Genomic DNA, 113,478 nt, shown 5'->3' with positions numbered 1-113,478 from the left:
CGATAAAAAACTCCTGCCATTTGATGTCGGCAATTGCCCGGTCACCCGGTTTGGCTGCGCTGTCCTTGTAAGCCGGGCCGCCCGGCCATTCGGACGGAACAGGCGCTTCAGGGCGCGTATATTTCGGGGCCATGGTGCAGCCGCAAAGAACAAGCAAGGCAACAGCAACGGCTGCTCCGCGGAGTCCGGTGCCATGTTTCCCATTGCTGTCATTCCCGCAAGCGAAGCGCGTCGGGAATCCTTCCGAAGAAAGATTCCGGACAAGCCGGAATGACGAATAACCCATTACTGATGTGCATACTGATTTGAGATCGTTAATCAAGCATCTTTTCATATCACTTCCCCTCCGCAGCATCGGCAGCAGCAGGCGCTGCCTGCGGTTTGTGTTTACTCCGGCCAAACAACCGTGACACTAACACAAAAAAGAATGGAATAAATATCAAGTCGATGAAAGTAGCTGAGAGCAGTCCGCCTGTAACGGCTGTGCCGATAGCGTTCTGTGCCGCGGCCCCTGCTCCACGTGTCAGGGCCAGCGGCAGGGTGCCGAAAAAGAAGGCCAGTGAAGTCATGAGGACAGGACGCAGCCTGATCTTTATTGCCGAGAGAGTTGCCTCAACCAGTTCATGGCCCTGATGCAATTGCGCCTTAATAAACTGAATGATCAGGATGGCGTTCTTGGTGGAAAGCCCCACAGTGGTAAGCAGGCCGATCTGTAAATAGATATCATTGGGCAGTCCGCGCAGCGTGACAGCAGTAACCGCTCCCACAAGTCCAAGCGGCAGCATCAGCAGATTGACAAAGGGGATGGTCCAGCTCTCATACAATGCCGCTACGGACAGAAACACCACCAGAAGCGATATGGCGTAGAGCGCCGGCGCCTGGGCCCCGGCATTTTTTTCTTCATACGAGAGGCCTGTCCACTCGTAACCGATCCCGACGGGCAGTTGGGCGGCCATCTTCTCCATCTCGGTCATCGCTTCACCTGTGCTCACCCCGGGGGCTGCCTGCCCCATGACCTCCATAGATGGAATTCCATTGTAGCGCTCCAGACGAGGGGAGCCGTACTGCCAGTGGGCGGTGGAGAATGCGGAGAACGGCACCATCTCACCGCTTTTGTTGCTGACATACCAACTGTTGATGTCCTCCGGCAGCATCCGGTATTTGGCGTCTGCCTGCAGATAGACCTTCTTGACGCGGCCGTTTTGTATAAAGTCGTTGACGTAGGCGCTGCCCCAGGCAGTGGACAGAACGCTGTTGACATCGGTCAGGGACACACCAAGTGCGCCTGCCCGAACATCATCGATATCCAGCTTGAACTGGGGAGAATCGTCCTGGCCGTTTGGGCGCACAGCGATCAGCTTCGGGTTTTTCATTGCCATGCCCAGGAGCTGGTTGCGCGCCTCCATGAGTTTTTCATGGCCAAGGCCGCCGCGGTCCTGCAGTTGGAGATCGAAACCGTTTGCCTGCCCCAGCTCCACAACCGCCGGAGGTGAGAAGGCAAAGGCCATACCGTCCCGGATATGTGAGAATGCCATCATTGCCCGGCCGGCAATGGCCGGCGCCTTCAGATCAGCGGAGCCGCGCAGCTTCCAGTCCTTCAGTTTCACAAAGGCTATTCCCATGTTCTGTCCGCGACCGGCAAAGCTGAAGCCTGCCACTGTGATTATCGCATCCACAGTTTTGGTTTCCTGCTCCATAAAATGCTTCTCGATCTGGCGTATCACCTGTATGGTCCGCTGCTGGGTTGCTCCGGCAGGCAGTTGTATCTGGCAGACGATGAACCCCTGGTCCTCATCCGGCAGAAATGCGGTTGGTAGACGCAGGAAAAAGAATGCCATTGCGATCACGATGCATCCATACAAAATCAGATAGCGTTTCTGTTTGCCAAAAGAGCGTCCGACGATCCGCTCATACAACGCCCTGCTGCGGTCAAACAATTTATTGAACCGGCGGAAGAACCACGTGAACCAGCCTGTCTCACCGAGGTGATGCCCTTTTTCAATCGGCTTGAGCAGGGTGGCGCAAAGCGCCGGGGTCAGGATCATCGCAACCATCACCGACAGTATCATGGCGGAGATAATGGTGATGGAGAACTGACGATAAATGACGCCGGTGGAACCGCCAAAGAAAGCCATCGGCAAAAAAACCGCAGTCAGGACTGTGGCTATGCCCCACAGTGCGCTGGTGATCTGCCCCATCGACTTAACAGTGGCATCGTGGGGCGACAGGCCCTCCTCAGACATGATCCTTTCCACGTTCTCGACAACGACTATAGCGTCGTCCACGAGTAGTCCGATGACAATTACCAGCGCAAACATAGTCAGGGTGTTGATGGAAAAACCGGAAGCCGCCAGGACACCCATTGTACCTAACAGCACTACCGGCACTGCGATGGTGGGGATCAGTGTGGCCCGGATGTTCTGCAGAAATATGAACATGATGATAAAAACGAGAAAGACCGCCTCGATCAGTGTCTCGACCACTTCCATTATGGAGATCCTGACGAAGGGTGTGGTGTCATAGGGATATACCACTTTCATTCCTGCGGGAAAATATTTTGAAAGCTCCTCCATCTTGGCCTTCACCCGATCACCTGTCTCAAGTGCGTTGGCCCCGGCTGCGAGCCTGATCGCCATGCCGCCTACCGGCTTCCCTTTGTAAAAAGATTCGATATCGTAGCTTTCGGTCCCAATCTTACTCACAGCCACATCCTTGAGTTTTACCGTGGACCCATCGCTGTTGGTGCGCAGAATAATGGCATCGAACTGCTCCGTTGTCTGCAGCAATGTACGGGCCGTTATGGTGGCGTTGAGTTGCTGACCCGGAGCAGCTGGGGTGCCGCCGAACTGGCCCGCCGAGACCTGGGCATTCTGGGATTGAAGCGCCGCAATCACATCGTTGGTGGTCAGGTGAAAGTTATTGAGTTTGGCAGGATTCAGCCAGATCCGCATTGCGTTCTGAGTGCCGAACAATTGAAGTTCACCTACTCCTTCCAATCTACTGATAATATCCTGAAGGTTGGAGACCATATAGTCGGTCAGCGCGTTACGGTCCATGGAGCCGTCTTCAGATACGAGCCCGACGATCATCAAAAAGTTCCTGGTGGATTTGACCACCTGAATACCTTGCCGCTGCACGATCTGAGGCAGAAGCGGCGTGGCCAGTTGCAGTTTATTCTGCACCTGCACCTGGGCGATGTTCGGGTCGGTCCCGGCCTTGAAGGTCAGGTTGATAGACACCGCACCGGCAGAGTCGCTGGCAGATGACATGTAGATCAGGTTATCAATGCCGTTCATCTTTTGTTCTATGATCTGGGTTACGGTGTCCTGCACTGTCTGGGCCGACGCCCCGGGATACACGGCATTAATGGTAATCTGCGGCGGTGCGATAGGAGGGTACTGTGATACCGGCAAAGTCTTGATCGCCAGCAGTCCTGCCAGCATGATCATGATGGCTATGACTATTGCGAAGATGGGACGATTTATAAAAAACTTGGGCATGAAATTTCTCCTTTATTGATCAAAATAAACAGCTATTACACCACAGAGTACACAGAGATTTTTTAGTGCAGCAAAAGTTCATAGAGAATTCTGAATATACCTTTTGGGTTATTGCTCTGTGTCCTGTATTTTTCTTATGAAGCATAAATGTTTCCTCTGCGTTCTCTGTGGTAAAAGCCTTTTTTAAGTTTATTTGCTTCCGGCTGTTTTCGGAGCGCCAGCAGGAGTTCCATTCGCATTGCTTCCGAACGCCACGGCCTTGACCGGCGTTCCCGGTCGCGCCTTTTGCAGTCCTTCCAGAATGACCCGGTCGCCTGCTTTCAGTCCTTCGCTGACCAGCCAGTTGTCGTCTACGGTCCGTATGACCTTGATGGTCCTGGGTTCCACCTTCTCTTCGCTTCCAACCACCATTACCATGGCGCTCCCATTCGGGTTACGAGTTACCCCGCGCTGAGGAACAAGGATTGCATTCTCGCTGATACCTTCCTCCATGATAGCGCGGACAAACATGCCCGGAAGAAGTGTTTGGTTTGGATTCGGAAAGATCGCCCGAAGCATGACGGAGCCCGTGCTCTGGTCCACTGTGACTTCAGAAAACTTCAGTATGCCCTGCAATGGATAGGCGCTGCCGTCCTCCAGCAGAAGCCTCACCTTTGCCTGGTCCGCGCCGTTGCTTTTCAGAAGGCCGCTTGCGAAGTTCTGCTTGAGACGCAGCAACTCGGAGCTTGACTGTGTGACATCCACATACATGGGGCTGAGCTGTTGAATGGTGGCAAGCGCAGCAGACTGACTGGCGGTCACGAGAGCGCCGTCAGTGACTGATGATCTGCCGATCCGTCCGGAGATGGGAGCAATTACTTTTGTATACGCCAGGTTTATCCGGGCAGTCTCGACCGCTGCCTTGCCGGACTCTATGTCGGCCTCAGCCTGTTTAAGCGCCGCGCTTGCATCGTCGTAGTCCTGCTGGCTGACCGCATTGATCTTCACAAGGTCCTGATAGCGCCCGGCCTTAAGCCGGAGCGGAATAAGATTGGCTTCAGCTCTGGCCAGCGCCGCCTTTGCGCTGTTATAGGCTGACTGGTAGTAGGCCGGATCGATCTGGTAGAGCACGTCCCCTGCCTTGACGTCTGAGCCTTCTGTAAACAGGCGTTTCTGAATAATGCCCCCTACCTGCGGTCTTACTTCTGCAATGAGAAAGGCAGAGGTGCGACCGGCAAGCTCCGTGGTAAGCGCCACGCGCTGCGGTTGTACCGCAATGACTCCCACTTCGGGAGGCGGCGGCGCCGCCTTTGAGACCTCGCTCTGTTTTCCGCAGCCGGCCACAACAAGATATCCGGCAAGCATCCCGGCAATAGCAATTCTTCCGGCCCTGCTCCCGGTTTGTTTATTCATCCATAAAAATAACATGTCCGATTCCTCCATTAATATTTAGCATCAATTTCTCTTTTACTCTGGAACTGGCTTCCAACACATTATATTGACAGAAAAAGAATCTACTTCCGTAATCCACGCAGCAACACGTCCACCAGAGTATGCGCGACAATTTCGATTCTATCTTTCAGAAAATTTTCGCAATATATATTCTTCGCTATAACACCGTGAGATGCTATTGTCAATATATCCACTATCACATCCACTTCCGTCTTCCGCAGTTTCCCGGCGTTGATGCAGTCCTGCACTATATCTTTGAATACGAAGTAGGTGTTTCGCGCCATAGATTCCTTTTCAACTAATTCCTCCCGTGTTCCGTAAACGCTCTTCGTAAAAAAGATCAGCTTGTATTGATCAGGGTTCTTAAGCCCGAAATTCATGAAATAAATAACGGCTTGCCGAAGGGTCTCGACAGGTCTCTGAGAAACAGACCGGATACGATTCAGTTTAGCGAGAAACCTGGCAAAGAACTCTTCACATATGGCAAAGAGCAATTCGTCCTTGTTCTTAAAATAGAGATAGATGGTGGTCGGAGAATAGTCTATTTTCCCGGCAAGTTTCCGCATTGAAAACCCGTCGTACCCGTCACTGATAAATATCTCGCGGGCTGAATCGAGAATTTCCCTTCGAAACTCCTCTTTGTGCCTGGCCCGCTTTTCTATGACTCCCATTGATCTTGTCCTCACGCCGTTACGTTTTCTTAACAGCGTTAATATAAAAAGCCGCGCTGAATTTTGTCAATCTTGATTTCGATATTTCGATATTTTTTCAACTGGTTTTGTGCTGGCCAAAACTATTCCGTACACGAACGCAGCAAACCGCATTCACTTCCGTAGGTTGGTGAAGGGATGCAATAAAAAGTAAGGGCGAACGGCCGTTCGTCCTTACTTTTTAGCAGTCACATGGCTTTTATATTTTTCTTGCTGATTGCTGATCGCTTGACAGGGGCGTAGCCTTGCTGCGCCTGCTTATCTGAGGGACTTCATATTCTCCGTGTCTATCCCCCATATCTCTTTTGCATATTCCTTTATGGTGCGGTCGCTGGAGAACCTTCCCATATTTGCGACATTCAGGATCGACTTTCTGGCCCATTCATGTTTGTCGGCATAGAGCTTGCCGACGCTTTCCTGACAGCGGACATAGGATTCGTAATCGGCGAGGACCATATATGTGTCGCCATAGAGGATGGAGTCAACAACAGGTTTGAAGAGCCCGGCGTTTTCCGGTGAAAAATATCCGCTGCCTATCATGTCTAAAACCTCTTTCAATTCCTGGTTCTTCTCATAATAGCTGTAAGGATTATAACCAGCGCTATTCAACCCCGTGACTTCCTGCGGGGTAAGCCCGAAGATAAATATGTTGTCCCTGCCCACCTCTTCCATTATCTCGATATTCGCGCCGTCAAGCGTGCCTATTGTCAGCGCTCCGTTCAATGACAGCTTCATGTTGCCTGTGCCGGAGGCTTCTGTTCCCGCGGTTGAGATCTGCTCTGACAGGTCAGCAGCAGGTATTATTCTTTCCGCCAGAGAGACATTATAATTACTGAGGAAAACCACCTTTAGTTTGTCTCTCACATCTTTGTTGTGGTTAACAACATTTGCCACTGAATGGACCAGTTTGATCACAAGCTTCGCCATCCAGTATGACGGGGCGGCCTTTCCGGAAAATATCACCGTGCGGGGCGTATGTCCTTCACCTGTGCCGCGTCTTATCCTGTTATAGAGGGTCACGACATGCAGGACATTCAAAAGCTGTCTTTTGTATTCATGTATCCTCTTGACCTGGACGTCAAACATGGAGCCTGCGTTAACGCTTACATTGTTCTTTTGTAAAATGTATTCCGCGAGACGTTCTTTATTTTCCGTCTTGACGTCCATCCATCTTTCCCTGAATTCTCTGTCTTCAGAAAGTGGAGCAAGTTTTTTCAACTCATCAAGATCGGCAACCCATTTATCTCCTATATGTTCCGTGATAAGGCCTGACAAGAGAGGGTTTGCCTTCCTGAGCCACCTTCGCGGTGTAATGCCGTTTGTCTTATTGTTGAATCTCTCAGGGAACATGTCATAAAAATCTTTGAATATTTGATCTTTGAGTATCTCGGAATGGAGTTTTGAAACGCCGTTGACAGAGTGGCTTCCGACGATCGCAAGATTTGCCATCCTTATCAGTTGTTGATCTCCCTCTTCAATAAGCGACATTCGTTTCCTCTTTTCAAAATCTCCCGGGAACCGCCAGTTTATCTCTTCAAGGAACCGCCTGTTGATCTCATAGATTATCTGCAAGTGCCTCGGCAGCAGGTTTTCAAACATTGAGACCGGCCATTTTTCAAGGGCCTCCGGCATGACGGTGTGATTCGTATACCCGAATGTTCCGACTGTAATGTCCCATGCCTTTTCCCAGGGAAGACCTTCGATATCCAGCAAGATCCTCATAAGTTCCGGGATTGCGATGGCAGGATGGGTGTCATTGAGCTGCACAGCCACTCTGTTTGTGAAATTATCAAAACAAAGGTCTTCTTTTTTATACCTCCTGATAATGTCCTGAAAGGTCGCGGAGACAAAGAAATACTGCTGCTTCAGCCTCAGGAGCCTTCCTTCCATAATGTGGTCTGAGGGATAAAGCACTTTTGAAATGCTTTCCGACTTTGCCTTGTTCTCAACTGCGTGGATATAATTGCCGCCATTAAAAAAGTGCAGATCGAAATCCCTTGAAGACTTTGCGGTCCAGAGTCTCATATTGATTACATTGTCGTTCCTGTAGCCGGGGATAGGAGTATCACATGCCATTGCCATGACCTCTTCGGTTTCGACCCATTCATTCCTCAATATTCCATGCTGGTCCACATGCTGGTTTACCCTTCCATGAAAATGGACTGAGAAAAAATGACCGTGCCTTGCGATTTCCCACGGATTGCCGTACCTCAGCCAGTTGTCAGGGGTTTCAATCTGATACCCGTCATTGATCTTCTGGTAAAAGAGCCCGTATTCATATCTTATTCCATACCCGTAAGCAGGGATTCCCAACGTGGCAAAGGAATCAAGGAAACATGCTGCAAGACGGCCCAGGCCTCCGTTGCCGAGCCCCGCGTCCCACTCCGACTCCCTTATGTCCTCCATCTTGCAGCCCAGCGCTTCCATGGCCTGACTGCATTCGTCTTCAGTCCCAAGGTTGACCATACTGTTGCCAAGCGTCCTGCCGACAAGGAATTCAAGAGAAAGGTAATAGACCCGCTTGGCCTTCGTATTGTAATAAGACCTCTGCGTAGCAAGCCATGCCTCTATAAGCCTGTCACGCATGGCATAGGCAAGCCCGATATAAAAGTCAAAAGTATGAGACCGCTCGCAGTCCTTTCCGAGATGGTGCTCTATATAGTTCTTGACCGTTGACTCTAACTTCTCGATCCGCTGTTGTTCTTCTTTAACGTATTTCATTGGAACGGTCCTTGAGGTTATATCGTCACATGTCATAAAGAACTTAATTCTAAACCTTGACAGCGGGACATTGTGTGCTATATTTCTCTTATGGGTAAGGACAAAAAAATAAACACAGAGACACGGAGGCACAGAGAAGAATAAAAAAATTCATCCACAGATTGCACAAATGAACGCAGGTTTTAGAAATTATTTTTAAATCTTTGTAATCTGCGAAATCTGCGGACAAGAGTTGTTTTCCTCTGTGTCTCCGTGTCTCTGTGGTTTATTAAAGGAGGAGGATTTTCAATGTCGGGAAGGACGCTCTGGAAAGGGTATATCCAGTTCAGCGATATCAATGTGCCGGTGAAGCTGCATACGGCGGTACAGCAGGAGCGGATACAGTTTCATCTTCTGCACAAGCGTGATCGTGTGAAATTGCACCAGCAGATGATCTGCGCGTATGAAAAAGTACCCGTACCGCCTGAAGAACAGGCCAAAGGGTTTGAGTTAGAGGACAGAAAATATATCCTCGTCGATCCGGCGGAGCTTGAACAGACCGATCCCGAAGACGGCCGGATGATCGAAGTCCATGAATTCGTAAAGACCGGACAGATCGATCCTGTTTTCTTTGAACGCATGTATTATCTGGAGCCGGACATCACTGTAAAAGAATATAACGCGCTTGCCGACGCATTGAAGGAAACGGGTACGGCGGGGATCTGCACATGGACCATGAGAAGGCGTTCTTATCTTGGCGCCTTGCAGATAAGCGGGAAGCTCCTGTGCCTGAATACCCTGCGGTATGCCGATGAAGTGGTTGCGGTACAATCTCTCGAATTGCAAAAAGCTCCCCTGTCTGATAAAGAGCTGAAGATCGCAAGAGACCTGATCGATCAGTTGTCAGCCCCTTTTGAGCCGCAGAAATTCCAAAACGAACATCAGAAAAAATTGCAGGACTTGATAGATAAAAAAGCCCGTGGAGAAAAGATCGCGCTCCTGCGCCCGAAACATTTGAAACCCACAGCGCCGGACAAACTCCTTGAGGCGCTCAAGGCGAGTTTGAAGAAGGTAGCATGAAAAAGTGAGAAGTGAGAGGTAAGAAGTGAGAAGTGAGAGGTAAGAAGTGAGAAGTAAAAAAGATCTTTAAATTAGCTCCTTCTTTTTTTCACTTCTTACTTCCCACTTCCAACTTCTTACTTACTGAGGAGTTATATGCCATTACAGGAAATATGGAACGGGACAATAAGTTTCAGCCTGGTTGCGATACCGGTAAAGCTGGTCAGGGCTGTCGAGACCGGGCGTGTCTCCTTTCGAATGCTTCACAGTAAAGATTATTCTCCCCTCGCAAGAAAAATGTATTGTCCGAAAGAAGAAACCATCGTCCCGTCAGATGAGATCGTCAGGGGATATGAGATCGCACCCGACAATTACATCGTGATAACGGACAAAGAGCTGGAATCCGTATCTCCGGAGAGAAGCCGCACGATCGAGATACTGGAGTTCATCGATATTAAAGACGTATCCCCGGTCTATTATGATCACCCGTATTATCTTGTTCCTTCCAAAGGCGGCGAAAAGGCCTACCGCCTGCTGGTTGAGGTGATAAGTCGAACGAACAAGGCGGGACTCGCGAAATTTGTGCTGCGGGATCGGGAGTATCTCGTTGCGGTCAAGAGCACGGATGGCGCACTGTCGCTGATCACGCTTCACTACAGCGGGGAAATACTTTCCGATGAGGACCTCCTGCCGAAAGATGAAAAAGTCGAATCCGAAGAGAAAACCCGCATGAAAAAAATCATCAGGGAAATGACCGCCGACTTTCATCCCGACAAATACGCTGACGAACGCCGGAAAAAGATCACGAAGCTCCTTGAGAAGAAGGCGAAAGAAAAAGGTACGGTAGAGGCCCCTGAGATTGAGGAAGAAGTGGAAGAAGGTGTGGTCGATCTGGTCGCGGTGCTGGAGGAGAGCATGCGCAAAGTGAAAGAGCACCGGTGAGCAAAAAAATCGTTGAGGCTGCCGGAAGAAGACTTTCCCTGTCGAACCTGAAAAAGGACCTCTATCCCTCCTATGGTTTCACAAAGGCCCATGTCCTTGAATACTACCGCCGGATCGCGGACTTCATACTGCCGCATTTGAAAGACCGGGCATTGACCTTAAAGCGTTATCCCGATGGAACGGAAAAGGATTTCTTTTTCGAGAAGCGATGTCCTTCCCATCGTCCAGCCTGGGTGAAAACCGCGGAGGTGCATCATAAAGAAGAGAAGATGACAGTCTGTCTCGTCAATGATCTGGAGACGCTCATATGGGTGGAGAACCTTGCGTCTCTTGAACTGCACGTGCCTCTGGCCAGGGCCGGTTCACCTGAGACCCCGGATTCCATTGTCTTCGATCTTGATCCCGGGGACCAGGCAAACATTCTGGATTGCTCGAAGGTGGCCCTGATACTTCGGGACTTACTCTTTCAAATGAGTCTTTCAGGCTATGTGAAAACATCGGGGAAAAAAGGACTTCATGTATATGTCCCTTTGAACCGCAGAGAAGCGACCTTTGATGACACCAAGAAATTTTCAAAGGCCGTGGCTGAAGTCCTGCAGCGGAACTATCCTGATCTGGTGACCTCAAAAATGGCGAAGGAACAACGGACAAAAAAAGTCTTCATCAACTGGTCTCAGAACGACTCCTCAAAGACAATGATTTGCGTCTACTCCCTGCGCGCAAGGGAAAAACCGACAGTCTCGTTCCCCCTTGAATGGGAGGAGCTGGAAATTTTGGCTGAGCAGGGCGATCCCGAAAAACTGCTGGTCCTGCATTCGGAAGCCGTGAGCCGGGCCGAGAAAAACGGCGACCTTTTCCGGGAACTGCTTACGAAGAAACAGAAGATAGTCCATCTGTAGGGGCTGGTTTGAAACCCGCCCCTGCTTTGAGGTAACGCTTATGTGCAGAAACATCAAGACCCTATTTAACTTCGAACCGCATGTGACGGGCGAAGAGATACGCGCGGCCGCGCTGCAATTCGTGAGAAAAGTAAGCGGCTTCCACAAGCCGTCGAAGGCCAACGAAGCTGCATTCCTTGCGGCTGTTGAAGAGATTGCGGCAGCTTCAAGAAAACTTCTGGACTCGCTTGAGACGAACGCGCCGCCAAGGGACCGCGCAGTAGAGGCCGCCAAAGCGCGGACACGCGCCGCACGGAAGTTTCCCAGGTAAACAGCGCGCCATCCATCTCCTCACAAAAAAGACTTGACAAGAACACGTTAGACTTTTATCATAAGTGAGTGATAACTTATAAATCATGGAGGAAACAATGGGAAGACGAAAGGTCGTTCGAGATGAACAGTTGCTGCAGCATGCGCGGGAAGAGTTTCTTAAAAACGGCGCATTCGGGTCAACCAAGGAGATAGCCCGCCGGGCCGGGGTCTCCGAGGCAACCATTTATCAGCGTTATCCGACAAAGGCCGCGCTCTTTCTGGCTGCAATGGTCCCGCAGCAGGTCGACATCGAGGCCATAATCCATTCATTTACAGAAAAAACCGACCCGCGCCCGGTCCTGACCGAGATCGGCAAAAGGATCCTGGCCTATTTTCGTACGCTCATCCCCGTCATCATGCATCTGATAACCAATCCTTCGATCAGCATGTCTGATGTGACGGCCCACTTTAAAAGTATGCCTGAGCAGGAACTGGCAGAGGCGCTTGCCGCACACATGAAAGAGGCGAATGCACGGGGAACGATTAAAGCCGATAATCCTACGGCCGCCGCCAGCCTCTTCGTTTCGGCGATCCACAGCCTGGCGGTATTTGAGCTGATGGAGATCCACGGCGGCAAGAACATGGACCATGCTGTGAAGGGATTTGTTGAGGCGCTATGGAGCGGCATTGCGCCAGATAGCAAGCGTAAAACCGCACCAGCGAAAAAAATAACGCGTAAGCGATAAGGAGGAGCACTAACATGTCAAACTTTATTCAGCTCGATCAGGTTTCGAGGTGGTTCGAATCGGCGTCTGTTCGTTTTGACGCGTTGAAGAACATTGATCTCCATATCGAACAGGGGGAGCATGTGGCGATCACAGGGAAGTCCGGGAGCGGCAAATCCACCCTGCTCAATATGCTGACGGGCATTGACCATCCCAGCCGCGGAACGGTCAAGATCAATTCCACTGATGTGCACACGTTGGACGAAAGCCGCCTGGCAAAGTGGAGGGGAGAGAATGTCGGCATTGTCTTTCAGTTCTTTCAGCTAATTCCGACTCTCAGCATCCGGGAGAACCTGCTGTTGGCAATGGACTTCGTCGGCAATATTAAAGAAAGTGAGCGCAACGACCGGGCAGAGGCGCTGCTTGCCCAGGTCGGCATTTCACAGCACGCAGACAAGTTTCCTGCCGCGTTGTCCGGCGGCGAGCAACAGCGAGCAGCCATTGCACGCGCACTGGCCAACGACCCGCCTATCCTGGTTGCGGATGAGCCTACAGGGAATTTAGACAGTAAGACCACCGGGGCCATTCAAAGATTGTTTGTCGATCTTGTTGAAAACGGTAAAACAGTCATTGTAGTGACCCACGAAAAAGTTTCAGACATTGAATATGACCGGGTCATTACGCTGAAGGACGGCATGATCGTTGATGACATGAGCGGCGACAGATCATAGAGGAGGACATTACTATGAACATGAGATTTAGAAAAGTTATCGGCGATCTTCGGATCAATCCGGGCCGCACAATTCTTGTCATTCTCGCCCTGGTGGTCGGCCTCTGGGGCATCGGGTCCATTCTGGTGTCGTATACCATCCTTAGTCGCGATCTGAATGAAAATTTTGTCAGGACTGACCCGCTTCATGCTGTCATAGCATCCAAAGATTTTAATCGGCTGGATCTATCAGCCTTGCGAAATCGTCCTGAAATTGAGAAGGCTGAATTCAGGGATTTTGCCACGCTGAGGATCGAGACGCGTCGGGATGAATGGATACCATTATGGTTATTCGGCGTGGAAGATTTTAACGATTTCAACCTGGCGCGAATTTTTGACCAAAAGAACAATGGCGGGCCTATTGCGCCAGAAGACGGGGCCATGCTGATCGAACGCGACGGACTCCGCTTTTCTGATCTGAAGGCCGGTTCTCCTGCGCGCGTTCGTGCGGGAGGAAGGGTCGTTGATGTTCCGGTTGCCGGGATCAGTTTTGATCCAGCGCAGTCGCCGGGCACGCAGGACCACCTGATCTATGCTTATGTGAATAAAAGAACTTACTCGGAAATTACCGGTGAGGCAGCCAACCAGCGGTTGATCATTCGTTTTAAAAATGTAAAGACGAAAGAGGAAGTCCAGACTGCCGCAGACGGTCTCGTTAATTATTTCAAATCCTTGGATATTGCAGTTGATACCGTTAATATACCTAAATTTATGGAGCATCCCCACCAGTGGCAGTTAAACACACTGCTGTTTTTAGAGGGGAGTATCGGGTTCCTTGCGTTTTTTTTGGGGGCCGTTCTGGTCTCTCAATTAATAGCTGCTATTCTGGCAAGGCAAATACGGCAAATTGGAATTCTCAAGGCCATTGGCGCGTCGCGGTCAAAGGTCATTCAAATCTATTTGACGATGGTATTGGTCCTTGGAGTTATATCCGGGGTGATCGCAATACCGCTTGCGGTCAAGTCAGGCTACGCATACGCTTTCTTTGTGGCGAAGGTCCTTAATTTCGAAGTCCTTACCACATCCCTGCCGCATTATATGTATTTTTATCTTATAGTCGCGAGTCTGTTGCCGCCGGTCTTACTCTCCCTCCCGGCGATTTTAAAGGGCACAAGGACCTCTGTCCGTGAAGCGTTAAGCGATTACGGCATTCAACTGGACACGGCCGCGAAGAAGTCCGGGGTCATTAATAAATTGCCGCTTCCGAAAAATCTTGTACTTGCCTTCGAGAATACCATGCGCCGCAAAAAACGCCTTGCGGTCACGGTAGCTGCCATGGCACTCGGTGTGGCGATATTCAGCACAGGGTTCAATGTGCAGCAATCCCTCAAGTACCTCCTGTCGGACGTGAACAACAGTATGAAACATGATGTCCAGGTGGTGCTGATCAACCAGATGCCTAAAGAAGAGGCGCTGAAATATTTCAGAGGCATTGACAATATCAGCCGGATCGAAACGTGGAACGGCGGCCGCGGCGCAATGCAAAATATGATCGTCTCAACGGATGCGGGAGTAGGGATTGTCGCACTTCCCTACAACACCGATCTACTTGCCTTCAGGTCCATCAAGGGGCGCTGGTTAAGCGGTCCGGTCGATCCGGAGATCGTTATGAATCAGGAGGCAGCAGCGATGTACGATAATCCGGCAATCGGCGGTTATCATACGCTGTGTGTCAGAGGAAAACAATTAAAGGCAAAGCTGGTCGGGATCGTTGAAGAACTTGAGAGACCGAAGATCTATATGGCCCAGGAGCAGTATGATGCTTTTGCCAATCCGGACCACTATATCAACAGCTTGATGTTTGTCGCCAAGGACAAAAGCTATGACAAGGTAATAGCCCTGAAAAAAGATATAGAGAAGGCGATCGGGCCGTCCAGCCTGCAAGTGCTCTATGTCATGATGCAGGCGGAACGGGTAAAAATTATTTACGACCACCTGAAAATAATCCTCGTGACAATCGTTTTCTTTGCCTTGCTGGTGCTGGTTGTCAGTGCTATAGGAATGGCATCCGCCACGAGTATCAATATCATGGAGAGGACCCGTGAGATCGGTGTGCTTAGGGCAATAGGGGCCACTCCCAGGATCATCTATAACTTGTTTGTAGCAGAAGGGATGATAGTAAGCGTTATCAGTATCTTTCTCGGATTGCTATTATCGTGGCCGCTCAGTATCGTTGCCTCAAGATTTTTCGGCAACCTGATGCTGGAGGTCGAGCTTCGTTCTTCGTTCAGCAAGACTGGATTTGTTATAACCCTGATTGCAACGTTAGTTTTTGGGTGGCTGGCCAGCCGCATCCCGGCACGCAACGCAGTTAAAGTATCGACACGGGAAGCGCTGGCGTATGAGTAGGCGGGAGGCGAACATGAAATCCTTAAAGATAACCGTCGGCGAGAACTCAGTGCTGAAGATCGACGGTGACAGCAGGAGAACGTTAATATCATGCGAAAAAGGCACGGTCAGTGTCACACAGCAAAATGATGGTGAAGATCATATATTATGCAGTGATCAGAGCTTCCTGATCAGTAAAAAAGGGCGAGTCATTACCTGGGCCCTTTCGGAGGCATCGATAGCAATATCTTCCCCTGATGCTAACAAACAAGGTTTGATAGAAAGGCTGAGACGATTTTTTTTATAGGAAACATATGAATAAACTTCTTAAGACATCATACTGGATCGGGATCATTGCTGATGCTGTTGCGACGATACTGCTGTTTTCACCTAAAGCCGCTAAGCTTGTTCTTCAGCCCCAGCCATTTGAGATGTCACAGATATATTTATATGTTTCGCGGATTGCAGGGGCTTTGATGTTGGGCTGGACAGTGTTATTGTTCTGGGCGCAACTACGACCCATAGAGCGTGCCGACATCCTTTTTATTACCCTGTTCCCTGTTGTAACTGTTCTATCCGGTGCAGCTTTTTTTGTTGTGAGATCGGGCCGGATTACAATATCAAACATGCTGCCGATATTTATCCTGTATCTGGTGCTGTATTGCACATTTATTCCATCGTATGTGTGGGCAAAGAAATACCTTATTAATGTAATTAACAAGAAAGGAAATAAGACATGAGTAATTTCAGAGCAAAAAAAATCAAAAGCAGTTTTATTCAGCAGTTTCAAGCTCCACCCGACAAGGTATTCCCTCTCCTTTGTCCGGTCCGTGAATATGAGTGGATAGAACCTTGGCAGTGCGAGATTCTCCACTCCGACTCAGGAATTGCTGAAAAGAACTGTGTCTTCAGAACGCGGCTACCAGGAGAGACATCGGACGATGTGTGGGTAGTATGCAGATACGAGCCAAATACAAGGATCGAATTTGTCCGCGTGAATGTGCTCAGGACAATGAGCATTTCCATTGCACTCACAGACAATGGAGATGGCACAACCCGCGCTGTAAATGAGCTGCTGCTCGTTGGCCTGACTGAACAGGGAAACCAGGCACTCAACGAACTATCAAAGAACTTTTCTTTCGAGTTTAGTATGGGAGAAGTCATGCTCAACCACTACTTGACAACGGGAAACATGTTGCCTTTGCAAGAGTCAGTGGCAATAGCGTCGAAACAGAAATGAATAATACGTCGAACATGTGCTCGAGAGGGACACAGCACAAAGCCGCTGTCTCCCTTGGCTTGGCCGTTTGCATGCATTTAGGATTGTACAGAAGTGAGGAGGAATAGTAGCTATGACAAAAATTGTTGACTCGTATCATTTCATCAGTGGTGTAAGCAAAAGACTTATCAGATCGTGGACCAAACTCGAATATCCGCGTGAGATTCCCTGGACATCTCTATCCAAACCGGTGTCTGATTGTACTGTTGCACTGATTAGCACTGGAGGGATTGCTCTTAAGACAGATCGTCCATTTGATCAGGAAGGAGAGCGCCAAAATCCGTGGTGGGGCGATCCGTCATATCGTATGATTCCCAATGGGACAAAGACCAAAGATATCCGAGTGTATCATATGCACATTGATCCGCGTCCGGCTGAGCAGGACATGAACTGCCTCCTGCCAATAGAACGGCTGCAAGAGCTGGTTGAGATGCGGAAGGTCGGCCGTGCGGCACCATCACACTATTCGATTATGGGATACATTCTCGATCCACGGGAGCTGTTAGAGAAAAGCATCCCCGCGATAATCGGACATCTCAGGGCAGATGCAGTAGATGTTGTGGTGCTGGTCCCTGCCTGACCTGTCTGTTGCTGGTCCGTCGGACTGGCACAACGGGAGATAGAGCGTGCAGGAATTACGACCATTGCATTATCAAACATTCCAGACCTGACATCGGCGGTGCGCGTGCCGCGCCTTGCCGGGATAGAACATCCGTTTGGACAAACAATGGGGAAGCCCGGGGACAAAGATGTGCAGAGGGCTGTGCTTCTGGGCGCTCTTGATGCACTGGAAGAGATGAAGATGCCAGGCTGCGTTAAGCACCTGCAGTTCGAGTGGACGGGAACAGCGAAAGAGACGAAAACAGATCCGCCAGATCCACCTCCAATAGCTAATTATTTGAAATGGCATCCATGGGAACTGCCGAGACTGTTTTCGCGTGATGTTCCGAAAAAATCGTGAGGAGATATTAATGAACAATATAATACTCAAGATAATCGGATACGTAGAATCATCTGTCAAGGAACAGAAGGATGAGCAATGGGGCAAGGTTGATGCCCGGGTTGTTCTTCAACAAGAGTACCGCAAGGGCTTGCAGGGAATCGAACAGTTTTCACACGCACTCATTGTTACTTTCTTGCATGAGGCTCTTTTTGATCCATCCAAACATCTCGTGCGCAGGCCGCGGGGACTTGATACCATGCCTGAGGTTGGCATTTTTGCACAGAGGGCGAAGGATCGTCCAAATCCGATAGGCATTACAGCGGTATCAATTGTCAGGGTCGAATATGGAGCGCTGATAGTCCGGGGACTGGACGCAATCGATGGAACCCCGGTCGTTGATGTGAAACCCTACTATCCAGCATATGATCGTATGATAAATGCTACAGTACCGGAATGGGTCGACAGACTTATGAAAGGATACTTTTAAGATCATGAATGATCGAATATTCATTCAACTGTTGAATTGCAACGAAAGTAATCGGAGAGGAAAATGCTGTGAGCAAAATTAAGACGGTGGCAATTATCGGCGGAGGTGTGTCTGGATTGGCAGCTGGCGGACTGCTTTCTCAAAAAGGTATGAGAGTGAAGCTCTTCGAAGCCAATGATAAGCTCGGAGGCTGCTGCGCCAACACTTACATGAACGAGTACACGTTTCACGATGGCGCCCTGTATCTGGCCTTTCCCGGTATCCTGGAGCATGTATTTGAGAGATTAGGCCTTGACCGCTCTTCGCTCCTGCCGTTAAGAAAAATAATTGCTAACCAGACAACAACTTTACCTGACGGCACTGTTGTGACTTTCGGCAACGGGCTTGACGTGACGGTCAGAAGGAAAGGCGGGGCGAAAGAGGGGCAGCTCCAGAAAGAACTTGACAGCATGCTGAAAAAGTGGGAGCCGGTCCGTCGTCTCTTTGCGGACGATATTCTCCGCCACCCGTTCTCATTGTCACGGTTTATTGTAAAGGGGTGGCGTCATCTGCCAAAATTCCGCGGGTCAGTTGCCTCAGAGATATGTAATCTCTTCAGCGACGAAGCAGTTCGTTCTGCAATGTCAGGCGTAATGCTCTTTTCAGGCATGCCGCCTCAGAAAACACCGGTCCTATCCATTTTGGGGCTTGTTGCCATGCTTACGGAGGGATTTTACCTGCCTGAGGGAGGCATGGGGAAAATACCCGAAGCGCTGAGCCGGTCTTTAATGAATAATGGCGGTGAAATATTCCTCAATTCGAAGGCTGACAAAATCATCATCAGGAATGGCCGGGTTCATGGGTTGCAAGTTGAGGGGCAAGGTCTGGTTGAGGCTGATGCCGTAATATCAACGGCAAGCGGTATGGCGACTTTCAGTTCACTACTGAATGACGAGGACATACCAAATGGTATGCGGCGAAAGGTGCGGAGTGCTCCGTTGTCACATAAAACACTGGTTATCCAGTTGGGCCTGTCAAACCTTGTAGACGCGCGCAGCCATTGCAACAGCATACTTCCGATGATGGATGACCAATTCAAAGTGTTTATGCCGGATGAGGATGAAATGAAATGGCCTGTTTACACAGTGCCTACGGTTACCATGCCGGAGCTGGCGCCTCGCGGTGGAAGCATCATCGAGGTGTTTCCCCCCATACAACAGAATATTCCGGCGGATGATTGGAACACTCAAAAAAAGGAAGGAATGGTCACATCAGCGGTCAGGGCGCTTTCCCGCATTCACGATCTTGATATCGCGGTGAAACGGGTGACAGGTCCAAAGGATTTTCAGGACAGAATGCACCTTTACAAAGGGGCGGTCTACGGATTGTCACCGACTGCTGATCCCCGGGCATATTTCCCGCACGGTTCTTCGATCAGCGGATTATTTCAGGCAGGACAGACCACATATCCGGGTTATGGCGTAAGTTCCGCAGCAATGTCCGGTATCTTGGCGGCAGAAACAGTAATGAGAACAGAGAAGATGTGAGCAGGTCGCATCTATAAAGGAAAAAATCATGAAAAAAATGTCAGACGCAAATTCCAGTGATTTTGAAATTCTGCTTAATTCGGTGAAAAGTATTCAGGGAATTGATACGGCCGAAGAGTTGGCTCAGGAGTTCATTGATATTATCTTTGAATATTTTCAGGGCTCCCTCGTGCTGCTGAGGCTCTTCTCAACTGTCCCCTACGCCACATTGCCGACACAGGACAGGCAGCTTGTCGACAAAAAAGCAGCGGCCTCCGGAACCGCACATCTTTATAATGACGGAACGCCGATTTTAACTTTATTGGGGACTAGGGGACAAAAGTCCGAATGGAATGAGCGCTCAGCGTCTCAGGGGTTCCGGTGTATCCCATTGGTATCGAGCGGATATGTTTCGTCTTTGTCAATGTTGTCCATGCAGTTCAGGAAAATGAATATTGCCCCTGGATCATTTGATACATGGGATACGACGATCGTCGCCAGGGGCCGTGCGGATGAGTATTCCGGGATGCTTTATGTTAATAATGCCGCTATCGATAAGGACGAACAGGGCAGGATGATCGTGCCTCGTCAGGAATTCGTCGCTGAAAACAATGTCAGGACCGTACTCGGATTCGGAAGCGGCTATTCCAGTCACCCTGCTATCGTAACCTTATTCGCATTCACAAATGAGATCCTGAGCGAACCGAAGATGAAGCCGTTTGCAACCCTGCTGGAAACATATATATCGATCAATAAGGAACATATGGAGCATGGACGCATTTTCTCCTGATCATGCAAAAATGAAAAGAACTATCATAACAACGGTCAGGATTTGTTTTTACTTGAGCGCTGCAGGTGCAGCTATATTCCTTACTCTATACTTGCTGACCATTGGGAACTATTCCGTTCCAATGACGGTTTCAGACGATCCGTCTCTCTCCCAAGTAGAGATAAATGGCAGAATGCTTCATGCAGAGGCCTTCGGCAGTCCGTCAAACCCCGTAGTGGTCATCGTGCATGGCGGCCCGGGCTGGGACTACCGTGGGCTATTGCCGCTAAAACAGCTTTCAGACCAATATCAGGTGGTCTTTTATGATCAATTGGGGACCGGCCTTTCATCAAGAGCTGATCCAGTGGATCTTACACTGGAATCCGCGCTGCATGACCTGGATTCGATAATTGATCACTTTGGCAAGGGCGATCAAGTAGACCTGATAGGACATTCATGGGGCGCAATGCTCGTTTCAGGTTATCTCGGCAGGCATCCTGAAAAAGTGAGGCATGCTGTGCTTGCCGAACCAGGATTTCTGACAACTGAGATGATGAAGATTTCCGGAGTAAGGTTCGGTCCGAGATGGGACGCAGAATTCCTGCTCAGGGCAGCAAAGGCATGGTTCCAGTCTCTCCACATCAAGGGGCCTGATAATGATGCGGCATCAGATTATTTCATTGGCCAGGTAGCGCCATATGCGAACCCGGAGTACTATTGTAAGGGGAAAGTGCCTGATGCTGCGGCCTTGCACTGGCGCGCAGGAGCACAGGCAGCACAGGCAATACTGCGTTCCGCGATGGATAATGATGGAAAGATCCATATAGACCTGATCAAAAGGGTTGAGCGTTTCAAGTCCCCTGTTCTTTTTCTAACGAGCGAATGCAATCAGCTAACCGGCAGGCAACACCAGGAAAAGCAGGTGAAATTTTTCCCCGTTGTCCGCACTGTTGTCGTAAAAGGCAGCGGACATTCCATGTTTGGAGAAAAACCCGCTGAAAGCATAGAGATAGTAAGGGAATACTTAAAAGCCAATTAACAGGAAGCGCCGCGCATGGAAGTCACTAAAAAAAACACTTGACAGAGATGTAAGATTAGATTATTCTATCATCATGAAACTATCGAACTATACAAAGATCTTCAAGGCCCTTTCTAATGAGCAGCGGCTGAGGATCTTTATCATGATCTACAAGAACTGCTGCTCGCCTGAAGGCACTAAGGTTGGACCGGAATTTCGCTTAAAGGGGGCATCCTGCTGCGGGGCAGGGAGCGTGGAGAAGGCCTTTACAAAGATCTGTGAATGCATGAAACTTTCACGCTCCACAATATCACATCATTTCAAAGAACTGCAGAATGCCGGGCTAATCATTTGTGAGCGTGAAGGACAGAACTTCCGCTGCAGAGTGAACGAGGAGGTGGTCAATGCCATAAAAGATTTTCTTAAGTAGATATTTTTTTATCATTATTGTTCTATTGTTGTAAAACAATATAATAAGGAAAGGAGGTGAGGAAAAATGGAAAAGGAATGCTGTCAGATCAAGACGACTGAGATCGATAATGGCTACCGCATTGAGATCACCGGTGCGAACATTAAGGATGGCAACTGTATGCAGATGATCAAGTCTTTTTGCGATAAGCACAAAAAGACCGACGACAAAGGCTGCTGCTGATCCGGTATGAACAAAGAGAGAAACAGGTGCTGATACCATCTGTTTCTCTCTTTTCTCTAAATCTCCCCACGGAGAATTCTTTTTATTTCCACGATAGTTTCTTTCACTACATAAAATACAAGACAGCTTTTAAATGGGCGTGAATTTCAAGATAAAGGGCCAACGAGCTTGAAATCTTTGGTATTATTGAAGTTAAAGAGAAGAAAGCGATCAGCAGTCAGCGGTCAGCACAGGCGGTCTTCCTTCTTTTGCTGAAAGCTGATAGCTGACAGCTAATAGCTATGGGATTACGAGAATACAAATCAAAACGTAAATTTGAAAAAACACCTGAGCCGCAACCTGAGGTGCGCCCTGAAGCGGACCAACTCATTTTTGTCGTTCACAAACACGCGGCGCGGGCGCTCCATTATGACCTGAGGCTTGAGCTGGACGGGGTGCTAAAGAGCTGGGCTGTGCCGAAGGGACCTTCACTGGACCCTTCGCTGAAAAGGCTCGCCATGATGGTTGAAGACCACCCGTTTGATTACAAGGATTTTGAAGGCGTCATCCCTGAGGGCAATTACGGCGCGGGAAGCGTCATTATCTGGGACAGGGGCGCGTATCATCATCCTTCCACAAAAGACAAAAAGGAAAGTGAGAAGCTTCTCCGGGAGGGACTAAAAAAGGGGGATTTAAAATTTGTCCTCAACGGGGAAAAGCTTCAGGGTGAATTCGCACTCGTGAGGATGCGGAAAGATGAGAAGTCATGGCTGCTTCTGAAGAAGAAAGATCGATACGCAAATGAACTGTCCATTTTAAAAGAGAACCGTTCCGTGGTATCCGGCAAGACACTGGAGGAGGTCGCCGAAGCCGGGCCGGGAAGATCTTACAAACAAAAAAAGTTAAAGCAGATACGTCTTCAGGAAGCCCTGGAAGATGAAGGTCTGAAGGATGCGCCGGTCAGCCCGATGCCTCACAACATAAAACCCATGCTCGCGACCCTGGTAAAAAAACCGTTCGACCATCCTGACTGGATCTTTGAGATGAAATGGGACGGCTACCGTGTCATTGCCGAGATCAGGGACGGTAACGTTTCGCTTTATTCCCGCAACCGGATATCGCTAACTCAAAAGTTTTCTCCCATTGCCGAATCTCTGCGGAACCTCGGATCTGATGCTGTTCTGGACGGAGAGATTGTTGTAGTGGATGATCAGGGGCATCCGAATTTCCAGATGCTGCAGGATTACCGGAAATCCAAAAGCGGTCATCTGCTCTACTACGTCTTTGATCTCCTGCACTTCAAGGGACATGATCTGACAAACCTGCCCCTGCTCAGGAGAAAAGAACTACTGGAAAAAATCCTCCCGTCTTTACCAAAAATAAAATTCAGCGATCACGTATTGAAAGAAGGCGTCCTGTTTTTCAATGTCGTCAAGGAAAAGGGTCTCGAAGGGATCATGGCCAAACATTCTCAAAGCGTGTACGAAACGGGCAGAAGAAGCAGGCAGTGGCTGAAGGTGAAGACACGGCTCACGCAGGAGGCTGTGATTGCGGGATTCACGGAACCGAGAGGAGGCAGAAAATATTTCGGGACGCTTGTCCTGGGCGTATACGAAGGGGAGGAATTGAAATACATCGGCCATTCGGGCGGCGGGTTCGGGGAGAAAGACCTAAAGGTAATGTACGATAAATTGAAGCCGCTGGTCCAAAAAGAATGCCCCTTTAATATTGAGCCGGAGACCAATACAGCAGACACATGGGTAAAGCCTGAGCTGGTCTGCGAGGTCACTTTCACAGGCTGGACTGAAGACGGCATCATGAGACAGCCCGTTTTTCTGCGGCTGCGCGAGGATAAAACCGCACGCGAAGTGGTGCGGGAGAATTATTCATGATATGTCTGTTTGAATGGTTACTGAAATGGAAGACTGCGCAAGAATTGTAGGGGCGGGTTTAAAACCCGCCCCTACAGAATAATGAATCAAAGATTATCCCTTTTTTATTTTTTATGGGGTAGAAATGCTTAATCGATACTGAGAATCTTCACGTCGAAGAACAGGGTCTTTCCGGCTAAAGGATGGTTGTGGTCCAGTAAAACTGTCTTCTCTTTTATTTCTTTTACTGTCGCTGAAATAGCCTGCCCGTCAGCGTTCCTTCCCTGTAATTGCATCCCGACCTTTACGTCTTTGGGGATCAGGTCCTTGTTGACCTCAACAACGGCCTTATCATTGATCTCGCCGTATCCGTCTTTCGGATTTACCGTGACTTTCTTGCTCTCACCTACCTTCATCCCTTCCAGCTCCTTTTCTAATCCGGGAATGATCTGATGAGACCCCTGAATATAGGTCAACGGCTCAGCACCCACATTCGTGTCAATTAAGGAATCATCTTTCAGTTTGAGCGTATACTCGATCCCAATTGTCTTTCCTTCTGCAACTGTCATTTTCTTGTCTCCTTTCACTGTTTCCGCGCTGTGTAACGGTGGGGCAATTAAGCCGGTAAGGATCAAGCCCAAAAAGATCCACCACTTGATTTTATTCATAATGTCCTCCTTGAGAAATTATCTGGAAGGGCCCGCTTAAAGGTGAGTCATTGTACGGCGTCTATTCCAAACTTCTTTCTATAAATATTTATTTTTTTAAATAGAATATCACAGAAGGTGGGAATATTCCATTGCGTGACCGGACCGCGGGAAATAATTTCAAAGGGATTCTGGACAAATTAATGTAATCTTTACTAAAATAAGAAAGCATCAATCCGGAATTTTTTATATAAATAAAAGGAGAAGAAAATTTATGTTTAAGAAGATCTTAATTATTACGGTCCTTTCAATAATGGTTTTTCAGGGCGCTGCATTTGCTGCTGGTGAAGGAGAAACAGTTTTCAGGGATTCACTCTACGGGGCCGCAATAGGGGCGTTATTAGGAGTCGCTGTTTACGCGATTGACGCGGACCATTTTGGAACAAAGGTCGGCGCAGGGGTCCTCATCGGGACTTTCGGAGGTTTATTTTACGGTCTTAAAGAGACGAGCAGCCTTGCGGAAATAGAGAACGGAAAAATTAAACTGGCTGTACCTACACCTGTAATACAGAAAACTAATAGCGGCACGCTGTATTCCGCATCGCTGCTGAATGCAAAGTTTTAACTAATATTTCAGTTTTATAAAATTTCTTAAAAGGTCTTTTCCCGCCCTTGTGAGTATTGACTCAGGATGGAACTGCACTCCTTCGAGGACAAATTCTTTGTGCCTTATTCCCATGATCTCGTCCTGGTCCGTCCATGCGGTTATTATGAAATCATCAGAGAGGGTGTCTTTCTTTATAATCAGCGAATGATAGCGTGTTGCCTCAAACGGGTTGGGCAGGTCTTTGAATATTGTCTTACCGTCGTGATGGATCATCGAGGTCTTCCCGTGCATCAGCCTCGGCGCGTTCACTATTTCGGCCCCGTAGGCAGCGCCTATTGACTGGTGACCGAGGCAAACGCCGAGTATCGGGATCTTTCCCGTAAAATGCTGTATCGTCTTTATAGAGATGCCAGCCTCCTTCGGCGTGCAGGGACCGGGGGAGATAACAATTCTTGCAGGATCCAACTTCTCTATCTCTGAGATCGTGATCTTGTCGTTTCTGAATACCTTTATATCCTCACCCAGCTCCCCGAGATACTGGACGAGGTTATAGGTAAAGGAATCATAATTGTCGATCATTAATAACATAACTCTTAGCTCCTAAGGCGGGTTTCAAACCCGCCCCTACAATTCTTTTTCCGCCATCTCTATGGCCTTGAACATGCCTTTTGCCTTGTTAACGGTTTCCTGATATTCTTTTTCGGGATCAGAGTCGGCCACAATTCCAGCGCCTGCCTGAATATAGGCCTTCTTGTCTTTAAAGATTATCGTCCTTATTGTTATGCACATATCCATGCTGCCTGAAAATCCGAAGTATCCTACAGAGCCTGCATACGGCCCGCGTCTTGAGGGCTCCACTTCTTCGATGATCTCCATCGCGCGTATCTTCGGCGCGCCTGTCACTGTGCCTGCCGGGAATGACGCCCTGAGCACATCGAAGGCGTCATGGTTGTTCCTCAGCTTGCCGACGACATTTGATACGAGGTGCATGACATGGGAATATCTCTCTATCGTCATCAATTCAGTGACCTTTACGCTGCCGGTATCCGCGACCCTGCCGACGTCGTTTCTCCCAAGGTCGACAAGCATAATGTGCTCGGCTATCTCCTTCGGGTCGGCCTTAAGCTCCTGCTCCATGGACAAATCTTCTTCCTTTGTATGGCCCCTTCTTCTTGTACCCGCGATCGGCCTTAACTCTATGTCATCATCTTCAAGCCTGACCAGTATTTCGGGTGAAGACCCGACAAGCGTACACTTCCCGGTCTCAATGTAATACATGTATGGCGAGGGATTGATAACACGTAACGCCCGGTACGCGTTTATCGGCGGGATCTCCGTTTCCCTCTGGAAGTTCTGAGATATCACTGCCTGAATGATATCGCCTGAGTGAACATATTCCTTTGTCTTTTCCACCGCCCGCTTGAAATCGTCTTTTGAAAAGTTTGACGAGAAATTTGTTGTCTGCTGCGTTGATTTGTCCCGCGGCGTCCTCTTTATAACCGCCATAGACTGCAATTTCTTAACTATGGCGTCAATCTTTGCCTCTGCCTTTTCATATGCCTCTTTTGCGTTGCCTTCTATGTGGGCGTTTGATATTACTTTGATCTTATGTGTCAGATTGTCGAAGACCAGCAGTGTATCGGTAAACATCAAAAAAATATCCGGGAGATTAAGTCCCGTGTGATGTCTGTCAGGAAGCTTTTCAAAATAACGCACAGTGTCATATCCGATATATCCGACAAAGCCGCCGTAGAACCTCGGCAGCCCCGGCATACTGACCGGTTTATATTTTTTCAATTCTGCCGAGATCACTTCAAGAGGGTCCTTCACGAAAGCGGCTTTCTCTTTTTGACCGCCACTGCTGATCGTCAGGCTTTTCCCTTTGCCTTCTATTATCATGGACGGATTGCTCCCGATAAAGGAGTACCGGGCCCATTTCTCTCCACCCTCAAGGCTTTCGAGAAGGAAGCCTGTTTTCCCTTTTAATTTGAGGAACGCAGACAACGGGGTTTCAAGGTCCGCAAGTATCTCCTTGTAGACCGGGATGAGGTTGCCTTCCAGCGATTTCTTTTCAAATTCGTTAAAATCAGGATATAGCATATTGACAAGACTCTCTTTTTTTCATTACTATGTTAGTTGTCTATTATAGACGATTTGAGTTAAGAGTGGTAGGGGCGTATTGCAATACGCCCTTCTTTTAATTGCGGGTGTAGCTCAGTGGTAGAGCACAACCTTGCCAAGGTTGGGGTCGCGGGTTCGAATCCCGTCGCCCGCTCCATTAAAAAAAGACGACAGATTACAGAAGAAAGAACACAGACTGAAAATACAAAAATTTTTTCTGTGTTCTGGCATCTGTCTTCTTTCTTCTGAATTTGGCGACGTACCCAAGTGGCAAGGGAGAGGTCTGCAAAACCTTTATTCAGCGGTTCGAATCCGCTCGTCGCCTTCACTTTTACCTCGGCACAATCTTTACATCCACCGTCATTCCCAGCTTGAACGGCGTCTTTTCTTTTGCGGCTATCTTAACCGATATCACTTTCATATCTACATTCTTTGCGGGATCGTTCGGTTTTACTTTTCTCGCGCCTACGTACGCCGAGATCTCCTTGACCTCCCCGTAAAAGATCTTCCCCGGATATGCCTCTGATGTTATCTCCACAGGATATCCGGGCAGGATCCTGCCGATATCAGTCTCATCCACCTCCGCGTTTATCCATGTCTTCTCCACGTCGGCGATGGCGACCAGCGCGATAAGCATCTCCTTGCTTATCATCTCACCCTGCTGAAGATATTTGCGGATGACAGTCCCTGAGATCGGGGCTTTTATATATGTTTTCTCAAGGAGCTTTTTAAAATAATCGACATTTGCTTCAGCGCGCTTCACGCTGTCCTCATTTAGCTTCAAAGTCTCCTGCTTCGGCCCTTTTTTCAGGAGCCGCTCTTCCTCTTCAGCCTCCTTGACTCTTGCTTCAGCAACTCTGAAGGCCATTTCTTTTTCATCATATATCTCTTTAGGTATCAAACTTTCCCTGAAAAGCTCTTTATGCCTTTGAAGACTTAGCGTTGCATATTCCATGTCGGCGACAGCAGCGGCAAGCGCGGCAGTCGCCTTTTTGATCTCCTCTTCCCTTGACCCTGATGCCACTTCACTCAGCCTTGATTTTGCCACTTGCAATTCAGCCTCTGCCTCTTTCAGTCTGGCATCAAGGTCTTTGTTCTCAAGCTTTGCTATCAATTGGTCCTTTTTCACCTCATCGCCCTCATCTACGTAAAACTCCGCTATTCTTCCGTCTATCTCGCTGCCCACCTCCACTTCGTAGCCCGGCATCGCCTCAACTTTTCCTTCCGCGGCAACGTATCTCATGGACGTGGTCTGAGGGACATCAGTCTTTGATTTCTCATTTTTGCTTTTTGAAAAAATTACATACCCCGCGATCACAAGACATATCAGCACTATCGCTGGAACTGTTTTCTTCATGGCTTATGACACCTCTGTCTATCCTTGGGCGAGGCATCGCCTCGCCCCTACAAAATAATTTTACCGTCTTCTAAATATACAATCCTGTCGGCTATCGTCTCCGCCTTCGGGTCGTGGCTCACGATAACTATCGCCTTCCCGGCCTCTTCCGACAATTCCCTCAAAAGCTTAAGAACATCAAGCCCGGTCTTTGAATCGAGATTTGCGGTCGGTTCATCCGCAAGGACAATTGGAGGGTCTCCGGCCAGGGCCCTTGCCAATGCCACCCTCTGTTTTTCCCCGCCGCTCATATCAGCAGGATAAAAATTCGCCCTCTTTGCAAGCCCGAATCTTTCTATAAGCCTCAAGGCCTCAGACTGTATCTTCCGCTTGTCGTGTTTTTTGAGGCGCAGTATCAACCCCACGTTATCAACCGCGGTGAGTGACGGGAAAAGATTGAACGACTGAAAGACAAAACCGAAGTATTGCTTCCTGATGTCAGGAAGGACATCGTCACAAATGAGAGGCGGTCCTTCACCCCCGCTGATTGTTTGACTGTCTACAACTACCTCGCCATTTGTGGGGCGCAGGATACATCCCATTATTGAAAGCAATGTTGTTTTCCCTGAGCCTGACGGCCCCATGATAAGAAGCACCTCCTGCCTTTTCAGAGAAAGTGTCACCGAGTCCACCGCAACCACCTTATTATCTTCCTCTCCATAAATCTTAGTGATATTTTTCAATTCAAGTATCGGCGTCATAATCATTTAAATAATAAGTCCACAGATTACTCAGATTTACGCAGATTTTCTATAAAGCCTTTACCCGATCTGTGCAATCTGCGAAATCTGTGGATGTATTGTTCTTTGTATTATTAACTTTCACGTCCTGAACACCATCACCGGATCCAGTGTCCTCACTTTTCTCACGGAAAAATAAGCGGACAAAAAACATGTCAGGAGAATTATAAAAAACAACGCCAGAAATAACCCGGCGCTTAAATACAGGCTCACCCCTGCCCTTTCAATTCCGCCCCGCGCGAGAATGATGATCATTGATCCGGCCGCGTAACCGATAACGGCGTTTATGCTGACCTGTCCGAAGATGACCTGATATATATCGCTGTTCTTTGCTCCCAGCGCCTTGAGCGTCCCAAACTCCCTCAGATGCTCCATGGTGTTTGCATACACCGTCTGCCCCACAATCGCTCCGCCAACGATTAGTCCCAGAATTGCGGTAAGAAAAAATCCCATCCCCATCCCTGTCTGCACAGTCCAGTACATGACGGTTTTAAAAATAAAATCTTCTTTTGTCAATACGTCATTGTCCTTCATTGTCGCCCTCAGTGCCTCGACGACCTCTTTGATCTTTTCCCTGTCCTTCAGCTTCGCGACTATATACGACGTCTCATTCTGGCGCACTGTTCCCGCGAAAAAGTTCTGCGCCTGATTAAATGACATAAACACTATCGGCGCGGTGGTGAAACTCCTTATGCCCTCGGAGAGACCCACAAGCTTGAACATCTTCTTGTTTAATTCCCATAACGTGCCCTCCTGCAGGGTCCCTGTCCTCTGCTCCGAGGTCTTGTCTATTATCATGTATCTGCCGCCTTTTACTTCAGAGGCGCTCCTGTTATTCAGCATGTTCCACGGGGCTCCTGCGCCTGTGTCGGGGTTGAAACCAATTATCTGCACCTGTTCCTGCCCTCCGTTAGCCAACTTTAAAAAGCCCCATGTAAGTATGAGCTTGTCAGCCCTCAGTACCTCAGGCAATGCCTTTACCCTGTTGATCCTTTCTTCGGGGAAAGGATTTGTAAAGTCGAAATTCTGGACATTTTTGGAAGTTATCCAGATGTCTCCGTCGATATGCCTGATTATGCCTGTGGCGTTTCCCATCAGGCCGAAATACATTGATACCTGTGTAAGCGAAAGGACCGTGGAAAATATTATCCCGATAAGGGTGATGATAAGCCTCCCCTTCTCATGGAAAAGCGTCTTCAATGCCAGCCACAGCACCACGGCCTCCTATAACCAACAAAGTAACGGGTAACAAGTTACGAGTTAAATCTTCGACCTTCCGGACACTCGTCACCCGTTAGTCGTCACTCGTTACTTTAAAGTTTAAATACCTGGAGCTCTTCATTGATCTTCGCGACAAGTTTTTCAACGTCAGGATTTGCCGTTCCTTTATCTGCCCTAACGAGGGCCTCAAGCTCTTTCGCTGATTGCCTGACCGTATCTACTTTGTTTCTGAGGCCCTCTATGCAATTATTAACAGCGTCTGCGAGGTCTCCGGCCTCATCGCCTTTCCTCAACTGAAATTTAACGGTGAGATCGCCGCGGCTTACCTTCTCTCTTATGTCACGCTCAATCCTGAACAAAGGCCCGGCGATCCTGATCGGGAAGAAAAGCGCTATAGTCGCGGACAGCATAATGGTGAAAAACAGCGACATGCCCACCGCCGGAAGGAGAAAGTCCAGGAAGTTCTTCGCGTGTATGTGAAACTGGCGGTAGCTTTCACCGATCTCCCTGTCGCTGTATAAATAAAAAACGAAAGCCATAACCACGGCGGCCAGTACGGACAATAAAAAAATATTGAAAAAAATGCGCAACTGCATCCGCCTGTTAACAGAAAAATTCAAAACACTCCGCTGGTTCTTCATGCTCACGGCGCCTCCCTTTATAATAATTTCATTTCATTGTTAGAAACCCATTATATGGCACTTGATGCACATGTCTTTCCTGTAATCAAATCTGGCAAAATACGGGCTGTCTCCACCATGCGGGTAATGGCAGGTAACGCAAGTGACAACCCCGCCTTCTATAGTAGGCATGTCCTCAGGCGTCCTGAGCCTGGGCCCGTGCGCCTTTACGCCGACAGGATGGGAGGCGCGCGGCGGATGGCATTTGTTACACGCATCTATCATTGAGAACCTTGCCTGCGTAAGCCCGTTGCCGTGTTTGTCGTCTATCTTTTGCACTTCAGTACATGATACAACAAGCTCACAGGGTTTGTTTATAAGGACCCTCAGGTAAAATCCTTTTCCCCCTGACTTGAATACCTTTGCATAGGCTATGACAGGAGATACTTTATCCTCCTGGCCCGTAATGTCAGGATTGGAAAATCCGCTGGATGTATCAAGGACATATTCTTCCGACCTCAGCACGTTGCCGTCAAGGTCTCTTGAGATTACACTAAAAGTATATCTGTACTTATGCTTTAACCCTTCCAGCGCTATTTTATGTTTTTTGGTAAAGGTATTGTCAAAGGTTGATCTTCTTGAATACTTGTCTGCCGCCTTATATTCAATCTCTGAAGTTGCAAAATTGTCGGTGTCCCATGAAATGACCGCACGGACAAATAAACCTTTCCTGACCTCCTCAATCTTTACTCCTGACAGTTGATTGATTGATAAGGTCTTCCCCGGGTATTTCCAGACTTCTTCAGGCGCGATACCCACAAAGACAGACTCGCTGCTCTTTTGCCCCGGACCAGAGGCTGACACCTTCACCTGATATTTTTTATCATCGCGGAGTTCGTCCAGATACAGGATGTTCTCCCCTTCAAGCGCCGGGAACCTCGAACTGCTTTTTCTTTGAGCTTCAGGATCCGGAAGAATGTGGCATATTTCACACTTGTCTCTTGCCACGCTGTGCTGATAGCGGCTGGAATTTGCCTTAACATATGCTTTTTCATGGCACCTCACGCATGAAGGCACCTCTAATTCCTGCCCTGATACAGCGGAGTTAATGAGCAAAGTCAGGATAAAAAGTATTGACGATAAATATAAAAAAACTCCAGCCATGCGAGTAACCCTCTATTGAACAAACACTATTTAGAGTCAGTTCATAAACTCGAACATTGAATCGTCATTCCCGCAGTTCGTTGAGCGGGAATCCAGTCTTCTTAACAGGTTCTGGATGCCCGATTACAGACTTCGGGCATGACGAAATTAAAAACTTGCAATTTATGGACAGACACTGTTCAGCGCCTTAATAGTAGAGATAAAATGCAGCAGAAAGTTCCGTTATGAAAGTATTGCCAGAATATATATTTATTTAGACCTTGCCCCGTCTGTTTCTAATTAACTTTACTGCTGCTTAGATCTCTAATTTTGTTAATTTGTTATTCGGCCGGCTTCATATGATTCTTTAGCACATTTTCATTGAAAAATCTAATCTCCGCATTACCCGTCCCTATTGTTAAGAAAAGATATTTAGGCTAATATAATTTATGTACTGGTGGTTTATGAGAAGGCATGTTTTCGCACTTTCTTTTATTCTCCTCTGCTTCATCCCCTTTGCCGGTAACGCTTCCGAATTAAGACCAGACGGCACCAAAGATTCGCAACTGCATCAGCTATCAAGCGGGCCGGAAAGCCGGATTAATAACGCAGTCCACCTGATCAATACTCATTCTTATAAAAAGGCCGAAGAGGCGCTGCTTGGAATTGTCAATAATAACCTCCCCGAAAAAGAAAAGGCCGTATTCCTGCTTGGCAGGCTTTACAAGGAAGAAGGTTCTCCGGCAAAGGCTGAGAGTTATTTCATTAAAGCGGCTGATGCTTATCCGCTGCTAAGAGATTACTCGCTCAGCTCTCTGGTAGACATTTACATGTCTGCCGGGAAACATGAAAAAGCCCTGGAAGCCGCGCGCCGGATTAAAAACAATCTCCTGCTGCAATATGCGAAACAGTCTGAAATAAAGTCATTGCTTGAATTAAAAAGAAAGGCGGAGGCGAGAGAGGCGCTTGCTCAATATGTTGAAGCTTATCCTTCCGACTGGGATTACAAATTGACCCTCGCAGTACTGCTGAAAAATGACAGTGAAACTGATCAGGCAGTCCGCGTTTTGAAAGAGATCTATATCAATGCCGTGCCTTTATCCAACAGCGCGTTAAAGGAACTGGTCCTGCTCAAAGCCGATACCTTTACCAAGGACGAAATATTAAAAAGGGCCGACAAGCTTTTTGAGAAAAACAACTTTCAGCGCGCTGAGACAGAATATCAGAAGGCGCTGACGATGTGCGCTGATTTCGAGAGCGCCAAGATCATGCTTTCAATAGGCATGTGCCAGTTCAGGATGAAGCGCTATACCGATTCCTCCAGGACCTTCGGCCTGATCAATACACCCGAGGCGCTTTACTGGCAGGCGCAGGCATTCTACAGGATGGACGACAGGGCCGGGTTTGAGAAGATAAAAAATTTGTTCGAAAAAAACTATCCTGATGACGACAGGCTCGGTCTTTTGCTGATAATGGAAGGCGAAGATTTCAGAAGAAAGGAAAAGTTCAGCGACGCCGGGAAAAGCTTTAAGCAGGTGCTGGAGAAGTTTCCCTCAAAGGCGGAAGATGCCTTATGGGGGCTCGGCTGGATGAACTACACGTCGGGCAATTACAGCAGCGCGTATAATTATTTTTCGCAGCTCGCCGTCAATGAAAAAAACAGCGACTATTACAAGTATCTTTACTGGAAGGCAAGAAGCCATGAAAAAGCTGCCGAGGAGTGTTTGAAGCACAAGGTGTCTTTGCAGGTGACCGGCGGTAATGAGCTGTGCGACGGGGAAGGCAAAGACTTTTTCGACGGGCTTCCTGCTGACAGGAGCTTTTACGGCTATCTTATTAAAATGCGCTCTTCAAAATACGTGGCGCCTGAGAGGGTTGAAGTTTCAAAACCCTCCCGGCCCTCAGGGGAACTGTATGAAAGAATAGACGCCCTGGCATCGCTTGGCATGAGAGATGAAGCGGTGAACGAAATAGTTGATTCTCTAAAGCGCGATAAAAATAAAAACGACTTTATGTATCTCGGCCATGTGGCGATGGAGCTCGGCGAGTACAGAAAGGTGATCAGTCTTGCCGAAAAAGAGACTGACCGGGAATTCCTGCCCTTCTCATATCCTTTCGGTTTCGGCGACACCATAGAAGAGGCCGCCGGCCCAAGGAACGTGGATAAATATCTTGTGGCGGCGGTGATAAGGGAAGAGAGCCGGTTTGATCCGAAGGTGGTTTCATGGGCAGGAGCAGTGGGACTTATGCAGCTGATGCCCGCTACCGCATACAAGTTAAAGAAGGACATAAAACTCAGCCTGAAAGACCGTTCAGAGATCCACGATGTGAAAAAAAATATCCTGATGGGGACACACTACCTGTCGCAGCTTATCAGGCAGTTCAGGGAAATCCCCCTGGCGCTCGCGGCTTATAACGCGGGAGAGAACGCCCTAAAAAAATGGATGACTAAATACGGCAGGGACGACCTTATCGAATTTATCGAAAACATCCCGTACAAGGAAACAAGGTTCTACGTGAAAAAAGTATTGAAGAGCTACTGGCGCTACCGCAGCATTAACGGCCTGCCGATCGAAGATTCTCAAATAGTCGCCCAGGGAAAATCGTAGGATACCCCGCTTGATTATCACGTCCCTAATTTGGTCTCAGATATCTGCCCGGAAAATTTTAAAACATAATTTTTATTTTGCGGTATAATATCGCATGGAAAATATTCTTATCAACCAGTCGGTAGCGATCCTTTGCGACGGCAACAACATCGAGCGCAGCATCCATGACCTCTCACAGACGAAAAACGCGATGATCAATTTCGACAAGCTGATCCCGAAACTGCTCAACGGAAGGGGGTTGAACAGGCTGCTTTATTTCCGCGAAGGCAAGGCCATTTCCTCCAAGTTCGCTGAAAGGCTTTACGAAAACTATTACGGCTCTGTTATCCCGTGTCACAAGTCAGCGGATATCCCGCTCTCAATAAAGGCGACCCAGCTCTCTTCAAAGGTCGACACCATCATTATTATGTCGGGAGATTCGGATTTTGTGGACCTGGTCACTCACCTGAAGGGGGAAGGCGTAAGGGTGGAGATTGCCGCCGTAAGGAAAACAGCCGCCCATATATTAATTGAAGAAGCAGACCATTTCCATGAGATAACAGTGGAAGACTGCTTTATATACAAGACACCCGGCAAAGCCCCTGTCAAAAAGAGATTCAGGACTGCGGAACATCATAATCAGCCTTGAAATTAAGACGGGAGATCCGGCTTCCCTTAATAAAAAAATCATCTCCTGTTTCAGCTTCAAACTTCGGCTCTTTACTTCTTAACTGCTTTTTAACAGGGTTTACTTTTTAGTCTGATTTTGATAATTTACATGCTGATGCAACAGGGTCTGTTTAATTATTCTAAGGAGGGCACATCTGTGGAAAAGATACAGATGCTTGAGGAGAAGATCACGAAGGTGGTCGACAAAATCAAAGCGTTAACAGAAGAAAACGACAAGTTGAATGCAAAAATCACCAAACTGCATGAAGAGCTGGCGGAGAAAGACGAAGAGATCTCTTCTATCAGGCGTGAACTGAAAAATTCCGATATTCTCAAGTCAGACATAGAGAAGCTTACCGGCGAGCGTGAGACCGTAAAGTCTCAGTTGGAGAATTTAATAAGAGAGCTTGAGTCAGTGGAGATTTAGTTTATGCAGTCCGTTGAAGTCCAGATACTGGGCCAGAGCTACTCGATAAAGACCGACGAAAACGAGGCCTATATAAAATCTCTGGCAAAATATGTTGACGAGAAGCTGAAAGAAATATACAGCGTGGCCCCCAACATAAACCAGTCAAGGGCGATGGTCATGACGGCGTTCGGCATCACCGACGAGCTTTTCAAGCTCAGGATGGAGCTGCAGCACATAGACAGGATGATCGAGGAAAAGACAAAGATCCTCTCAGGTTTTCTTGAGTAGTTAACAGAACGACTTTAAAATCTCTGGGGATTTTTTCCCATTTCCCACACTTAATTTATTGAAAGGTGAACATTGGACGAATCTAACGAATTGATACAGGAGAGGTTGAAGAAACTCGGCAGGCTTCGTGACGCGGGCCTTGAGCCTTATGGAAAACCCTTTACCGCAGCTGACAAGGCGTCAGACATTGTAAGTAAATTCGGGGCGCTTAGCAAGGAAGAGCTTGAGCCGAGGAAAGAAAAATGCGCGCTTGCAGGCCGCATGATCTCCTTCAGGGATTTCGGCAAGACGGCCTTCGCCCACATCCAGGACGCCACGGGCAGGGTGCAGGTTTATTTCTCAAAAGAGATCATCACCTCCAACCCGGACATATTCAAGAATCTCGACATAGGAGACATTGTAGGAGTAACCGGGCAGTTGTTCAGGACCAGGACCAATGAGCTTACCGTTAATGCCGACAGTCTCACACTGCTATGCAAATCCCTCAGGCCTCTTCCCGAAAAATGGCACGGCCTGAAAGATATCGAAACCCGCTGCAGGCAGCGTTATGTGGACCTTATCGTCAACCCCCACGTAAAAGAGCTTTTTCTCAAACGCAGCAAATTGATAAAGGCCCTCAGGAATTATTTTGACGAGAGGGGCTTTATAGAAGTCGAAACTCCCATGATGCACCAGATCCCCGGCGGCGCTACCGCGCGTCCTTTTAAAACTCACCACAATGCGCTGGGGCTTGACCTCTACCTCAGGATAGCGCCTGAGCTTTACCTGAAGAAACTCCTCGTCGGAGGGTATGATAAAGTCTATGAGATCAATAAAAATTTCAGGAACGAGGGGATATCCTCGAAACACAACCCTGAATTCACCATGCTCGAATTCTATATCGCCTATGAGGATTACAACTTCCTGATGAATTTTACCGAAGAACTGCTCCCGTATCTCTGCAAAGAAATAAACGGCGGGCTTCGCGTGCCCTTTGGCGAGGGCGCTGATCCGGCGGAAGAGGTGGTAATTGATTTCACCCCTCCATGGACCAGGATCAGTATGGTTGACGCTATGTCAAAAGAAGGTGTTGATCCCGCAGTCTTTAAGGATGTGGAAAAGGCGAGACAATTTGCGCTCGATAACAAGATTGACGTTGACAAAAAAACCACGCACGGCAAGATACTCGATGAGATATTCAAAGAGAAGGTCGAGACGAAGCTTATACAGCCCACCTTTATTACCGATTATCCTGTTGAGCTTTCTCCTCTTGCAAAAAGGAGAAAAGACAACCCTGACCTTGTGGAGAGGTTTGAGCTTTTTATCGGCGGCAGGGAAATCGCCAATGCCTTTTCAGAGCTCAATGACCCCGCTGATCAAAAGGGCAGATTCCTGGAGCAGGTAGAGGCGCGCAAACAGGGAGACGAAGAAGCAGGGTTTATGGATGATGATTTTGTCAGGGCGCTGGAGTACGGTATGCCTCCCGCGGCAGGCGAGGGGATAGGGATCGACAGGCTGTTAATGCTTCTGACGAACACATCCTCAATCAGGGACGTAATCCTGTTCCCGCAATTAAAACCTGAACAATGAACCTGCCCTATCAATTCTTTATAGCCTTCCGTTATTTCAGATCAAAAAAGAAGCACAGCGGTATCTCCATCAACACTGTAATATCAATCGCCGGTGTCGCGCTCGGCGTTATGACCCTTTTAACGGTGCTGTCCGTCATGAGCGGTTTCCGCGAAGACCTTCAGGACAAAATCCTCAAGACCAACGCTCATGTTGTAGTGCAGAGCTACGAGGGGAATATACGTGATTTTGAAACAGCCAAAAAGAAGATAGACAAGATTGACGGCGTTATTGCCTCATCGCCTGTTGTCTACGGGCAGGTAATGCTGAGGTTCGGCAGCAGGGCGTCAGGGGTCGTCATCAGGGGCGTTGACCCTGACATTGAAAAAGACACTACAGACATTCTTAACAAACTTAAATCAGGCAGCGTTGACAGCCTGAGGAAAAGCGAAGGGGTCCCTGGAATTATAATCGGCAGGGAGCTGTTAAGAAATCTCGGTTTATTTGTCGGCGACGAGATCGAAATGGTCTCTCCCATCGGGGAGATCGGGCCCCTGGGCATGATCCCCAAAATGAAGAAATTCAGGATCGCCGGTTTTTTTGAGGCCGGCATGTTTGAATATGATTCAAGCCTTGCTTTTATCAACCTTGGCGTTGCCCAGGACTTCTTGGGATTGCGCGGCGCGGTCACCGCTATTGAGATCAGGACGGACAATCTTTACAACGCCGGGACCACAGCCGGAAAGATTGACAGCACGCTCGGACTCCCTTATATCGCGAGGGACTGGATGCAGATGAACAGGAACCTCTTTTCAGCTCTCAAGCTCGAAAAGATAGTGATGTTCATAATCCTTACCTTGATAATCCTTGTGGCGTCTTTCAACATTATCAGCAACCTCATCATGATTGTTATTGAAAAAGCGCGGGAGATTGCTATAATGAAGACAATGGGCGCTACCAGCAAAGGGGTCATGTCGATTTTTATGATCCACGGACTGATCATCGGGATCACGGGAACGGCTGCCGGAGTTATTGGCGGATATACACTGTGCGAGCTTCTTAAAAAATACAAATTCATCAACCTCCCCCCGGATGTGTACTATCTGAGTTATCTGCCGGTCAAGATGAGCCTGTTTGATTACATCATTGTCCCGGCAGCGGCGGTCCTGATCAGCTTCCTTGCCACTGTTTATCCTGCCTGGCAGGCGGCAAAACTGGACCCAGTTGAGCCGTTGAGATATGAATAATGCGGAATGCAGATCAAAATAAAAGAGCACCGGAAACCTGTTTTAAATATTTTACCCTCTGCATCCTGTAACTGGAGGCACAATGCTTAAAGGCTTTTTCAAACTCATAGCATTTACCCTGCTTGTGATTTTTATATCGATCGGGCTTGCGACGTGGAAAGGCGGCGAACCTTTCAGATGGCTTGGCAGACAAACTGTGGGTTTAGGCGAGACAATACAGGAATTCGGAAATTATGTGGATGATATAAAGGCTGGAAGCGAGGATGTAAAGAAGACATTTGACCTGATCAGGGAAGCCGTTTCCCCTGATCAGGAAAAAACAAAAAAGGATGACCAGCAATAATCTTGACAACGGCATTTGCCACGAATGCGCACGAATAAACACGAATGAATTAAACTTCGTGGCTGAAAAGCCTTTATTAAGTTTATATTAATATCATGGAACCGTTAATCAGCGTAAGGAATCTTAATAAAACATTCGCCTCTCCAGGCGGCAGGCTCAATGTATTGAAGGACATTACCTTTGATATTAACAAAGGGGAAATGACCGCACTCATGGGCCCTTCGGGAGTCGGCAAAAGCACGCTGCTTCACATACTCGGCACACTCGACAGGCCCTCTTCCGGGAATGTCCTGTACGAAGGCAAAGACGTCTTTGAGCTGAAGAGTGACGCGCTGTCGGATTTCAGAAGCAGGGTGATCGGTTTTGTATTCCAGTTCCATCATCTGATGCCGGAATTCAACACGCTTGAAAATACAATAATGCCCGCTCTCATCGGGGGAGTAAATCATAAAGAAGCGGCCGCGAAGGCAAAACAATTACTTGCCGATGTCGGGCTCTCCGGGAGGCTGTCGCACAAACCGGGCGAACTTTCAGGCGGCGAGCAGCAGAGGGTTGCCGTTGCAAGGGCGCTGATGCTGGACCCGAAAGTTGTGCTTGCTGATGAACCCACGGGAAACCTCGACACCCAGACCGGCGAGGAATTATTTGCCCTCCTTACGGAATTAAACAAAAAGGGGATAACCTTTATTATCGTCACCCATAACGAAACCCTCGCCTCTCAATGCGGAAGGATTTTGAAAATGAAAGACGGGATGATTATTTAACAAAAAAGATGAAGGCAGAGGGATGAAGAAGGGAATATTCCTTTCAATTCATCCTTCTGCCCTCGTCCTTCAAGGTTTGTATGACCCACCTCTCTGACGACACCTTTGAATTATTCCTTTCCGGTCTACTGAAGCAGGACACTATCGACCTGCGCGGAGTGACCTTCATCGACCCCTACGGCATGGTCGGCCTGCTTGAGGCCGGCAGAAACTTCTTGTTTAACGGCAATAGAAAAAGTTTGCTGCTGCCGGAATCCGAAGTGGTGCTCAAGTATCTTGAGCGGATGGATTTTTTTAAATTCGCGCGCAGCTATTTCAATCTCCTCCCTGAAACACAGGACATATCCGGTAAATATTTAAGGAGTTCCTTTTCGGATGTTCTTCTTGAAATTACGCCTATTGAGAAATCCGACGATATTCATTTTATCGTGGGCAGGGTAAAAAAGCGGGCCCATAAAATCCTTGAAAAGCATTTACACTACGATGAACGCGCCATCAACGGTTTTATCGTCGCGCTCTCAGAGGTGTGCCAGAATATCATTGAGCACAGCGGCAACACGGGTTTTGTAGGTATTCAGAAATATCGTTTTCAGAATATAAAAAAGAACATCGTTAAGATCGCGGTCATGGATCTGGGAATAGGTTTTAGAGAATCGCTTTCATCGAGGGTAGCCGTAAAGGATGACCTTGAGGCCATTGAAAAGGCCTTGCTGCATGGAGTGTCCAGGCACGAAGATATTGGAAGGGGACACGGACTCGCCGCAGTCCGGCGTTTTGTAAACGAATGGAACGGCAAGATCTCAATCCGCTCAGGCATGGCAAAGTGCTCGATAATCCCCGGCTGGGCACATGGGAAAGAAAAAGAAAAACATCTTGTCCCTTTCCCCGGAGCCCAGATAAATATAATGCTGCCCGAGGTTAATGGGGAGATTTTTTAATTGAATGAACATTAACAACAAACCACAAATCGCCCGTGAACTCAGGGAAGCATTTGAGGCTGTCGGGCCTTTCATACAAAAACACACTGCGCTGGTCTGTCCATTATGCGAGAAGGTCTGCTGCATAAATCAACACGGCAGGCATGATGAGAAGGACATGACCTTTCTTTCAGCTTTGAAGGTTGAAGCGCCATGCTTAGGACCTGACAGGAATGATGCTGACCCCTGCGGGTTTCTTAATGCTGAAGGATGCTCTATTGAACGCTGGATGAGGCCGTTCCGCTGCACGTGGTTTTTCTGCAACCCTTTGCTTGAAAGCATGAAAGGGGACGATGTTAGAGCTTACAGGAACTTCATTGGATCCTTCCAGCGGCTTGTATTGTTAAGGCAGGAGCTATTAAATTTACACTCAACTGACAGGTAAAATTTAAGCCATATTATCCGCAAACAATAAAAAAGGGAGCAGGAAAATCATCCTGCTCCCTTCACGTTGCTCTTGTGAAAATTATTATGAGCTGACCAGCGCTTTAAGCGCCTTGAGCCTGCTTGGGTGTTTCAGCTTTCTCAGGGCCTTTGCCTCGATCTGCCTGACCCTTTCTCTTGTTATATTGAGGTATCTTCCGACCTCTTCAAGGGTGTGGTCCCGTTCAGCGCCGATGCCAAACCTCATCTTGATGACCCTTTCCTCTTTTGGGGTCAGTGTGCCGAGGACTTTTTTGATGTAGCCTGATATTTCCTTGCCTTCAGCGTCCGTGTAAGGTGAAGGGCTATTTTTGTCTCCGATAAAGTCTTCCAGCTCCGTGTCCTCGTCACCTACCGGGGTTTGCAAAGCAATCGGGTCCTGAATGGCCCTGAAGACTTCTTCGACTTTTCTTGTCGCGACATCGAGCCTTTTTGCTATCTCTTCATCGGTAGGCTCTCGGCCGAGCTCCTGTGTAAGTTCTCTTGAGGCCTTTGTGACCCTGTTATAGAACTCCATCATGTGGACCGGCACCCTGATCGTCTTTGTCTGGTCTATGAGCGCCCTTGTTATTGCCTGTCTTATCCACCACGTGGCATATGTGCTGAACTTAAAGCCCTTCTCATGTTTGAATTTATCCACCGCTTTCATCAAGCCGATGTTGCCTTCCTGTATAAGGTCCAGAAGCGGCAGTCCCCTGCCGACATAGTTCTTTGCGATATTTACAACCAGCCTGAGGTTCCTGGTGATCAATTCATTTTTTGCCTCAAGCACAAAGGCCTGCGCCCTGCTCACCCTTTCCCATTTGTTCAACAGGTCTTCTACCCTTATTCCAACTTCACCCTCAATCTTTTTAAAGGCAAGCTGCACCCGGTTGGCAATGTCTTCCATTGCAGCCAATTTTACGACGTTGGGCTTTTTCTTGCTGCTTTCAGTTTTGATAAGATTCTTAAGCGATTTCAACGACCCGCCGTATTGTGACAATTCCCTCACGAAAACATTGGCCTTTCTTACCAGTATCTCGAGCCTGGTTAAAGTCAGATCCATGATCTGCAATGCCCGCTCATCTTCTTCGAGGACTTCTTCTTCACTTACGAAGCTCTCCTCCATCTTTTTCCATATCGGGAACGGCTGGATAATCTCCGTAATTATTGCTTTTCCTTCTTCAAGTTTTTTGGCGAGTTCAACTTCTTCGTCCTTTGTGAGGATGGATATGTCCCCCATTGAGTGGAAATATGCCTGGACAAGATCTTCTGTTTTTTCATACTCCGGGGCCTCTGCTTCTTCAAGTGGTATAGCCTGTTCTTCATCAACAATACGGACCCCCATATCACTGAGCAGGTCCATAAGGTCTTCTATCTCATCAGGGGTGAAAAACTCTGAGGGTAAAGCCTCATTTATCTCATCGTAAGTGAGGACGCCTCTCCTCTTGCCTACTTCAATTATCTCATCAAATATATCTTTTTCCTTCATATCTGCTCCCTTTTTGACACTTAACTTGTAAGTCTAACATAAATTATTTATAAATTCTATATTCTCACCCTATTAAGAATAAAACGTCTATATGTATATTTTAATCAGTGTATATATTTAAACGGATATTGGACGCTAAAGCTAAAATACCTTATTATTATGAATTTATTATGAATGTAACTTTCTCATATTTAATGCTTTTCAAGGTGAAATTCAAATATGGAGGAATTTGAAAATGGCGCACCTTAACTTATCGCTACCGGATAGTTATGGGCCGGATTTGACTCGCTTACCCCTCTTCCCCATAAAAAATTTAGAAAGCTTCTTGTACGTCTCTCCTAAATGCTCCGGCATCACCCTTGTTTCAGCAATGATCGGCATACTGTCTGTGTCGCCTGTCCAGCGCGGGACGATATGCAGATGCATATGTGATTCCATTCCGGCCCCTGCGACCTTGCCGAAATTAAGCCCCATGTTAAATCCGTCAGGGTTCATGGCTTTCTTCAGTATATCTATCGATTCTCTCACCGTCGTCATAAGCTCAAATAAAACATCATCAGCCAGTCCTTCAAATGTGGGGGTATGAAAATACGGTATGACCATCAAATGTCCATTGTTGTACGGATATTTATTCATCAGCACAAAACAATTTTTGCCTCTGTACAGTATCAGGTTCTTTTTGTCTCTGGCCTTGTTGCTTTCTTTTGAAATATCGCAGAACAAACAGCTCTTGTTTTTGTTTTCATCGAGGATATACTCTATCCTCCACGGCGCCCACAACCTTTTCATGAAGCCTCCTTCAAAGATGATTGCAATATAGGGGTCAGCAGCTATGGAGTTGACATCTTTCTACGTCAACCGACATAGAAAGATAGTATAAATTAACAGGAAAAGCAAGATGGGTTAAGAGTTTGATTAAAATGATTAACCCGGCAAAGCTGCCCGGATACTTTCTGGGCAATATTACGCCGTCCGCATTAACGGGCGACGTTTATCATTTGCCCGCTAAAAAAAACGCAGGGTGTTGGACCGGATGCAGCATGAATGTCCCCTCTCAGATTATGTTTGAATGTAAAAAGCCGCTCTATTTTGTAATTATGACTTCAACTTTTCAAGCACCTTTTGCATATCATCCCAGGTCAGCCATTTGTCTTTGGGATTTCTCAAAAGGTATGCGGGATGAAAAGTCGGCATAAGCGGGATGTCGTCGCGTTTAGAAAAATTTCCTCTTAATCTGCTTATGGGGGTCTTCACGTTAAGAAGCGCGTGAGACGCTACTTTGCCCAGGCTGACAATTACCTCCGGTTTAATTATCTCGATCTGTTTTTCAACAAACGGCCTGCATGTTGCGATCTCGTCCGCTTCCGGTTCCCTGTTATTAGGAGGCCTGCATTTTACGATGTTTGCTATATAAACCTCTCCGCGCTTCAGCCCCATTTTCTCGATCATTTTTGTAAGAAGCTGTCCCGCCTCTCCAACAAAAGGCCTTGCCTGAATATCTTCATCCCTGCCGGGGCCCTCGCCAATAAACATTAGTTTGGCATCCGAAGAACCCTCGCCAAAAACAATGTTCTTACGCTTCTGGCAAAGTTTGCATCTCTGACAGTCGCCAATCTCCTCGCGTAATTCTTTCAACGCGGACACCTTGTCACCGTGCGCGGAGACTTGAGGCCGGAGTGCAGGGCCTTTAATTTCGGATTCAGGATTTAAGATTTCGGAGGATGACTCCTGCACCTCTTCACTTTTGAACTTTTGAACTTTTGTGCTTTTGCTCTTCTGCGCTAACCTGACCGGCAGGTATTTAAACCCTAACTCCTCATAAAATTCTATTGCTCTTCCAAGCTTTCTTGCGATTTCAATCTTGCTCATAACAAACCCTTTAAAATTCTCAAGACGAGGGGCGTATCGCGATACGCCCTTACATTATTCTCCCCACTTCAACTTTGTCCTCAATATCTGAAAATAATCCTTACTGTGAAGGACGACAAATTTTGTTTTGTAATCAGCTTTCATGATCTTCAGCTTGTCATTTACTTTCAGAGGAAACCCGACCTGCCCGTCAAGTGTCAGATAGACGTCGTCACCGCTTTTAATAGTGGCCTCCAGCACGATTGTGTCCGGCAGCACAATAGGCCTGCTCGTCAATGTATGCGGACATATGGGCGTCATCAAAAAAGTCTCAAGCGTTGGATACAGGATCGGCCCGCCAGCTGAAAGAGAATGGGCGGTAGAGCCTGTAGGTGTGGAGATGATCAATCCATCCGCCCTGAAACTGCTGGCATATTTATTATTAATGCGGATATCGAGTTCAAACATCCTTGAAAGCGCGCTCTTGTTCAACACCACATCGTTAAGCGCATTGTGCCGGACCACTCTCTTGCCGCCCCTGTACACGTCGGCCAAAAGCATGATCCTCTCCTCGAAAGCGCATTGGCCCGAAAGGACCTTGTCTATTTCTTTTTCAACCTCGTCCCTGCCGATCTCAGTGATAAAACCAAGTCCGCCGAGATTCACTCCGAGTATAGGGACACCGAGGTTCCCGACAAGCCTCGCAATGCTCAACAGCGTGCCGTCGCCGCCAAAGACAATGATGATGTCCGACATTGACGGGATCTTTTTTCTCGGATGGCCCTTAACTTTCAGAAACGCCGCCACATCGCTCTCAATGAAAAATTTAAACCCTTGCCCTTTTAACCGCTTCAGAAAATCCTTAACGGCTTTTACTGCCTCAGGCTCGCCTCTTTTTGCAATGATGCCGATATTCTTCATATTTCAATTCCCTCTATTTCGATCTCACGCAGGTTATCATCGATATGGGCCAGCTTTATCCTGATGCTTTTCTCAGGAATATCTTCCCCTGCCCTTTCAGCCCATTCAATAACAGCTATGCCGTCTGTGCCGGGATATTCATGTAACCCAAGCTCCTGCGCGCCTTCAGGGGTGACTCTGTAAAGGTCAATATGATAAAAAGGTACACTCGCGTCATACTCCGCGATAATGGTAAAACTCGCGCTGGTAATATCCCGCTCTTTAATCCCAAAGGCGGAAGCAATGCCCTTGACCATGGTTGTTTTCCCCGAACCAAGCTCACCATACATACAAACGACGTCTCCGGGTTTCAGTTTTTTCCCGATTTTGAAGCCAACATCTTTTGTATCTGCATCGCTCTTACTTACAAGCTTCATAAAGTCATGGCTCTGACCATGTCGGCTTTACCTATTATTCCAACTACAGTATTGCCTCTGAGCACCGGAAGAAGGTGAATGTGCTGTTCAGCCATTATTGTCGCAATTTCCTCTACAGTTGTTTCTTCCGTTATTGATACAACTTTCCTGGCGCAGATCTCGTCAACAGTGGTTGCCGCCATCTTCCTGATCTCATCCTCGATCCTGCCGGAGCCCAGAAGGATGAAGGCATCAAAAAGCCTGATGACCGTCGGAATATGCAGACGCTTATTCTGACTTATGAGGTCGTTCTCCGTAACAATACCGATAAGGATTTTATTTTCATCAGTTACAGGCACGCCGCTGATTTTATTATTCATAAACAACCTTGCAAGCTCTTCCACTGTAGCTTCGGGTTTTACGGTGATCACGTCCTTCGTCATAATGTCTTTTGCCTTGAGCATCATCCCTCCGATTTAAGTTAATTTCACTTGTTTATCTTACCACATTCCGATAAACCCGCCCTGCCGACCAGCATGGTCTTTCGCATATCTGTAAGAATGGAACCTCTCAGGATTGCAAAATGTGCATTCGTTGGACTGCCAGACATTCTGCTCCGGGATACCCATTGACAGGGCCTGAATTTTATTGGCGGCTGCAATGTCGATAAAATATCTGCCGTTCTTTCTTAGATAATAATTCCCTTCTCCGGTTACTTTGCATACATCTTCTTTCACTTCATCTCCAACCTCATAACAGCATTGCCTGATGCTCGGGCCTATGGCGATTGATATATCTTTTGCGGAGCAATGGAAGTTCTCCGTCATGGCGGCTATGGTCCCCTTTAAAATCTGCTTTGCCGTCCCTCTCCAGCCTGCGTGAACAGCGCCGATGATTTTTTTATTTTTATCATATAGAAGAATTGGCACGCAGTCAGCAACCTGGATCCCGATTAATATTCCTTTCATGTCAGTAATCACCGCATCGGCAACTGCCGGTTCCCTATCAGAGTTGAGCACATGTATTTTGTTAGTATGCTTCTGGACCGGCATATAAATATTGTCCCTGGGAATATCGAGTTCTTCAGCCACGGAGTCAGTTATGTTACCGTTCGCAAATATCCTAGTTGTAAAAAATGCCCTGATATTTAATGAAGAAGGTGAATTAATATTTGGCGGCTGAATAAGCAGTTCCATATTTCAGATTACGCAATTATCTAAATCATCTATTAAGTATTGATCTGAAAACCTTCGGTACCGCACTTATTATATCCGATGCAATGAGAGAATGTTCGCCCTTTTCTGCAGCAACAATGTCGCCTAATAATCCATGGATATATACGCCGAGGATTGAAGCGCTTTGAGGAGTCAATCTTTGAGCAAGAAAAGCAGAGATCATTCCTGTAAGCACATCTCCTGTCCCCGCGGTCGCCATTCCGGGATTGCCGGTCGGATTAATAAAAGCATTCCCATCAGGTGCAGCAATAATGGTTGGTGCGCCTTTGAGGATAAGATATATTTTTGTTTGTTTAGAAAATAATAAGGCTGTGTTAATCCGGTCTTTCTCTATTGAGGCCCGGATGTTTTCTTCTGACTTCTGGCTTCTTACTTCTGACTTCTGTAGCAGCCTCGCCATCTCGCCGGAATGAGGAGTGAGAATTACCGGCGACTTCGCTTTCTTTAAAACACCGGTCCTGCCTGTTAGCGCATTCAACCCGTCAGCGTCAATAACAATTGGGACTCTTGATCCGGCAATCAGCATCGCGACAAGCCTTGATATCTCATCATCTGCTGAAAGCCCGGGGCCTATCGCAAGGACGTTTGCCCGCTTCTTTAGAAATTCCAGGACCGCATCAGATGACTTATATGAAAGTGTGCCGTTGCCTTTGTCCGCAAGGGGTAAAAGCATTTCCTCAGTCACCCTCGACTGAAAAGCATTAACGAGTGTATCGGGAATCCCGATTGTCACAAGGCCCGCGCCTGTCCTTAAACAAGCCTTTGCCGCCATAAGCGCCGCGCCGGTCTTCCCTTTTGACCCGGCCAGTAACAGGACATGACCGTACGTGCCTTTGTGAGAGTATCCTGGCCTTTCAGGTAAAAGAGAAATTGCATCCTCTCTCTGCGGCAGATTGACCCTGATCTTCTCTGATACTAATAATTGTTTTGGGAAACCTATATCTTCTATAAACAACTTCCCCGTATATTCAGCTCCGGGATAAAGGAGATGACCTCTCTTGGGAAGCCCGAATGTTACAGTATAATGCGCCTTGATCGCACAGCCCATAATCTGTCCCGTGTCAGAAGAAACGCCGGAAGGGATATCAACGGACACAACCGGTGATGACAGCCTGTTGACCTTTTCTATTATTTGTGAGAAAGGAGGCAGGACATCCTTATTTAATCCCGTGCCAAGAAGCGCATCAACTATAAGACAGTGACGAGTGACGAGTGACGAGTGACGAGCAAGAAATTTATTTGCAGGATATATTTTTACGCCGAATTTAACTGCCGCATCATAATTTGTATTTGCATCGCCTTTTAAATCCTGCGGCTTCGCAAAGGAAAACACCTCAACATCCCTTCCCTGATCGTGCAATATTCTTGCGGCAACAAATCCGTCCCCCCCGTTGTTCCCTCCGCCGCAAAGCACAAGAATTTTTCTCTGTTGCATCTCTGTCTTCTGTCTTCTGTCTTCTGTCTTCTGGTAAAACAGTTCATTAATCCTCGATACAACCGCAAGCCCTGCCCTCTCCATAAGGACCGTGCCTGCGACGCCGAATCTATCAATGGTAATCCGGTCTATTTGCTGCATCTCTTGTGCGGTAACGACTTTCAGCATATTATTGCCTCATAGTTTCTTTGTTGGTAAGGGCGTGAGCACCCTGCTCCTGCATTATATGTCCAATTATGACCAGTATAAGATACCGCTGTTTAATTATCAATTTCAATCATGATCTGGGTCATAGTAAACGGGATTTGACCGGGATAAGATAAGAACATGATAGCGCAAGGGGAAATAAGCGGACTCGAAACCGGCACTGTCCTTACTACGGAAGGCGCAGGGGCAACGGTCATTATAAACAAGAGCAAATCCTGCAATGAATGCGGCAAGGCCCAGGCGGGCATATGCGGCAAAGGCGGAACAGGGATGATCATGAAGGTGCTGAATCCTTTTGGCGCTGAAAGAGGCGACACAGTTTTGCTGGGGCTCGATAAAAAGACGCACATAAAAATATATCTGCTCACCTATGTCCTGCCTGTCATCGTCCTTTTTATCAGCGCCGCGTCAGGCCATATAATTTCGCTGTCGTCAGGAATAAAGGGACTGGATGCAGCGGCAGGATTTACAGGGCTGATCATTTCTTTAATTTATTGCATAAACAAAGTCCGCAAAATTGACAGGACCACACAATTGTACATTACAGGGATATTGCGAGAGCCGCCTGATTGTAAAGAGTTCATAGGAGCCAGCCCTGAGGAAAAGGACTATCTCGCAGCATTCAGCAAGTGAGGGGACTGTTAATCCGCCGGATGGAAGGTGATTATGCGCCCCTTGCCATTAGCTGAAAGCTGACCGCTATAGGCTGTTTACTTCCAGCACCACACAGGCAATCCCGAATTCCTTCTCATGGCTCAGTGACAGGTGGCAATGCATGATCCCTTTGTCTTTGAAAAAGCTCTCAAGCCCGCCGTGGACTTTGATTGAAGGCTTGCCCTTTTCGTCATTCATGATCTCAACGTCTTTCAGATTGACAAAGACCTCCGACCCTATCGCCTTGACAAGCGCCTCTTTCGCCGCAAACCTCACGCTCGCGGAAAGATAAGGGTCTTTTTTATCAAAGCAATATGCGATCTCGTTCTCTGTAAGAAATTTCTTAAAAAAATTCATGCCCCATTTTTCATGGGCCTCCTTCATTCGTTCAATCTTCACAAGGTCTATGCCGATGCCGTAGATCATTATAGCTCCATTATTTTATCAATGATGCGCAAAGTAAATCTGATACAATCCTCTAATCCATTTCATTAGCCCTTCTCTCGCTGTATCAATGTCGGTCAACTCTTTCTCCTGATGTGCAATGTAGGTGTTCCTGAAATCATATATATCTTTCACAGTGCCATATAAACCTTCTTTGCCGAATCGGAAGAAACTCTGTTTTGCCGCATCAAAGACGCCTCCGATGTCATAGTCGCCCTGAGAATATTCGAGACAGAATTTCAGAAGCCCTATCGGCATAAGTCCATTTTTAAAAACCAGCGTCTTTTCAAGATTTCTGGCATTAGCTCTCAGCCAGTCAGTAGTACCTTTGTTAAGGCTTCCATAATATGGGGCGAAAAAGTTTTTCTGTTCAGCAGGGATAGCCGGAAGTAATGGCAGCAATAAATCAGTTATAAGTCCTTTGGCTGATTCATCAATCGGCCCGAGAAGTGCAGTAAATACAGGAGCGAATGACATGCCTTCCTTCTTCTCAAAAAATTGGAATACTGCTATTGCCTGTTCTATGGATTTTTTATAACGCGACGGCAACTTATCAAGATGTGTTGCGTTGATAAATTCTTCAATGCCGGTAATTTTTCCCTCAATATATTCACCCAGCGGTAAGGACAATTGTGGTTGGGCCCTTTCCCTTATTAGTTCTTGTAAAGATGGCGCACATGTCCTTACCAAATCTTCTGTTTTGTTAGAAGTAAAGCCGCTGAATACTGCCTGTGGCACATAAAGATATTGCCATTTCACTTTTGGAGATGATGCTGCCTTGCACCAGGAAACAGCAGCAGTTGCTTTCAATGGAACGTCAATATCTTCACGTCCTTTCGTTTCTACAAGCAGATAATTCCCGTCTTTCTTACTAACAATGAAATCAGGGGTGTAGAATGAAAGCCTTCCAGATCCTGACAGGTAATCTATCCTTAGCGACTGAGGCCCTGCATTTTTACAGAAGGACTGTACATCAGATGCACGATTTAAGAATGTTGTCATCGCAACTTCAAATTCTCTATTGCAAGGGACAAGATTGAACGGAGTATTTTCTGCAGGAAGCGTTGGGCGTGTCTCTGAATGTGTCACCTGAAAAGGCTTCCAGTTACAGACAGATACGGGTTCATACTGCTGAAGGCGATCTTCAATATAAGTAGTCCTGGAAAGAATCAAAGGAACAAACGTTGCCCTTATATGTTCCCGCACATCCGCGTCTGAAAGACGGCTGATGAGCGAGTCATCGAATATGCCGACCTTTTTCTCAAACAATATCTCTTCAAGAAAGGTCTGTATCAAGGGAGCTAATGTGCTGTGCAGACCGGTTAATCGTGTTTGCGCTTCAAGTTCTTTGCAATAGAATGAAATCGCTCCAACGCCGCTCTCAAGTAACGGAAGCTGTACTTTCATCTTCTCAATAATCTCATTTGTAAACAGATGTCTTCCCTCGTAATCAATCTCTGTCTTTCTTATTTCTCCGATGGGCAAAGGTGAAAATCTTGAGAAAGACTTTTTGATATCCTCAATTGTAATATTCTCAAGTTTGGGAGACCTTTTGTACCCTGCGCTTAGAGAGGGGATGAGAATATCGAGTTTGTCGAAATCCTTAGTCTTGTCGGGATATATTGTTACCGTTGTCTTTGGAACTTTGTTTATATCAACAACCTCAATCGGCAGCCCTTCCTGGCTTAACTGATCTTTATAGAGATTTACAAATGCCTTGTGTTCAACGACGGTTACAACCTCCGCAGCCTGTCCCGGCGGCGTCATGCGCCTGAGACCTCTACCGAGTGTCTGTTCAGGCAAGATGTTTGCCTTGGAACTGTATGGACGAAGCGGGACAATGGTTGTTACGTTCTTCACATCCCAGCCTTCCCGCAGCATTAAGACGGATACAATGCAGAGATAAGGGCTTTTATTGGAATCAAGTTCTCTTGACAGCTTTCTCAATTCCTTTAAATCTTCATCGCTGATCTCTTTTTCATCCTCAATGAATTCATAGTAGACCTTTTCGCCTTTGCCCCGTTTCTTGAGTTTGCCTTTAAGCCGTGTGTGGAGGTTGATCGTCTTGCCGTTAAGTTCTTTATAAAGGGAATCGGTATTCAATCTGTTCGCAATTTGGCTTGCAGATTCTGTGTCTTCTGTCATGACAAAGAGGAGCGCTTTCTTGCCGCTTTTTTCCCATTCCTCTTTAGATACAAGCCAGCGGGAATATCCTATCATTAAATGTTGCTGATACTTAATTGAGTCGTCATCGCTCGTCTGCTCAATAAGCTTCTCACCTCTGCCGATGATAGGCGACTTAACTATCCCTGCGTCTACCGCCTCACCAAGAGGAGCGTCGCATATAACATGTTTGAAAATATTCCCCTTGTTGTCTTTAGGAGTAGCGGAAAAATCGAGATGGGCGACAATGCCTTCCCCTCCTCTTTTCCTGATTGTATCGTTTAGGTAGGTTATCGCCTCGTTCCATGCAGAATCAGGGTCCCAGACATGGTGCGCTTCGTCATTGAGGACCATGATGCGCTTATGAGAAGTTATACGTTCCCTGAGCGCTTCGCCTGTATCAAGGGCCTTTGCCTTTGATACGGCAGGCCCCATCCAGTCGTAGGTCTCGGCGTCTTTTTTCCTCTGCCTTTTGCCTGTTTCATATAGACGATGGATGTTTGTCAGATATAAAGTTCCGCTAGTGACTGCGCCGGTTGCATCGTCCTGAAGCACTACTGATAAATTCCAGTCCCCTCTCCATGCAATCGGTATCAGCGGGTCTCTGTCGAATATCGCGCCGTCGCCGAAATCCTCTTTCAGCCTTTCAAAGACAGTAAGGTTGGGCGCAACCACAACGAAATGCTTTGCCATTGGGGAATAGGATTCTCTGAGGGCGTGAAAGTAACTCCACACAATAGCAAGGCTCATTATCTTTGTCTTGCCTGCTCCTGTAGCTACCTTAAAGGCATATTTGGCCCAGAGGTCTTCTTCTGGGTCTATGCCTAATGCGGCAATCTCTCTGTTATCTCCTCCGAACTCGGAAACTATTCCTGAGAGCGTATCAAGCCCACGCACTTCTCTTAAAAAAATAAAAGTCTCAAGCGCCTCTCTCTGGCAGAAATAATATCTGAAAGGTATAAAGTCCCCCTCGCTGTTTTTAATCGTGTGGTCTCTGTCGAACCAGTGATAAAGAAGTTCCCGCGTGGTATCCGACGCTCCGGCGTAATCCGTATCTCTCCATTCAGTAACATAATGGCGGAGATTTTGTGCTATAACAATATCGCTCGGCCTTCTTCCTTTTACAAGTTCGGCAGGCTCGCCCTCTTTCTTGGCCCTGACACGATGGTGTGTCGGCATTTCGTGGGGAAGGTATAATGGCTCAAGGGCGGAGAGATTTATGATAGGGCTTGTCATTTGTTATTTAAACAATAACAACTTCTAAAGGTATGGAATTGACTTCTTCGGGATTGTCCTTTTTTAGATAATTGATTTTTTCAAAGCCGATTATTTCTCCATGCTCATCTTTCTTGACAATAACGCCGTTCCCTACTTCCTCATTAATGCAGGGTCTTGGTTTTTCAAACCACACATCAAGCGTATTACCGACTTTATCAAATGTTATGGTTATCTTTTCCATACGGTTTCTCCTTCTTTTATCCTGTCTGTTATATATGCTGTTATTATAAAGCCATTGCCATTTAAATGTCTTGCAACAACACATAGGTAATATTTCTCATAAGGAAAATAATACAGGTAAACATCCCGGTCTTCCGAGCTTCTTCTGATTTCAGAAGGTTCAGAAAGACACTGCTTAACCTCGGAATCCTTTCCTTCAATTTCAGGATGTTTCAGTTTCGTTATCAGTTCCCAGTGACTGCCGGTTGTTCTTATTATTTTACCTAAAACAGACTTGACCTCGAAATAAATATTCATATCTCCCCTCATATCTCTACTTCCAGCGTTATACTCGTATCACACCCGAATATATCAACCACTTTAACACATACGGTGTATTTACCCTTCTTTGGATATTTGTCGAATTCGTGATTGGATACTGTCGGAAGCGAGCGGTCTTTTCTTGTGCGGTATGCCTGCCAGTGGTGTTCAAACGGTTGCCCGTCCTGATAGTCAAAGTCCACTGCCCAGAAATCTATGAAATCAAAGCCACTCTTTATCGCTCTTTCTTTCAGGGCTTCAAGTTCCTTGCTTGGGACTTCTGCAAGCGATGGGACAAACTTGGTGAGTTTGATGTCAACAGCTTTCTTCCCTTTCTCTTTTTTATAAACAACCTCTGCCTCAAGCACTGCCACCTCAAGAAACGGCGGCGGCGTGGTTCTGTTCTTCTCCATAATCTCACGGGGGATGGGAATGAGCTTTATCTTAACGCCGTCGGCATGTTCAATCTCATGACAGACAAGCCTCAAGTCCATTTCGAATTCCCACGCAAGGCAGTGAAGCTCCTTTGCGCCTGCCTCTTTCGCAGCCTTTGCAACCGCCTTCAGTTCATCCCGTGTAAAGAGCCCGTCAATGCTGTTAACGTGACAGAGGGCGGAGCTTTTTCTGCCGTGAATGAGCGGGGAGCTTGAGTTTTGCAATACCTCCGCCCTGTAGAATTCAAGCACGACCTTGCGATGCTCATCATCAGCGCCCTTTAATCTTTCCTTCTGCCACCACTGACGCTCATATCTGCCGAGGTTATAGACGTCAAATGCGCGATATGGTTTGTCTTCTTCGTAAAGTTTGCGCTGAAGCTCAATCATCCGCTTGCGGGTTGTGTGGATGGCGAACCTTCCGAGGTCAGACATAATCCATCGCCGTCCAAGTTTTTCTGCCACTGCTCCGGTTGTTCCACTTCCGCAAAAAAAGTCGGCAACAAGATCGCCTTCGTTGGACGAGGCTTTAATGATACGCTCAAGAAGAGCTTCGGGTTTTTGGGTTGAATATCCTAGAAGTTCTATTGACTGGTTGTGAATCTTGTTAATGTCCGTCCAAATGTCTTGCAGAACTGTTCCATCATACTCGCTTTCGTATCGTTTTAATCGTGGCACACCAGACTTTGGATAGTGAATTCTCCCAGCTTGATCGAATTCCTCCATCTTATCTTTCGTATATGCCCAAGTACGGTTTGCGGCTGGCCAAACTCCTTTCCATTCATAAAGCAAGTTTCCACCATTGCCATGTTTCGGTGCATCTAAAGGAAGTCTTGCATATCTTTCTTTTTTCTTTTCATCGTATTGATCAAAAAACATATTTATGTAATCTGTATTTGGTTTCTGAAATACTTTATTCCATGTGCGAGTTTCATTTTTAGAAAGAAGAAAAATCGTATCATGAATTGAACCGCAACGTGAAGGATCGTTATGAGCGAAAGCTCTACGCCAGATAATTTCATTTATAAAATTTTGCACCCCAAAAATATCTTCTAATATACTACGAACAAGATGACTAACAGTTGGTCCAACATGCACATAAATACTCCCTGTCTCACTCAGCAACTCTCTCATGATCGTGAGCCGTTCATACATCATGTGAAGATAAGAGTCCGTTCCTTTACCCCACATATCCCGATATGCAACCATCTCAAGCGTTGATTGATCTTTGCCGATGGTTTCCTTGCTATCTCCGACCGGAACATTCATCGTGAAATCCGCCCCAACATCAAACGGCGGGTCTATGTAAATGAGGTCAATCTTGCCTTTGAAGTCTTTGAGCAGGCTTGCCATAACGAGCTTATTATCGCCCCAGATGAGCCTATTGCGGAAGTCGTCTTTGTGCGCCTTCTGCGCGTCAAACAAACCTGTCTGGCTTAAACGGCTGGCGGGTTCGTCGATGGTCTCGATCTTCTGCATCGGCATGGCGCATCCGGCAATGTCCACCTCGCGCCTGTTGCCGTACTCGTCATACTTCCCTTCCCACACAAGCTCCGTCTTACGAGCGCTTAATGGGTGAGGGTTGTCAGTGCCGTATTTGGAATTATTACCAGACATTTACTCTCCATGCTGTTTTTCTACAGTGTATTAAAAATTACAACTCATAACAAAATCTGATTTAAAAATTAAAGTAGATCATCCTATTGGAATTCTTCTCTGTATCAAATAATTAAACCCCTCTTGCCTTGTTACTATCCATAATTCATCGAGTGTGTGTATGGCGTTAGACAAGTTGTTTTTAATAGTAAAATATTCTTTTTCTTCTTTTCTTAGCAATTCTTCCCAGTCGTTTTCATTTTCATAGAAACGTGGAGACTTCCAATCTATCCAATTTTCAATTATAGGGATTTTCACAAATGGCCAAAGCATCTCAGAAATGATAATGATTGCAATTTTTTTCTTATTAGACGATTGCAATGTAATAGCTGATTCATATACTCTGAGCAAAACAATGTTAATCCCCGTGTAAAGAGGGTAGCTACTGAATGTTCCAGTACTTGCAGATATTAAGAACTCATCTTCATCTTTTTTTTGCCCAATGAACTTTACTTGTATCGCTGTATTTATATCGTAAGGGTCAGTGCACTCAATATCGTGTTCTCCGCCTTTTGCTTCAAGATTTGTTATATTCCATCCTTGTTGTTCTAACCATTCAGCAATCTGAAGTTCAACCAACTTCCCCTGAAATATCTTTGCCTTTTTATGGCGTTCACATTCATTTTTTTGTTCCATCCAATGCTCTTGGAGATCTTTTATATAGTTTGAATTTAGATTAATTATCGGTTTGCCTTCTTTTAAAAAATATTTATGGATAGGAGATGTAATCTTTTTCAGATGACCACGCTCAAAAGCCAATAATAATATAGAGCAATGTGAGGCATTATCACTAAATAAGTGCACTTTGTGGAAATCGTTCCAAATGTTGTCAGGAAGAAAGATATTCCTTAACGCTACGCATTTATTTCTGAGATTTCCGAATTCATACAGAATATTGTTTGGATTTATTTCACTATTTTTCTGACATTGACAATCTAATTCAACTTTCTGCATCGGCATGGCGCATCCGGCAATGTCCACCTCACGCCTGTTGCCGTACTCGTCATACTTCCCCTCCCAGACAAGCTCTGTCTTTCTCGTGCTCAATGGATGCGGGTTGTCGGGGCCGTATTTGGATTCTTGCTTAGACATAAAATTCTGCGTTAAAATTACTGATTATCAAACCACCGCTTTTTCCGGCGTGACCCATGACGGAAGTGGTTCCCCTGTTGCCTCGTGATAGAGCGTCTCAGGCGCAATATCCACACCATCAGGCCAGCACAGTGTTCCGATTTCTCTGTTGACATAAAACTGTTTGAAATATTCTATCTCGGAGAAGCGGCTGAATACCCCGCCTTTCTTTGTATATGTCTGCAAGTCAACGACGCCTCTTTTATCGTTTTCAAATATAAGCTCCAGCTTGTATCCTTCAATATGCCTTGCTTCTATAACATCATAGTACATAGAATTCCTCCTTACTTTAGGGGTTCGATCTGAAATAAAGGCTCTTTCGCTCTTGCCAATTCCCAATCTCTTTTAAGTTCATCTTTATGGATTTCAGCCCATTCCATAACAAGTCCCAATGCCCTTGGCGGCAGATATCCTTCCAGTACTGCGAAGTCTTCAATTCTTATGGAAGCGGAATAGCTGCCGTATCTTACGTGGAAATGGGGAGGATTGTGATCATCAAAGAACATCGCTATGACAATTCCAAAAAACCTGCTTATCTCCGGCATAATTACTCCTTTAATAATAATTTAGCATTATTACAGATCCGGCGATGTCCACCTCACGCCTGTTACCGTACTCGTCATACTTCCCCTCCCAAACAAGCTCTGTCTTTCGGGCGCTTAATGGATGCGGGTTGTCAGGGCCATATTTGGGGGAGTCTTTTGACATGAAGAATTATAGCAAAAAAGGAGTTGTTTGGTGTGATAAAAAACTGGATTCCCGCCTTCGCGGGAATGACATAGGGACTCTATTGATTAAAACCTACGAGAAATACCCTAAGTCTCATTCTCAATGGCCTTAAGGTCTTTTTTTAACTGTTCCGGCGTAACTCTTCTTCTTTTATTCCGGACTATTTTCTTCCACAACATATCGGGACTGAAAATCCCGAGGTCTGACGCATACTTAATAATCGCAGCCCTTGCTGCTTCATCTTTGCTTGGGAAAAGTCCTGCTTCAACCATCTTTGTTAATACATCTTCTTCTGCTTTATCTAAAACAACATTTGCAATAGCTCTCATTTTAGTCACCTCCTCTATGACCTTTATTTTATATTAATAATTTTCCTTTTTCTATAAAACCTCTATCCGCTTATCAATCTTTTCATCTCGCTTACTGCCTTTTCCATTCCTGTGTAGACCGACATGGCTACAATGCTGTGGCCGATGTACAGGCCGCGCAAGCCTTTGATGGCGGCGATCTTTTTTACGTTTGTATAATTTAAGCCATGCCCTGCGTTGACGAGCAGTCCGATGTCGAGCGCGCTTTTCACAGCCTTCTGGACCCTCTTCAATTCCGTCATCTGCTTTTTACCTTTAGCGTTTGAATAAAGGCCGGTGTGTATCTCTACCATCGTCGCGCCGAGCTTTTTTGACGTTTCAATGTCGGTGCTTGATGGATCGATGAAAAGACTTACCGGGATGCCTTTGCCCTGTATCGCGTCAATCGCCTTCTTTATTTTCTTCCCGCCCTTTTTCAGATCAAGCCCGCCTTCGGTTGTAAGCTCCGCCCTTTTTTCAGGCACGAGTGTGACCATGTCGGGCCTGACCTTTAAAGCGATGCTTACCATTTCACCCGTGGCAGCCATTTCAAGATTTAACTCTACCGATGACACCAGTTTCCTCATCAGCTTCAGGTCCCTGTCCTGAATATGTCTTCTGTCCTCGCGAAGATGAATAGTGATCCCGTCCGCGCCCCCTGAAATCGCAAGCGCAGCAGCTTTCACAGGATCAGGCTCAATATCTTTCCTCGCCTCTCTGACAGTTGCTACATGATCAACGTTTACCCCAAGCAGCATGTTCCCTCCTCTATGTATGTTATTATCCCGGAAGTGTCATGCCGAACTTGTTTCGGCATCTCTTTAACAGACCCTGAAACAAGTTCAGGGTGACAGTCGTTACCCGTTACTTTTTTTGTTACCACAAATGGCACGACACCCATCTGTCCTTCTTTGCTTCCTTATAAACAGGAACTATGGTATCACAAGGTCCAAATCTCTTGTGGCACCTCGGATGAAATGGACATCCCGGCGGTATATGCACCGGACTGGGCACATCGCCTTCAAGGATGATCCTCTCGACTTTCCCCCCGACCTCAGGCTTCGGCACAGCCGATAAGAGGGCCTCGGTATAGGGATGCATCGGGTCTTTTAAAAGCTCATCGGTCCCTGACATCTCCACTATCTTTCCTAAGTACATCACGGCAACTCTGTCGCTGAAATGCTCTATAGCGGGAAGATTATGGCTGATAAATAAAAAGGCCAATCCTGAATCTTTCTGAAGGCCCTCAAGAAGATTTATCATCTGCGCCTGGATCGATACGTCAAGAGCGGAAAGCGGTTCATCCGCCACTATCATCTTCGGATTGACCGCCAGGGCCCTCGCAATGCAGATCCTCTGCCTTTGCCCTCCGCTGAATTCGTGCGGATATTTAAAGAGGGAATCAGCCCCGAGCCCGACCTTTTCAAGGAGTTGCGCGACCCTGTCCTTAACTTCCCCCCCGCTCACGATATTATTTACAATAAGTCCTTCGCCGACAGCGTCAAGTATTCTCATCCTCGGATTAAGCGAGGCAAGCGGGTCCTGAAATATTATCTGAAGCCCTCTCCTGATCTTTGAAAGCTCCTGTCCCTTCGCCTGTAAAATGTCGATGCCGTCAAAAAGAATTTTACCGGCGGTAGGCCCGATCAATTTCAGGGCCAATTTCCCGAGTGTCGATTTTCCGCAGCCGCTCTCCCCGACAAGCCCGAAGACCTCCGCCTCATTAACAGAGAAGCTGACATCGTCAACGGCTTTCAGGAAATGGTCCTCCTTCACCGGAAAATATTTTTTTATGTTTTCAATTTTTAATAGTTCTTTCATGTTTAATCGTAAGTAATAAGCATTTTGTCACCCTGAACTCGTTTCAGGGTCTCGTATTTATTCCCATTAGATGCTGAAACAAGTTCAGCATGACAGAAAAAACTGTAATCGGAAAACCCTCATATCTCCATCGCCCTGATGCATCTGCTGAAATGCTCCTTGCCGACAGGCAGAAGGTCAGGCTCTTTTAAATGACATTCCTTTATGACATAACGGCACCGTGTTGTGAATTTACACCCGGAAGGCAGTTCGCTTAATTTCGGGACCTGGCCGGGAATCGGTATCAGCTTCTCACCTTTGCTCCTTGGCAATGATTCAAGCAGGCCGATTGTATACGGATGCCGGGGATTGTTGAAGATATCATTGACAGGCGACTTTTCAACTATCCTGCCCGCATACATTACCTCAACCCGCCGCGCCCATTCCGCGACTATGCCGAGGTCATGCGTTATCAGGAGCACCGACATCTTGTTCTTTTCTTTGAGGCTTCCAAGCAATTCGAGGATCTGGGCCTGAATGGTAACATCAAGGGCTGTGGTAGGCTCATCCGCGATCAGCAGCGAAGGATTACACGCTATTGCCATCGCTATCATTACCCTCTGCCTCATCCCGCCGCTCATCTGATGCGGGTATTCTCTTACCCGTAATTCAGGCGAGGGTATCCTCACGCTTTTGAGAAGTTCGACAGCTTTGTCCATCGCGTCCTTTTTTGTAATGTCCCGGTGGGTCAAAAGCACCTCGGCGATCTGGCTCCCAACGGTAAAGACAGGATTAAGGGAGGTCATCGGCTCCTGAAAGACCATCGAAATATTCCCGCCCCGGATCTTCCGCAAGGCGTCATTGCTCTTGGTGAGCAGGTCTTCGCCGTTAAAAAATATCCTGCCTGAATAAACCGCGTTTGAAGGCAGGAGCTTCATTATTGAAAGGGCGGTGAGCGTCTTGCCGCTGCCGCTTTCCCCGACAATGGCAAAAAAATCTTTTTCATCAACTTTAAAACTGACGCTGTCAACTGTCTTCAGGGGCTTATCATCGATAATAAAAGATATGTTGAGGTCTTCGACGGAAAGGAGGGGCGGAGGTATTATTAAAGGATTCATGCGCGAATTCCGAATAGCACGTTGTGAGTATTTGGTTTTGATGTGTTAAATTAAAGTAAACAATGACACTTTGTCAAGGCATTGTGTTGTCCGAAAGGGGTTTGACTTAATAGATGGGAATCTGTTAATTTACTGTTTATTTAAAATAAGAAAATTTTTTACCGAGGATAACCAACATGCCAAAGAAAAAAATAGCAGTTAAGAAAAAGACAGTGAAACAGGCCAAACCCGTAAAAAAATCCAAGGTACAAAAACCGAAAAAATCCGAACCGAAAAAGAAGGCCCCGGCTGTGGCGATGAAAGCAAAGACTAAAGCAACGGAGAAACAAGCAAGTATGACACCAAGAGAAAATCTAATACAGGACATCAAACAGAAACTTTTATCTCAGAGAGATTTATTGCTGAAAGAAGCGGAGGAAACACTCAATACCCTCCCCTCAGAACTTAACTTCCCTGACATGGGAGACCAGGCGACCGCGGAAACCGACAGGAACTTCATTCTCAGATTGAGGGACCGTGAACGCATGCTCCTGAAGAAGATCGAAGAAACCATCGAAAGGATGGAGAGCGGAGCTTACGGCATATGCGAAGAATGCGGCAATGAGATCGGCATAAAGAGACTTGAGGCAAGACCTGTCACAACATTGTGCATAGATTGCAAAACCCGCCAGGAAGAAGAGGAGAGAATCTCCGAAGGCAGTAGTAGTAGTTAAAGGTTATTTTAAATTTTAATTGTAAGATTGTAAGAAGGGCAAGCGCCATGCTTGTCCTTCTTTGTTTGTCAGAGCTATCTGTATTTAACATAGCGCTAAGAGGGATAACCCACTGGAAAGCGGTTGGATTGTAGTGTATTATATAAAACAATTCGTGGTGAAGCCTGTGAAGTAGGGGCGGGTTTTAAACCCGCCCCTACAGAATTTCAAATTAAAGATATTAATTGAATTTGCCACCGTGGCTCAAATGGCAGAGCGGCGCATTCGTAATGCGCAGGTTAGGGGTTCGATTCCCCTCGGTGGCTTTGTAGTTTTATGCGCTTCCGGTTCTGATCAAATCCTGAAAATATGACGGGGTGTCGGCAAACTCCAGACCGTCCTCAAACCTGATCCTGCCTTCAAGACATAACTTGGCGATGCTGCGGTCAATGGACAGCATATCTTCCGAAGCAACCTGCATAAGCGATCTGATATTAATGATCTTCCCGTCCCTGATCAAATTTCTGACCCTCGAAGACCCTGCCAGTTTTTCAAACGCGAGCACCTTGCCGTCATCTCCTTTTCTGGGAATGAGCCTCTGCGCCAATACGAGCAGCAAGGTGTCCGCAAGCTGCATCTTTATCTGGGGCTGACGGTTTTGGGGGAAGATATTGAGTATCCTGTCAATCGCCGAGGTTGTATTCAGGGAGGTCATAGCGCCGATGACGAGGTGTCCGGTTTCAGCGGCAATGAGGGCGGCGGCAATGCTCTCGGTATCTCTCAAATCGCTTATCACGATAACATCCGGGGCCTGTCTTAAAATATGTTTCAGCCCCTCAGCGAACGATTCCGTGTCAATGCCGATCTCTCTCTGGTTCACATTGCTCAATTTATGCTTATGCAGATACTTGATCGGGTCTTCAAGCGTCACGATATTACATTTCCTGTTTGAATTAATTAAGTCGACAAGCGCGGACAGTGTTGTGGCCTTGCCATCTCCTGATAAGCCGGTAACAAGGATCAAACCCTGCGGCTTCATGGCATAATCAGTTATCCAGTCAGGGATGTTCAGTTCTTTTAAAGAAGGAATACCCTCAAGCATCCGGCGGGCGGAAAGAGATATGGAATTCCTCTGCTTGTACAGACTTATCCTGAAGCGGCCTGTGCCGGCAAGCGGGAGCACGAAGTCCAGTTCCTTTCTCTTTTCAAATTCCTCGATTTGCTCCCTCTTGAGGATCTCGTAAGCGAATTCTCTCATCTGCCCCGCGCTGATCTTAGGCATTGAGAGCCTTCTCAACTCATTATTGACCCGCATACACGGAGACGCTCCTGCGGTAAGTTGAAGGCCGGTCGCCTTGAAATCAGCGAGGAGTTTCAGCAGCGTATATATGCCGGGGATCTTTGACTCAAAGGATACCTTTTCGTGTTTAAGTTTCTCACCTTCAAAATAAGCATTCCCGTATCCCTCTTCTTCAAACCGGCTTATCGCCTTGTCCATCTGATGATGTGGGACAATATATGGCTTTACCTCGCCGCCGACAGAAGACTCTATCCTCTGTATGGCGGTTGCGTCATCAGGATCGACCATAGCGACGAACACGATATTGTTGGATTTGTTCAAAGGCAGTATCTTCAAAGACTTCACCTGATCAAACGGCACAAGCCTCAAAACATCGGGGGAGACCGTTGCCTCAAACAGGTTCACGAACGGGAGGTCGTGCTGCCTGCCCAAAACGCTCAGGAGCATATCATCACCCACATATCCCATTTCCTCAAGGATCGATCCAAGCCGCCCCCCGGCCAGCATCTGCCTGTCGAGCGCCTTTGCAAGCTGCTCCTGTGTTATCAGGTCGTAATCAAGGAGGATTTCTCCAAGGCGTGGTTTATGTTTTCCTGCCAAGTCTTGCATAGCAAATTAAGTGAAGATTAAATTGTTTGTTTAAGGTCCAATAATTATAACATACGGCACAATTTTCACAAGGAAAATCTCCATTCCGTTTAAACTAAAGTCCGATATAATAAGCGTATGAATATTTACCGTGCTAAAAGTTGTCTGCCGGTCTTTCTCCTGCTCGCACTTGTCCTCTCATGCCTGTCTCCGGCGAATGGAGAGTCAAAGGCGGGAAGCGGAATCGCTGTCTCCGTGCCGATTCTGCTCTACCACCGTTTCGGCCCGGCGGTTGCTGACAGCATGACCGTTACCACGCCTGTTTTTGAGTCCCATCTGAAATATCTCAAAGATAACGGCTACACGGTGATACCGCTCAGGCAGCTTCTTGAATACCTTGTTAATAAAACCCCGCTGCCTGCAAAGTCCGTGGTGATCACAGCGGATGACGGGCACAGAACGGTTTATACTGAGATGTTTCCCCTGATAAAAAAATACAATATCCCGGTGACGCTTTTTATTTATCCCTCAGCGATATCAAACGCTCCATACGCGATGACGTGGGAACAACTCAGGGAGATGAACAGATCGGGGTTGATCGATATCCAGTCGCATTCATACTGGCATCCCAATTTCAAAAAAGATAAAAAGAAGATGGCCCCCGCCGAATATGAAAGATCCGTGGAGATGCAGTTTAATAAACCAAAAGACAAGATCGGGAAAGAACTCGGCGTCAATGTGGACCTGCTGGCATGGCCCTTCGGCATCTATGATGATGAACTGGTCCGCAAGGCAGGGGAAGCCGGATATATCGCGGCCTTTACAATCGAGAGGCGGCATGTGACGATTTCCGAAAACATCATGACCCTGCCACGTTATCTCATGGTCGATAACGACAGGGGCAGGACGTTTGAAATGCTGCTGAAAGGCAGCGCGTCAAAGCGAAAAGCAGGGTATTAGTTCTGTGATAAAATATAGCATGTTTAGAAACTTCATAATAATTTTATCTGCAATAGTCTTCTTCCCCTTGCAGGCGCATTCGGGATACACTGCGGGGAAGGTGGTTGATCTATTCACCGGGCAGCCCGTAAAGGACGCCATTATCACGCTGAACAGCGAAGTCTCATTGACGAATGAGAGCGGCGATTTTTTTGTAAAGGCAGAGGGAAGCAGTCTGTCCGTCAGGGCGCACGGATATTTAAAGGAAGAACTTCCGTTAAATATACCGTTGATCACCACGCCTCTTATTGTAAAGCTGACACCCTTTAAACCGAAGGGGCTTTATCTCACTGTTTACGGCATAGGGGACAGGAACCTGAGGAACGCGGCGCTGGGACTCATAGAAGAGACCGAGCTTAACACTCTTGTAATTGATGTAAAAGGAGACAGGGGTTTGGTCCCTTATAAAAGTTCAGTCCCTCTTGCGTCTGAAATAGGGGCGCAGAAAATAACAACCGTCAGAGACATAAGAGGCCTCATGAAATCACTGAAGGAAAAAGGCATATACACCATTGCCCGTATTGTGGTTTTTAAAGACAACCTGCTTGCGCTGGCGAGGCCTGATCTCGCGGTCAAAACACGCAGGGGAGATATATGGCTGGACAGGGAAGACCTTGCATGGGTAGACCCTTGCGCTGAAGAGGTGTGGGACTATAACATCAACATCGCGATTGAGGCAGCGCAGCTTGGATTCGATGAGATACAATTCGACTATGTGCGCTTTCCCGATGCTGCGGGACTCGAATTTTCCGTGCCGAACACCGAGGCGCACAGGACAATGTCTATCTCGATGTTTCTCCGGGAGGCAAAAAAGAGGCTCACGCCTTACAATGTATTTCTTTCGGCGGACATATTCGGTTACGTCTGCTGGAACCTTAATGACACGGACATCGGACAGAGGATCGAAGATATTTCGAAGATCGTAGATTACGTATCGCCCATGCTTTATCCATCAGGTTTTCAGTACGGCATCCCGGGATATTTAAATCCGGTTGCCCATCCTTATGAGATAGTTTATCTCTCACTTAAAAGGGCGCTGGAGAGGACCAGCCTTCCGCCGAAGCGTTTCAGGCCGTGGCTTCAGGCGTTTAGAGATTACGCCTTTGACAGGAGGCATTTCACGGGCTATGAGATCAGGGCCCAAATAGATGCCGCTGAAAAAGCCGGCTCTGACGGATGGATGCTTTGGAACCCCCATAATGTTTATTCACCGGACGGTTTAAAAAAGAAGAAGGAAAGGATAAATTTTTGAACAGGCTTCTCTCAGGTGCAATTCTCATTCTGATGTCAGTTGCCCTCTTGGGGTATGGATTTAGATCCAGTGCATCAGCAATGGATATAAAAGAAGAGCAGTTAAAGCAGGTCCCCGGCATTGTCAATGAAGCAATCGCAAAAGGACAGGTCCCCGGCGCGGTCATATTGATCGGCGATAAGGAGAACGTCATTTACCGGGGAGCATTTGGAAACCGCGCGGTAAAACCGGAAAAACTGCCGATGGCCGCTGATACCATCTTTGACCTCGCCTCGCTCACCAAGGTTATTGCTACAACAACCGCCGTGATGCAGCTTGCGGAGAACGGGAAATTAAATCTGGACGACCCTGTCGTCAAATATTGGCCAGAGTTCGGGGCAAACGGAAAGGAAGAAATTACAATAGGCCATCTGCTCATTCACTATTCAGGCCTGAGGGCTGATCTTCCTGTTACGCCCGAATGGACCGGTTATAAAACAGCGCTTATAAAAATCATCGCGGAGAAACCTGAACATCAGCCGGGGACGCTTTACACATACAGCGACATCAATTTTGAGGTCCTCGCGGAGATCGTTAAAAGGGTCTCAGGAAAGCCGCTTGATAAATACTGCGATGAACACATCTTTAAGCCTCTCGGAATGAAGGAAACATTCTTCAAACCATCCCGCTCCCTGCGCAGCCGCATCGCGCCAACAGAGTATCTGGAAGGAAAAAAGAAAAAACTTCGCTGGGGAAAGGTCCATGACCCTGTCGCCTTTTGTTCAGGCGGCGTGGCAGGACACGCGGGACTTTTCTCCACCGCTGATGACCTTTCCATATTCGCGCGGATGATATTGAATGGAGGAAGTTTAAACGGCGTTCATATTCTCAATCCTGATTCGGTTGCAAAGATGACGATGCCTCAATCGCCGGACGGGAAAATGCCGCTGCGCGGATACGGCTGGAATATTGGTCCACCGTTTGTCTCAAATCGCGGTGAATTGCAGCCGATGGGTTCCTTTTATCACACAGGCTACACAGGGACAGCCATCTGGATAGACCCTGTTACAGAAACTTATATAATCGTGCTGACAAACAGGGTGCATCCTTTCGGCAAGGGAGACGCTGGGCCTCTGCGCAAACAGATCGTCGCGCTTGTCGCGGAGACATCCGGGCCTCTTGCGGAAGAAAGTATTCTTGAGAAACTGCAGTCTATTTCGGCTTACTATGCCCTGAAAAAATCAGGCGGGGAGAGCAATAATAAGTTGCAGACGGAAACCGGTTCACATTGAGCGGTGACTGTTAACTGAATTCATCTTCCTTCAACATTTAATATCTTCGTCTTCCTTCTCAGCATTAACAGGATTACATATATTACCAATCCGGCAGCAAAAAAAATTATCCACGCCGGCTTCAACTCCGGTTTGCCTTCAGAGATCAGGGAGCGCGCCAGGTCAAGGAGCGGAAAGGTTGTGGTTATCACAAACAACCCGGTGTATTCTCTTTTAAGAACGTTCCTGAAAGAAAAAGGCAGATCAGGCTTCTGCCAGTTTTTAAAGCGCGGAAAAAACGCTGGCGTTGTCTCTGCCCATTTCACATAGTCATCGCCGAATTTTTCTCTCAGGAATTCTTCTTCCGCGAACATGATCCTCTCATAATAAAGCCAATAGGACAGAACTGCGAATATTACAAACCAGAGCGTCTGGATAAATAATGCCAACCCGAGGAAGATCAGGAAATTCCCGAGGTAAAGCGGATGTCTCGCCGTTGAATACCATCCGCTCGTATTCAGCACCTTGGCCTTCTGACCCGCAGTGTTTCTCCCTGATGTCCCCCTCGGCGTAAATCCAACCACAGCGCAGCGGACGATCAACCCGAGAAAAGATACCACGACACTAAAGGCCTCCCAGAGATTTTCCGCTGTGTCTCCTGAGACCCGCCTTAAAACTTCTCCCTCACGCAGGGCCATGAACAAGACCGGGAAAATGACAAAAGGCAGGTAACTGCGCCACCTGAAGAGCCAGTTCCCCGTCCTTTCAAATTCTTCTCTTAACGGCATTCAAAATCCTCCCTGGATTTTCATTCTTTCGTATTTAAATTGAAGAACAACTTATTGCAACCACAGAGTCACTGAGACACAGAGAAAATAAACAATGAAAACATGGCCCTTATTATTTTAATCTTCCTCCGTGCCTCTGTGTCTCTGTGGTAATTTGCATGTAATTACCACAGTTTTACGAACTGTTCCTGAATTCAGACTTTGTATTTTATGATATTCGCCATCAAAAAATATATCACGCCTTGCCGCTTACAAAACGCCCCTGCATAAATCACAGCGTTTAGGTTACAATAGTGGGGTTCAAATTATGGATATTTCATCTGACACGATAAGGCAGTTAATCATAGCCGCGCCGCCCATGCTTCTGGCCATTACATTCCATGAGCTGTCTCATGGTTTTGTCGCGAACAAGCTCGGCGACCCGACCGCTAAAATGATGGGAAGGCTTACTCTCAATCCGATAGCCCACATCGACCCCATCGGCACGGTTATCATGCCGCTTATCCTGCTTATTACCGGCGCGCCGGTATTCGGATACGCGAAGCCTGTGCCAATCAATCCTGCAAATTTCCATAACCCCAAAAGGGACATGGCGATTTCAGCGGCAGGAGGCCCGGTTTCCAATATACTACTTGCGATACTGAGCGTACTGTTCTTAAAATTCATAATAGTCCTGACCTCGGTGCTGCTGCCCCAGAACATCAGCTCCGCAGTCGCTGAACCGTTAACGTTGATGTGTGTCTTCAGCATCAGAATAAACATCTTTCTCGCGGCGTTCAACCTGATCCCGATACCGCCTCTTGACGGAGGACGGGTCCTTGTCGGCTTTCTTCCCTACAGGCAGGCGGCGGCATACAGCAGGATCGAACCATATGGATTCATAATAGTCCTGGCGCTGATTTTCACAGGCGTTGCGGGATACTTTGTTTTCCCCCTTGCAAACTTTTTCTCTGCCTTAGTGCGGTTGTTCTGAAGAAAGGAGATCGTCAATTGTCCAAACAAAGAGTACTCAGCGGAATACAGCCAAGCGGGAAATTGCATATAGGCAATCTCGTCGGCGCATTGCAGAATTGGGTGAGACTTCAGGAGCAGTATGAATGTTATTACTTCATTGCGGACTGGCACGCGCTTACATCCCAATATGCCGATACATCACAATTAAAAGAAAATATCAAAGATGTACTTGTCAATTGCCTTGCCGCGGGACTCGACCCGGAGAAGGCCACGATATTCCAGCAGTCGCATGTCCTTGAACATGCCGAACTCCATTTGCTGCTTTCAATGATAACCCCTCTCGGCTGGCTTGAGCGCGTGCCCACTTACAAGGAGAAGCTTGAACAGGTAAGCGACAAGGACATGCATACTTACGGGTTCCTTGGCTACCCGGTCCTCCAGTCCGCGGACATATTAATTTACAGGGCCAATCATGTGCCTGTCGGAGTGGACCAGGTGCCGCACCTGGAAATTACAAGAGAGATCTGCAGGAGGTTTAATAATTTTTACAGCGACGTGCTCATCGAGCCGGAGGCCCTTTTGACCGCGTTCCCGAAGGTGCCCGGCACAGACGGAAGAAAGATGAGCAAGACTTACGGCAATTGCATTTATCTCTCTGACACTCCGAAGGAAGTTGAGCAGAAGGTCAGGACGATGATGACAGACCCTGCAAGGATAAAGCGCACTGACAAGGGCGACCCTGAGCTTTCCCCTGTTTACCAGTTGCATAAGATATTTTCTTCCAAAGAAGAACAGGCGCAGGTTGCCGAAGGTTGCCGCACCGCAGGCATCGGCTGCATCGACTGCAAAAAGATCCTGATAAAAAATCTCCTGACGGTCCTTGAGCCGATCTGGGAGAAACGGAAATTCTTTCTTGAGAAACCTGATTATCTCGAAGATGTCCTTTCAACCGGTTCACAAAAAGCGAAGCAGGCGGCCTCTGAAACCATGAAGCTTGTCAGAAAAGCCATGAACCTCGACGGGTTGAAATAAAGATTACTCTCTCTTCAGTAAGCGATCAATCCTGAATTACCGCTTGGCCAGCGGCGTATAATTCTTCATCCCTTTTAAAGACGAAACATATGAGGGCCTGATGATCCTTCCCTGTATTATTTCCTCGATCCTGTGGGCCGACCATCCTGAGACCCTTGCCATCGCGAATATCGGGGTGAAAAGCTCTTTGGGTATTCCCATACACTGGTAGACAAAACCGGAGTAGAAGTCGACGTTAGTGCAGACGACTTTTCCTTTCTTGTCCCTGACAAGCTGCGGGGCCACCTTTGCAATTATTCTGTATAGCGAGAATTCTTTCTCTTTCCCATACAGCTTTGCAAGCTCTTCTCCCCTTTCCTCAAGGAACACCGCCCTCGGGTCTGACAATGTGTAGACCGCGTGTCCCAGTCCGTAAATCTTCCCGGACTTGTCGCCTGCCTTTTTATCGAGGGTCTTCAGAAGGTAAGCCCTGACCTCTTCGTCGCTTTCCCAGTCTTTAACATTTCGTTTGATGTCGTTTATCATACTGACTACGGCCTCATTGGCGCCGCCGTGAAGGTGTCCTGAAAGAGAGCCTATCCCCGCGCATATCGCCATGTAAGTGTTCGCGCCTGATGATGAGACGCATCTTGTAGAGAAGGTGGAGTTGTTGCCGCCTCCGTGCTCGGCGTGGAATATCAACATGGTGTCAAAGAGCTCTGCTGTGAACTTGTCAGGCGCCTTGCCGGACAGCATGTACAGGAAATTTTCAGCGGCGCTCAGGTCAGGGTCAGGCTCTATCAGTTTTTTATAATCATTCCTCTTCATCAGTTTCTTCTGATAGTTGTACGCTATGATCGTCGGGAACTTCGCTATCAGGTCTATGCACTGTCTTGTCACGTCCCTGATATCAATAGAATTAGGGTCTTTGTCAAAGAGGTGCATGGCCGATACAATAGTGTGAAGCGAACACATCTGGTCGTCATGCTTCGGCCTGTTGAGTATTATCTTTTTTGCTTCCGCGGGAAGAGGACGCCTTCTCCCGATTTCCTTTGAAAAGCTTTTCAGGTCTTCTTTTGAAGGAAGCTGCCCGGTCAAAAGGAGGTAGACCGTTTCCTCAAACCCGAACCTGCTCTCGCTTTCTTTTCCCCTTACCAGGTCTTCAACATCATAGCCGCAATAGTACAGCTTCCCGGGTATGGGGTTGAGTTTTTCCCCGCCTTCCCCTGATATGATCTTCTCATAGCCTATGACCTGACCTTTACTCGTGATGCCAGCGAAGACACCTGAACCGTCTTCGTTTCTCAGTCCCAACTTGATGTTTCTTTCTTTGACGAACTTCGGATCTACCCTGTCATGGAGCAATGCAAGCTCTTCCACTTTTTTCAGAACGCTCTCCATATATTTACCTCCGGGAATTATTTCAGCCTTCTATTTTATATTTTTGTGAAAAACTATTCAAAGGTCGATATCTCATCACGGCAAATAGTTCAAATCAGGTTATGCTGCCTTGGCAGGGTCAGCGGGCTACAGGCATAAGGCTGAGCGGGACAGGAAAGTGAAATGGTCCATCATTTCATTCTCCCCACTGGCATTATATAAAGCGGATGTTCGCTGTCAGACATCTTCAAAACATTTTTTACCTTATCATCATAAAAGGCCCCGATGACTACTGCTCCAATCTCCAGCGGGACCGTTTGCAGAAAAACATTCTGGGCCGCGTGGCCGGTTTCCAAAAATACATACTGTACTCCTCTATCGCCATACTTTACTGTTGTTCTTTCATAAACAGCAGAGAAGACTATAACTGCCGCGGCATTCCTGACCGATGGCTGGCCGAGGGCTGCATTGCTCAATTCCATTCTTTTATCGCCATCTGCGACTCTCACTAACTCATGCTTATTCGGGTTGTACCTGTAAGCTCCATCCGGCAGGTCATCCACATTCCCTGCGGCAACATAAACCTCAAGCGGATAGAGTGCCCCTGCGGAAGGCGCTGTCCTTAGGCCCCTTGAACCTGTAGTCCCCTGTGCGGCCCAGAGAAGCTGCGAAACTTCTGCAAGCGTCAGCGGGCTGTCCTTAAAACTCCTGACCGACCTTCTTTTAAGTAAGGCTTCTTCGATAGAGATTTTACTGTCATGTTTCGGTCCAGGGAGCTTTATTGTTTCCGGCCCGGGTCCCGGCATAGTTTCTGTCATTCCCTTTGCCTGCGATAATGCAAACGCCTGCATAATGCAGAGCATAACAACATATGTCACGAAAACATACTTGCCCGATTCAATCACACTACTGTCTGGGGTTGTATCCTCCTCCCGGCTGCGGATCGTAGTTAGTTGCATCGCGTGTTCCCGAGGGGCGCGGCTGGCTGCTGCGGTCAGCCTGGCCGCCAACACCATTGGCCTGCAGGTTGTCGTAGGAATCCCTGAGGAGTTGGATGTTATATCTAAAGTTATGGACTGCCGCGGACGGGTTCGGCTCGCCTACCTGGGTGGTTGCCTGTGAGGGCAGACCTTTGATCACAAAGTTCAAATTGAATGCTGCCTTGTGGGTTGGGAGCGTCCATGCTGTAAAGTTTGTAGTGAATGTTCCGTCTGTGAAAAAGTAAGGGTATTTGAGATCATTATAGAAAACGCCATTGGCCTGGAGAAGGTCCTTCAACTGAATCGAGAGATTGGCGATCTCCACCGGGATCCCCTCCACAATTCCATTACCGTCGTAATCATTGACAGGATCAAGCACGGTATCACGGAAATTGTCGAATTCACCGCTGGAGTTTGTGGTAGGCACCCTGCCGTCGTGGCATGCAGCGGTGTTGCAGGTCGCGCTGTTTACCACCACGTCATCATCTGAGACCGGCTTCCATGTATGGCCGCCGACATCTGCCCTGCTGCCTTCAGCCATATGACAGCCGATGCAGTTGGTCTGCTGATGTTCAACCACCGCTCCATATAGCTTGCCGGGGTATTCATAAGCGTTTCTCCCCCAGAGCATTGCGCCGGTCCCGAGATAATGCTCGTTTAAAAAAGTGCCGGTCATCGTGCCGTCTGACGCAAGTCTTCTCTTGAAAAGAGTAAAACCTGATTCACGTCCCTGGTGGCAGAAAACGCAAATGGTAGCATTGCCTGTTTCGGCCGGGACAGGGGTGTTGTCAAGAAATACATTCCCTGAGAACGTCAACGCTGCCGCAGTTGATGAAGCTGTTTCCTCATACCTGGTCATTACCACAGGCTTCCGGGTGTTCTTTGATTGTCCCTCAACATTGGTATGCGCGTCATGGCAGGTTATGCATATCACCGGTTCATCGCCAAAGATGACAGGCGCTTCTGATGTGCCCTGAATGTCATCCTGATGGGCGCGTGATCCCAGGCCATTATGGCATCTGAAGCATTTGAAGTTGTTGTTCCCGGCGTTTTGTGTCGTATTGGCCGGACCGGCTGTTACGAATTTGGATATCGCCATATCTATAGGATATGAGGACTTGTGAGAGGTGTCGACGCCGGGGATGTAGAATGTCGGATTAGCGGAGAACTCGGCAAAAGGTGCAGCAAACCGATCGCCATGCCCGGACTGGGTCCACTGGGTATAGATATCACTCTGGTGCGTGGCCCCTCCGCTGTTCTTGTATGTCCCCACAGTGTGACACGAGGCGCAGAGTTTCTCAACACTAAGCTCGTTGTTATTATTGACGACGTTTGTAGCATCAATGACTCCATTGGCTTCAACAACTCCGTTAGCTTGAAAGATAACAGGTACAAACTCTGTACCGGCGCTGTCCTGCGCCCCTGCGGAATTTACAACGAATTCTCTGAAAACGGGGTAGAACACAGGATCAGTCCGCTGAGGGACCCTCGTCATGGCCTGCGGCTGATGTGCATCGTGACAGGAGGCGCAAGATACCTGTGGGGCCTGAAGATCGTCAATGGCGGGCTTGACCATATTCCCGGCGGTATCGAACACGAACTTCTGGTTTGGATTATGACAGCGCGAGCATTCTTCGATGTGTTTGCCGGTGTCAGCAGAGGTCGCTATTTGAGAGAAGGTCTTGTCCGGAGTCAGATTGGAATTGCCGTGTGTTGTGTCAAGAAAAGCTGTCTTGTCTTCAGCCTTGCTGCCGTCATGACAGGTGAGGCACCTTGCAGCCTGCGGCGCGGGATACGGCATAGGACCAATCCCCCAGTGTAAGCTCGCGCCCCCGTGGCAGTTCTCGCATTGCACACCCTGAACTGTAGTATGCGTGGTAGCGGCCCATGCAGTGGCAATGGATGTGCCTGTGATATCTTTGGTGAGTGCATGACAGTTGTTCGTGCAGGTTTCAGAGCCAACCTCGGTCGGTACAGCAATCGATCCCTTTGCGCCTGGTTCTTTGCTGCCGCTTCCGCAGCCATTGACGAGTAATGCGGCATAAGCTGAAATTACGATCAGCGTAAATATCCTGAGCTTGTTGAGCATTTTATTATCCTCCGTTTAACAGTGTTATTAAGGTACTGTTATATGACATTTCCTACACGACCTGCTATCACTTGCGTTGCGGAGCCTTCCGGATATCCTGCTCCAGTTTCCCGGATGCGGATTTGCCCTTAGACCGCTCGCCGCACTGTGACATTTCATGCAGACATCTCCTTCAGGATGACATGCCTGGCATGAAGCGAGGTTCTTCCTTGCTTCCCTTGCATGTGATGAAGACCACTCGTGCTTTGGAAGGAGGCTGTTTGGATGACATGTCTGGCACTGTGAAGTGTTAAAGATTGAATGCTGCGGGCCGCCCGCTTTCACATCACGCTCCGACCATCCCCTCCTGTGGGAAAGGACTCTCAGGTCAGTGCGGTTGAACTTGTCGTGGCATTCATTGCAGAACTTGTTGTAATCATGGCACCGCTTGCAGGTCCCCGGATCATCAAACGACTTGATGGGATGTATCTCCCGGAAGTCACTCCTGTGAGACCTTGGCTTATAGTCCGGCCCTGAATTCGAGGCGTGGAGGTCCCGGTCTATTCCGCCGCCTTTATGACAATCAATACAGAATGATTTCTGGTGGCACTCATCACAGGTCCTGGGTTTCTTTTCTGCAAGCAGCCGGTGCTCTATCATCCACATAGAGCTGTGGTTGGGGCTGACATCATTAACTATGTGGCATTCGTTACAGTATTTTATTTCCATCCCCGTGGAATAATCCGTATGACGGGTGACTGCCCACGAATAACAGGTCATAATGTGAATGAAGATTATGGCGAGTACGGTCTTTTTTAACACACGCTCCTCCTGTATTTTATAATTGCCAGTTCAGGGCAATTCTCCCCAGAAGATTATGTTCAAAGTTTTCGTTGATATTAGCTTCTAATCTGGCATCTAACGAGGTCTTTGGGTTTAATATCCACTGTCCGCCTGCCCAGTAACGCTGCGCATAGTCGTCGTCCGCATTATCAGGCCTCTTGTAGGTATCATACTGGGCGCCTGCGGAGAGGAGCAGCTCTTTACGGAGTTTGTAATCTCCATAAACCTCAACCCCCCAAAGATTTCCGCCGTAGCCGTTTCTGTAATCAACAGAGGCGCTGATCAGGAATTTGTCATTTGGATTGAAGTTTGCCCCGGCAACATAAACGTCCGCCGTTTCACTGTCTTCATACAACTGCTTCACATATGAGGCAGACAGGACCAGAGGGGTGTCTTCAAGGCTGTATTGTGCGCGTATGTAGTATTCCTGATATTTATCTACTGCAAAGACACTGTAGATAGAGGTTGAATCAAAAGTAGGGTAGTAGTGGTAGAACTCTGCCTTTATCATAAGAAAACTGATAGGGAAAAAGTCGACCCCGACGGTTGCTTCGTCAAAGGCCTCAGAGAGCCAGTCGTATCTCAATTCAGTGTAAGGGCTGAGCAACTTATAATGGTATCTGGCATTCAGCCCGAACTCTTCCCTGGCACGTTCCCCGTCATCATACTTTCTTACATAACTTACACCTAACTGCGCAGACTCAACTTTCTCAAGAAATATGTCAATTCCTGTGAAGTAATTGCCAAGCCTTGAGTGGTCGGAGTCAAGCGAGTATGTCACGTCTGTGCCGCCTGAAAGTGTTATCCCTATGTGGCCGAGGTCGCGTATTTCAACAGTCAATCCGTCTATCATTGATGACCCGGCTGTAAAAGACACGAACTGCCTGCCAAAACGGATGGAACGGTCCTCTTTTGGGGCGTAGTCAAAATAAAGGTAGTAAAGCCTCCCCGAAAGATCGTCGTCTCTGGTCCTCCCCCCGCTGAAATCCTCCCACAACCTGCTATAGCCTGCTACGCGATATTTCTTGCCTTCAGGGCTGTAATTGAATCTCAGATATTGCGCAAGAATAGTCTGGTTGTCATTAAGAAGGTCGTCGCCCCATAAGAATTGTGTTGATCCGTCAAACGTGAAAGGTTCAGCTGCAGCAGCAGGGGAGATAAAATACACTGAAAAGATAATTGCAATAAAGAGTGACCGTCGCAGGATGTTTCTCATCCATGCTCTCCTGTTTTTGTGTCTCCAGCCCGGCAAAAAAATCGTCAAACATTTTCTCCAAATATTAAAATCATTCTCATCTTTTCAAAGGGCGGTGGCTGTTCCGTTTATTGCCGTCAGCTTGTTACTCCGTGTGTTTTTTTAACGACTTGATATAAGCGACCATATCTTTCATCTGGACTGAGGACAGATCTAATGCCTTGCCTTTAATAGCGCCCTCGATACATGAATTCACTGCCTCCTCAAGACTCTTCTGGGTATGGCCCATAATTTTAAACTCATGTTTGTCGCCGGCTTTATCCAGGCCTTTGCCATCCGGATGGCAGGAGTTACAGGATTTTCCGGTAGTAGCGCCGGCAAACTTTGGGTCATTGAAAAGTGCCTTGCCCTTGGCTGCATCGCCCGTTGCATGCGCCAAAGAAAAAAACAGCCCATAAACTGCAATAAACAGCAATACTACTTTTAGTATTTTCAATCTTTGCCACCTCCTTTATTAACTACTCTGCGTTTCTCTGATAATAAGCAAAGCGTAGCATATATTTTTTAAAAGTCAATAATTGAAATGGTAAAAAAATGGGTTTGGATAGAGGTGTTCCCGGCATATAAAAAGAGTTATAATAGATTAAGAGATAAGCTTGCGATCCCCTGGTGTAGATTAAGCCTGAGAACCAAGCAAATCGAATAAGGGCGCGGGAGTCGGATGCGGTGAGCGGTTCCCCGAAGTTAAGGCGGAAACGCCTGAAGCATCTGCCGAAGCACCCCGCATTTAAAAAGAGCTCAAGAGTCTGATCACCTGGGGGCATCGCACAATACGTATAGAGCCATCTGAAGGCAAGAGTCACGCTGATATAGTTGTGACAGATGTTGGACGTACCTACCGCAGGCTTGTCCAGGGAAGTGTGCCTGAAGATGACTCTATTTTTTCTTAGAAATACTTTTCCCTGCTCTTCTGACCTGTTTTCTTTGGAGACAGTTTTTTACCTTTTGCGGCAGCTTTCTTTGAGGGCCTGATTTTTTCTGTCCTTATCGCGATGTCTTCTTTCGTGCCAAGGGCCGGGCTATGGACCTCCATCTCCTCAACTACGGTCGCAAAATCTTCTTTTTCCCGTCTTGCGAACATTGGAGCTGTTCCTTCAACCTCTTCGATAATCCCTTCTTCCGCAAAGATCTGTTCTTCTCCTTCGGGCTCCTCTATGTCCTGGCTGGCATGTCTTGTCAGCACTATCCTTTCAGCGTCAAGCCAATTCTCAAAGTCCCTGCCGTCAACGCCGCTTTTTTTATAGAGTTCATACGCGACCTTCGCTATTTCTTCGTGCAAGTTCATTTCTTACCTCCTGACTGATCATTTGTAAAAAATATAGCACCGATTGCAGCGCAGTTCAACTCTGCACAAATAAAAGGGGCTGGTTTTATCCAGCACTGATTATCTTAATCGTACGGGAAAGCTATTTAGTGTTTGTCCATAAATTACCTGTTTTCAAATTCGTCATGCCCGAAATCCTTAATCGAGCATCCAGAACATATTAGAAAGACTGGATTCCCGCTCAACAGACTGCGGGAATGACGATTCAAGGTTCGAGTTTATGGACAGACTCTGTTTAAGGTTGGGACGGAGTGGGTTTTACAGGGGACTTGTTTCCGTAATCTTCCATATCAGCTCAAAATTACAGATTATGACCAGCGTGTTGCCGGAGCTGTCTTTCACGATCTCGCCTTTGCTGTTGACGGCCAGGAGAAGGTCATTGAGTTTTAACAGTGAACCGTCATAGTTCACGTCCATGAGATTCTCTTTTACCTTTTTCAGCAGCATCCGGCATTGGGTCTCATCGATGAGCCCTCTTTTGATTGCCTTGGAAAGATCTACGGGAACATACAGCGCGCCCTTCTGTTCGGCAACCCATTGATCGGGGCCGTTATAGTAACCCCGGATGGTGATGTAGTTGTGGTTTTCCTGCAGGATGGGATTGCCTTCCGGGTCTAAAATATTTTTGTGTGATTCGTATTTCCTGATGTCCGCTGACACCTCGATCTTTGAAGTGCCTGTCATGTATATCGCCCTTACGTAGACACAGGGTATTCCGAGCTGGTTCAACTTGAGGGCGATGGAAAATTCCTCAAAGGGGCTGTTTATGCCGAACTTGAGTATCTTCGGATTATATCTCTCTCCCTCTTCATCCGGCATCTCGCCGACCCTTGAAGTTTCCCAGACAAGATGAATATTGTCCTTCGTGATTGTATAAAATATGTCCTTGTTCTCGGACAATCTGATGGAAGGGGTTTTTCTCCAGCGTTCGGGGAGGAAATAGTCGAACAGGCGGGCGTTATTTCCGACAACCCAAAGATGCCCGCCTGTGCTTTCCGCGTGTCCGTAGATATAAGGCTCGCCGAAGATCTCCATAGTGGTCAAATGATCAGGCATGGGAGTCGGGATGAAGCGGTCGCGCTGATCATCGAGGTAGGAATGCCTTCTGGAATCCTTGACCTCATCCTCATGATGAGGAGTGCGCAGGAGGAGTTCATAGTCAACCAGGGAATATTTTCCTATATTGATAAGATTGTAGAGGTAGTATATTTGTTCTTTCGCGGAATCTATGGTCTGCGGCTGTCCTATTTCAATAATTCGTTTTGTGTCCTGCTCGCTGATGATAATATGCTCAGGTTTCATGTCGGCGACTAAATATCCCTTTTTATCAAGGTCTGACATGACCAGCCTGTTGAGCGTTTTGAGATGATGCACGCGCTCGTAATCGTCTACATTTATGTGTACAAAGACTTCCGGGAGATTGTGCCCTTCTATCCATTCATAGATCATCTTGTACTGTTTAAGGATATCGATGTCTATGCCGGGATGTTTTGCGCGTATGCGGTTGATCTTCGCCTTGGACCTGCCGCTTTGCCACATCTGCATTTTGTCCGGCGGGACGTATATGACCATTGGGCGCTGAGTGTTTATTCTCAGTTCTCTCGGGCCGTATTGCCCTTCCCTCATCTCCATGACCAGGGAAAACTCCTCCCACGGGCTGTTGAACTCTGCGTCGCAAAATTCCTGTAACGTATGAGTGTCCAGAGGGACGTCCTCTCCCACGCGGCAGTTCTTGACAACCAGGTCAAGGCTCACGCCGTCCACTTCCTTTGTCGGCAGTCTGTGCACAGAGCCTGTGCCTTTCAGCCTAACTTTGTGTGCGTTGAACCAGTCTGCTTCATACCAGTTCGGAGTGTCGAAGTGCTTCAGATATTTCTCAGCGAACCTTGTTATATAGAGGTCCCCGCCGTCACTGGTCTTAACGTGGGCATACACCACGCCCAGCACATTGACCAGCGTCTTTTTTTGCATATTAAAATTCATATTGGTCGATCAGCCACGAATATCTCGAAAATTTAATTGATGTCATTCCGGCTTAATCTGAATCTCTCATTTCTTTTGTTAATTCGTGTCTATTTGTGCATATTCGTGGCAAAAAACTATCCAAGGCGCTGTATGAACTCACGGAGCTGCTTCCTGAGTCTTTCGGGCAGGCGGTTACCGAAGATTGAGAAATGGTTTTCGATGTCGGGTATCTCCGACTTCCATGCATTTATGTCTATGCTCATCAGCTCTCTCATGTCCGCCGGGGAGATATCAAGTCCGCTGAGGTCAAGGTCTCCTTCATTGGGCAATAAACCTATGGGAGTATTTTGGGCCCCGACCTTGCCGTCAACGCGCTCGCACATCCACTTCAGCACGCGGCTGTTGTCGCTGAAACCGGGCCATAAAAATTTGCCGTCCGCGCTCTTCCTGAACCAGTTGACATAAAAGACCCTCGGGGCTTTACTGCCAAGCCTGTCTCCCATATCAAGCCAGTGATGGAAATAGTCGCCCATGTTGTAGCCGCAAAACGGCTTCATTGCAAAAGGGTCGAGCCTGAGGTTGCCCACTGCGCCGATATTCGCCGCGGTTGTCTCGGATGCGGCGGTAGCGCCAAGAAAAACTCCGTGGTCCCAGTTGTACGCCTCATGCACCAGCGGCACAACATCAGTGCGGCGTCCGCCGAATATAAAAATGTCGATAGGTACGCCCTCCGGCTTTTCCCAGTCTTTGCATATTGCAGGGCACTGTGATGCCGGAGCGGTAAAACGCGCGTTCGCATGGGCCGCTTCTTCGGTGCTCTCAGGAGTCCAGTCACGTCCTTTCCAGTCGATAGCGTGTGACGGCTCATCTCCGTCCATGCCTTCCCACCAGACATCTCCGTCGTCGGTCAGGGCGCAGTTCGTGAAAATAACATTCTCCTTCAATGTATCCATTGCCATAGGGTTTGTGCTGTATGATGTGCCGGGAGCTACTCCGAAAAAACCGTTTTCAGGATTGATGGCATAAAGACGCCCGTCCGGGCCGACCTTCATCCACGCGATGTCGTCTCCGATGCACTCGCATTTCCAGCCGGGTATGGACGGCTGCATCATCGCCAGGTTTGTTTTACCGCATGCAGACGGGAACGCGGCCGCAATGTGGTATTGTTTTCCCGCGGGATTTGTCAGCCGGAGGACCAGCATATGCTCAGCCATCCAGCCTTCACGTTTGGCCATGGCTGAGGCAATGCGCAGGGCCAGACATTTCTTCCCGAGAAGCGCGTTACCGCCATAGCCTGAGCCGTAAGACCAGACAAGGTTCTCTTCAGGGAAGTGACTGATGTATTTTTTATCAATGGGCGCGCAGGGCCACCTGGTGTCTTTCTGCCCTTTTTCAAGCGGAGCGCCTACAGAATGCAGGCATGGGATGAATTCACCGTCAGTGCCCAACAATTCCAGAACCTTTGAGCTTACACGGGTCATAATGTGCATATTGACGACCACATATGGACTGTCTGATATTTCAATGCCGATCTTTGAGATGGGAGAGCCGATAGGCCCCATTGAAAAAGGTATCACATACATGGTGCGTCCCTTCATGCATCCTTTATAAAGGTCCAGCATGATCTTCTTCAGTTCCCCGGGACCGACCCAGTTGTTTGTCGGGCCTGCCTCTTCCTTTGACGAAGTGCTGATATATGTACGGTCTTCAACTCGGGCCACATCGCTGGGGTCAGAGCGGAAGAGAAAACTGTTGGGGCGTTTCTTGAGCGGAATGGCTATGCCGCTTTTAAGCAGCGTTTCGATCATTTGATTATATTCTTCCCTGGACCCGTTGCATATATAAATATCGTCGGGTTGACAGAGCGCTGCCACTTCACTAATCCATCTGTTGAGCTTTTGGTTCTTCACGGTAACATTCATAATTTTTCTCCTTGGACCCTCTATCGCCCTTTTCTAAAAAATATTATTTATTCGGGAAAAAGCCTTGAATGAGTTCTGACTGTTTTTACGCACTTAAATTATATAAGTTGCCTTATAAAAAAATCTATACAGCGGACGTCAGCAGACGCTCCATGGACCACCCCTGTCCGGTTAAAGATTTTCCTTAATTTTCCGTATAGATAATCAAGGACGTAGATGAAATAAACCCAGGGAGGGCAAGAAATGAGAATTGACAATTCAAACATATTAATGTCATCCGCGCATTCGCAGGTTAAGCGGCATGAAAAGAGCGAAGACCTGCGCATGTGGACCGGCGAGCAAGGTCCCCGGACTCCTCAAAACTCTCACCATGTAAAAGACAATATCACACTGACTGAGGATGCCAAAAACCATCTTAAGAAAAGTCATGATATTTCACAAGCTGATGAAGACCTTTCAACGACTGACACAGACAGCAACCTCCTTGTTGCAAAACTGATCGTCGAGGCGCTTACAGGCAGAAAAATAAATATAACAGACCTCGCAAAGGTCTCTGACGGACAGGACGCGGAGACATCAGAAGAGACGCAAGAGGCCGGACAGGAAGTCCAGCAAGCGCAGGGCCAGGGATGGGGCGCTGTCTATAACAGCTCCGAATCTTATTACGAATACCAGGAGATGTCCTTCAGCGCCGAAGGCGTTATAAAAACAGCGGACGGCTTGGAAATTAAATTCTCCCTTGAACTGAAAATGCAATGGGAATACTCTTCGCAGCAGACAATTAACATAAGGGCAGGGGACGCGGCCTTGACCGATCCGATCGTGATCAATTTTTCAGGAGCGGCAGCAGACCTGAGCAGCACGAAGTTTGACTTTGACATCGATGCTGACGGAGATGACGACAATATCTCATTCGTGAAACCCGGCAGCGGCCTGCTCGTCCTTGATAAAAACAATGACGGCAGGGTCAATGACGGGAAAGAACTCTTCGGCCCGCAAACCGGAAATGGTTTCGGTGAACTTGCTGAATATGATGAGGACAAAAACAACTGGATCGACGAGAATGATTCAATCTTTGAACAACTCAGGTTATGGACCAAAGATGCTGAGGGAAATGACAACCTGAACACACTGATAGAAATCAATGTGGGCGCGATCTATCTTGCAAGCGCAAATTCAACATTCGACTTAAAAGACAGCGGAAATAATCTCAACGGGCAAATCGCGACAACGGGCCTGTTTCTGAATGAAGACGGAACACCGGGCACAGTCCAGCAGGTAAACGTCGTAGCGTAAAGTATCTTTAATTACAACGAACCCCAAAAGGGCTGGATTTCTCCAGCCCTTTTTTATCACACTGATTTAAAGAATGCTTTCATGGTCAATCAAATATCTTTTTGTTAATATAACAGCCATGAGACACATCAAAATTACAGTGCAATATGACGGGACAAATTACTCCGGCTGGCAGGTGCAAAAAAACGGGACCGCGATACAGGGACTCCTGGAAAAAGCGATATACATTATCACCGGGGAGCGGTCAAGGGTCAACGGGGCGGCGAGAACTGACGCCGGTGTTCACGCGTTAGAGCAGGTAGCGGTTTTCAAGACAGGATCTCTTCTGAAACCTGAGGTTTTCCTGAAGGCTTTAAACGGCAATCTGCCCCGGGACATCAGGGTGATAAATGCCGGAGAATGCGGGCATGATTTTCATCCGCGCTACGACGCAAAAAACAAAACGTATTCGTATATCATTTCAAGGACAGGAGCTTATTCCGTGTTCCTGGAAAGATATTCATGGAACATGCCGTACAGGCTGAATTGTGAAGCGATGAGCGAGGCCGCGAACTATCTTGTCGGAGAACACGACTTTGCCTGCTTCCGCGCCTCGGGATGCAGTTCAAAACATCCTGTCAGGACCATACACAATATAGAAATATCTGATCTGCCATTCGTAGAATTTATCGGTTTCAAATTCGACGCGCCTGTTATAAAAATAAGCATACAGGCAAACGCCTTTCTCCGCCATATGGTAAGAAACATTGCCGGGACACTTGTCGAGATCGGCCTGGGCAAACTTTCTCCAGCGAGAATGAAGGAGATACTTGGATCAAAAGACAGGGGCCTTGCCGGGCCGACAGCGCGGGCGTGCGGGTTGTTCCTTGAAAAGATTGAATATTAATTGTCTCCGCGATTATCTTCTGAAAACATAGAGCTTCTTACAAATGAAACCGAAAAGTGATATATATACTTTAAGATGCATTTATTAATTCAGACAGATCAATTTCACTTTCCCGGCAAACTATCATGAGCGAGACTGAAAACATTAAACCCACCGGTATCAGTTTTAAAAAGTATGTTTGGATTATAGTAATAATCTGGACAGCGGGACTGTCTGCTTCCCTAATTTGGAATTTACTGAAAGCAAGGCAGGACACTTTGGAAATGGCAGTCATTCACGCCAGAGAGTCCTACAAAAAAGACATTATCTACCGCCGCTGGGCAGCCATGCACGGCGGGGTTTACGTGCCAGTTACTGAAGAGACACAGCCCAACCCCTATTTATCGGAAATTCCTGAACGCGATATCATGACCCCGTCAGGAAAGATGCTGACCTTGATGAACCCGGCTTATATGACACGCGAGGTCTTTGAACTTGCGGATAAGGAGCATGATGCGCATGGACACATCACCAGCCTGAGGCCCATTAACCCTAAAAATGTCCCTGATTCCTGGGAGGCCGGGGCGCTGCGGGCCTTTGAGCGCGGTGAAAAAGAGGTCGCTTCTGTAGAATTCATTGAGGGAGAAGAGGTCATGCGTCTGATGCGGCCCCTGATTACCACGAAAGAATGCCTTACCTGCCATGCTAAACAAGGATATAAGGCAGGGGATGTCCGCGGCGGGATCAGCGTTTCAGTCCATATGAAGTCTTTGCGCAAAACCGAACGCATGACCGGGTCCAGACTGGCGCTGTTTCACGCCGGCATATGGATTACAGGCTTGTTTGGGATAGTACTTTCTTCCGCACGATTGACCCGGAGCGAGAAGAAGCGTCAACTTGCTGAGGCGGACCTGCGAAAAAAACAGTCCGACATGATGGTTCTTAACAATATCTCTTCAACAATCAGCAGTACCATTGACATAGACGAACTACTCTCCATCATCCTTCACACTGTCACGGAATTTGATATATTCGATGTTGAGCGAAAGGGCGGGATTCTTATTGTTGAAGGAGACAAGATGAAACTTGTCTCGCACCTCGGACATCCTGAGGGCTTCCTGGACCTCCACAAAAATATAAAAGTCGGCGACTGCCTTTGCGGACTTGCTGTCAGGACAGGAGAGATCATTATTTCAAAGAATTCCGAACATGACAGCAGGCATACAGTCAAGTACCGCGGTATGGCCCCTCACGGGCATATCATCGTGCCTCTCAAGGCCAAGGATAAAGTCGTTGGGGTATTGTATCTTTATCTCAAGGCTGACTTCGATATAGAAGATGAGAAGATAAATTTACTCGCATCAATAGGAAACCAGTTGGGGATTGCGATTGACAATGCAAGGCTCTACGAAGAGACAAAGAGATTATCGCTCCATGACCCTCTTACCGGTCTTGCCAACAGGCGCTTTATGGAGATAGTGATGTCGAGGAACTTTGCCCACGCAAGACGTGTCGGCGAACATTTTTCCATTATCATGCTGGACCTGGATCATTTCAAGAAATATAACGATACCTACGGGCACACTGCCGGGGACAAACTGCTTACCGATCTCGGAGACCTGATACGGGGGGACATAAGAGAGATCGACCTTGCCGTCAGGTATGGCGGAGAAGAATTCCTCATCCTGCTTCCCGAAACAGAGCCGTCGCAGGCCCATGAAATAGCTGAGAGGATACGGTCTGCTGTTGAGGAAAAGCTTGGAGCTACCATAAGTCTTGGGATCACCTCTTACACTGCTGGGGTGCAAACGGAAAAGGAGCTGATCGATAAAGCGGACAAGGCCCTTTATCAGGCAAAACATAAAGGCAGAAACAGGACCGAAATTATTTAATGACTAACCGACCATGTCAAAATCCCGGATCCTTAATTCCACGCCGAGTTCTTCAGCAAGCCTTGCGCACTTGTCAACGTCAATTCCCGGTATCTTGACCACGCTGACTTTGACTTCCGGGATGATCTTCACCGCTTCCTTTACAAATGATAAAACTCCCTTGAACGCGCCTTTGATGGAGGGCCTGCAGATCTTGTCATATTTTTTCTCATCCTCCGCGTCAAGGCTGATGGAGATACTGTCAACGATGCCCTGAAGCTCCGGGAGTATATTCTTGCCGTGAATGAGATTGCCCTGCCCGTTTGTGTTTATCCTGACCTTCCCGCCGTTCTGCTTTACCCATGCGGAAACTTTTTTCACGATATCGAGTCTCAAAAGGGGCTCGCCGATCCCGCAGAAGACGATCTCTTTATACGCTTTAGGGTCTTTGATGGCCTTAATGACCTGAAGCGCGGAAGGCTCTTTTTCAAGACGCAGGTTATGTCCTTTAACATAACTCGTGCGTGACTTGACGCAGAAGCCGCATTTGTTCGTGCACTTATTTGTAATATTAAGATAAAGCGAATCCCTTATCTGGTAGGCTATTTCCCCCTGCCCCGCTATCTTCCCTATCTTAAAAAGCCTCATCGCGTTAAGCGTCGTGATCCGGAACAGGTCCTCTGCGGTTATCCCCCTGATCTCCGCTATTGCCTGCGCGGTATATCTTAAAAAAGACGGTTCATTCCTTTTGCCCCTCATAGGCGCAGGGGCCAGATAGGGGGCGTCCGTCTCTATTAGCAGGAAGTCATCCGGGATGAATGCGACTATTTCCCTCAGGGTCTTCGCGTTTTTAAATGTGACCGGCCCAGCGATTGAAAGATAGAAGCCAAGCTCCATTGCCTTGTGGGCCATTTCAATGTCGCCGGAAAAACAGTGGAGCACCCCGGTAACATTGCTTGCCTCTTCACGAAGCACACGGATGGTGTCGTTTTTTGCCTCCCTGCTGTGGACTATGATGGGAAGGTCTGCCTCCCGCGCCAGGCCTATCTGCCGCCTGAAGGCCTCGATCTGCACGCCCTTGGGGGAATGCAGGTAATGGTAATCAAGTCCGATCTCTCCCACCGCTATGACCTTCGGCTGTTTTACCCACTGCATCAGTTCATTAAATAAAATGTCATCGAGTGTCTTTGCGTCATGGGGATGTATGCCTGCTGCGGAATATATATGCGGATATTTGCGGGACAGTTCAAGGCCTTTGATATTGCCCTGCCAGTTGGAGCCTGCGTTTATTATGTATTTTATTCCCGCTTCTTCAGCCCGTTTTAAGGCCTCGTCCCTGTCACTGTCGAACTCCTCCATCTCAAGGTGACAGTGGGTGTCTATCATCTCGACCTTCAATCTTTCAATTATCTCCTGAGAAAAATGTAAATCTTTTGTGGTAAATCATATACTGTCTGGAGCGCATTGGACTGTTTTTATGTTAGTGGAAAATACAGGATTTTGTCAAAGCCTGCCGCAGATGACGCAAAAAAGAAATTTCAATCCACAGATTTCGCAGATTACACAGATTAAAAAAACTTTTGCGAAAAAAGCTGAGGCATGTAAGAGTAAGGATGGATTTAATTTAACTGTCTCTGTGCTCTCTGTGGTTTTAAAAGACTAAAACCGATTGACATAATTTTCTTTCATTGATAAAGTTTCAACGTGGAAAACACAATACGTGAAAAGAAATTCTCTGCCGAAGCTGCAATAAAATTCGGGTGGGACACGATGAAGAAAAATATAGGGTTCTTTATCGTGTTTCTTATAGCCGCCTTTCTCATTGAGAATCTCCCGGTGATAATTGCAAATATCATGCGTGAGAACTCCCCTGTTGTAAGTACCGCGTTTTATCTTGCGAGCTGGGTCCTGGGTTTTTTGGTGCAAATGGGTTTTATAACAGTCGGCCTTAAATTCTGCGACGGCAAAAAGCCGGAGATCGACGATCTCCTTTCCTCCTTCAATTTATTGCTTACCTTCATCGCCGGGTCTGTTGTTTATTACCTGATCATTATCGGGGGGATCTTGTTATTAATTGTTCCCGGAATTATATGGGGGACCAAGTTCAGCCTTTTTCCATATTTCGTCGTCGATAAGGGACTCGGCCCCATAGAGGCGCTTAAGGCAAGCGGCAAAGCCACTGAAGACGCGAAATGGGACCTGTTCTTATTCGGATTATTGCTCGGGTTAATTAATCTGATCGGCGTACTATGCCTGCTCGTCGGCCTCTTTGCAACACTTCCGGCCTCCCTTGTGGCTTCCGCTTACGTGTACCGTAAACTTACTGCCAATATTGAAAACATCGGGACAAAGCAGCCGGAATACAGTATTTGAAATAACTTTTTCCCCGTTACTCGTCACCCGTTACCCGTCACTGTTTTTAAATTTCTCTCATAAACCTCAAGGTCCCTTTGCCCGAATAACACGAAACGGACAACCTCAATATCAGAATGTTCCTTGAGGTATGCAACCGCAGTTTTCAATGCGATCACCGCCGCATCTTCGAGCGGATATCCGTACGCTCCGGTACTGATCGATGGGAATGCGATGCTCCTGATACCCTTTGATGAAGCCAGCTTCAGACAGTTGCTGTACGCGTTACGGAGAAGGTCAGGTTCACGATGCAACCCGTCCCTGTAAACCGGTCCCACTGTGTGGATCACATATTTGGCCTTGAGATTTCCCCCTGTCGTTATCACGGCCTCGCCTGTCTCGCAGTGTCCTATTTTTATACATTCCTCAAGGACCTTCGGCCCGCCCGCCCGATGAATAGCTCCGTCAACTCCTCCTCCCCCGCGAAGAGTTTTGTTCGCGGCATTTACAATCGCCTCCGTGTCCTGCTTTGTTATGTCGCCTTCGACAAGGGATAATGTGCTTTTGTTGATTTTGATTTCCATAAATGAAATCCTTCCCGGACTCTATCTTTTCTTAATAAGATATTCTTTTATAACTGAGACAAAATTCTTGGCCTTCGGCAGCATTTCGTCAACATCATCTTTTGTAACTTCAGCCTCTTCCATATAATCGCCCTTTTGTCTGAGTTCAAATGCACGGTGCAATGTCTTGGACATGTCTTTATTGAGTATTCCTGATTTAATAAATTCCTTATCAAAAAGAGAAATCGCTCCCATATGTTTTGAAGTCCCGAGTTGTCTTTCCTGTAATAAAGCTAATACCGCGTAAAACATCGCATAATACAGTCGGTTCATAACAGCACGCAAACTCATGCCTTCATTAAGAAGCACCATAGCTTCATCCATTGAATCATCTGCCTGCTTGAGCCTGTGTCTTATGAGTGCAAGTCTGTCTTCGGTCATACACTTACCCCTTCACGATAGACATTTTTTATAAAAACAGACTCCCTCAGAGGACTGTTTTTTAAAGTATCAAGGCTTATCGCAACAGGTATAATAATTATGTCTTCAGGAAATCCTGCTTCCCATGCGCAATCGCTTATGTACTTTTCCGTTTCATGATCAAGACAATCAACGACGACAAGTACATCAAGGTCTGACTCTTCAGTAGCGTCTCCTCTTGCCCTTGAGCCGAACACCCTGATCTCGTGGACTTTTACTTTCTGAAATACAAGGGTTTTAAAATGCTCTATTACTTTAAGGTCTTTTTTGTGCATTTAAATCACCTCAAATAAATTATATGAACGAACAGACAAATTATACATCTTTCTTATATGAATTTCGCCCGTTTATCTTTTAGCCTTAAATCCATGCTTATGAGTAGTCTTCCAGCATCTGCTCATATGTTCTCTCTGTTTAGGAGTAATTGCTTTTCCCTCTTTCAATCTATTGCTGATATCGCTTGCAAATCCCCACCAGTAGTCGCTTATAGACATGGTTTTCTTACCCCATTCGGAAATCTCAAGCCACACTTTCCAGTTAGTAGACAGTGGAGGAATTTTGTCCCTGTTAAATGACCTTGTCTGGCTTTCCTGTGGAGTTAAAGTAAACGTAGCGTTTTGAATTGGAGAGAAATCTTCTTTCTCTGTTTCGTCATTGTCTGTTATTTTCACATCTTCCTTGATTGGTTTATCTTTAAGATTGTCAGTAGGTGATGCTACAATGCGTTTCGAGCGCTCTTTAAACAGAACCGGTTCAATTCCCTCTGCCACAAGAAGCTGCCATAAGCTTTCTAAAGATTGTTCCTTGTTGCGATAAAAGGTGCTCCCGCTGATACGCCAGAATTTCCATCCTGCGCGACGCAACTGGGCTTCCCGTCGCTGGTCATGTTCCCATTTGTCCGGCCCATGGTAACGATCACCGTCACATTCTACGGCGAGACGATTATTATTTCCTTGTATCACAAGATCAATTCTATATTGAAAGTCGTTAGGTAAGGGCTTAAATTGAGGGATAACTTTGTATCCCCTTTTGATTATTCTAAGTCCAACTTCCTTTTCAAATTCAGATTCTGCTTCCCGTTCCAATATCTCAAGTCCTGCTTCCATCTCAGCTAACGGAGGATTCAGATACCAATTGAGCAATTCATGGCGGACGCAATTGCTGTTTCTTATATCATCCAGTCTTACAGAGTGAAATAGAAATACCTGGTCTCTTGCGCGGCTTGTGGCAACATTAAACCTTTGACGGTCAGAGTCTTTAGTTAAAGCTGAAAAAACTGCATTTGGAGCAATTACCATGGACAGAAACATAACATCTCTTTCGTCCCCCTGAAAGGCATAGGCATCACCGCATATAATCTTACGTTCTTCTCTCTCTGTTTCATCAATATATTGAGCAATCAAATCGGAAATATGCTTTGCCTGTTTTTCTCCAAGCAGTGATACAACCCCCATTGTGCGCTTCCTGTTATTCTTTCCACCGCTTGCATACCGCTCATCCTTGCAGCATGTTACAAGCATGTCTACTAATGCCTCTGCTTCAGGCTCATTAACATCGTTATTATTCTTAAATCCATTATTGACAAAGACAGTTGTAATAGGCGGATTGAGCATTTCATCAGGATTGGGTTGACGCAATGGCTCAAGCCTGCCTGCATAACTTGGACATAAATGGTTGTTGAATTCAATTATCTGGGGCACGCAGCGAAAATGCTCTGTAAGCAAAGTTCTGTCCATACGCGGGATAGCTTTGGCGATTTCATATAGGCTGTTATCAATGTAAAACGTCTCCTTATATGGAACATCAGAAAGAAATTGTTGTATTAGCGCAAAAACCTTATCTCTTTCAACCCCGACATTTGAAGGACTTATTTGTTCCGGGTCACCTACGACCAAAATCTTTTTCGCTCTGAAAAGAACCGACAAGGCTCTCAAGTCACATTGACTTGCTTCATCAACTATAATGACATCAAATACTCCCGGTTCCGCAGGAAATGATTGAATAACCCTATGAAGCGGCATAATCCACGCCGGAACTGCTCCTACAGCATCAAGCATTGCTTTAGCAGCAGCAGCAAGCCAACGCTGAGCTTGTTTCCCTGTTCCCTTGCCATACTTGTCCATTGCATTTTTCCATGCAACTAATGCCCTATAGTGATGGTCTTTCACATTTTCAATCTGCCTCTGCCAAGTTCTTTCCTTTACAAGTTCAACTATTAATTCCTTCTCTTTTCTTCTGGCGCGTCCAAGTTTGGTTTGAAGACTTTCAACGCTTTCTCTGCTATGGAGTTTGTTTAGCCATTCATTCAGACGTTTCCATCTCCATGCTGTCTTCCAACCTTTCTCTAAAGCCTCCTGCCCTATATTTTGTGCCTTCTTTTCAAGAGACGCACACCATAAAGGCGCAATTATTTTTAATCTTCCTGATAACTGTTCAAGTCGTTCGGCTTTTTTATGTAACTTTAGTAGACGTGTAAGTTCATTAAATGTTTCCCGATATTTCTCCAAATCCTTGCTTATCACAGATGATGCGAAGTGAGACCATAGCATGTGGGCATCTTTTTTTATAGCCTCTATTGTTAAGAATTGAAAATATCCGTTTAAATCTTTTTCGATTTCATTCTTCTCAATTTCTGCAAGCCGGCAATTCAAAACCTTTAGAGCACATTCCAACACATCCTGTTTATATAAGCCTTGTTGACAACATCCTTGTGACATCAGGGTATTTTTTATGTCTTCAAAATAATTATTTCTCCAGTCAATCGGGCAACAGAGACGTTTGATCCCTTCATCAATTTCAGTAAGAGGCATTGCACCCGTAAGAGTTAAATCCGTTCCGTTAACTGCCTGAATGGTCTGCCCCCAAATAGTTTTTATTTTTCTCAGACAATTATGATATGAAAAATACGCCCTTACTGCGTTTATTCTTTCCTCTGTTTTGAGATGATGACCATCAACCTTAATTGACCTGTAAATCAGCTTCGCCGGTTTAGACAATAAAAGTTGATTAATAAAGTTGGTGGGCTTTCTACGATTGAGACCGTCAAGAGCAGCCTCGACATCCAAAGCATTAGGTAAATCCTGTGTAATCTCTATTTCATACCCTTGAAATGACTGATATGCCTGCCACGCTGCTTCTCTCAGTGAACGGCACTTATCAAGGAAACTCTGCCAGTAATCATTTTGACGACCTTCAAGAATTATAAATTCCAATATCTTCTGCTGCCATGCAAGTGACGCATCCTGAAGGGATAATAATGCCTCCTCCAATTTCTTGATAGTACTTTGAATATCATCGTATTGAGACTGATAAAGTTTCTCATCCCATCCATTGCGAAGTTCTTCAGCTTCATCGAATATAGCTGAAAGAGACTTCCATCTTAAAATTTTCTCAGAAAACTGCTCAAAGTTTAATAAAGATTCAGGCAACGGGAGATATTGAGCACATGACTTTCTGTCTTCAGGAGATATTTCTTTCAGAAGACTGCACATATCAAGAATTTCATCTTCATTAAGCGGAGGCTCAGCATTCTCAAGGAGCCTATCAGGAAACCATGCATAGTCTCTTTCGTTTTCTGAACATTCCTTAGCAGCTTGCACCGCACTGAAAGATTCACTATCTATCCGGATCGTAGAAGCATCCAACTCTACCCAGTCTTTAACCTGATTTCTGAGATTTGCCTGTTCTTCTCTCGTAGATCTCAATTCATCCTTAACTCGTTTAATTCTTTGCTCAATCACTGTGCTGGCTTTCTGTGCAAGCCGTTTGCCTATTGCATCAACTGCTTCATTGAGTTGTCTTTTGGCTTCTGTGTCATTGCCTAATTGACTTACGCAAAGGCTTTGTACTTCAGGAGGGATTTGATCACGTAATACCTTCAGAGCATTTTCTGTCTGGCTTGTAACAAGAACTCTCTTGCCCTGAGCCAGTAATGAGCTAACCATATTTGCGATTGTATGACTTTTGCCTGTCCCAGGCGGTCCCTGCACTAATGCGCCAAAGTGATTTTTTAATTTCTTGACAACATCCTCTTGCTGTTCGTTGTATTCTTTGGGTAATAGCAGTTCGCCTTCGTCCTCATCAATATTAATGTTATGGTCTGCATAATCTTTCGGATTGGGTAATTCCTGAGAATGCGAGTCGGCGATAAGCGATTTAATAAAAGGTGGTATGTCAGTATTGTTATAAACAGCCTCTGCAATCTTTTTGGCGTCATCAACCCACAAGCGTAGCATTCTTTCACGAACAACAATAACAGGCGCATTATAAATGACCGGATAATTTAATGCAGGCGGTTTTGACGTCAATTCATTTAAATATCGATTGGATATCTCTGCGGGTTCATTGCTGATAAAACCGGTAAATGTAGATGCAAAGCCCCTCATTTGATTATGACTCCAGACATCGGGCGGCAAGTCATTATTATTGGATTTCAGAACAAATTTTATCAGTTCATCTTTAGAAGGATATTCAAGATTCTGAAGGCATTCCATGTCTACTTTGGTAGGGATAGTCTGACTTGGTGTCAGAAAGATATGGCGACGCTCAGGGTCAAAGTTAAGATTCATAGATGTAAATATCAGAGGATGGTAAACAGTATTGCCTTCACTATATCTCCACGTTAAGAAAACATGTCCCCAGATAATTTCGACACGATCTCCCTCAACACTGAGTCTTTGGTGTAGAGAAAATAATTGATCGTATAGCTCATTTGCCCTGAATAGAGGCAATACCCGCTGCGACCACAATGTCCATTGACCTGATATATAGGAGTCAAGCGCTGTCACTCTTGACAGATTATCTTCAAATTTTTCTTCAGATTTCTGCTCCGGGATTATCGACTGTTCTTCGTCATCAGACTTTAACTCCTTAAGCCAGCCATTCAATATTTCCGGAATGCCTGGCATTGGTCCTTTTTTAGATGCCTTCCATTCCCTAAGTACTTCTTTATACTTTTCAAAAGCATCAACTCGTATTTTATCGGTATCAAAAGAAATGATTTTTTGAAGAGAGGGCTTGGGTGATGGCTTCTTGTTCGGATTAATTGATAAATTGATCCAGTCTTTCAACATCTCCGGCAAATCCGGCGGCTGGTCGTACTGTCTTTTTATAACGGAAAGCCATGCATCACTACCTATGACTTCCCCTATTTCGTCTTCTGAGACATCGCCCTCAGACTCGAATTCTTTAATCTTACATTGCTCGGAATGTATAAGGTCTGCCTGCCACCACAATTCAGCCTTGTATTCAGAAACATCGCGTATTACAGGCAAGTCAATACTGTAAACCTGACTGATGTAGCTGAATAAACGATATGCCTTATCTTTTAGAGACATAATCTGATCCCGGGTTATTCCCTTTCGCCATTTCTACTCCTCATTAAGGATAAAGATTTCAGGGATGGAAATCAATTGGAAAAACACAAAAGGTAATGCATATTAATCTCAAGTCGTACAACGTATGCGGAAACAATTTTGGACAATGAATTATTTTTTTCTTTTAGGCAATTCCTTTTTTGAAGACGGTGGAAGGAAGCTCTCTGCGGTGACAACCTTTCTGCCTGTCTTTGCTTCCAGTTCACGTCTTGCCTTTTTGGCAATGCCGCCGCCTTTTTTCCCTGCGACCTTGTTCTTGTCCATGCCGACTGCATTCATGCTCTCTGCTATCTGCCGGGTGGATAGTTCGGCAAGGGCGGTAAATATCAGTTCCGCCTCGCTCATATGATCTCTCAGGTTTTGCGTTTTCAGCCCCTTCATTTTCTTGTGCTTTTTTACAGAGACATCCGCCCATTCCTGATGAATGATATTGGTCAAAATAGCGTATTCTTCTTCTTTTTTGACCTCATGATCTTTCCAGTAATCAGTCAGCTTGTTGCGGGTCTCCTGCCCCATCATCCGCTGCTGAATCCATTTCTCGCTTCTCCCGTGCTGCTTCCAGTATTCACGGGCGCGGTCAAGGGATCGGGCCGGATCGCCCATATCTTGTATTCGCTCGTAACCGACCTTTGCCAGCCAGAGTTTGATCGGTTCAGCCTTGGGGCTTGGAACGCTTTGGACGAGGCGCAGCAGGGTTTCGGCTGTCGCAGTATCGGTGAGGCGTTGTTTGCCGTCATCAGCAGTCATTTTCAACTGGTAACAATTTGTTACCAGTTCGCTTCCCTCCTTAGCCAATCGCCCTTTCAGGACTTTCCAATATTTCCGTGCCGCCTGATAATCCGGCTGCTGAATCAGCGCTGCGATTACATCCACCACAGAAAAATACCAGGTCTCCTTTTCCTCATCATACACTCTGCGGATTTTGTAATCTTCAAATACAGCAAGCGAGTTCTCTTTCATTTTTCCCCCTCAATCAATATCCTAAGCTCCAGCCGAGCTCAACCATTTTGTTTGCATCAAAAAACATGGTCACTGCTGTTCTGCCCGGAATTGCAACAAGATGCATAATTAAGGATAAGGATTTTAACGGTAGAAATCAACGAGACAAAGGTAGAAAAGCCGTTTTTGTTTTGCATCTCCATCCTGTAAAATAATCTCATGTCCTACAGTGTAAGCAGAGAACATTTTGAGAAGCTTGCGGAAGAGGCGTTGAAGACATTGCCGGAGGAGTACAGGAAGTATTTTGTAAATATCACGATCATGATCGAAGATTATCCCGGCGAGGATGATATCAAAAAGCTGAATACGAGAAAGCACGGCCTGTTGGGGCTTTTCAGCGGCGTGCCTTATACAAAGAAGGGAGGGTTCTTTGATATTCCCTATCCCCTTCCCGACAGGATAATGCTCTTCCAGAAGAACATCGAAAGCATCTGTTCTAATGAAGACCAGCTTGTTGATCAGATACGAAAGACACTCGTGCATGAGATAGGGCACTACTTCGGCTTCTCAGAAAAGGAATTGAGGGAATATGAGAAATAATAGCTGATAGCTGTAAGCTATAAGCTGAAAGCTCTACAGCGTCCTCTTGAAAGTCACTATCGCAAGGACCATCATCAGAGTTGTAAAGCCAAGCAGGAACATTATGTCGCCAAAGACGATCATAAGCCCCGCGTTTTTAAACAGGATCGACTTCAGGGCGTGCACCGCGTACGCCTCGGGGTTTATCTTTGAGAAGGCCTTGAGCCAGTTGGGAAAGCTCTCAATGGGATATACCGCGCCGCTTGGGAAAAAGAATATGACGTTCATAAAACCGCTGAACAGCCCGACAACCCTCGGATGACTGGCCCTTCCCAAAAACAAAAACATCATGCTTAAAAGCGCGAGGGTCGTCAGTATGACAACAATGAGTATGGATATTCCCTGGTCCAATCCCCTTAAGAAAGGGATGCCGGTTATCAGCATACTAACTCCAAAGACAGTAAGGGCAGTTATTGTAGTGATCGTCAGGCCGCTGATGATCAGTCCCGTCACGATTGTGCCGCGCGATAACGGGGTAAGCAGATAGCTCTCATTGATGCCGAGGAATTTATCCATCACGAGATTGAACACGCCCGCGGTCATTGTGCCGAGAAATATAGCCATGATCACAACGCCGGGGACGAGCGACTGATAGTAATCAACCAGGCTGTACAAGTCTATGTTCCTGGTGTATATCTCACCCGGCCTCTCCCTGACCGGCACGTATTGCTGCCTGATAAATTTCATGGTCCCGCCAACAGCATTCCTTATCGTCTCGGCGGAGATGTTGTCCGTGTTGTCTATGAATAAACCCACTTCAGGTTTTTTATCGAGCACAACCCTTTTTGAAAAATCCGGCGGTATGATCAGCGCCGCCTTGTACTGCCCGTTCCTTACCCCTTCAACCGCCCTGCCCTCGTCATTTAACTGGAAAATGGAAATTGTCTTGGGCCCTGCCTCAAGCGCCCTTAGATTTTCAATCACGCGGTTTGAGTATGTGCCTGGATCCCTGTTTACAACGGCTACCGGAAGGCCCTTGAATTTGCCCTGAAATGAATTGCCGAGGATAACAAGATACAACAGCGGCATTACCAGGCTTATCATGATAACAACAGGATTGCGCCAGAATTTTTTAATGTCGCGCTCAATTACCGCAAGCAGTTTTATCATCTTCCCAGCTTCTGAGGCACTCCTGCGCCGATGAGGAAGCTCACCTTCTTTGCCTCTTCCTCGCGTATTGACTTGCCAGTAAAATGAATGAAGGCGTCCTCAAGGGACTGCTGATGTATGCCTACGGAACTGACTGTCCCACCGGCCCCTTTGACTGCATCAATGAGAGAAGTAAGATTCTGCGCGCCGTTGTCTACGTAAATGCGCAGCGTCTCGCCATCCACTTTTATTTTATGCACGAACTGGATGCCCGTTAATATATTATTAATTTCATCTAATCTCGAAGTATCAGACAGCGTAAGTGAAATGATATCGTTGCCGGGGATTTGGGCCTTGAGATTATCGGGAGAATCCAAAGCTATTATTTTGCCCGCGTCAATGATGGCCACCCTGTCGCACAGGCTCTCAGCTTCCTCCATGTAATGAGTGCTGAGCATTATGGTGAGGGAATCTTTTTTTCTGAACTTCTCAAGGAATTCCCAGACAACCCGCCTGCTCTGCGGGTCCAGTCCTATTGTGGGCTCGTCAAGAAACAAGATGTCAGGCGTGTGAACAAGCGCTCGCGCGATCTCAAGCCTCCTCTTCATGCCGCCGGAAAAAGTTGCAACAAGGTCGCCTGCCCTGCTTGTAAGCCCGACAAGGTCGAGCAGGTATTTGATCTTCTCTTTCCTCTCTTTTTTGGGAATGCTGTAAAAGCGGCCGTAGATGTCCATGTTCTCATACCCTGTAAGGTCCATATCGCTGGTCATCGCCTGCGGCACAACGCCTATTCTCTGCCTGACACTATCAGGCTTTTCAGACACGTCACAGCAAGAGACAACGGCCTTTCCGCTTGTGGGTTTAATCAGTGTCGTGAGGATCCTGATGAGGGTCGTTTTCCCCGCGCCGTTAGGGCCGAGAAAGCCGAAGAACTCGCCCTCTGTAACCGTGAAGCTCACGTCATTAACAGCCGCAAGCTCACCGAACTTCTTCGTAAGCCCCGAAACCTCTATGGCATTTGGCTTTTGCATGATGGTTTTAAATTAAAGAATATATCAGCGTCACAAGTATTGTAAAGCGATTGGCACTGTCAGGAAATTTTCAAAAATAAAAAAGGCATAGTGCCAAACGGCAGCCATGCCTTTGAAAAATATCTATAGGAAAATTATTCTTTGACTTCTTTCTTTGCTGTCTTTGCCTTCTTCTTTTCCTTTTTTACTTCGGTCTTCTCTTCTTTATTTTCCTTCTTAACTTCTTTTTTTGCTTCTTTCCTGGCCTCTTTCTTTTCTTCTTTTTTCTCCGGCTTCAGCAGATCATAATCGACAAACTCAAGTATTGCCATGTCGGAGTTATCACCTGCGCGGAAGCGTGTTTTTACAACGCGGAGATAACCGCTGGTCCTTGTTATCTTCGGGGCGATCTCGTTGAAGAGTTTTGTGATTATCTTATTGTTGGGAATGTGAGAAAGCGCCAGCCTTCTTGAATGCAGGTCGCCTTTCTTACTGAAAGTGATCACGCGCTCCGCCAGTCTTCTCGCTTCCTTCGCCTTTGCAACGGTTGTCTCTATCTTCAGGTGTTCAATCAACGATGTGACAAGCCCGCGTAAAAGGGCCTTCCTCTGGTTTGCGTTTCTGCCGAATCCTCTACCTGCAACTTTATGACGCATTTTCTACCCTCTTGTTCTTTGCTAATTTCTGAAGCTCTTCAGGATCTATCCTCATATTAAAATGCAGTCCCATTTGAGTTATGATTTCTTTTATCTCATTTAAAGATTTGCGTCCGAAGTTTTTGGTCCTCAGCATCTCCTGCTCGGTCTTCTGCACCAGCTCGGCGAGCGTGCGGATATTTGCGTTTTTCAGACAGTTATATGAACGCACTGAAAGCTCAAGCTCTTCAACGCTTTTAAGAAGCTGTTCACTTGCCACAGCGGGCGTGTCATAGTAAAATTCATCCACTACGTTACTGACCGGATCACCTTCTGATTGTTCCGCTGTGACCAGTTGGGGGTTCTCTTCAGGTTCTTCTATATCAAACGTAAAGAGCGCGAGATGTTCCATGAGAATGTCGGATGCCTCTGTCAAGGCGTTCTGGGGAGTGATGCTCCCGTCAGTCCATATCTCCATAACCAGCTTGTCATAATCCGTTGAGCGGCCTACCCTGGCGCCCTCTATCCAGAAATTTACCCTCTTGATCGGGGTAAAGATGGAATCTATTACCATGGTATCAACCGGCTGATCAGCCTTTTTGTTCCTGTCGGCAGTAACATATCCTTTGCCTTTTTCTACGGTAAACTCCATTGTTAAGCTCGCATTCTTCTCCAGCGTGGCAATGTGCTGTTCAGGGTTCAGTATCTCAACCTGTCCCCCGGTCTCTATGTCTTTTCCCTTAATTTCGCGCGGGCCTTTCACATTAATTGTGACCACTTTGGGTTCATTGGAATGCAATTTCATTCTCAACTGCTTCACGTTAAGCACGACGTCGACAACATCTTCTTTCACGCCCGTGATCGTGGAAAATTCATGCAGCACGCCCGGAATGCGTATCGAGGTTATTGCCGCGCCCTCAATAGATGATAACAGGACCCTTCTCAGGGCGTTTCCTATGGTGGTCCCAAAGCCTCTTTCAAAGGCCTCGGCGTAAAACTTACCATATGTATTTGTAAGGCTCTCAGAATCAAAATTGATATTTTCTGGGAGTTGAAAGCCTTTCTTTTTTAGATCCATTAAGCCTCCTTAAAAAATAGCCGCCGGACGTCAGCCGATGGCTAATAGTTATTTTGAATACAATTCTACGATCAACTGCTCCTGCACAGGCAGATCAATCTCATCTCTTGAAGGAGCATGAAGTATTTTGCCTTTAAGATTGTTAACGTCCATCTCTATCCAGGCAGGCAACCCCCTGCGTTCAATCTTTGAAATATTTTCTTCTATCACGCTAAGCTTCTTGCTCGCTTCCTTTAATCCAATTATATCACCCGCTCTTAATTGATAAGAGGGGATGCTGACCTTTTTATTATTTACTGTAAAATGCCCGTGTAATACAAGCTGTCTTGCCTGCCTGCGGTTTGCTGCGAAACCAAGACGGTATACCGCGTTGTCAAGCCTGCATTCCAGTACCTGCAGGAGATTGCTTCCGGCAACGCCCTTCCTTCTTTCCGCGATCTGGAAATTTCCCTTGAACTGGCTTTCAAGCACCCCGTAAATCTCTTTTGCCTTCTGTTTCTCCCTGAGCTGCAACGCGTAATCAGACGGTTTCTTCTTTCTCTGGCCGTGCTGCCCGGGAGCGTATTTCCTTCTTTCAACTCCGCATTTATCTGTATAACATCTGTCGCCTTTGAGATATAATTTCTCGCCTTCTCTTCTGCATAATCTGCATAGAGCTTCTCTATACCTTGCCACTATACTCTTCTCCTTTTGGGTGGTTTTGTACCATTATGAGGAACAGGGGTAACATCCTTGATAAGGTTTACCTCAAGACCGGCCGCCTGAAGCGCCCTGATTGCCGATTCTCTCCCGGCGCCTGGACCTTTAACATATACATCTACCTGACGCATTCCAAAACCCATGGCCTTTTTGGCGGCGACATCCGCAGCAATCTGCGCGGCATACGGCGTTCCTTTTCTGGACCCCTTAAATCCCTGCGCTCCTGCCGAAGACCATGTTACTACATTGCCGTTCTGATCGGTAATTGTGATGATGGTATTATTAAACGTAGCCTGTATATATGCTTCGCCGGTATGTACAACCTTTTTTTCTCTTTTAGTGCTTTTTTTCTTCTTCTGGGCCATTAAACTTTATACTCCCTTCTTCTTCATGCTGCCGACAGCCTTCCTCGGGCCTTTACGTGTGCGCGCGTTTGTCTTTGTCCTCTGCCCTCTCACAGGTAATTTGCTCTTGTGCCTGAGTCCTCTGTAACTGCCGATGTCCTGAAGTCTTTTTATATTCATTGCGATTTCACGTCTTAAATCGCCTTCAACTTTGAAATCCTTGTCAATGATCGCCCTGAGCTTTACGCCATCTTCATCAGTGAGGTCCTTTGCCTTTTTATTAAGGTCTATTCCCGTCTCCTGCAAAATCTTGCGTGACATGCTCCTGCCGATACCGAATATCCTGGTAAGGCTTATTTCAATCCTTTCTTTGTTGGGTAAATCTACACCTGCTATTCTCACCTTGTCTCCTTTAAAAAGTTAAAAATCAAGAATCTTATTTCTTCGCTCTCACTCTTAACTTTCAACTGTCTTTATCCCTGTCTTTGCTTGTGCTTGGGATTACTGCAAATGACCCTGACCACACCCTGTCTTTTTATAATCTTGCATTTCGCACATATCGGTTTTACTGACGACCTTACTTTCATGTCTACCTCAAAAATAGTTAAGAGTTTAAAGCTAATAAGTTAACAGTCTCGGTTCCTTCACTCTTAACTTTCAGCTTCTCATTTAAATCTGTATGTTATTCTGCCTTTCGTGAGATCATATGGCGAAAGCTCTACTGTCACCTTATCTCCGGGCAGTATCTTGATAAAATGCATCCGCATCTTACCAGAGACGTATGCTAATATCTGCTGTCCATTTTCAAGTTCAACCCTGAACATTGCGTTCGGCAAGTTTTCAAGAATCGTTCCCTGTACCTCTATGGCCTCTTCTTTGGACATTTTAGAACTAATAATTATAATTACTCTTCATAATTTAGTCAAGACAACATTGCCGTCTTTTGTAATTGCTATTGTATGTTCAAAATGGGCTGATAAACACCCGTCTTTTGTCACTGCCGTCCATCCGTCATCTAAGATTACCACTTCCCATCCGCCGGCATTTACCATCGGTTCAATGGCAAGCGTCATGCCCTCGGTAAGCCTTGGACCTTCACCTGGCCTGCCGAAATTCGGTATTTGCGGCTCCTCATGAAGCTCCCTGCCGATGCCGTGTCCTACAAAGCTCCTTACAATCGACAACCCCTGTGATTCCACATATGTTTGGATCGCAGATGATATGTCGGAAATCCTGTTGCCGGCTACTGCCTTTTCTATTCCGATCTGCAGCGCCTTTTCAGTTGCTGATATCAGTTTTTCCGCCTGATTATTCACTTCGCCAACCGGCAGGGTTATTGCTGCGTCACCGTAAAATCCTTTGTAATAAACGCCTATATCAAGACTAATTATATCTCCTTCTGCCAGCTTTGTCGAAGAAGGTATCCCATGAACAACCTGCTCATTCCTTGATGTACAAACGCTAGCCGGATAGCCTCTGTAATTTTTAAAGGCCGGCCTCGCGCCCTTTGAAATAATAAAAGACTCTGCAAAGTTATCGAGTTCTTTTGTTGTTATTCCCGGCGCAACGCTTTGTTTGATCCCTTCCAATACCTCAGCCACAATTCGGCACGCCTCTGCCATCCTTTTTATCTCATCTTGTGACTTAAGAATTATCAATGATCAATGTTAATATATTTTATTTTCAAAAAAAGGAAATCCGTCAGGGCCAATCAGCCTTTCCTGCCCTTCAGTCTTCCTTTCTTCAGGAACCCATCATAAGAACGCGTCACCAGATGTGATTCTATCTGAGACATTGTATCGAGCGCAACGCCGACAACTATTAAAACAGATGTTCCTCCAAAGTAAAACGGCACCTTGAAATATCCTCTCAAAATATCAGGCAGAATGCAGACTGACGCGAGGTAAATCGCTCCACCAAAAGTGATCCTTGTTAGGACATGATAAATATAGTCGGTGGTTTTCTGACCAGGCCTTACGCCTGGCACAAATCCCCCGTGTTTTTTCAGGTTGTCTGCCATGTCCACCGGGTTGTATATTATTGAGGTATAGAAATAGCAAAAGAAGAAAATTAAAACAATGTCGAGTGTCGTATAAACTATCGTTCCGGGCGCAAGCTGTTTTGATAATGTCTGCACCCAAGGGATGGATATAAAACCCGCTATCGTAGCGGGGAACATCATTATTGAAGATGCAAATATGGGCGGTATAACGCCCGCCGCGTTAATTTTAAGAGGCAGATGCGTGCTTTGCCCGCCGTAGACCTTTCGCCCCACTACCCGTTTGGCATACTGTACCGGGATCTTGCGCTGCCCTCTTTCAACATAAACAATAATGCCGATTACCGCGATCATCATGACCACCACCAGCAGCATCAAAAGAATATGCAATTCACCGGCCCTTATGAGTTCTACTGAACTGATTATCGCATTCGGAAAACGCGCGACGATGCCTGAAAAAATTATCAGGGAAATTCCGTTGCCGATCCCGCGCTCAGTGATCTGCTCACCGAGCCACATGAGAAAGGCAGTGCCTGAAGTCATGGTTATCATGGTCAAGAGCCTGAAGGCCCACCCTGGATTTTGAACAAAGGCCCCGTCGCCCATGCTTTCGATTCCAATGGCTATGCCCATTGACTGAACTATGCTGATAACTATAGTTCCATATCGTGTGTACTGTATGATCTTTTTTCTGCCGCTCTCGCCTTCCTTTGCAAGCCGTCCGAGGGTCGGAATAACAATGGTAAGAAGCTGAAGTATAATCGACGCGCTTATGTACGGCATGATGCCGAGAGCAAAAATTGTGGCCCTTGATAAGGCGCCGCCGGAGAACATGTCAAAAAAGCCCATAAGCGCGCCTCCCCTTGCCATAAGGAATTTACTTAATTCCTCGCCGTTAATTCCTGGTGTCGGGATATGGGCGCCTATACGATAGACGCATAAAAGCATAAAAGTAAACAGTACCCTGCTTTTAAGTTCCTGTATCTTGAAAATGTTCTGGAAGCTGTTAACTATGCTCACGGTTGAAATGTTTTAAGGTTAAAAGTTAAAAATTGAAAGACTCTATGTTTATATTTTTTGATTCTAAATTATCTCTACGGTACCCTGAGCTTTTAGTATCTTTTCTTTTGCGGAGGCGCTTAATGCATGTGCCTTGACGTTGACAGGCCTAGTAAGTTCTCCCTCGCCAAGTATTTTCACGCCGTCTTTGACATTTCTTATTATCCCCTTCTCAACTAAAACGTCAGGGGTAATAACGGCTTCCGTAAGTTTATCAAGCACGCCTACATTTACGATTGAGTATTCTTTCTGGAAGATATTTGTAAATCCGCGTTTGGGCAGGCGGCGCTGTAAAGGCATCTGTCCGCCTTCAAACCCGGGCTTGGTGCCGCCTCCGGTCCTTGCTTTTTGTCCTTTGTGACCTCTGCAGGAAGTTTTGCCGTGGCCGGAACCGCAGCCCCTGCCGACCCTCTTTTTGCTTTTTCTGCTTCCTTCAGCAGGCGCAAGATCTGATAATTTCATCTATTCCTCCACGACCTCTCTGACTTCAAGTAAATGAGAAGTCTTGTGAATCATTCCTCTTATAGAAGGCGTGTCCTTATGGACAACGCTCTGGTTAATTTTCTTTAATCCAAGAGAATGCACGATCTTTCTCTGTTTTTCCGGGTTCCCGATTAAGCTTCTCTTTAATGTGACCTTAAGCGTTTTCATTTGTCTGCCCCTGTTGCTCCTCTTCGGTCTTGCCGATCCTTCTTGATACGCTCTCGGAGTCCTTTAACTTTAAAAGGCCGTTGAGCGTGGCGCGGACCGTATTAAAGGGGTTCCTGCTGCCTATCGATTTTGCGACTATGTTGCGGATTCCAACCACTTCCATTATGGCCCTCACCGCTCCGCCGGCTATAAGTCCTGTTCCAGGTTTGCCCGGTAAAATAACTACCTTGCCTGCGCCGTATTGCCCGTTGATCTGATGCGGAATTGTTCCATCAACCACCGGGACCTTAACGAGCGCCCGCTTTGCGTGTTCAACGGCCTTTCGTATGGCCTCCGGGACTTCCGCTGCTTTACCTTTGCCGAAACCTATATGGCCGTTCTCATCGCCGACAACCACAAGGGCGCTGAAAGAAAAACGCCTTCCGCCCTTGACGACCTTCGCAACTCTATTTATATATATAACCTTGTCTTTTAATTGACCAAGACTTTCAGGGTCTATTCTACCCACAATACCTCCAAGTAAATTTGAGATTTGAAATTTGAGACTTGAGATTTAGAATTCCAGGCCTCCCTCTCTCGCTCCGTCAGCAAGGGCCTTGACCCTTCCATGATAGCGGTAACCACCCCTGTCAAATACGACCTTTTTAATTCCTTTATCAGCCGCCCGTTTCGCGACCAGGCTTCCGACTATTTTAGCGGCTTCAACATTACCGCCTGTTTTTACTTTGCCTTTTAATTCCTTGTCAATGCTGGACGCGGCAACAAGGGTACTGCCGGAATAATCATCTATCAGCTGCGCATATATATGATTAAGGCTCCTGAATACATTCAGTCTCGGTTTGTTCGGCGAACCTACCACCTTTTTCCTTACCCTGTCGTGACGTCTCTCTCTTGCCTCAATTTTACTGTATGACAAAACTACCTCCAAAAAATTAGCTGTAAGTTATTTCTTGCCTGCCTTGCCGACTTTAAGTTTGATTGTTTCGTTTGAATATCTAACGCCTTTGCCTTTATAAATATCCGGCAATCTCAAAGCGCGAATGTTTGCGGCAACCTGGCCTAATAATTGTTTATCTATGCCCTGAAGGGTCAACTGCGTCTGCTTTTTATCGACCTCGGCGCTTATCCCGTCAGGTAAATTGAATTCCACCGGATGAGAATACCCGAGCGTAAAAACGACTTTCTTGCCCTGTACCTGGGCCCTGTAACCGACCCCGGTTATATCAAGTATCCTTTGATATCCGGCGCTGCTGCCTGCAACCATGTTCGCAATAATATTTCTCGCGGTGCCGTGCAATGATTTAAACTGTTTTGTCTCGGAAGACCTCTCAACCAGGAGAGTTGCATCCTGCACGGAAACCTTCAGTCCCTCCGGAAAGTTCCATTTAAGCTCACCTTTGGGTCCTTTGACCGAGACAAGGCTGCCGTCAACTTTAACATTTACGCCTTTAGGTAATTGTATCGGGTTTCTACCTACTCTTGACATTTAAGCTCCTTACCAAACATTGCAGAGAATCTCTCCGCCTACTCCATCACGCCTGCAAACTTCATCAGTCAATATCCCTTTTGATGTTGAAATAATGGATATGCCGAATCCGCCCATTACCTTTGGTATCTTCAGCTTGTCCACATATACTCTTTTGCCGGGAGTACTGACTCTCTTCAAACCTGTTATGGCCTTTTCAGAACCTTCCAGGTATTTCATGGTAATCCTGATGACACCCTGCTTTTTGTCCCTCACCACCTTGAAATTTTTTATGTAGCCCTTTTCCTTGAGTATCTTTGTTATCTCGATCTTGATCTTTGAAGCAGGCACATCGACTTTTTCAAGTTTGGCCATACTGGCATTTCTTATTCTTGTAAGCATATCAGCTATTGCATCAGTTAACATAATTGACCTCTACCAACTGGATTTTGTGACGCCAGGAATTAATCCCCTGAGTGAAAGCGTCCTGAAACATATCCTGCACATCGCAAACTTTCTTAAATATCCTCTCGCCCTTCCGCACAGGCGGCATCTGTGATATTCTCTCACCTTAAACTTCTGCGGCCTGCTTGCTTTTATTCTGAGACTTTTCTTTGCCATCGATATCCCTTATTTAAAAATTGAACATTGTATTTATTAATTTCTAAAAGGCATTCCTAAATACTTAAGAAGCGCCTTGCCTTCTTTATCCGTTTTAGCGGACGTGACAATTATGATGTCCATCCCGTGCATGCTTGCGATCTTGTCGTAAACGATCTCCGGGAATATTATCTGCTCTCTTACCCCGAACGCATAATTGCCCCTGCCGTCAAAAGATTTGCCGGAGATCCCTTTAAAGTCCCTGATGCGCGGCAATGCAAGGCTTATAAACTTGTCGAGAAAATCATACATCCGCTCTCCTCTTAATGTGACCCTGCATCCTACGGGCATCCCTTCGCGGAGCTTAAAGCCTGCAATTGATTTCTTGGCCCTCGTTATAACAGGCGCCTGTCCTGAAATTATTGCCAGTTCCTTGACTGCGGCCTCAAGCGGCTTTATGTCCTGGGTGGCTTCGCCCATGCCGACATTAAGGACTATGCTTTGCAGTCTCGGCACCTGCATAACGCTTTTGTAAGCAAATTCCTTCATCAAAAGCGGCGCGATCTCTTTTATATATTTTTCCTTCAATCTAACCATGAACTATTCTATGACCTCCCCGCACTTTTTGCACAGCCTTACCTTTTTACCGTTCTCAAGAATGTTCTGGCCGATCCTTGTGGCTTTATCGCATTTGGGGCATACAAGCATAACGTTTGACTTCTGGATAGGTCCTTCTTTTTCTATGATGCCGCCCTGTGTATATTTCTTGTTAGGCTTCATGTGTTTTTTAATTATATTAATGCCTTCGACAAGGACCCTGTTTTTGGCCGTCTGAACGGAGACCACACGGCCCTTCTTGCCTTTTTCATCGCCGGTCTTTACCAGCACTGTGTCATTCTTTTTTATTCCTAAACCCACTTAACTTCTCCAATCATTTATCATTAATAACTGTTAGTTCTAAAGTACCTCAGGCGCCAGAGAGATTATCTTCATAAATTCCCTCCACCTGAGCTCTCTTGCAACAGGCCCGAATATTCTGGTGCCGACCGGGTCGCCTTCGGCGTTGATAAGCACCGCGGCATTCTGGTCGAATCTGATATATGAGCCGTCCGGCCTGCGCACCGGCTTCTTTGTTCTAACCACCACGGCCTTTGCAACAGCGCCTTTCTTTACTGTGCCGTTAGGGTCCGCTTCTTTGACGGCAACAATTATCTTATCGCCGATGCTGGCATATTTCCTGTGAAAACCACCAAGCACCCTTATGCAAAGGACCTTTTTGGCTCCTGAATTATCTGCGACTTCTAAAACGGTCTCCTGTTGAATCATCCTCTTCTTTTCTCCGTGCGGTCAGTATGTTATTCCGGGATATCTACTTTTTTAGTCTCGTGCTTGCCGACTATCTCGACAACCTTCCATCTTTTTTCTTTGCTTACCGGCCTTGATTCAATAATCTTCACAAGATCTCCGGTCTTGCATTTACCTTCTTCATCATGAACCTTGAACCTTACGACCTTCTTTATCGTTTTCTTGTAAAGCGGGTGCTGGGTCAGCCTTTTTACGGCCACCACTACCGTCTTCTGCATCTTGTCGCTTACAACTTCACCAGTGTAAATCTTCTTTGGCATCTTTCCTTCCAGTTCAGATTAACTTTTTACTTTTGACTTTTCACTTACGATTGTCAAAATCTTTGCTATATCTTTTCTCACATGCCTGATACGCATGGGATTTTGGATCTCACCTGTCGCCTGTTGAAATCTCAGGTTGAAAAGCTCCTTCCTGAGGTCTTTCTCTTCCTGTTTCAGTTCGTCTGTGGTTAGCGCCCTTAGTTCTGACGGCTTTCTCATTTTATCCCGCCCTCTTAACAAATTTTGTTGCTATTGAAAGTTTGTGAGAAGCAAGCCGCATCGCTTCCTTTGCGATGGTCTCGGTGACGCCGGACATTTCATAAAGTATTTTTCCGGGTCTGACAACGGCAACCCATGATTCCGGAGCGCCTTTTCCTTTTCCCATTCTCGTTTCAGCAGGTTTCTTGGTCAAAGGTTTGTCCGGGAAAATCCTTATCCATACCTTGCAGCCTCTTTTTGCGTGCCTTGTTATTGCAACTCTCGCGGCCTCTATCTGACGGTTTGATATCCATCCCGGTTCTGTAGCCTTGATACCGTACTCTCCAAAAGACACGTCCGAGCCGCGGTATGCCTTACCGTTCATGTTACCCTTCATCATCTTTCTGAATTTAACTTTTTTAGGCATTAACATGGTAAATTCTCTCCTAAGCTACAGCTTCCGAACCGGTTGATTGTAACACCGGCTCCTGCAATATATCACCTTTATAAATCCATACCTTCACGCCGATCCTTCCATAAGTCGTGCTGGCTTCTGAAAATCCATAATCTATATCCGACCTGAATGTATGCAAAGGGACTCTTCCTTCCCTGTACCACTCAGCCCTCGCTATTTCAGCTCCTGCGAGACGTCCCGAGCAGGCAACCTTTATGCCTAACGCCCCAAACCGCAGCGACGAGGTGACGGCCTTCTTCATCGCCCTTCTGAAGGCGACTCTCTTTTCCAGTTGAAGCGCGATGTTTTCCGCAACAAGCTGCGCGTCAAGCTCCGGCTTTCTTATCTCTTTTATATCTATGCTCATCTCTTTGCCGGTCATTCTTTCGAGCTCTTTTTTGAGCTTTTCAACTTCGGAGCCTTTCTTGCCGATAATGATCCCGGGCCTTGCGGTATGAATTGTCGCCTTTATCTTCTGGCCTGTTCTTTCAATTTCCACCTTGGGAACTCCTGCGTGAAAGAGATTCGCCTTGATAAATTTCTGCACGGTCAGGTCCTCGTGAAGAAGGTCCTTATAATCCCTCTTGGCAAACCACCTGGAGTTCCAGGTTTTTATAATGCCCAGTCTCTGTCCTATCGGGTTCGTCTTCTGCCCCAAAATTACCTCCGTTAAACTGATAGCTATCAGCTTTTAGCTCTAAGCTATTTATTCTTCCAATAATAAAGTTATATGACTCGTTCTTTTTCTGACTGTATCGGCGCGGCCCATCGACCGGGTCAGCATCCTCTTCATTGAGGGGCCCTGGTCCACAAGCACGTTCTTGACCTTCATGGAGTCCGGGTCCGCGACCTTTTTTTGCTCCGCATTGGCCATCGCTGATTTCAATACCTTGGCAACTATCTGGGCGCCTTTATGCGGAAGGAGCTTCAGATTGACAAGGGCGTCTCCGGCCTTTTTCCCCTTAATAAGGGTGGTGACCCTTCTTAACTTCCTTGGTGTTACTCTTGCGTATTTTAATATTGCTTTAGATTCCATAATTAATCTCTCTTACCGCCGCCCTTTGCAGGGGCTTCCTTCTTTTCTCCAGAGTGGACCCTGAAGGTCCTTGTCGGAGAAAACTCTCCGAGTTTATGCCCGACCATATTTTCCGTCACATAAACGGGAATGAATTTATTGCCGTTGTGCACTGCGAGTGTATGACCGATAAATTCAGGCAGTATTGTAGACCTTCTCGACCAGGTCTTGATGACCTTTCTCTCGTTCTTCTCATTCATAGCAAAAATCTTCTTTGACAGTTTTGCGTCTACGAATGGTCCTTTTTTCAGTGATCTCGGCAAAGTCCTTCCTCCTTACTTCCTTCTTCTCACGATAAATTTATCGGTTCTCTTATTTTTCCTTGTCTTCTTGCCTTCAGGCTGTCCCCACGGAGAAACCGGAGGCCTTCCGCCTGAAGTCTTTCCCTCGCCGCCGCCAAGCGGATGGTCGATGGGGTTCATTGCGACGCCCCTGACATGAGGCCTCTTGCCGCGCCATCTGGTCCTGCCCGCCTTGCCGACGGAGATATTTTCACGTTCGGCATTTCCAACCTGTCCTATGGTTGCCATACAGTTGGACGGGATGAGCCTTACTTCAGCGGATGCCATTTTTACGTGGCACATCTTTTCATCTTTTGCAACAAGCTGAGCATAAGTGCCTGCGCTTCTTGCAAGCTTGCCGCCCTGGCCGGGATTAAGCTCTATGTTGTGAATTATTGTGCCCAGAGGCATATTTATCAAAGGGAGCGCGTTGCCGTTTTTGATTTCAGCGTCAGGCCCTGATACAAGCGAGTCTCCTACCTTTACCCCGACAGGAGCCAGCATATATCTTCTCTCGCCGTCAGCGTATCTCAACAATGCGATCCTTGAAGTCCTGTTTGGATCATATTCTATGGTTTCAACCGTACAGGGGATATTTAATTTATTGCGTTTGAAATCAATAATCCTGTATGCCCTTTTATGTCCGCCGCCCTTCTGCCAGGCCGTCACTCTGCCGGTGTTGTTCCTGCCTCCGGTCTTTTTAATAGGCATCAAAAGCGGCTTGTGCGGGGTGGTTTCTGTTATTTCAGAGAAATCAAATCCGCTTCTGAAACGCGTGCCTGCCGATGTCGGTTTATATTTTTTTATTCCCATTTATACACCTTCAATAAAATCTAATTTCTCTCCCTTTTTGAGAGTAACAATCGCCTTTTTCCAGTCAGACCTCTTGCCTGCATGTTTACCCATGCGTTTTTTCTTGCCCTGGTAGTTCATGGTTGAAACATTGTCTACCTTTACCTTAAATATCTCTTCAACAGCTTTTTTTATTTCTATCTTGTTTGCAACATTCGCCACTTTGAACAGAACTTTATTTTCCCGCTCTTTCATGAGCGTTCCTTTTTCCGTCAACAGCGGACCTATGAGGACATCGTATATGTTTTTCATCCTAAGTAAGCCTCTTTCATGCGTTCAATCGAGTCTTTTGAAATAAGCAGCTTTTCATGAGTGAGAATGGAATAAACATTCAACTCGCTCACCCTTGCAACACCCACTCGCGGTATGTTGCGCGCTGCAAGCTCAAGCGCTTCGTTCTTTTCCGGCACTATTATCAACACATTATTAAGACCGAGATTCTTAAGCAGCGTCTTTACCGCCTTTGTCTTCGGCGCGGTGATGGACAAATCGTCTATGACCACGACCTCTTTGTCCGCAAACTTTCCCGCAAGCGCGGCGCTGAGCGCCTGCCACTTAATCTTTCTCGGCAGTTTATACGAATAATCCCTTGGCTGAGGCCCGAAGATCGTTCCGCCGCCCCTCCACAATGGAGACCTGCTGCTGCCGGACCTTGCCCTGCCGGTACCTTTCTGCCTGAAGGGCTTTTTCCCGCCGCCGCTGACAAGTCCTTTTGTCTTGGTAGCCGCGTTACCCTGTCTTTTATTAGCGAGGTGATTGTGCACCACCTCAAAAAGAAGGGCCTTGTTGACCTTAACACCGAATATATCGTCAGGCAGTTCAGCAGTGCCTGCTGCTTTATTGTCCTTATTTATAATTTCTATCTGTGGCATCAGCTTTCCTTTACGGCGAGGGCCGCATCCGATTTAATAATTACGTAGCTTCCGTTAGCCCCGGGAACCGCTCCTTTTATGAGCATGAGGTTCTGGTCTTTTTTTACTTCAAATATTTCAATGTTCCTCACCGTGACTCTTTCATCTCCCATGTGGCCGGGCAGTCCCTTGTTTTTCCACACCCTTGAAGGATATGCGCTTGAGCCGATTGATCCCGGCGCCCTGTTGAACATGGAGCCATGCGAACCGGGGCCGCCTTTATAATTGTGTCTTTTCATGACACCCTGAAAGCCTTTTCCCTTTGATATCCCTGTAACCGAGACCATATCGCCCTTAGAAAAAATATCTACCGTGACGTTATCGCCTGCGTTAAATCCTTCCATCTTTATTTCTCTCAAAAACCGGTATGAAGGTGAAGAAGCCTTTTTGAAATGCCCCTGCATGGGCTTTGTAACATTCTTCTCTTTTCTCTGCTCATCATAACCTAATTGCAGTGCCTCATAGCCGTCTTTGTCTTTTTCTCTCTTCTGCACAACCTTTGCAGGTCCTGCCTCTATGACCGTAACAGAGACCAGGTAACCTTCTTCCGTAAACACCTGCGTCATGCCGATTTTTTTACCGAGAATACCCTTCATAATTTTATCTCCACATCAACCCCTGCGGAAAGGTCTAATTTCATAAGCGCGTCAACAGTCTGAGGTGTCGGGTCCAGTATATCGAGCAGTCTCTTATGCGTCCTGATCTCAAACTGCTCCCTGGACTTTTTATCTACATGCGTAGACCTCAGCACCGTTATCTTGTGGATCCTTGTCGGCAGCGGCACAGGTCCTGAAATCTTTGCTCCTGTCCTTTTCGCAGTCTCAACGATTTCCTTTACTGACTGGTCCAGCAGCCTGTGATCATACGCCCTTAGATTAATTCTTATCTTTTCGTTCATAATTCCTTCTACTTCGCTGTCATTAATTTACTGTAATATTATCTTTTTATAATCCTGCAGATCTTCGCTTATCTGCGTCCAATTTATTTATTCAACAACCTCGGTCACAACTCCGGCGCCTACTGTCCTGCCGCCTTCTCTCACCGCAAACCTCAATTCCTTCTCCATTGCTATCGGTGTTATCAGCTCTATCTCCATCGTCACGTTGTCTCCGGGCATTACCATCTCCACTCCCGTCGGAAGCTTCGCT

Annotated in this window: 126 protein-coding genes and 3 tRNA genes (1 of these 129 only partly in view); 45 read left to right on the top strand and 84 right to left on the bottom strand. The window is 46.9% G+C overall.

Annotated features, from left to right (window positions below; all coding sequences use genetic code 11):
- The 5 genes from adeC to HZB61_14295 form a co-directional block, all read right to left on the bottom strand.
- Positions 1-286 carry the 5' end (the start) of an AdeC/AdeK/OprM family multidrug efflux complex outer membrane factor gene (gene adeC / locus HZB61_14315; protein ID MBI5057783.1) on the bottom strand. Its footprint begins 1,223 nt before the window's first position, so only the first 286 of its 1,509 coding nucleotides appear in the window; its start codon is at positions 284-286; its stop codon lies off the left edge, out of view.
- A gap of 49 nt (positions 287-335) precedes the next feature.
- Entirely contained in the window at positions 336-3,500 is a 3,165-nt protein-coding gene (locus tag HZB61_14310) for an efflux RND transporter permease subunit (GenBank protein MBI5057782.1), read from the bottom strand.
- 189 nt (positions 3,501-3,689) lie between these two features.
- Positions 3,690-4,892 (bottom strand): efflux RND transporter periplasmic adaptor subunit, encoded by a 1,203-nt coding sequence (locus HZB61_14305; GenBank protein MBI5057781.1) that lies wholly within the window; start codon positions 4,890-4,892, stop codon positions 3,690-3,692.
- Positions 4,893-4,993: 101 nt separating this feature from the next.
- A complete protein-coding gene (locus tag HZB61_14300; GenBank protein MBI5057780.1) occupies positions 4,994-5,602 on the bottom strand; it encodes a TetR/AcrR family transcriptional regulator in 609 nt (202 codons plus the stop codon).
- 297 nt (positions 5,603-5,899) lie between these two features.
- On the bottom strand, positions 5,900-8,362 hold the full coding sequence (locus tag HZB61_14295) for a glycogen/starch/alpha-glucan phosphorylase (GenBank protein MBI5057779.1): 2,463 nt from the start codon (positions 8,360-8,362) through the stop codon (positions 5,900-5,902).
- A 288-nt stretch (positions 8,363-8,650) separates the two neighbouring features.
- On the opposite strand from HZB61_14295, the gene HZB61_14290 reads away from it, so the two are divergent.
- The 19 genes from HZB61_14290 to HZB61_14200 all read left to right on the top strand — a co-directional run bounded on the left by HZB61_14290 (position 8,651) and on the right by HZB61_14200 (position 23,878).
- A complete protein-coding gene (locus HZB61_14290; protein MBI5057778.1) occupies positions 8,651-9,421 on the top strand; it encodes a Ku protein in 771 nt (256 codons plus the stop codon).
- Positions 9,422-9,556: 135 nt separating this feature from the next.
- Positions 9,557-10,342 (top strand): Ku protein, encoded by a 786-nt coding sequence (locus tag HZB61_14285; protein MBI5057777.1) that lies wholly within the window; start codon positions 9,557-9,559, stop codon positions 10,340-10,342.
- Positions 10,339-11,241, top strand: coding sequence for an ATP-dependent DNA ligase (locus HZB61_14280; GenBank protein ID MBI5057776.1), 903 nt, complete (start codon positions 10,339-10,341; stop codon positions 11,239-11,241). Before HZB61_14285 ends, HZB61_14280 begins: the two co-directional genes overlap by 4 nt.
- A gap of 40 nt (positions 11,242-11,281) precedes the next feature.
- Positions 11,282-11,551, top strand: a complete 270-nt coding sequence (locus tag HZB61_14275; GenBank protein ID MBI5057775.1) for a DUF2277 domain-containing protein — start codon at positions 11,282-11,284, stop codon at positions 11,549-11,551.
- A gap of 130 nt (positions 11,552-11,681) precedes the next feature.
- On the top strand, positions 11,682-12,278 hold the full coding sequence (locus HZB61_14270) for a TetR/AcrR family transcriptional regulator (GenBank protein ID MBI5057774.1): 597 nt from the start codon (positions 11,682-11,684) through the stop codon (positions 12,276-12,278).
- A gap of 14 nt (positions 12,279-12,292) precedes the next feature.
- On the top strand, positions 12,293-12,988 hold the full coding sequence (locus tag HZB61_14265) for an ABC transporter ATP-binding protein (protein ID MBI5057773.1): 696 nt from the start codon (positions 12,293-12,295) through the stop codon (positions 12,986-12,988).
- Between the two features lie 14 nt (positions 12,989-13,002).
- A complete protein-coding gene (locus HZB61_14260) occupies positions 13,003-15,375 on the top strand; it encodes an ABC transporter permease (protein MBI5057772.1) in 2,373 nt (790 codons plus the stop codon).
- A 13-nt stretch (positions 15,376-15,388) separates the two neighbouring features.
- Positions 15,389-15,661 carry a hypothetical protein gene (locus tag HZB61_14255; GenBank protein ID MBI5057771.1) on the top strand — a complete coding sequence of 91 codons (273 nt, stop codon included), beginning with the start codon at positions 15,389-15,391 and terminating at the stop codon, positions 15,659-15,661.
- 7 nt (positions 15,662-15,668) lie between these two features.
- The gene (locus HZB61_14250; protein ID MBI5057770.1) at positions 15,669-16,094 is read left to right on the top strand and encodes a hypothetical protein; all 426 of its coding nucleotides are present in this window, start codon (positions 15,669-15,671) and stop codon (positions 16,092-16,094) included.
- A 203-nt stretch (positions 16,095-16,297) separates the two neighbouring features.
- On the top strand, positions 16,298-16,594 hold the full coding sequence (locus tag HZB61_14245; GenBank protein MBI5057769.1) for a hypothetical protein: 297 nt from the start codon (positions 16,298-16,300) through the stop codon (positions 16,592-16,594).
- 112 nt (positions 16,595-16,706) lie between these two features.
- Entirely contained in the window at positions 16,707-17,213 is a 507-nt protein-coding gene (locus HZB61_14240; protein MBI5057768.1) for a hypothetical protein, read from the top strand.
- Positions 17,214-17,318: 105 nt separating this feature from the next.
- Positions 17,319-17,594, top strand: coding sequence for a hypothetical protein (locus HZB61_14235; GenBank protein ID MBI5057767.1), 276 nt, complete (start codon positions 17,319-17,321; stop codon positions 17,592-17,594).
- A gap of 10 nt (positions 17,595-17,604) precedes the next feature.
- The gene (gene tsaA, locus HZB61_14230) at positions 17,605-18,063 is read left to right on the top strand and encodes a tRNA (N6-threonylcarbamoyladenosine(37)-N6)-methyltransferase TrmO (protein MBI5057766.1); all 459 of its coding nucleotides are present in this window, start codon (positions 17,605-17,607) and stop codon (positions 18,061-18,063) included.
- 68 nt (positions 18,064-18,131) lie between these two features.
- Positions 18,132-19,589: an NAD(P)/FAD-dependent oxidoreductase gene (locus HZB61_14225; GenBank protein ID MBI5057765.1), complete on the top strand. Its 1,458-nt coding sequence runs from the start codon at positions 18,132-18,134 to the stop codon at positions 19,587-19,589.
- A 28-nt stretch (positions 19,590-19,617) separates the two neighbouring features.
- Positions 19,618-20,358, top strand: coding sequence for a hypothetical protein (locus tag HZB61_14220; protein ID MBI5057764.1), 741 nt, complete (start codon positions 19,618-19,620; stop codon positions 20,356-20,358).
- 10 nt (positions 20,359-20,368) lie between these two features.
- Positions 20,369-21,376: an alpha/beta hydrolase gene (locus HZB61_14215; GenBank protein MBI5057763.1), complete on the top strand. Its 1,008-nt coding sequence runs from the start codon at positions 20,369-20,371 to the stop codon at positions 21,374-21,376.
- 73 nt (positions 21,377-21,449) lie between these two features.
- On the top strand, positions 21,450-21,785 hold the full coding sequence (locus tag HZB61_14210) for a helix-turn-helix transcriptional regulator (GenBank protein ID MBI5057762.1): 336 nt from the start codon (positions 21,450-21,452) through the stop codon (positions 21,783-21,785).
- Between the two features lie 66 nt (positions 21,786-21,851).
- Positions 21,852-22,007, top strand: a complete 156-nt coding sequence (locus HZB61_14205; GenBank protein ID MBI5057761.1) for a hypothetical protein — start codon at positions 21,852-21,854, stop codon at positions 22,005-22,007.
- Positions 22,008-22,288: 281 nt separating this feature from the next.
- Positions 22,289-23,878 (top strand): hypothetical protein, encoded by a 1,590-nt coding sequence (locus HZB61_14200; GenBank protein ID MBI5057760.1) that lies wholly within the window; start codon positions 22,289-22,291, stop codon positions 23,876-23,878.
- A gap of 128 nt (positions 23,879-24,006) precedes the next feature.
- Here HZB61_14200 and HZB61_14195 read toward each other — a convergent pair whose 3' ends face one another.
- A complete protein-coding gene (locus HZB61_14195) occupies positions 24,007-24,525 on the bottom strand; it encodes a peptidylprolyl isomerase (GenBank protein MBI5057759.1) in 519 nt (172 codons plus the stop codon).
- A gap of 253 nt (positions 24,526-24,778) precedes the next feature.
- Between HZB61_14195 and HZB61_14190 the strand changes: the two genes are divergently transcribed.
- Entirely contained in the window at positions 24,779-25,129 is a 351-nt protein-coding gene (locus HZB61_14190; GenBank protein MBI5057758.1) for a glycine zipper family protein, read from the top strand.
- On the opposite strand, the gene HZB61_14185 is transcribed toward HZB61_14190, so the two are convergent.
- Positions 25,130-25,699 carry an aminodeoxychorismate/anthranilate synthase component II gene (locus HZB61_14185; protein ID MBI5057757.1) on the bottom strand — a complete coding sequence of 190 codons (570 nt, stop codon included), beginning with the start codon at positions 25,697-25,699 and terminating at the stop codon, positions 25,130-25,132. It lies immediately after the preceding gene.
- 36 nt (positions 25,700-25,735) lie between these two features.
- Complete coding sequence (trpE, locus tag HZB61_14180) at positions 25,736-27,211, bottom strand: anthranilate synthase component I (GenBank protein ID MBI5057756.1); 1,476 nt, start codon at positions 27,209-27,211, stop codon at positions 25,736-25,738.
- 103 nt (positions 27,212-27,314) lie between these two features.
- On the opposite strand from trpE, the gene HZB61_14175 reads away from it, so the two are divergent.
- Together HZB61_14175 and HZB61_14170 are read left to right on the top strand one after the other, a co-directional pair.
- Positions 27,315-27,389, top strand: a tRNA-Gly gene (locus HZB61_14175).
- A gap of 96 nt (positions 27,390-27,485) precedes the next feature.
- A tRNA-Cys gene (locus HZB61_14170) sits at positions 27,486-27,557 on the top strand.
- A 6-nt stretch (positions 27,558-27,563) separates the two neighbouring features.
- Here the strand turns inward: HZB61_14170 and HZB61_14165 are convergent.
- The 5 genes from HZB61_14165 to HZB61_14145 all read right to left on the bottom strand — a co-directional run bounded on the left by HZB61_14165 (position 27,564) and on the right by HZB61_14145 (position 32,373).
- The gene (locus HZB61_14165) at positions 27,564-28,589 is read right to left on the bottom strand and encodes an efflux RND transporter periplasmic adaptor subunit (GenBank protein MBI5057755.1); all 1,026 of its coding nucleotides are present in this window, start codon (positions 28,587-28,589) and stop codon (positions 27,564-27,566) included.
- A 47-nt stretch (positions 28,590-28,636) separates the two neighbouring features.
- A complete protein-coding gene (locus HZB61_14160) occupies positions 28,637-29,329 on the bottom strand; it encodes an ABC transporter ATP-binding protein (GenBank protein MBI5057754.1) in 693 nt (230 codons plus the stop codon).
- A gap of 120 nt (positions 29,330-29,449) precedes the next feature.
- Complete coding sequence (locus HZB61_14155) at positions 29,450-30,583, bottom strand: FtsX-like permease family protein (protein ID MBI5057753.1); 1,134 nt, start codon at positions 30,581-30,583, stop codon at positions 29,450-29,452.
- Positions 30,584-30,681: 98 nt separating this feature from the next.
- Positions 30,682-31,230, bottom strand: coding sequence for a hypothetical protein (locus HZB61_14150; protein ID MBI5057752.1), 549 nt, complete (start codon positions 31,228-31,230; stop codon positions 30,682-30,684).
- Positions 31,231-31,269: 39 nt separating this feature from the next.
- Positions 31,270-32,373 (bottom strand): hypothetical protein, encoded by a 1,104-nt coding sequence (locus tag HZB61_14145; GenBank protein MBI5057751.1) that lies wholly within the window; start codon positions 32,371-32,373, stop codon positions 31,270-31,272.
- 443 nt (positions 32,374-32,816) lie between these two features.
- On the opposite strand from HZB61_14145, the gene HZB61_14140 reads away from it, so the two are divergent.
- The 10 genes from HZB61_14140 to HZB61_14095 all read left to right on the top strand — a co-directional run bounded on the left by HZB61_14140 (position 32,817) and on the right by HZB61_14095 (position 41,570).
- A complete protein-coding gene (locus tag HZB61_14140) occupies positions 32,817-34,961 on the top strand; it encodes a transglycosylase SLT domain-containing protein (GenBank protein ID MBI5057750.1) in 2,145 nt (714 codons plus the stop codon).
- 94 nt (positions 34,962-35,055) lie between these two features.
- Complete coding sequence (locus tag HZB61_14135) at positions 35,056-35,589, top strand: NYN domain-containing protein (protein ID MBI5057749.1); 534 nt, start codon at positions 35,056-35,058, stop codon at positions 35,587-35,589.
- A gap of 177 nt (positions 35,590-35,766) precedes the next feature.
- A complete protein-coding gene (gene zapB, locus HZB61_14130; GenBank protein ID MBI5057748.1) occupies positions 35,767-36,036 on the top strand; it encodes a cell division protein ZapB in 270 nt (89 codons plus the stop codon).
- Positions 36,037-36,039: 3 nt separating this feature from the next.
- Positions 36,040-36,306, top strand: a complete 267-nt coding sequence (locus HZB61_14125) for a cell division protein ZapA (GenBank protein ID MBI5057747.1) — start codon at positions 36,040-36,042, stop codon at positions 36,304-36,306.
- Positions 36,307-36,378: 72 nt separating this feature from the next.
- Positions 36,379-37,875, top strand: coding sequence for a lysine--tRNA ligase (gene lysS / locus HZB61_14120; GenBank protein ID MBI5057746.1), 1,497 nt, complete (start codon positions 36,379-36,381; stop codon positions 37,873-37,875).
- Between the two features lie 2 nt (positions 37,876-37,877).
- Positions 37,878-39,101: a lipoprotein-releasing ABC transporter permease subunit gene (locus HZB61_14115; GenBank protein MBI5057745.1), complete on the top strand. Its 1,224-nt coding sequence runs from the start codon at positions 37,878-37,880 to the stop codon at positions 39,099-39,101.
- A gap of 82 nt (positions 39,102-39,183) precedes the next feature.
- Complete coding sequence (locus tag HZB61_14110; GenBank protein MBI5057744.1) at positions 39,184-39,444, top strand: hypothetical protein; 261 nt, start codon at positions 39,184-39,186, stop codon at positions 39,442-39,444.
- A gap of 95 nt (positions 39,445-39,539) precedes the next feature.
- A complete protein-coding gene (locus HZB61_14105; protein ID MBI5057743.1) occupies positions 39,540-40,208 on the top strand; it encodes an ABC transporter ATP-binding protein in 669 nt (222 codons plus the stop codon).
- Positions 40,209-40,288: 80 nt separating this feature from the next.
- Positions 40,289-41,146 carry a sensor histidine kinase gene (locus tag HZB61_14100; GenBank protein ID MBI5057742.1) on the top strand — a complete coding sequence of 286 codons (858 nt, stop codon included), beginning with the start codon at positions 40,289-40,291 and terminating at the stop codon, positions 41,144-41,146.
- A gap of 4 nt (positions 41,147-41,150) precedes the next feature.
- Positions 41,151-41,570: a hypothetical protein gene (locus tag HZB61_14095; GenBank protein MBI5057741.1), complete on the top strand. Its 420-nt coding sequence runs from the start codon at positions 41,151-41,153 to the stop codon at positions 41,568-41,570.
- An 84-nt stretch (positions 41,571-41,654) separates the two neighbouring features.
- Here HZB61_14095 and HZB61_14090 read toward each other — a convergent pair whose 3' ends face one another.
- From HZB61_14090 to HZB61_14055, 8 genes are all read right to left on the bottom strand, one after another.
- Positions 41,655-43,079, bottom strand: a complete 1,425-nt coding sequence (locus HZB61_14090) for a sigma-70 family RNA polymerase sigma factor (protein ID MBI5057740.1) — start codon at positions 43,077-43,079, stop codon at positions 41,655-41,657.
- Between the two features lie 267 nt (positions 43,080-43,346).
- Positions 43,347-43,868 carry an HIT domain-containing protein gene (locus tag HZB61_14085; protein MBI5057739.1) on the bottom strand — a complete coding sequence of 174 codons (522 nt, stop codon included), beginning with the start codon at positions 43,866-43,868 and terminating at the stop codon, positions 43,347-43,349.
- 306 nt (positions 43,869-44,174) lie between these two features.
- Entirely contained in the window at positions 44,175-44,948 is a 774-nt protein-coding gene (locus tag HZB61_14080) for a uracil-DNA glycosylase (GenBank protein MBI5057738.1), read from the bottom strand.
- 54 nt (positions 44,949-45,002) lie between these two features.
- The gene (locus HZB61_14075; protein MBI5057737.1) at positions 45,003-45,848 is read right to left on the bottom strand and encodes an NAD(+)/NADH kinase; all 846 of its coding nucleotides are present in this window, start codon (positions 45,846-45,848) and stop codon (positions 45,003-45,005) included.
- On the bottom strand, positions 45,845-46,264 hold the full coding sequence (gene tsaE / locus HZB61_14070) for a tRNA (adenosine(37)-N6)-threonylcarbamoyltransferase complex ATPase subunit type 1 TsaE (protein ID MBI5057736.1): 420 nt from the start codon (positions 46,262-46,264) through the stop codon (positions 45,845-45,847). The genes HZB61_14075 and tsaE overlap by 4 nt, the downstream gene beginning before the upstream one ends.
- Complete coding sequence (locus HZB61_14065; protein MBI5057735.1) at positions 46,261-46,707, bottom strand: CBS domain-containing protein; 447 nt, start codon at positions 46,705-46,707, stop codon at positions 46,261-46,263. Before HZB61_14065 ends, tsaE begins: the two co-directional genes overlap by 4 nt.
- A gap of 36 nt (positions 46,708-46,743) precedes the next feature.
- Positions 46,744-47,439, bottom strand: a complete 696-nt coding sequence (gene pgeF / locus HZB61_14060) for a peptidoglycan editing factor PgeF (GenBank protein ID MBI5057734.1) — start codon at positions 47,437-47,439, stop codon at positions 46,744-46,746.
- Positions 47,440-47,464: 25 nt separating this feature from the next.
- Positions 47,465-49,081, bottom strand: coding sequence for an NAD(P)H-hydrate dehydratase (locus HZB61_14055; GenBank protein ID MBI5057733.1), 1,617 nt, complete (start codon positions 49,079-49,081; stop codon positions 47,465-47,467).
- A gap of 159 nt (positions 49,082-49,240) precedes the next feature.
- Here HZB61_14055 and HZB61_14050 point away from each other — a divergent pair, with 159 nt between their 5' ends.
- A complete protein-coding gene (locus HZB61_14050) occupies positions 49,241-49,753 on the top strand; it encodes a SoxR reducing system RseC family protein (GenBank protein MBI5057732.1) in 513 nt (170 codons plus the stop codon).
- 66 nt (positions 49,754-49,819) lie between these two features.
- On the opposite strand, the gene acpS is transcribed toward HZB61_14050, so the two are convergent.
- The 13 genes from acpS to HZB61_13985 form a co-directional block, all read right to left on the bottom strand.
- Positions 49,820-50,200, bottom strand: a complete 381-nt coding sequence (gene acpS / locus HZB61_14045; GenBank protein MBI5057731.1) for a holo-ACP synthase — start codon at positions 50,198-50,200, stop codon at positions 49,820-49,822.
- 18 nt (positions 50,201-50,218) lie between these two features.
- Positions 50,219-53,617 carry a DEAD/DEAH box helicase family protein gene (locus HZB61_14040; protein ID MBI5057730.1) on the bottom strand — a complete coding sequence of 1,133 codons (3,399 nt, stop codon included), beginning with the start codon at positions 53,615-53,617 and terminating at the stop codon, positions 50,219-50,221.
- A 7-nt stretch (positions 53,618-53,624) separates the two neighbouring features.
- The gene (locus HZB61_14035; protein ID MBI5057729.1) at positions 53,625-53,840 is read right to left on the bottom strand and encodes a DUF2283 domain-containing protein; all 216 of its coding nucleotides are present in this window, start codon (positions 53,838-53,840) and stop codon (positions 53,625-53,627) included.
- Positions 53,828-54,148 (bottom strand): DUF4258 domain-containing protein, encoded by a 321-nt coding sequence (locus tag HZB61_14030; GenBank protein MBI5057728.1) that lies wholly within the window; start codon positions 54,146-54,148, stop codon positions 53,828-53,830. Before HZB61_14030 ends, HZB61_14035 begins: the two co-directional genes overlap by 13 nt.
- Positions 54,145-56,190 carry a site-specific DNA-methyltransferase gene (locus tag HZB61_14025; protein MBI5057727.1) on the bottom strand — a complete coding sequence of 682 codons (2,046 nt, stop codon included), beginning with the start codon at positions 56,188-56,190 and terminating at the stop codon, positions 54,145-54,147. Before HZB61_14025 ends, HZB61_14030 begins: the two co-directional genes overlap by 4 nt.
- Before the next feature lie 78 nt (positions 56,191-56,268).
- Positions 56,269-57,321 (bottom strand): hypothetical protein, encoded by a 1,053-nt coding sequence (locus HZB61_14020; protein MBI5057726.1) that lies wholly within the window; start codon positions 57,319-57,321, stop codon positions 56,269-56,271.
- Between the two features lie 27 nt (positions 57,322-57,348).
- Positions 57,349-57,633, bottom strand: coding sequence for a DUF2442 domain-containing protein (locus tag HZB61_14015; protein MBI5057725.1), 285 nt, complete (start codon positions 57,631-57,633; stop codon positions 57,349-57,351).
- Between the two features lie 11 nt (positions 57,634-57,644).
- Positions 57,645-57,905, bottom strand: coding sequence for a DUF4160 domain-containing protein (locus HZB61_14010; GenBank protein ID MBI5057724.1), 261 nt, complete (start codon positions 57,903-57,905; stop codon positions 57,645-57,647).
- A 10-nt stretch (positions 57,906-57,915) separates the two neighbouring features.
- The gene (locus HZB61_14005; GenBank protein MBI5057723.1) at positions 57,916-58,068 is read right to left on the bottom strand and encodes a hypothetical protein; all 153 of its coding nucleotides are present in this window, start codon (positions 58,066-58,068) and stop codon (positions 57,916-57,918) included.
- 107 nt (positions 58,069-58,175) lie between these two features.
- The gene (locus HZB61_14000; GenBank protein MBI5057722.1) at positions 58,176-58,418 is read right to left on the bottom strand and encodes a hypothetical protein; all 243 of its coding nucleotides are present in this window, start codon (positions 58,416-58,418) and stop codon (positions 58,176-58,178) included.
- 62 nt (positions 58,419-58,480) lie between these two features.
- The gene (locus HZB61_13995) at positions 58,481-59,194 is read right to left on the bottom strand and encodes a pyridoxine 5'-phosphate synthase (GenBank protein MBI5057721.1); all 714 of its coding nucleotides are present in this window, start codon (positions 59,192-59,194) and stop codon (positions 58,481-58,483) included.
- Positions 59,195-59,312: 118 nt separating this feature from the next.
- Entirely contained in the window at positions 59,313-60,257 is a 945-nt protein-coding gene (locus HZB61_13990; protein ID MBI5057720.1) for an ABC transporter ATP-binding protein, read from the bottom strand.
- 119 nt (positions 60,258-60,376) lie between these two features.
- Positions 60,377-61,354 (bottom strand): ABC transporter ATP-binding protein, encoded by a 978-nt coding sequence (locus tag HZB61_13985; GenBank protein MBI5057719.1) that lies wholly within the window; start codon positions 61,352-61,354, stop codon positions 60,377-60,379.
- 335 nt (positions 61,355-61,689) lie between these two features.
- On the opposite strand from HZB61_13985, the gene dksA reads away from it, so the two are divergent.
- Both dksA and HZB61_13975 read left to right on the top strand, forming a co-directional pair.
- Complete coding sequence (gene dksA, locus HZB61_13980) at positions 61,690-62,067, top strand: RNA polymerase-binding protein DksA (protein MBI5057718.1); 378 nt, start codon at positions 61,690-61,692, stop codon at positions 62,065-62,067.
- Positions 62,068-62,299: 232 nt separating this feature from the next.
- A tRNA-Thr gene (locus HZB61_13975) sits at positions 62,300-62,372 on the top strand.
- 8 nt (positions 62,373-62,380) lie between these two features.
- Here the strand turns inward: HZB61_13975 and HZB61_13970 are convergent.
- Positions 62,381-63,946 carry a PilT/PilU family type 4a pilus ATPase gene (locus HZB61_13970; GenBank protein MBI5057717.1) on the bottom strand — a complete coding sequence of 522 codons (1,566 nt, stop codon included), beginning with the start codon at positions 63,944-63,946 and terminating at the stop codon, positions 62,381-62,383.
- 126 nt (positions 63,947-64,072) lie between these two features.
- Here HZB61_13970 and HZB61_13965 point away from each other — a divergent pair, with 126 nt between their 5' ends.
- The 3 genes from HZB61_13965 to HZB61_13955 are packed head-to-tail and all read left to right on the top strand — an operon-like array spanning position 64,073 to position 67,456.
- Positions 64,073-64,894 (top strand): polysaccharide deacetylase family protein, encoded by an 822-nt coding sequence (locus tag HZB61_13965; GenBank protein ID MBI5057716.1) that lies wholly within the window; start codon positions 64,073-64,075, stop codon positions 64,892-64,894.
- A 19-nt stretch (positions 64,895-64,913) separates the two neighbouring features.
- Positions 64,914-66,185 (top strand): putative glycoside hydrolase, encoded by a 1,272-nt coding sequence (locus tag HZB61_13960; GenBank protein ID MBI5057715.1) that lies wholly within the window; start codon positions 64,914-64,916, stop codon positions 66,183-66,185.
- 32 nt (positions 66,186-66,217) lie between these two features.
- On the top strand, positions 66,218-67,456 hold the full coding sequence (locus tag HZB61_13955) for a beta-lactamase family protein (GenBank protein MBI5057714.1): 1,239 nt from the start codon (positions 66,218-66,220) through the stop codon (positions 67,454-67,456).
- A 20-nt stretch (positions 67,457-67,476) separates the two neighbouring features.
- On the opposite strand, the gene HZB61_13950 is transcribed toward HZB61_13955, so the two are convergent.
- Positions 67,477-68,223 (bottom strand): DUF1295 domain-containing protein, encoded by a 747-nt coding sequence (locus HZB61_13950; protein ID MBI5057713.1) that lies wholly within the window; start codon positions 68,221-68,223, stop codon positions 67,477-67,479.
- A 307-nt stretch (positions 68,224-68,530) separates the two neighbouring features.
- Between HZB61_13950 and HZB61_13945 the strand changes: the two genes are divergently transcribed.
- On the top strand, positions 68,531-69,196 hold the full coding sequence (locus tag HZB61_13945) for a site-2 protease family protein (protein ID MBI5057712.1): 666 nt from the start codon (positions 68,531-68,533) through the stop codon (positions 69,194-69,196).
- A gap of 17 nt (positions 69,197-69,213) precedes the next feature.
- Positions 69,214-70,209, top strand: coding sequence for a tryptophan--tRNA ligase (gene trpS / locus HZB61_13940; protein ID MBI5057711.1), 996 nt, complete (start codon positions 69,214-69,216; stop codon positions 70,207-70,209).
- 36 nt (positions 70,210-70,245) lie between these two features.
- Here the strand turns inward: trpS and HZB61_13935 are convergent, their stop codons facing one another.
- From HZB61_13935 to HZB61_13895, 9 genes are all read right to left on the bottom strand, one after another.
- Positions 70,246-71,589, bottom strand: coding sequence for a citrate synthase (locus HZB61_13935; GenBank protein ID MBI5057710.1), 1,344 nt, complete (start codon positions 71,587-71,589; stop codon positions 70,246-70,248).
- Positions 71,590-71,759: 170 nt separating this feature from the next.
- Positions 71,760-72,374: a SagB/ThcOx family dehydrogenase gene (locus tag HZB61_13930; protein MBI5057709.1), complete on the bottom strand. Its 615-nt coding sequence runs from the start codon at positions 72,372-72,374 to the stop codon at positions 71,760-71,762.
- Between the two features lie 100 nt (positions 72,375-72,474).
- A complete protein-coding gene (locus HZB61_13925; GenBank protein MBI5057708.1) occupies positions 72,475-74,637 on the bottom strand; it encodes a hypothetical protein in 2,163 nt (720 codons plus the stop codon).
- A gap of 27 nt (positions 74,638-74,664) precedes the next feature.
- A complete protein-coding gene (locus tag HZB61_13920) occupies positions 74,665-75,438 on the bottom strand; it encodes a cytochrome C (GenBank protein MBI5057707.1) in 774 nt (257 codons plus the stop codon).
- Positions 75,439-75,454: 16 nt separating this feature from the next.
- Positions 75,455-76,675 carry a hypothetical protein gene (locus HZB61_13915; protein ID MBI5057706.1) on the bottom strand — a complete coding sequence of 407 codons (1,221 nt, stop codon included), beginning with the start codon at positions 76,673-76,675 and terminating at the stop codon, positions 75,455-75,457.
- Positions 76,676-76,799: 124 nt separating this feature from the next.
- Complete coding sequence (locus HZB61_13910) at positions 76,800-77,150, bottom strand: hypothetical protein (protein MBI5057705.1); 351 nt, start codon at positions 77,148-77,150, stop codon at positions 76,800-76,802.
- Positions 77,151-77,600: 450 nt separating this feature from the next.
- Positions 77,601-77,999 carry a DUF2934 domain-containing protein gene (locus tag HZB61_13905; protein MBI5057704.1) on the bottom strand — a complete coding sequence of 133 codons (399 nt, stop codon included), beginning with the start codon at positions 77,997-77,999 and terminating at the stop codon, positions 77,601-77,603.
- 297 nt (positions 78,000-78,296) lie between these two features.
- A complete protein-coding gene (locus HZB61_13900) occupies positions 78,297-80,009 on the bottom strand; it encodes a hypothetical protein (protein MBI5057703.1) in 1,713 nt (570 codons plus the stop codon).
- Positions 80,010-80,137: 128 nt separating this feature from the next.
- Positions 80,138-81,925: a phosphoenolpyruvate carboxykinase (GTP) gene (locus tag HZB61_13895; protein MBI5057702.1), complete on the bottom strand. Its 1,788-nt coding sequence runs from the start codon at positions 81,923-81,925 to the stop codon at positions 80,138-80,140.
- A 243-nt stretch (positions 81,926-82,168) separates the two neighbouring features.
- Here HZB61_13895 and HZB61_13890 point away from each other — a divergent pair, with 243 nt between their 5' ends.
- From HZB61_13890 to HZB61_13880, 3 genes are all read left to right on the top strand, one after another.
- Positions 82,169-83,221, top strand: a complete 1,053-nt coding sequence (locus tag HZB61_13890) for a hypothetical protein (GenBank protein ID MBI5057701.1) — start codon at positions 82,169-82,171, stop codon at positions 83,219-83,221.
- 118 nt (positions 83,222-83,339) lie between these two features.
- Entirely contained in the window at positions 83,340-84,107 is a 768-nt protein-coding gene (truA, locus tag HZB61_13885) for a tRNA pseudouridine(38-40) synthase TruA (GenBank protein ID MBI5057700.1), read from the top strand.
- Positions 84,108-84,232: 125 nt separating this feature from the next.
- Positions 84,233-85,978 carry a diguanylate cyclase gene (locus HZB61_13880; GenBank protein ID MBI5057699.1) on the top strand — a complete coding sequence of 582 codons (1,746 nt, stop codon included), beginning with the start codon at positions 84,233-84,235 and terminating at the stop codon, positions 85,976-85,978.
- Between the two features lie 3 nt (positions 85,979-85,981).
- Here HZB61_13880 and HZB61_13875 read toward each other — a convergent pair whose 3' ends face one another.
- A complete protein-coding gene (locus HZB61_13875) occupies positions 85,982-87,343 on the bottom strand; it encodes a YchF/TatD family DNA exonuclease (GenBank protein MBI5057698.1) in 1,362 nt (453 codons plus the stop codon).
- A 318-nt stretch (positions 87,344-87,661) separates the two neighbouring features.
- On the opposite strand from HZB61_13875, the gene HZB61_13870 reads away from it, so the two are divergent.
- Positions 87,662-88,330, top strand: coding sequence for a hypothetical protein (locus HZB61_13870; protein MBI5057697.1), 669 nt, complete (start codon positions 87,662-87,664; stop codon positions 88,328-88,330).
- 23 nt (positions 88,331-88,353) lie between these two features.
- Here HZB61_13870 and HZB61_13865 read toward each other — a convergent pair whose 3' ends face one another.
- From HZB61_13865 to HZB61_13845, 5 genes are all read right to left on the bottom strand, one after another.
- The gene (locus tag HZB61_13865) at positions 88,354-88,893 is read right to left on the bottom strand and encodes an O-acetyl-ADP-ribose deacetylase (GenBank protein MBI5057696.1); all 540 of its coding nucleotides are present in this window, start codon (positions 88,891-88,893) and stop codon (positions 88,354-88,356) included.
- A gap of 21 nt (positions 88,894-88,914) precedes the next feature.
- Positions 88,915-89,313 (bottom strand): HEPN domain-containing protein, encoded by a 399-nt coding sequence (locus tag HZB61_13860; GenBank protein MBI5057695.1) that lies wholly within the window; start codon positions 89,311-89,313, stop codon positions 88,915-88,917.
- A complete protein-coding gene (locus HZB61_13855) occupies positions 89,310-89,627 on the bottom strand; it encodes a nucleotidyltransferase domain-containing protein (protein MBI5057694.1) in 318 nt (105 codons plus the stop codon). The genes HZB61_13860 and HZB61_13855 overlap by 4 nt, the downstream gene beginning before the upstream one ends.
- Before the next feature lie 72 nt (positions 89,628-89,699).
- Positions 89,700-94,688, bottom strand: a complete 4,989-nt coding sequence (locus HZB61_13850) for an AAA family ATPase (protein MBI5057693.1) — start codon at positions 94,686-94,688, stop codon at positions 89,700-89,702.
- 150 nt (positions 94,689-94,838) lie between these two features.
- On the bottom strand, positions 94,839-95,687 hold the full coding sequence (locus HZB61_13845; GenBank protein ID MBI5057692.1) for a hypothetical protein: 849 nt from the start codon (positions 95,685-95,687) through the stop codon (positions 94,839-94,841).
- 198 nt (positions 95,688-95,885) lie between these two features.
- Here HZB61_13845 and HZB61_13840 point away from each other — a divergent pair, with 198 nt between their 5' ends.
- Complete coding sequence (locus tag HZB61_13840) at positions 95,886-96,266, top strand: metallopeptidase family protein (protein MBI5057691.1); 381 nt, start codon at positions 95,886-95,888, stop codon at positions 96,264-96,266.
- Between the two features lie 33 nt (positions 96,267-96,299).
- Here HZB61_13840 and HZB61_13835 read toward each other — a convergent pair whose 3' ends face one another.
- From HZB61_13835 to tuf, 33 genes are all read right to left on the bottom strand, one after another.
- Positions 96,300-97,415: an ABC transporter permease gene (locus HZB61_13835; GenBank protein ID MBI5057690.1), complete on the bottom strand. Its 1,116-nt coding sequence runs from the start codon at positions 97,413-97,415 to the stop codon at positions 96,300-96,302.
- Positions 97,412-98,425, bottom strand: a complete 1,014-nt coding sequence (locus HZB61_13830; protein MBI5057689.1) for an ATP-binding cassette domain-containing protein — start codon at positions 98,423-98,425, stop codon at positions 97,412-97,414. Before HZB61_13830 ends, HZB61_13835 begins: the two co-directional genes overlap by 4 nt.
- 134 nt (positions 98,426-98,559) lie before the next feature.
- Positions 98,560-99,060 carry a 50S ribosomal protein L17 gene (gene rplQ, locus HZB61_13825; GenBank protein MBI5057688.1) on the bottom strand — a complete coding sequence of 167 codons (501 nt, stop codon included), beginning with the start codon at positions 99,058-99,060 and terminating at the stop codon, positions 98,560-98,562.
- The gene (locus tag HZB61_13820) at positions 99,050-100,117 is read right to left on the bottom strand and encodes a DNA-directed RNA polymerase subunit alpha (protein ID MBI5057687.1); all 1,068 of its coding nucleotides are present in this window, start codon (positions 100,115-100,117) and stop codon (positions 99,050-99,052) included. Before HZB61_13820 ends, rplQ begins: the two co-directional genes overlap by 11 nt.
- Positions 100,118-100,165: 48 nt before the next feature.
- Complete coding sequence (gene rpsD / locus HZB61_13815; protein ID MBI5057686.1) at positions 100,166-100,792, bottom strand: 30S ribosomal protein S4; 627 nt, start codon at positions 100,790-100,792, stop codon at positions 100,166-100,168.
- Positions 100,792-101,181, bottom strand: coding sequence for a 30S ribosomal protein S11 (rpsK, locus tag HZB61_13810; protein MBI5057685.1), 390 nt, complete (start codon positions 101,179-101,181; stop codon positions 100,792-100,794). The genes rpsD and rpsK overlap by 1 nt, the downstream gene beginning before the upstream one ends.
- A 6-nt stretch (positions 101,182-101,187) precedes the next feature.
- The gene (rpsM, locus tag HZB61_13805) at positions 101,188-101,562 is read right to left on the bottom strand and encodes a 30S ribosomal protein S13 (GenBank protein ID MBI5057684.1); all 375 of its coding nucleotides are present in this window, start codon (positions 101,560-101,562) and stop codon (positions 101,188-101,190) included.
- 71 nt (positions 101,563-101,633) lie between these two features.
- Positions 101,634-101,747 (bottom strand): 50S ribosomal protein L36, encoded by a 114-nt coding sequence (gene rpmJ / locus HZB61_13800; protein MBI5057683.1) that lies wholly within the window; start codon positions 101,745-101,747, stop codon positions 101,634-101,636.
- Positions 101,748-101,825: 78 nt separating this feature from the next.
- Positions 101,826-102,044, bottom strand: a complete 219-nt coding sequence (infA, locus tag HZB61_13795) for a translation initiation factor IF-1 (protein ID MBI5057682.1) — start codon at positions 102,042-102,044, stop codon at positions 101,826-101,828.
- Positions 102,045-102,071: 27 nt separating this feature from the next.
- On the bottom strand, positions 102,072-102,818 hold the full coding sequence (gene map, locus HZB61_13790) for a type I methionyl aminopeptidase (GenBank protein ID MBI5057681.1): 747 nt from the start codon (positions 102,816-102,818) through the stop codon (positions 102,072-102,074).
- Positions 102,819-102,871: 53 nt separating this feature from the next.
- Positions 102,872-104,179 (bottom strand): preprotein translocase subunit SecY, encoded by a 1,308-nt coding sequence (gene secY, locus HZB61_13785; protein MBI5057680.1) that lies wholly within the window; start codon positions 104,177-104,179, stop codon positions 102,872-102,874.
- A gap of 63 nt (positions 104,180-104,242) precedes the next feature.
- Positions 104,243-104,680, bottom strand: a complete 438-nt coding sequence (rplO, locus tag HZB61_13780) for a 50S ribosomal protein L15 (GenBank protein ID MBI5057679.1) — start codon at positions 104,678-104,680, stop codon at positions 104,243-104,245.
- On the bottom strand, positions 104,681-104,869 hold the full coding sequence (gene rpmD / locus HZB61_13775; protein MBI5057678.1) for a 50S ribosomal protein L30: 189 nt from the start codon (positions 104,867-104,869) through the stop codon (positions 104,681-104,683).
- Complete coding sequence (rpsE, locus tag HZB61_13770) at positions 104,856-105,377, bottom strand: 30S ribosomal protein S5 (protein ID MBI5057677.1); 522 nt, start codon at positions 105,375-105,377, stop codon at positions 104,856-104,858. The genes rpmD and rpsE overlap by 14 nt, the downstream gene beginning before the upstream one ends.
- Positions 105,378-105,422: 45 nt before the next feature.
- Positions 105,423-105,785, bottom strand: coding sequence for a 50S ribosomal protein L18 (locus HZB61_13765; protein ID MBI5057676.1), 363 nt, complete (start codon positions 105,783-105,785; stop codon positions 105,423-105,425).
- A gap of 27 nt (positions 105,786-105,812) precedes the next feature.
- A complete protein-coding gene (rplF, locus tag HZB61_13760; GenBank protein ID MBI5057675.1) occupies positions 105,813-106,355 on the bottom strand; it encodes a 50S ribosomal protein L6 in 543 nt (180 codons plus the stop codon).
- Positions 106,356-106,364: 9 nt separating this feature from the next.
- On the bottom strand, positions 106,365-106,763 hold the full coding sequence (gene rpsH / locus HZB61_13755) for a 30S ribosomal protein S8 (protein ID MBI5057674.1): 399 nt from the start codon (positions 106,761-106,763) through the stop codon (positions 106,365-106,367).
- Between the two features lie 6 nt (positions 106,764-106,769).
- On the bottom strand, positions 106,770-106,955 hold the full coding sequence (locus tag HZB61_13750) for a type Z 30S ribosomal protein S14 (protein ID MBI5057673.1): 186 nt from the start codon (positions 106,953-106,955) through the stop codon (positions 106,770-106,772).
- Between the two features lie 36 nt (positions 106,956-106,991).
- Complete coding sequence (rplE, locus tag HZB61_13745) at positions 106,992-107,531, bottom strand: 50S ribosomal protein L5 (protein ID MBI5057672.1); 540 nt, start codon at positions 107,529-107,531, stop codon at positions 106,992-106,994.
- A 3-nt stretch (positions 107,532-107,534) separates the two neighbouring features.
- Positions 107,535-107,852, bottom strand: coding sequence for a 50S ribosomal protein L24 (locus HZB61_13740; protein ID MBI5057671.1), 318 nt, complete (start codon positions 107,850-107,852; stop codon positions 107,535-107,537).
- Between the two features lie 39 nt (positions 107,853-107,891).
- Entirely contained in the window at positions 107,892-108,260 is a 369-nt protein-coding gene (gene rplN, locus HZB61_13735) for a 50S ribosomal protein L14 (protein ID MBI5057670.1), read from the bottom strand.
- Between the two features lie 29 nt (positions 108,261-108,289).
- Complete coding sequence (rpsQ, locus tag HZB61_13730) at positions 108,290-108,559, bottom strand: 30S ribosomal protein S17 (protein MBI5057669.1); 270 nt, start codon at positions 108,557-108,559, stop codon at positions 108,290-108,292.
- A gap of 18 nt (positions 108,560-108,577) precedes the next feature.
- A complete protein-coding gene (rpmC, locus tag HZB61_13725; GenBank protein MBI5057668.1) occupies positions 108,578-108,778 on the bottom strand; it encodes a 50S ribosomal protein L29 in 201 nt (66 codons plus the stop codon).
- Position 108,779: 1 nt separating this feature from the next.
- Positions 108,780-109,190, bottom strand: a complete 411-nt coding sequence (gene rplP, locus HZB61_13720; GenBank protein ID MBI5057667.1) for a 50S ribosomal protein L16 — start codon at positions 109,188-109,190, stop codon at positions 108,780-108,782.
- 13 nt (positions 109,191-109,203) lie between these two features.
- Positions 109,204-109,869, bottom strand: a complete 666-nt coding sequence (gene rpsC / locus HZB61_13715; protein ID MBI5057666.1) for a 30S ribosomal protein S3 — start codon at positions 109,867-109,869, stop codon at positions 109,204-109,206.
- A gap of 48 nt (positions 109,870-109,917) precedes the next feature.
- Positions 109,918-110,247, bottom strand: a complete 330-nt coding sequence (rplV, locus tag HZB61_13710) for a 50S ribosomal protein L22 (protein MBI5057665.1) — start codon at positions 110,245-110,247, stop codon at positions 109,918-109,920.
- Between the two features lie 2 nt (positions 110,248-110,249).
- A complete protein-coding gene (gene rpsS, locus HZB61_13705) occupies positions 110,250-110,549 on the bottom strand; it encodes a 30S ribosomal protein S19 (GenBank protein MBI5057664.1) in 300 nt (99 codons plus the stop codon).
- Positions 110,550-110,561: 12 nt separating this feature from the next.
- Positions 110,562-111,380 (bottom strand): 50S ribosomal protein L2, encoded by an 819-nt coding sequence (rplB, locus tag HZB61_13700; protein ID MBI5057663.1) that lies wholly within the window; start codon positions 111,378-111,380, stop codon positions 110,562-110,564.
- On the bottom strand, positions 111,381-111,671 hold the full coding sequence (gene rplW, locus HZB61_13695; protein MBI5057662.1) for a 50S ribosomal protein L23: 291 nt from the start codon (positions 111,669-111,671) through the stop codon (positions 111,381-111,383).
- Positions 111,668-112,291, bottom strand: coding sequence for a 50S ribosomal protein L4 (gene rplD / locus HZB61_13690; protein MBI5057661.1), 624 nt, complete (start codon positions 112,289-112,291; stop codon positions 111,668-111,670). The genes rplW and rplD overlap by 4 nt, the downstream gene beginning before the upstream one ends.
- On the bottom strand, positions 112,291-112,929 hold the full coding sequence (gene rplC, locus HZB61_13685) for a 50S ribosomal protein L3 (protein MBI5057660.1): 639 nt from the start codon (positions 112,927-112,929) through the stop codon (positions 112,291-112,293). The genes rplD and rplC overlap by 1 nt, the downstream gene beginning before the upstream one ends.
- Complete coding sequence (gene rpsJ / locus HZB61_13680; GenBank protein ID MBI5057659.1) at positions 112,923-113,231, bottom strand: 30S ribosomal protein S10; 309 nt, start codon at positions 113,229-113,231, stop codon at positions 112,923-112,925. Before rpsJ ends, rplC begins: the two co-directional genes overlap by 7 nt.
- Before the next feature lie 84 nt (positions 113,232-113,315).
- A partial coding sequence (gene tuf / locus HZB61_13675; GenBank protein MBI5057658.1) for an elongation factor Tu occupies positions 113,316-113,478 on the bottom strand: 163 nt, incomplete at its 5' end.

The organism is Nitrospirota bacterium (assembly GCA_016214845.1).
Taxonomy (GTDB): Bacteria; Nitrospirota; Thermodesulfovibrionia; order UBA6902; family UBA6902; genus SURF-23.
The sequence above is the reverse complement of the archived record's forward strand: the minus strand, read 5'-3'. Positions and strand labels throughout refer to the sequence as shown.

What these genes read in the sequence shown, in the direction of transcription:
- HZB61_13995 (MBI5057721.1), bottom strand. Translation starts at nt 59,194, where the DNA reads ATGCTGCTTGGGGTAAACGTTGATCATGTAGCAACTGTCAGAGAGGCG.
- rplV (MBI5057665.1), bottom strand. Translation starts at nt 110,247, where the DNA reads ATGGAATCTAAAGCAATATTAAAATACGCAAGAGTAACACCAAGGAAG.
- infA (MBI5057682.1), bottom strand. Translation starts at nt 102,044, where the DNA reads ATGTCCAAAGAAGAGGCCATAGAGGTACAGGGAACGATTCTTGAAAAC.
- truA (MBI5057700.1), top strand. Translation starts at nt 83,340, where the DNA reads ATGAGACACATCAAAATTACAGTGCAATATGACGGGACAAATTACTCC.
- rplB (MBI5057663.1), bottom strand. Translation starts at nt 111,380, where the DNA reads ATGGGAATAAAAAAATATAAACCGACATCGGCAGGCACGCGTTTCAGA.
- HZB61_14195 (MBI5057759.1), bottom strand. Translation starts at nt 24,525, where the DNA reads ATGAATAAAATCAAGTGGTGGATCTTTTTGGGCTTGATCCTTACCGGC.
- HZB61_14265 (MBI5057773.1), top strand. Translation starts at nt 12,293, where the DNA reads ATGTCAAACTTTATTCAGCTCGATCAGGTTTCGAGGTGGTTCGAATCG.
- rplD (MBI5057661.1), bottom strand. Translation starts at nt 112,291, where the DNA reads ATGCCACAGATAGAAATTATAAATAAGGACAATAAAGCAGCAGGCACT.
- HZB61_14200 (MBI5057760.1), top strand. Translation starts at nt 22,289, where the DNA reads ATGGGATTACGAGAATACAAATCAAAACGTAAATTTGAAAAAACACCT.
- HZB61_14285 (MBI5057777.1), top strand. Translation starts at nt 9,557, where the DNA reads ATGCCATTACAGGAAATATGGAACGGGACAATAAGTTTCAGCCTGGTT.
- HZB61_14000 (MBI5057722.1), bottom strand. Translation starts at nt 58,418, where the DNA reads ATGAGAGCTATTGCAAATGTTGTTTTAGATAAAGCAGAAGAAGATGTA.
- HZB61_14220 (MBI5057764.1), top strand. Translation starts at nt 19,618, where the DNA reads ATGAAAAAAATGTCAGACGCAAATTCCAGTGATTTTGAAATTCTGCTT.
- rplP (MBI5057667.1), bottom strand. Translation starts at nt 109,190, where the DNA reads ATGTTAATGCCTAAAAAAGTTAAATTCAGAAAGATGATGAAGGGTAAC.
- HZB61_14255 (MBI5057771.1), top strand. Translation starts at nt 15,389, where the DNA reads ATGAAATCCTTAAAGATAACCGTCGGCGAGAACTCAGTGCTGAAGATC.
- HZB61_13895 (MBI5057702.1), bottom strand. Translation starts at nt 81,925, where the DNA reads ATGAATGTTACCGTGAAGAACCAAAAGCTCAACAGATGGATTAGTGAA.
- HZB61_13915 (MBI5057706.1), bottom strand. Translation starts at nt 76,675, where the DNA reads ATGAGAAACATCCTGCGACGGTCACTCTTTATTGCAATTATCTTTTCA.
- HZB61_14095 (MBI5057741.1), top strand. Translation starts at nt 41,151, where the DNA reads ATGAACATTAACAACAAACCACAAATCGCCCGTGAACTCAGGGAAGCA.
- HZB61_14165 (MBI5057755.1), bottom strand. Translation starts at nt 28,589, where the DNA reads ATGAAGAAAACAGTTCCAGCGATAGTGCTGATATGTCTTGTGATCGCG.
- HZB61_13905 (MBI5057704.1), bottom strand. Translation starts at nt 77,999, where the DNA reads ATGAACTTGCACGAAGAAATAGCGAAGGTCGCGTATGAACTCTATAAA.
- rplQ (MBI5057688.1), bottom strand. Translation starts at nt 99,060, where the DNA reads ATGCGTCATAAAGTTGCAGGTAGAGGATTCGGCAGAAACGCAAACCAG.
- rplO (MBI5057679.1), bottom strand. Translation starts at nt 104,680, where the DNA reads ATGAAATTATCAGATCTTGCGCCTGCTGAAGGAAGCAGAAAAAGCAAA.
- HZB61_14015 (MBI5057725.1), bottom strand. Translation starts at nt 57,633, where the DNA reads ATGTACTATGATGTTATAGAAGCAAGGCATATTGAAGGATACAAGCTG.
- HZB61_14185 (MBI5057757.1), bottom strand. Translation starts at nt 25,699, where the DNA reads ATGTTATTAATGATCGACAATTATGATTCCTTTACCTATAACCTCGTC.
- HZB61_14140 (MBI5057750.1), top strand. Translation starts at nt 32,817, where the DNA reads ATGAGAAGGCATGTTTTCGCACTTTCTTTTATTCTCCTCTGCTTCATC.
- HZB61_14105 (MBI5057743.1), top strand. Translation starts at nt 39,540, where the DNA reads ATGGAACCGTTAATCAGCGTAAGGAATCTTAATAAAACATTCGCCTCT.
- HZB61_13835 (MBI5057690.1), bottom strand. Translation starts at nt 97,415, where the DNA reads ATGATAAAACTGCTTGCGGTAATTGAGCGCGACATTAAAAAATTCTGG.
- HZB61_13965 (MBI5057716.1), top strand. Translation starts at nt 64,073, where the DNA reads ATGAATATTTACCGTGCTAAAAGTTGTCTGCCGGTCTTTCTCCTGCTC.
- HZB61_14215 (MBI5057763.1), top strand. Translation starts at nt 20,369, where the DNA reads ATGAAAAGAACTATCATAACAACGGTCAGGATTTGTTTTTACTTGAGC.
- HZB61_14135 (MBI5057749.1), top strand. Translation starts at nt 35,056, where the DNA reads ATGGAAAATATTCTTATCAACCAGTCGGTAGCGATCCTTTGCGACGGC.
- HZB61_13860 (MBI5057695.1), bottom strand. Translation starts at nt 89,313, where the DNA reads ATGACCGAAGACAGACTTGCACTCATAAGACACAGGCTCAAGCAGGCA.
- rpsK (MBI5057685.1), bottom strand. Translation starts at nt 101,181, where the DNA reads ATGGCCCAGAAGAAGAAAAAAAGCACTAAAAGAGAAAAAAAGGTTGTA.
- HZB61_14090 (MBI5057740.1), bottom strand. Translation starts at nt 43,079, where the DNA reads ATGAAGGAAAAAGATATATTTGATGAGATAATTGAAGTAGGCAAGAGG.
- HZB61_13990 (MBI5057720.1), bottom strand. Translation starts at nt 60,257, where the DNA reads ATGAAAGAACTATTAAAAATTGAAAACATAAAAAAATATTTTCCGGTG.
- HZB61_14020 (MBI5057726.1), bottom strand. Translation starts at nt 57,321, where the DNA reads ATGTCTAAGCAAGAATCCAAATACGGCCCCGACAACCCGCATCCATTG.
- HZB61_14110 (MBI5057744.1), top strand. Translation starts at nt 39,184, where the DNA reads ATGCTTAAAGGCTTTTTCAAACTCATAGCATTTACCCTGCTTGTGATT.
- HZB61_13875 (MBI5057698.1), bottom strand. Translation starts at nt 87,343, where the DNA reads ATGATAGACACCCACTGTCACCTTGAGATGGAGGAGTTCGACAGTGAC.
- HZB61_14295 (MBI5057779.1), bottom strand. Translation starts at nt 8,362, where the DNA reads ATGAAATACGTTAAAGAAGAACAACAGCGGATCGAGAAGTTAGAGTCA.
- HZB61_14075 (MBI5057737.1), bottom strand. Translation starts at nt 45,848, where the DNA reads ATGAAGAATATCGGCATCATTGCAAAAAGAGGCGAGCCTGAGGCAGTA.
- HZB61_14160 (MBI5057754.1), bottom strand. Translation starts at nt 29,329, where the DNA reads ATGACGCCGATACTTGAATTGAAAAATATCACTAAGATTTATGGAGAG.
- dksA (MBI5057718.1), top strand. Translation starts at nt 61,690, where the DNA reads ATGACACCAAGAGAAAATCTAATACAGGACATCAAACAGAAACTTTTA.
- pgeF (MBI5057734.1), bottom strand. Translation starts at nt 47,439, where the DNA reads ATGGAACTGCTTATTCAGCCGCCAAATATTAATTCACCTTCTTCATTA.
- tsaE (MBI5057736.1), bottom strand. Translation starts at nt 46,264, where the DNA reads ATGAAGCTTGTAAGTAAGAGCGATGCAGATACAAAAGATGTTGGCTTC.
- rpsQ (MBI5057669.1), bottom strand. Translation starts at nt 108,559, where the DNA reads ATGCCAAAGAAGATTTACACTGGTGAAGTTGTAAGCGACAAGATGCAG.
- HZB61_14260 (MBI5057772.1), top strand. Translation starts at nt 13,003, where the DNA reads ATGAACATGAGATTTAGAAAAGTTATCGGCGATCTTCGGATCAATCCG.
- rplF (MBI5057675.1), bottom strand. Translation starts at nt 106,355, where the DNA reads ATGTCAAGAGTAGGTAGAAACCCGATACAATTACCTAAAGGCGTAAAT.
- HZB61_13935 (MBI5057710.1), bottom strand. Translation starts at nt 71,589, where the DNA reads ATGGAGAGCGTTCTGAAAAAAGTGGAAGAGCTTGCATTGCTCCATGAC.
- rpmC (MBI5057668.1), bottom strand. Translation starts at nt 108,778, where the DNA reads ATGAGAAAGCCGTCAGAACTAAGGGCGCTAACCACAGACGAACTGAAA.
- rpmJ (MBI5057683.1), bottom strand. Translation starts at nt 101,747, where the DNA reads ATGAAAGTAAGGTCGTCAGTAAAACCGATATGTGCGAAATGCAAGATT.
- trpE (MBI5057756.1), bottom strand. Translation starts at nt 27,211, where the DNA reads ATGCTATATCCTGATTTTAACGAATTTGAAAAGAAATCGCTGGAAGGC.
- HZB61_14040 (MBI5057730.1), bottom strand. Translation starts at nt 53,617, where the DNA reads ATGACAAGCCCTATCATAAATCTCTCCGCCCTTGAGCCATTATACCTT.
- HZB61_14050 (MBI5057732.1), top strand. Translation starts at nt 49,241, where the DNA reads ATGATAGCGCAAGGGGAAATAAGCGGACTCGAAACCGGCACTGTCCTT.
- acpS (MBI5057731.1), bottom strand. Translation starts at nt 50,200, where the DNA reads ATGATCTACGGCATCGGCATAGACCTTGTGAAGATTGAACGAATGAAG.
- rplW (MBI5057662.1), bottom strand. Translation starts at nt 111,671, where the DNA reads ATGAAAAACATATACGATGTCCTCATAGGTCCGCTGTTGACGGAAAAA.
- HZB61_14055 (MBI5057733.1), bottom strand. Translation starts at nt 49,081, where the DNA reads ATGCTGAAAGTCGTTACCGCACAAGAGATGCAGCAAATAGACCGGATT.
- HZB61_14085 (MBI5057739.1), bottom strand. Translation starts at nt 43,868, where the DNA reads ATGAAAAGGTTGTGGGCGCCGTGGAGGATAGAGTATATCCTCGATGAA.
- HZB61_14205 (MBI5057761.1), top strand. Translation starts at nt 21,852, where the DNA reads ATGGAAAAGGAATGCTGTCAGATCAAGACGACTGAGATCGATAATGGC.
- HZB61_13880 (MBI5057699.1), top strand. Translation starts at nt 84,233, where the DNA reads ATGAGCGAGACTGAAAACATTAAACCCACCGGTATCAGTTTTAAAAAG.
- HZB61_13820 (MBI5057687.1), bottom strand. Translation starts at nt 100,117, where the DNA reads ATGGATCTAAAAAAGAAAGGCTTTCAACTCCCAGAAAATATCAATTTT.
- HZB61_14080 (MBI5057738.1), bottom strand. Translation starts at nt 44,948, where the DNA reads ATGAGCAAGATTGAAATCGCAAGAAAGCTTGGAAGAGCAATAGAATTT.
- HZB61_13955 (MBI5057714.1), top strand. Translation starts at nt 66,218, where the DNA reads ATGTCAGTTGCCCTCTTGGGGTATGGATTTAGATCCAGTGCATCAGCA.
- HZB61_13930 (MBI5057709.1), bottom strand. Translation starts at nt 72,374, where the DNA reads ATGCCGGGACCCGGGCCGGAAACAATAAAGCTCCCTGGACCGAAACAT.
- HZB61_14210 (MBI5057762.1), top strand. Translation starts at nt 21,450, where the DNA reads ATGAAACTATCGAACTATACAAAGATCTTCAAGGCCCTTTCTAATGAG.
- HZB61_14290 (MBI5057778.1), top strand. Translation starts at nt 8,651, where the DNA reads ATGTCGGGAAGGACGCTCTGGAAAGGGTATATCCAGTTCAGCGATATC.
- HZB61_13925 (MBI5057708.1), bottom strand. Translation starts at nt 74,637, where the DNA reads ATGCTCAACAAGCTCAGGATATTTACGCTGATCGTAATTTCAGCTTAT.
- tsaA (MBI5057766.1), top strand. Translation starts at nt 17,605, where the DNA reads ATGAACAATATAATACTCAAGATAATCGGATACGTAGAATCATCTGTC.
- rplE (MBI5057672.1), bottom strand. Translation starts at nt 107,531, where the DNA reads ATGGTTAGATTGAAGGAAAAATATATAAAAGAGATCGCGCCGCTTTTG.
- rplN (MBI5057670.1), bottom strand. Translation starts at nt 108,260, where the DNA reads ATGATTCAACAGGAGACCGTTTTAGAAGTCGCAGATAATTCAGGAGCC.
- HZB61_14025 (MBI5057727.1), bottom strand. Translation starts at nt 56,190, where the DNA reads ATGTCTGGTAATAATTCCAAATACGGCACTGACAACCCTCACCCATTA.
- HZB61_14300 (MBI5057780.1), bottom strand. Translation starts at nt 5,602, where the DNA reads ATGGGAGTCATAGAAAAGCGGGCCAGGCACAAAGAGGAGTTTCGAAGG.
- HZB61_14150 (MBI5057752.1), bottom strand. Translation starts at nt 31,230, where the DNA reads ATGAAGAACCAGCGGAGTGTTTTGAATTTTTCTGTTAACAGGCGGATG.
- HZB61_13890 (MBI5057701.1), top strand. Translation starts at nt 82,169, where the DNA reads ATGAGAATTGACAATTCAAACATATTAATGTCATCCGCGCATTCGCAG.
- HZB61_14030 (MBI5057728.1), bottom strand. Translation starts at nt 54,148, where the DNA reads ATGAGGGGAGATATGAATATTTATTTCGAGGTCAAGTCTGTTTTAGGT.
- HZB61_13855 (MBI5057694.1), bottom strand. Translation starts at nt 89,627, where the DNA reads ATGCACAAAAAAGACCTTAAAGTAATAGAGCATTTTAAAACCCTTGTA.
- HZB61_13830 (MBI5057689.1), bottom strand. Translation starts at nt 98,425, where the DNA reads ATGCAAAAGCCAAATGCCATAGAGGTTTCGGGGCTTACGAAGAAGTTC.
- HZB61_14275 (MBI5057775.1), top strand. Translation starts at nt 11,282, where the DNA reads ATGTGCAGAAACATCAAGACCCTATTTAACTTCGAACCGCATGTGACG.
- HZB61_14065 (MBI5057735.1), bottom strand. Translation starts at nt 46,707, where the DNA reads ATGCTCAAGGCAAAAGACATTATGACGAAGGACGTGATCACCGTAAAA.
- HZB61_14310 (MBI5057782.1), bottom strand. Translation starts at nt 3,500, where the DNA reads ATGCCCAAGTTTTTTATAAATCGTCCCATCTTCGCAATAGTCATAGCC.
- HZB61_13960 (MBI5057715.1), top strand. Translation starts at nt 64,914, where the DNA reads ATGTTTAGAAACTTCATAATAATTTTATCTGCAATAGTCTTCTTCCCC.
- HZB61_13850 (MBI5057693.1), bottom strand. Translation starts at nt 94,688, where the DNA reads ATGTCTCTAAAAGATAAGGCATATCGTTTATTCAGCTACATCAGTCAG.
- HZB61_13845 (MBI5057692.1), bottom strand. Translation starts at nt 95,687, where the DNA reads ATGAAAGAGAACTCGCTTGCTGTATTTGAAGATTACAAAATCCGCAGA.
- HZB61_14100 (MBI5057742.1), top strand. Translation starts at nt 40,289, where the DNA reads ATGACCCACCTCTCTGACGACACCTTTGAATTATTCCTTTCCGGTCTA.
- HZB61_14250 (MBI5057770.1), top strand. Translation starts at nt 15,669, where the DNA reads ATGAATAAACTTCTTAAGACATCATACTGGATCGGGATCATTGCTGAT.
- rpmD (MBI5057678.1), bottom strand. Translation starts at nt 104,869, where the DNA reads ATGAAAACGCTTAAGGTCACATTAAAGAGAAGCTTAATCGGGAACCCG.
- HZB61_14190 (MBI5057758.1), top strand. Translation starts at nt 24,779, where the DNA reads ATGTTTAAGAAGATCTTAATTATTACGGTCCTTTCAATAATGGTTTTT.
- HZB61_14010 (MBI5057724.1), bottom strand. Translation starts at nt 57,905, where the DNA reads ATGCCGGAGATAAGCAGGTTTTTTGGAATTGTCATAGCGATGTTCTTT.
- HZB61_13840 (MBI5057691.1), top strand. Translation starts at nt 95,886, where the DNA reads ATGTCCTACAGTGTAAGCAGAGAACATTTTGAGAAGCTTGCGGAAGAG.
- HZB61_14125 (MBI5057747.1), top strand. Translation starts at nt 36,040, where the DNA reads ATGCAGTCCGTTGAAGTCCAGATACTGGGCCAGAGCTACTCGATAAAG.
- HZB61_14305 (MBI5057781.1), bottom strand. Translation starts at nt 4,892, where the DNA reads ATGAATAAACAAACCGGGAGCAGGGCCGGAAGAATTGCTATTGCCGGG.
- HZB61_14145 (MBI5057751.1), bottom strand. Translation starts at nt 32,373, where the DNA reads ATGGCTGGAGTTTTTTTATATTTATCGTCAATACTTTTTATCCTGACT.
- HZB61_13750 (MBI5057673.1), bottom strand. Translation starts at nt 106,955, where the DNA reads ATGGCAAAGAAAAGTCTCAGAATAAAAGCAAGCAGGCCGCAGAAGTTT.
- HZB61_14240 (MBI5057768.1), top strand. Translation starts at nt 16,707, where the DNA reads ATGACAAAAATTGTTGACTCGTATCATTTCATCAGTGGTGTAAGCAAA.
- HZB61_14035 (MBI5057729.1), bottom strand. Translation starts at nt 53,840, where the DNA reads ATGGAAAAGATAACCATAACATTTGATAAAGTCGGTAATACGCTTGAT.
- HZB61_13985 (MBI5057719.1), bottom strand. Translation starts at nt 61,354, where the DNA reads ATGAATCCTTTAATAATACCTCCGCCCCTCCTTTCCGTCGAAGACCTC.
- HZB61_13950 (MBI5057713.1), bottom strand. Translation starts at nt 68,223, where the DNA reads ATGCCGTTAAGAGAAGAATTTGAAAGGACGGGGAACTGGCTCTTCAGG.
- HZB61_13865 (MBI5057696.1), bottom strand. Translation starts at nt 88,893, where the DNA reads ATGGAAATCAAAATCAACAAAAGCACATTATCCCTTGTCGAAGGCGAC.
- HZB61_13900 (MBI5057703.1), bottom strand. Translation starts at nt 80,009, where the DNA reads ATGCAAAAAAAGACGCTGGTCAATGTGCTGGGCGTGGTGTATGCCCAC.
- HZB61_14005 (MBI5057723.1), bottom strand. Translation starts at nt 58,068, where the DNA reads ATGTCAAAAGACTCCCCCAAATATGGCCCTGACAACCCGCATCCATTA.
- HZB61_13945 (MBI5057712.1), top strand. Translation starts at nt 68,531, where the DNA reads ATGGATATTTCATCTGACACGATAAGGCAGTTAATCATAGCCGCGCCG.